Annotated in this window: 98 protein-coding genes, 4 pseudogenes and 2 riboswitches (2 of these 104 running past the window's edge); of the genes and pseudogenes, 69 read left to right on the top strand and 33 right to left on the bottom strand. The window is 45.5% G+C overall.

Translation table 11 applies throughout. The annotated features are described in order from the left end of the window. On the bottom strand, positions 1 to 424 hold the beginning of the coding sequence (locus FJD32_RS18210; protein ID WP_088586052.1) for a hypothetical protein. Its footprint begins 1310 nt before the window's first position; 424 of the gene's 1734 nt are visible here — the first part of the coding sequence; its start codon is at positions 422 to 424; its stop codon lies off the left edge, out of view. 9 nt (positions 425 to 433) lie between these two features. Further along, positions 434 to 2707, bottom strand: a complete 2274-nt coding sequence (locus tag FJD32_RS18205; protein WP_088586051.1) for a hypothetical protein — start codon at positions 2705 to 2707, stop codon at positions 434 to 436. 282 nt (positions 2708 to 2989) lie between these two features. Here FJD32_RS18205 and FJD32_RS18200 point away from each other — a divergent pair, with 282 nt between their 5' ends. The 8 genes from FJD32_RS18200 to FJD32_RS18165 all read left to right on the top strand — a co-directional run bounded on the left by FJD32_RS18200 (position 2990) and on the right by FJD32_RS18165 (position 14914). Continuing rightward, a complete protein-coding gene (locus FJD32_RS18200) occupies positions 2990 to 3952 on the top strand; it encodes a dienelactone hydrolase family protein (protein ID WP_037428724.1) in 963 nt (320 codons plus the stop codon). Between the two features lie 140 nt (positions 3953 to 4092). After that, positions 4093 to 4264: riboswitch (Lysine riboswitch) on the top strand. An 83-nt stretch (positions 4265 to 4347) separates the two neighbouring features. Continuing rightward, positions 4348 to 5928, top strand: a complete 1581-nt coding sequence (locus FJD32_RS18195) for a Na+/H+ antiporter NhaC family protein (RefSeq protein ID WP_037428721.1) — start codon at positions 4348 to 4350, stop codon at positions 5926 to 5928. 339 nt (positions 5929 to 6267) lie between these two features. Then, positions 6268 to 7881 carry an IS1634-like element ISShes12 family transposase gene (locus tag FJD32_RS18190; RefSeq protein WP_011715680.1) on the top strand — a complete coding sequence of 538 codons (1614 nt, stop codon included), beginning with the start codon at positions 6268 to 6270 and terminating at the stop codon, positions 7879 to 7881. A gap of 624 nt (positions 7882 to 8505) precedes the next feature. Beyond that, positions 8506 to 11361, top strand: a complete 2856-nt coding sequence (locus FJD32_RS18185; RefSeq protein ID WP_088586050.1) for a choice-of-anchor Q domain-containing protein — start codon at positions 8506 to 8508, stop codon at positions 11359 to 11361. Positions 11362 to 11594: 233 nt separating this feature from the next. Beyond that, positions 11595 to 12008 carry a hypothetical protein gene (locus FJD32_RS18180; RefSeq protein ID WP_037428445.1) on the top strand — a complete coding sequence of 138 codons (414 nt, stop codon included), beginning with the start codon at positions 11595 to 11597 and terminating at the stop codon, positions 12006 to 12008. Positions 12009 to 12093: 85 nt separating this feature from the next. Beyond that, on the top strand, positions 12094 to 13377 hold the full coding sequence (locus FJD32_RS18175) for an AAA family ATPase (protein ID WP_088586049.1): 1284 nt from the start codon (positions 12094 to 12096) through the stop codon (positions 13375 to 13377). Beyond that, positions 13378 to 14307: a DUF4435 domain-containing protein gene (locus tag FJD32_RS18170; protein WP_037428440.1), complete on the top strand. Its 930-nt coding sequence runs from the start codon at positions 13378 to 13380 to the stop codon at positions 14305 to 14307. A gap of 262 nt (positions 14308 to 14569) precedes the next feature. Next, positions 14570 to 14914 carry a hypothetical protein gene (locus FJD32_RS18165; RefSeq protein ID WP_037428439.1) on the top strand — a complete coding sequence of 115 codons (345 nt, stop codon included), beginning with the start codon at positions 14570 to 14572 and terminating at the stop codon, positions 14912 to 14914. Between the two features lie 571 nt (positions 14915 to 15485). Here FJD32_RS18165 and metH read toward each other — a convergent pair. Further along, the gene (metH, locus tag FJD32_RS18160; protein WP_140906899.1) at positions 15486 to 19220 is read right to left on the bottom strand and encodes a methionine synthase; all 3735 of its coding nucleotides are present in this window, start codon (positions 19218 to 19220) and stop codon (positions 15486 to 15488) included. A gap of 223 nt (positions 19221 to 19443) precedes the next feature. On the opposite strand from metH, the gene FJD32_RS18155 reads away from it, so the two are divergent. The 15 genes and pseudogenes from FJD32_RS18155 to FJD32_RS18085 form a co-directional block, all read left to right on the top strand. Further along, entirely contained in the window at positions 19444 to 20166 is a 723-nt protein-coding gene (locus FJD32_RS18155) for a histidine phosphatase family protein (protein ID WP_037428434.1), read from the top strand. A 175-nt stretch (positions 20167 to 20341) separates the two neighbouring features. After that, positions 20342 to 20573: riboswitch (cobalamin riboswitch) on the top strand. A 123-nt stretch (positions 20574 to 20696) separates the two neighbouring features. Continuing rightward, positions 20697 to 21584 (top strand): ABC transporter ATP-binding protein, encoded by an 888-nt coding sequence (locus tag FJD32_RS18150; RefSeq protein WP_037414795.1) that lies wholly within the window; start codon positions 20697 to 20699, stop codon positions 21582 to 21584. After that, on the top strand, positions 21581 to 22720 hold the full coding sequence (locus FJD32_RS18145; protein WP_088586048.1) for an iron ABC transporter permease: 1140 nt from the start codon (positions 21581 to 21583) through the stop codon (positions 22718 to 22720). Before FJD32_RS18150 ends, FJD32_RS18145 begins: the two co-directional genes overlap by 4 nt. A gap of 144 nt (positions 22721 to 22864) precedes the next feature. After that, positions 22865 to 23917, top strand: coding sequence for a nicotinate-nucleotide--dimethylbenzimidazole phosphoribosyltransferase (cobT, locus tag FJD32_RS18140; RefSeq protein WP_037414788.1), 1053 nt, complete (start codon positions 22865 to 22867; stop codon positions 23915 to 23917). Positions 23918 to 24024: 107 nt separating this feature from the next. After that, positions 24025 to 24813, top strand: a complete 789-nt coding sequence (locus FJD32_RS18135) for an adenosylcobinamide-GDP ribazoletransferase (RefSeq protein WP_037414785.1) — start codon at positions 24025 to 24027, stop codon at positions 24811 to 24813. Further along, entirely contained in the window at positions 24810 to 25415 is a 606-nt protein-coding gene (gene cobU, locus FJD32_RS18130; RefSeq protein WP_037428433.1) for a bifunctional adenosylcobinamide kinase/adenosylcobinamide-phosphate guanylyltransferase, read from the top strand. The genes FJD32_RS18135 and cobU overlap by 4 nt, the downstream gene beginning before the upstream one ends. Before the next feature lie 219 nt (positions 25416 to 25634). After that, entirely contained in the window at positions 25635 to 27167 is a 1533-nt protein-coding gene (locus tag FJD32_RS18125; RefSeq protein ID WP_088586983.1) for a cobyric acid synthase, read from the top strand. Positions 27168 to 27182: 15 nt separating this feature from the next. After that, positions 27183 to 27806 carry a cob(I)yrinic acid a,c-diamide adenosyltransferase gene (gene cobO, locus FJD32_RS18120; RefSeq protein WP_037428432.1) on the top strand — a complete coding sequence of 208 codons (624 nt, stop codon included), beginning with the start codon at positions 27183 to 27185 and terminating at the stop codon, positions 27804 to 27806. Between the two features lie 147 nt (positions 27807 to 27953). Continuing rightward, positions 27954 to 28991 carry a DUF2235 domain-containing protein gene (locus FJD32_RS18115; protein WP_037428431.1) on the top strand — a complete coding sequence of 346 codons (1038 nt, stop codon included), beginning with the start codon at positions 27954 to 27956 and terminating at the stop codon, positions 28989 to 28991. A gap of 15 nt (positions 28992 to 29006) precedes the next feature. Continuing rightward, positions 29007 to 29831, top strand: coding sequence for a cobalamin-binding protein (locus FJD32_RS18110; RefSeq protein WP_037428429.1), 825 nt, complete (start codon positions 29007 to 29009; stop codon positions 29829 to 29831). 91 nt (positions 29832 to 29922) lie between these two features. Further along, positions 29923 to 30306 carry an MAPEG family protein gene (locus FJD32_RS18105; protein ID WP_037428426.1) on the top strand — a complete coding sequence of 128 codons (384 nt, stop codon included), beginning with the start codon at positions 29923 to 29925 and terminating at the stop codon, positions 30304 to 30306. A 382-nt stretch (positions 30307 to 30688) separates the two neighbouring features. After that, entirely contained in the window at positions 30689 to 32191 is a 1503-nt protein-coding gene (locus FJD32_RS18100) for a sensor domain-containing diguanylate cyclase (RefSeq protein ID WP_197278467.1), read from the top strand. Positions 32192 to 32552: 361 nt separating this feature from the next. After that, complete coding sequence (locus FJD32_RS18095) at positions 32553 to 32771, top strand: hypothetical protein (protein WP_037428423.1); 219 nt, start codon at positions 32553 to 32555, stop codon at positions 32769 to 32771. A 390-nt stretch (positions 32772 to 33161) separates the two neighbouring features. Next, complete coding sequence (locus FJD32_RS25270) at positions 33162 to 34490, top strand: PAS domain-containing methyl-accepting chemotaxis protein (protein ID WP_088586047.1); 1329 nt, start codon at positions 33162 to 33164, stop codon at positions 34488 to 34490. Positions 34491 to 34592: 102 nt separating this feature from the next. Next, positions 34593 to 34997 (top strand): annotated as a pseudogene (locus FJD32_RS18085) (IS4 family transposase); the annotation flags it as partial. Positions 34998 to 35018: 21 nt separating this feature from the next. Here FJD32_RS18085 and FJD32_RS18080 read toward each other — a convergent pair. Continuing rightward, positions 35019 to 36629: an IS1634-like element ISSpu7 family transposase gene (locus FJD32_RS18080; protein WP_011787758.1), complete on the bottom strand. Its 1611-nt coding sequence runs from the start codon at positions 36627 to 36629 to the stop codon at positions 35019 to 35021. Positions 36630 to 36761: 132 nt separating this feature from the next. Between FJD32_RS18080 and FJD32_RS18075 the strand changes: the two are divergent. From FJD32_RS18075 to FJD32_RS18055, 5 genes and pseudogenes are all read left to right on the top strand, one after another. Next, positions 36762 to 37568: pseudogene (locus tag FJD32_RS18075) on the top strand (IS4-like element IS10A family transposase); the annotation flags it as partial. Next, positions 37565 to 37819 (top strand): hypothetical protein, encoded by a 255-nt coding sequence (locus FJD32_RS18070; RefSeq protein ID WP_088586046.1) that lies wholly within the window; start codon positions 37565 to 37567, stop codon positions 37817 to 37819. The pseudogene FJD32_RS18075 and the gene FJD32_RS18070, both read left to right, overlap by 4 nt. Before the next feature lie 77 nt (positions 37820 to 37896). Then, positions 37897 to 38979 (top strand): HD domain-containing phosphohydrolase, encoded by a 1083-nt coding sequence (locus tag FJD32_RS18065; protein WP_140906706.1) that lies wholly within the window; start codon positions 37897 to 37899, stop codon positions 38977 to 38979. A gap of 482 nt (positions 38980 to 39461) precedes the next feature. Next, positions 39462 to 40550 (top strand): glucosaminidase domain-containing protein, encoded by a 1089-nt coding sequence (locus tag FJD32_RS18060; protein WP_240199970.1) that lies wholly within the window; start codon positions 39462 to 39464, stop codon positions 40548 to 40550. Positions 40551 to 40743: 193 nt separating this feature from the next. Next, positions 40744 to 41082 carry a hypothetical protein gene (locus FJD32_RS18055; RefSeq protein WP_047540620.1) on the top strand — a complete coding sequence of 113 codons (339 nt, stop codon included), beginning with the start codon at positions 40744 to 40746 and terminating at the stop codon, positions 41080 to 41082. A gap of 217 nt (positions 41083 to 41299) precedes the next feature. Here the strand turns inward: FJD32_RS18055 and FJD32_RS18050 are convergent, their stop codons facing one another. The 5 genes from FJD32_RS18050 to pyrC all read right to left on the bottom strand — a co-directional run bounded on the left by FJD32_RS18050 (position 41300) and on the right by pyrC (position 45436). Next, a complete protein-coding gene (locus tag FJD32_RS18050; protein ID WP_037428416.1) occupies positions 41300 to 41593 on the bottom strand; it encodes a DUF3144 domain-containing protein in 294 nt (97 codons plus the stop codon). 492 nt (positions 41594 to 42085) lie between these two features. Then, positions 42086 to 42532 carry a hypothetical protein gene (locus FJD32_RS18045; protein ID WP_088586041.1) on the bottom strand — a complete coding sequence of 149 codons (447 nt, stop codon included), beginning with the start codon at positions 42530 to 42532 and terminating at the stop codon, positions 42086 to 42088. A gap of 195 nt (positions 42533 to 42727) precedes the next feature. Further along, complete coding sequence (locus tag FJD32_RS18040) at positions 42728 to 43090, bottom strand: nuclear transport factor 2 family protein (RefSeq protein WP_088586040.1); 363 nt, start codon at positions 43088 to 43090, stop codon at positions 42728 to 42730. 131 nt (positions 43091 to 43221) lie between these two features. Beyond that, the gene (locus FJD32_RS18035; protein ID WP_140906705.1) at positions 43222 to 44268 is read right to left on the bottom strand and encodes a hypothetical protein; all 1047 of its coding nucleotides are present in this window, start codon (positions 44266 to 44268) and stop codon (positions 43222 to 43224) included. A 136-nt stretch (positions 44269 to 44404) separates the two neighbouring features. Then, positions 44405 to 45436: a dihydroorotase gene (pyrC, locus tag FJD32_RS18030; protein WP_088586038.1), complete on the bottom strand. Its 1032-nt coding sequence runs from the start codon at positions 45434 to 45436 to the stop codon at positions 44405 to 44407. A gap of 389 nt (positions 45437 to 45825) precedes the next feature. Between pyrC and FJD32_RS18025 the strand changes: the two genes are divergently transcribed. The 10 genes from FJD32_RS18025 to FJD32_RS17980 all read left to right on the top strand — a co-directional run bounded on the left by FJD32_RS18025 (position 45826) and on the right by FJD32_RS17980 (position 55936). Next, positions 45826 to 47088, top strand: coding sequence for an HlyD family efflux transporter periplasmic adaptor subunit (locus FJD32_RS18025; protein WP_037428408.1), 1263 nt, complete (start codon positions 45826 to 45828; stop codon positions 47086 to 47088). A gap of 94 nt (positions 47089 to 47182) precedes the next feature. Beyond that, positions 47183 to 47458, top strand: coding sequence for a hypothetical protein (locus FJD32_RS18020; protein ID WP_037428407.1), 276 nt, complete (start codon positions 47183 to 47185; stop codon positions 47456 to 47458). A gap of 108 nt (positions 47459 to 47566) precedes the next feature. Beyond that, entirely contained in the window at positions 47567 to 48307 is a 741-nt protein-coding gene (locus FJD32_RS18015; protein WP_023269017.1) for an ABC transporter ATP-binding protein, read from the top strand. Between the two features lie 8 nt (positions 48308 to 48315). After that, entirely contained in the window at positions 48316 to 49620 is a 1305-nt protein-coding gene (locus FJD32_RS18010) for an ABC transporter permease (RefSeq protein WP_037428404.1), read from the top strand. Between the two features lie 11 nt (positions 49621 to 49631). Continuing rightward, a complete protein-coding gene (locus FJD32_RS18005) occupies positions 49632 to 50831 on the top strand; it encodes an FtsX-like permease family protein (protein WP_037421576.1) in 1200 nt (399 codons plus the stop codon). Positions 50832 to 50928: 97 nt separating this feature from the next. Next, the gene (locus FJD32_RS18000; protein WP_037428402.1) at positions 50929 to 52365 is read left to right on the top strand and encodes a sigma-54 dependent transcriptional regulator; all 1437 of its coding nucleotides are present in this window, start codon (positions 50929 to 50931) and stop codon (positions 52363 to 52365) included. A 40-nt stretch (positions 52366 to 52405) separates the two neighbouring features. Next, on the top strand, positions 52406 to 54061 hold the full coding sequence (locus FJD32_RS17995; RefSeq protein ID WP_037428400.1) for an ATP-binding protein: 1656 nt from the start codon (positions 52406 to 52408) through the stop codon (positions 54059 to 54061). Between the two features lie 252 nt (positions 54062 to 54313). Beyond that, positions 54314 to 54724 carry a curli production assembly/transport protein CsgE gene (locus FJD32_RS17990; protein WP_037421568.1) on the top strand — a complete coding sequence of 137 codons (411 nt, stop codon included), beginning with the start codon at positions 54314 to 54316 and terminating at the stop codon, positions 54722 to 54724. Between the two features lie 10 nt (positions 54725 to 54734). Beyond that, positions 54735 to 55130, top strand: a complete 396-nt coding sequence (locus tag FJD32_RS17985) for a curli assembly protein CsgF (RefSeq protein WP_037421565.1) — start codon at positions 54735 to 54737, stop codon at positions 55128 to 55130. Next, complete coding sequence (locus tag FJD32_RS17980) at positions 55130 to 55936, top strand: CsgG/HfaB family protein (protein WP_037421563.1); 807 nt, start codon at positions 55130 to 55132, stop codon at positions 55934 to 55936. Before FJD32_RS17985 ends, FJD32_RS17980 begins: the two co-directional genes overlap by 1 nt. 88 nt (positions 55937 to 56024) lie before the next feature. Here FJD32_RS17980 and FJD32_RS17975 read toward each other — a convergent pair whose 3' ends face one another. Beyond that, positions 56025 to 56633 (bottom strand): TetR/AcrR family transcriptional regulator, encoded by a 609-nt coding sequence (locus tag FJD32_RS17975; protein WP_037421559.1) that lies wholly within the window; start codon positions 56631 to 56633, stop codon positions 56025 to 56027. A gap of 22 nt (positions 56634 to 56655) precedes the next feature. Next, positions 56656 to 58080 carry a coniferyl aldehyde dehydrogenase gene (locus FJD32_RS17970; protein WP_037421556.1) on the bottom strand — a complete coding sequence of 475 codons (1425 nt, stop codon included), beginning with the start codon at positions 58078 to 58080 and terminating at the stop codon, positions 56656 to 56658. Positions 58081 to 58276: 196 nt separating this feature from the next. Between FJD32_RS17970 and FJD32_RS17965 the strand changes: the two genes are divergently transcribed. The 3 genes from FJD32_RS17965 to FJD32_RS17955 all read left to right on the top strand — a co-directional run bounded on the left by FJD32_RS17965 (position 58277) and on the right by FJD32_RS17955 (position 59736). Beyond that, positions 58277 to 58675, top strand: coding sequence for an STAS/SEC14 domain-containing protein (locus FJD32_RS17965; RefSeq protein WP_037421553.1), 399 nt, complete (start codon positions 58277 to 58279; stop codon positions 58673 to 58675). A gap of 19 nt (positions 58676 to 58694) precedes the next feature. Beyond that, a complete protein-coding gene (locus FJD32_RS17960) occupies positions 58695 to 59126 on the top strand; it encodes a universal stress protein (protein ID WP_047538365.1) in 432 nt (143 codons plus the stop codon). Between the two features lie 172 nt (positions 59127 to 59298). After that, on the top strand, positions 59299 to 59736 hold the full coding sequence (locus tag FJD32_RS17955; protein ID WP_088586037.1) for a universal stress protein: 438 nt from the start codon (positions 59299 to 59301) through the stop codon (positions 59734 to 59736). A 5-nt stretch (positions 59737 to 59741) separates the two neighbouring features. Here the strand turns inward: FJD32_RS17955 and FJD32_RS17950 are convergent, their stop codons facing one another. After that, complete coding sequence (locus tag FJD32_RS17950; RefSeq protein ID WP_226871918.1) at positions 59742 to 60563, bottom strand: transporter substrate-binding domain-containing protein; 822 nt, start codon at positions 60561 to 60563, stop codon at positions 59742 to 59744. A gap of 166 nt (positions 60564 to 60729) precedes the next feature. After that, complete coding sequence (locus tag FJD32_RS17945; RefSeq protein WP_037431586.1) at positions 60730 to 61281, bottom strand: DUF924 family protein; 552 nt, start codon at positions 61279 to 61281, stop codon at positions 60730 to 60732. A gap of 198 nt (positions 61282 to 61479) precedes the next feature. Here FJD32_RS17945 and FJD32_RS17940 point away from each other — a divergent pair, with 198 nt between their 5' ends. The 3 genes from FJD32_RS17940 (at position 61480) to FJD32_RS17930 (ending at position 63760) form a co-directional block, all read left to right on the top strand. Beyond that, on the top strand, positions 61480 to 61812 hold the full coding sequence (locus FJD32_RS17940) for a winged helix-turn-helix domain-containing protein (RefSeq protein WP_088586035.1): 333 nt from the start codon (positions 61480 to 61482) through the stop codon (positions 61810 to 61812). Next, positions 61809 to 63278, top strand: coding sequence for an FAD-dependent oxidoreductase (locus tag FJD32_RS17935; RefSeq protein WP_122040762.1), 1470 nt, complete (start codon positions 61809 to 61811; stop codon positions 63276 to 63278). Before FJD32_RS17940 ends, FJD32_RS17935 begins: the two co-directional genes overlap by 4 nt. A 113-nt stretch (positions 63279 to 63391) precedes the next feature. Beyond that, entirely contained in the window at positions 63392 to 63760 is a 369-nt protein-coding gene (locus FJD32_RS17930) for a hypothetical protein (protein ID WP_140906704.1), read from the top strand. Here FJD32_RS17930 and FJD32_RS17925 read toward each other — a convergent pair. The 7 genes and pseudogenes from FJD32_RS17925 to FJD32_RS17895 form a co-directional block, all read right to left on the bottom strand. After that, positions 63757 to 64098 (bottom strand): DUF2956 domain-containing protein, encoded by a 342-nt coding sequence (locus FJD32_RS17925; RefSeq protein WP_011073471.1) that lies wholly within the window; start codon positions 64096 to 64098, stop codon positions 63757 to 63759. The two genes, FJD32_RS17930 and FJD32_RS17925, sit on opposite strands and share 4 nt — an antisense overlap. Positions 64099 to 64184: 86 nt before the next feature. Next, complete coding sequence (locus FJD32_RS17920; protein ID WP_088586033.1) at positions 64185 to 65003, bottom strand: heme ABC transporter ATP-binding protein; 819 nt, start codon at positions 65001 to 65003, stop codon at positions 64185 to 64187. 11 nt (positions 65004 to 65014) lie between these two features. After that, a pseudogene (locus FJD32_RS17915) lies at positions 65015 to 66020 on the bottom strand (iron ABC transporter permease). 2 nt (positions 66021 to 66022) lie between these two features. Continuing rightward, positions 66023 to 66976: a hemin ABC transporter substrate-binding protein gene (locus FJD32_RS17910; protein ID WP_088586032.1), complete on the bottom strand. Its 954-nt coding sequence runs from the start codon at positions 66974 to 66976 to the stop codon at positions 66023 to 66025. 93 nt (positions 66977 to 67069) lie between these two features. After that, a complete protein-coding gene (locus FJD32_RS17905) occupies positions 67070 to 67507 on the bottom strand; it encodes a biopolymer transporter ExbD (RefSeq protein WP_088586031.1) in 438 nt (145 codons plus the stop codon). Next, positions 67504 to 68247 carry a MotA/TolQ/ExbB proton channel family protein gene (locus FJD32_RS17900; protein WP_226871904.1) on the bottom strand — a complete coding sequence of 248 codons (744 nt, stop codon included), beginning with the start codon at positions 68245 to 68247 and terminating at the stop codon, positions 67504 to 67506. Before FJD32_RS17900 ends, FJD32_RS17905 begins: the two co-directional genes overlap by 4 nt. 96 nt (positions 68248 to 68343) lie before the next feature. Beyond that, positions 68344 to 69249, bottom strand: a complete 906-nt coding sequence (locus FJD32_RS17895) for an energy transducer TonB (protein WP_088586982.1) — start codon at positions 69247 to 69249, stop codon at positions 68344 to 68346. 245 nt (positions 69250 to 69494) lie between these two features. On the opposite strand from FJD32_RS17895, the gene FJD32_RS17890 reads away from it, so the two are divergent. From FJD32_RS17890 to FJD32_RS17875, 4 genes are all read left to right on the top strand, one after another. Further along, the gene (locus FJD32_RS17890; protein WP_088586029.1) at positions 69495 to 71588 is read left to right on the top strand and encodes a TonB-dependent hemoglobin/transferrin/lactoferrin family receptor; all 2094 of its coding nucleotides are present in this window, start codon (positions 69495 to 69497) and stop codon (positions 71586 to 71588) included. A 24-nt stretch (positions 71589 to 71612) separates the two neighbouring features. Beyond that, positions 71613 to 72173, top strand: coding sequence for a heme utilization cystosolic carrier protein HutX (hutX, locus tag FJD32_RS17885; RefSeq protein WP_088586028.1), 561 nt, complete (start codon positions 71613 to 71615; stop codon positions 72171 to 72173). A gap of 33 nt (positions 72174 to 72206) precedes the next feature. Then, positions 72207 to 72764 carry a heme utilization protein HutZ gene (gene hutZ / locus FJD32_RS17880; RefSeq protein WP_037427099.1) on the top strand — a complete coding sequence of 186 codons (558 nt, stop codon included), beginning with the start codon at positions 72207 to 72209 and terminating at the stop codon, positions 72762 to 72764. A 287-nt stretch (positions 72765 to 73051) separates the two neighbouring features. After that, entirely contained in the window at positions 73052 to 74839 is a 1788-nt protein-coding gene (locus FJD32_RS17875) for an ABC transporter ATP-binding protein/permease (protein WP_088586027.1), read from the top strand. A 93-nt stretch (positions 74840 to 74932) separates the two neighbouring features. Here the strand turns inward: FJD32_RS17875 and FJD32_RS17870 are convergent, their stop codons facing one another. The 4 genes from FJD32_RS17870 to FJD32_RS17855 form a co-directional block, all read right to left on the bottom strand. Next, positions 74933 to 76537 carry a long-chain fatty acid--CoA ligase gene (locus FJD32_RS17870; RefSeq protein ID WP_088586026.1) on the bottom strand — a complete coding sequence of 535 codons (1605 nt, stop codon included), beginning with the start codon at positions 76535 to 76537 and terminating at the stop codon, positions 74933 to 74935. Positions 76538 to 76905: 368 nt separating this feature from the next. Further along, a complete protein-coding gene (gene ccoG / locus FJD32_RS17865; protein ID WP_088586025.1) occupies positions 76906 to 78339 on the bottom strand; it encodes a cytochrome c oxidase accessory protein CcoG in 1434 nt (477 codons plus the stop codon). Positions 78340 to 78498: 159 nt separating this feature from the next. Then, positions 78499 to 79965 carry a sigma 54-interacting transcriptional regulator gene (locus tag FJD32_RS17860; RefSeq protein ID WP_088586024.1) on the bottom strand — a complete coding sequence of 489 codons (1467 nt, stop codon included), beginning with the start codon at positions 79963 to 79965 and terminating at the stop codon, positions 78499 to 78501. A gap of 503 nt (positions 79966 to 80468) precedes the next feature. Beyond that, positions 80469 to 81014, bottom strand: coding sequence for a thioredoxin family protein (locus tag FJD32_RS17855; RefSeq protein WP_037427092.1), 546 nt, complete (start codon positions 81012 to 81014; stop codon positions 80469 to 80471). Positions 81015 to 81217: 203 nt separating this feature from the next. Between FJD32_RS17855 and FJD32_RS17850 the strand changes: the two genes are divergently transcribed. Both FJD32_RS17850 and FJD32_RS17845 read left to right on the top strand, forming a co-directional pair. Beyond that, positions 81218 to 82768, top strand: coding sequence for a peptidase S10 (locus FJD32_RS17850; RefSeq protein ID WP_226770030.1), 1551 nt, complete (start codon positions 81218 to 81220; stop codon positions 82766 to 82768). Positions 82769 to 82854: 86 nt separating this feature from the next. Continuing rightward, positions 82855 to 83475, top strand: coding sequence for a LysE family translocator (locus FJD32_RS17845; RefSeq protein WP_037421487.1), 621 nt, complete (start codon positions 82855 to 82857; stop codon positions 83473 to 83475). A 7-nt stretch (positions 83476 to 83482) separates the two neighbouring features. Here FJD32_RS17845 and FJD32_RS17840 read toward each other — a convergent pair whose 3' ends face one another. The 4 genes from FJD32_RS17840 to FJD32_RS17825 all read right to left on the bottom strand — a co-directional run bounded on the left by FJD32_RS17840 (position 83483) and on the right by FJD32_RS17825 (position 87127). Next, positions 83483 to 83779: a hypothetical protein gene (locus FJD32_RS17840; RefSeq protein WP_037415058.1), complete on the bottom strand. Its 297-nt coding sequence runs from the start codon at positions 83777 to 83779 to the stop codon at positions 83483 to 83485. Between the two features lie 346 nt (positions 83780 to 84125). Continuing rightward, positions 84126 to 84890, bottom strand: coding sequence for a 23S rRNA pseudouridine(2604) synthase RluF (locus tag FJD32_RS17835; RefSeq protein WP_088586022.1), 765 nt, complete (start codon positions 84888 to 84890; stop codon positions 84126 to 84128). A gap of 11 nt (positions 84891 to 84901) precedes the next feature. Continuing rightward, the gene (locus FJD32_RS17830) at positions 84902 to 85597 is read right to left on the bottom strand and encodes a hypothetical protein (protein WP_088586021.1); all 696 of its coding nucleotides are present in this window, start codon (positions 85595 to 85597) and stop codon (positions 84902 to 84904) included. 192 nt (positions 85598 to 85789) lie between these two features. Next, positions 85790 to 87127 carry a Na+/H+ antiporter NhaC family protein gene (locus FJD32_RS17825; RefSeq protein ID WP_088586020.1) on the bottom strand — a complete coding sequence of 446 codons (1338 nt, stop codon included), beginning with the start codon at positions 87125 to 87127 and terminating at the stop codon, positions 85790 to 85792. 562 nt (positions 87128 to 87689) lie between these two features. Here FJD32_RS17825 and FJD32_RS17820 point away from each other — a divergent pair. Next, positions 87690 to 88525 (top strand): annotated as a pseudogene (locus tag FJD32_RS17820) (FAD:protein FMN transferase). A gap of 149 nt (positions 88526 to 88674) precedes the next feature. Here FJD32_RS17820 and FJD32_RS17815 read toward each other — a convergent pair. Together FJD32_RS17815 and FJD32_RS17810 are read right to left on the bottom strand one after the other, a co-directional pair. Then, on the bottom strand, positions 88675 to 90306 hold the full coding sequence (locus FJD32_RS17815) for a methyl-accepting chemotaxis protein (protein WP_088586018.1): 1632 nt from the start codon (positions 90304 to 90306) through the stop codon (positions 88675 to 88677). Between the two features lie 134 nt (positions 90307 to 90440). Beyond that, positions 90441 to 91331, bottom strand: a complete 891-nt coding sequence (locus tag FJD32_RS17810; RefSeq protein ID WP_088586017.1) for a DMT family transporter — start codon at positions 91329 to 91331, stop codon at positions 90441 to 90443. A gap of 186 nt (positions 91332 to 91517) precedes the next feature. On the opposite strand from FJD32_RS17810, the gene FJD32_RS17805 reads away from it, so the two are divergent. After that, positions 91518 to 92297: a helix-turn-helix transcriptional regulator gene (locus FJD32_RS17805; protein ID WP_088586016.1), complete on the top strand. Its 780-nt coding sequence runs from the start codon at positions 91518 to 91520 to the stop codon at positions 92295 to 92297. Between the two features lie 529 nt (positions 92298 to 92826). On the opposite strand, the gene FJD32_RS17800 is transcribed toward FJD32_RS17805, so the two are convergent. Continuing rightward, positions 92827 to 93225: a GreA/GreB family elongation factor gene (locus FJD32_RS17800; RefSeq protein WP_037427074.1), complete on the bottom strand. Its 399-nt coding sequence runs from the start codon at positions 93223 to 93225 to the stop codon at positions 92827 to 92829. Between the two features lie 586 nt (positions 93226 to 93811). Between FJD32_RS17800 and FJD32_RS17795 the strand changes: the two genes are divergently transcribed. Continuing rightward, positions 93812 to 95104 (top strand): aminotransferase class I/II-fold pyridoxal phosphate-dependent enzyme, encoded by a 1293-nt coding sequence (locus FJD32_RS17795; protein WP_037427071.1) that lies wholly within the window; start codon positions 93812 to 93814, stop codon positions 95102 to 95104. A 78-nt stretch (positions 95105 to 95182) separates the two neighbouring features. Here the strand turns inward: FJD32_RS17795 and FJD32_RS17790 are convergent, their stop codons facing one another. Together FJD32_RS17790 and FJD32_RS17785 are read right to left on the bottom strand one after the other, a co-directional pair. Continuing rightward, a complete protein-coding gene (locus tag FJD32_RS17790; protein ID WP_037427069.1) occupies positions 95183 to 98335 on the bottom strand; it encodes a DUF2339 domain-containing protein in 3153 nt (1050 codons plus the stop codon). Between the two features lie 211 nt (positions 98336 to 98546). Then, positions 98547 to 99680, bottom strand: a complete 1134-nt coding sequence (locus tag FJD32_RS17785; RefSeq protein WP_037427119.1) for a methyltransferase — start codon at positions 99678 to 99680, stop codon at positions 98547 to 98549. A gap of 259 nt (positions 99681 to 99939) precedes the next feature. Between FJD32_RS17785 and FJD32_RS17780 the strand changes: the two genes are divergently transcribed. From FJD32_RS17780 to FJD32_RS17705, 16 genes are all read left to right on the top strand, one after another. Continuing rightward, positions 99940 to 100602: an alpha-ketoglutarate-dependent dioxygenase AlkB gene (locus tag FJD32_RS17780; RefSeq protein WP_037427067.1), complete on the top strand. Its 663-nt coding sequence runs from the start codon at positions 99940 to 99942 to the stop codon at positions 100600 to 100602. A gap of 134 nt (positions 100603 to 100736) precedes the next feature. Beyond that, entirely contained in the window at positions 100737 to 101057 is a 321-nt protein-coding gene (locus FJD32_RS17775; RefSeq protein WP_037415031.1) for a BolA family protein, read from the top strand. A gap of 212 nt (positions 101058 to 101269) precedes the next feature. After that, entirely contained in the window at positions 101270 to 102376 is a 1107-nt protein-coding gene (locus tag FJD32_RS17770) for a TRAP transporter substrate-binding protein (protein ID WP_037427064.1), read from the top strand. Between the two features lie 155 nt (positions 102377 to 102531). Then, on the top strand, positions 102532 to 103041 hold the full coding sequence (gene luxS / locus FJD32_RS17765) for an S-ribosylhomocysteine lyase (protein WP_037415025.1): 510 nt from the start codon (positions 102532 to 102534) through the stop codon (positions 103039 to 103041). A gap of 130 nt (positions 103042 to 103171) precedes the next feature. Further along, entirely contained in the window at positions 103172 to 105223 is a 2052-nt protein-coding gene (locus FJD32_RS17760; protein ID WP_140906703.1) for a TonB-dependent receptor, read from the top strand. Positions 105224 to 105626: 403 nt separating this feature from the next. Beyond that, entirely contained in the window at positions 105627 to 106961 is a 1335-nt protein-coding gene (locus FJD32_RS17755; RefSeq protein WP_037415063.1) for a Na(+)-translocating NADH-quinone reductase subunit A, read from the top strand. Next, entirely contained in the window at positions 106961 to 108160 is a 1200-nt protein-coding gene (locus FJD32_RS17750; protein ID WP_037415023.1) for an NADH:ubiquinone reductase (Na(+)-transporting) subunit B, read from the top strand. Before FJD32_RS17755 ends, FJD32_RS17750 begins: the two co-directional genes overlap by 1 nt. Beyond that, positions 108153 to 108941, top strand: a complete 789-nt coding sequence (locus tag FJD32_RS17745; protein WP_037415022.1) for a Na(+)-translocating NADH-quinone reductase subunit C — start codon at positions 108153 to 108155, stop codon at positions 108939 to 108941. Before FJD32_RS17750 ends, FJD32_RS17745 begins: the two co-directional genes overlap by 8 nt. Further along, the gene (locus tag FJD32_RS17740; protein WP_037415013.1) at positions 108941 to 109573 is read left to right on the top strand and encodes an NADH:ubiquinone reductase (Na(+)-transporting) subunit D; all 633 of its coding nucleotides are present in this window, start codon (positions 108941 to 108943) and stop codon (positions 109571 to 109573) included. The genes FJD32_RS17745 and FJD32_RS17740 overlap by 1 nt, the downstream gene beginning before the upstream one ends. Before the next feature lie 5 nt (positions 109574 to 109578). After that, a complete protein-coding gene (gene nqrE, locus FJD32_RS17735) occupies positions 109579 to 110187 on the top strand; it encodes an NADH:ubiquinone reductase (Na(+)-transporting) subunit E (RefSeq protein WP_006080469.1) in 609 nt (202 codons plus the stop codon). A gap of 46 nt (positions 110188 to 110233) precedes the next feature. Then, positions 110234 to 111490 carry an NADH:ubiquinone reductase (Na(+)-transporting) subunit F gene (gene nqrF, locus FJD32_RS17730; RefSeq protein WP_037427058.1) on the top strand — a complete coding sequence of 419 codons (1257 nt, stop codon included), beginning with the start codon at positions 110234 to 110236 and terminating at the stop codon, positions 111488 to 111490. A 98-nt stretch (positions 111491 to 111588) separates the two neighbouring features. Next, a complete protein-coding gene (locus FJD32_RS17725) occupies positions 111589 to 112647 on the top strand; it encodes an FAD:protein FMN transferase (protein ID WP_037415060.1) in 1059 nt (352 codons plus the stop codon). 11 nt (positions 112648 to 112658) lie between these two features. After that, entirely contained in the window at positions 112659 to 112883 is a 225-nt protein-coding gene (gene nqrM, locus FJD32_RS17720) for a (Na+)-NQR maturation NqrM (protein ID WP_011071354.1), read from the top strand. A gap of 238 nt (positions 112884 to 113121) precedes the next feature. Further along, on the top strand, positions 113122 to 113595 hold the full coding sequence (bfr, locus tag FJD32_RS17715) for a bacterioferritin (protein WP_069453372.1): 474 nt from the start codon (positions 113122 to 113124) through the stop codon (positions 113593 to 113595). A 9-nt stretch (positions 113596 to 113604) separates the two neighbouring features. After that, positions 113605 to 114072 (top strand): bacterioferritin, encoded by a 468-nt coding sequence (bfr, locus tag FJD32_RS17710; RefSeq protein ID WP_088586012.1) that lies wholly within the window; start codon positions 113605 to 113607, stop codon positions 114070 to 114072. Positions 114073 to 114369: 297 nt separating this feature from the next. After that, on the top strand, positions 114370 to 115343 hold the 5' portion of the coding sequence (locus tag FJD32_RS17705; RefSeq protein WP_069453370.1) for a methyl-accepting chemotaxis protein. The gene runs 1030 nt beyond the window's last position; 974 of the gene's 2004 nt are visible here — the first part of the coding sequence; its start codon is at positions 114370 to 114372; the stop codon falls past the right edge of the window.

The following is a 115343-nucleotide window of genomic DNA, read 5'->3' as shown; positions in this document are numbered from 1 at the left end:
CCGTTTCTAGACCTTGTTTCACACCATTTTCATAGTGCGATTCAACATACAGTTGGCCAGTGGCAATGTATTTTTTAAGCAAGCCATGAAGTTGGCCTTGCTCGTTACGAAAGCCTTGCTCGTACGGCTTGCCATCCTCAAAGTAACATTGATATGCACCGCGAAATTGTTCGCTGGTGAGTTTGTTACCGATCTTGTTATCGGCGAGGGCACTGGCGCAAAAAAGCATATCTTTGTTTTTGTAATAAACCTCAGCCTTATAATGGCCGTCGATCACTTCGGTCGATTGTTTTAGATAGTACTGAGCCTGTTTTTCATCTTTGACAACCTTCCAATGGGCATCGAGTAACACCTTTTGTGCACTGGCATGGGTACTGATAAGTACGAGTGCTCCTAGGAGCAGTTTTACAGTAAATGGACGCATAACCGCTCCTTAAGGCAAAGGTTTAAAGGTGAATTCATAGGGGATATCGCTGGGTTCTTTGGCGATCGTCATATAACTCACCTTGGCGGCTGGGCCTGCAATACTCAAATAGCGCCCATCGACTAGCACCTCGTTAATCGGCAGCTCAGTATTTTCGGGGAGTCGAATGCTTAACAGATTGCCTTGGGCATCTTCGACCTTAAAGTAATTGTTAAGATTGCTACTCGGCTCATTGCCATATCCCGTTTGCGCCAGCCAAGATTGTAAATCGATTAACCAAGGGCGGTCTGTCGCGGCCAGTTCTAAAGGCTGCCAATGGATATCACCTTGGCAACGGATCTTACCCTTGATCTGTTTATCGTAGAAAAACTGCCGCACATGATCCGGAGTCATCAACATATAGGCACTGCCGCTTAGGGCATTGGGAACAAACTGCCAAGTGACGGGATTTTTACCCTCATTAAAACCTTGTTCTATTTCAGGTTTACAGGCGGTCGCCAAAGCCGCTGACATGGGAATAGATAGATTATGGCCATTGTCAGACACCAGTTTTATCCCTTGGATCGTATTGACCTCATTTTTAGCGCTATCTAGCGTCGGATTGGTGAAGCTACCTAGGCTGGCGTTACCAAACTCGGTGGGAGGATTCGCCAGATTTTTGTCGTACTCGGTAAATTGTACAAAGCGAATCGTCTTGGTTTGAGTCAACTCCGGCTGGGGTTGTTTCTCGATTAACACCACGGTTTTTGGGGTCTCATCGAGCTTGAGTAAGAGTGCGTTGCTGGTGAGGTGATGGCTCTCATCGGCTCCAATTAATTGTTCTAGCAGCTCCTTTTCCGTCGCCGTTAACCAGGAGGGATAATTACCTTCGCGACGGGCATCTGCGATCATGCCTTTAAACTGTTGGAAAGGCAGGTTAATACTCTGATCCTCACTCTGTTTTGATATGACTTTAAACAGTTTCGCCTCGGCATCGAGCACCTGGATTGTTAGGCTGGCATCGCCAAAGGTGTAAGGTGTTGCCAGCAATTCATCCCACGACTTTTCGACGATCTTATTCGTCTGTGGGATAAGCGTTAGCTTGGCATTAATATGGTCTATCTGCTTGAGTTTATTCGCAGTGTTATCCCACCCCGTCGCAATAATATCGGTTGCAGATTCAATCGAGGGATTATAATTCCTCGCCCAACCTCTACCGTGCTGCCAGAAGTGAATGTCAATCGCTTTGCCGTTAGCATCAAAGGCGCTTAAGTCCTCATAACGTACATCGGCTTCCACATATTGCGGGCTCATATTGTGGACAAAGCGCAATTGCAGATCTTCAGGGGTATCAGTACCCCAAGGGCCAACATTATCTAAAATACCTTGTTGATCAGGTAATAAGGATTTTATAAATGCCTCATTATTGGGGCGATACTCCTGCGGTACCTCGCTAATGCGGTATAGCTCCTTTTGCCGATCATCCCTATCGCGCTCAGCATCAAATCTATCATCGGCATGCCAAAGCGTGCTCATGATATACGGCCTATCCTTAGGCGCCATCACGGTACGGTGGGTGAAAGTACTGCCTTGGCGCTCTTCCCGTTGAAAAAACGCCATGCTCTCTAACCAACCGGTTTTACGGTTAACTTCGAACTTGCCATAGGCCTTATACTTGCCTTTTTCACCTTGTAACACGGCGATTAATTTATCTTCACTGACCTGCTCAACCGTCCAAGTTAAGCGCCCATCCATCGGGGCGCTTGTGCTATAACCGACGCGAGGCTCAAGCGCCACAGGCAAGGTTGGGGCTTGTTTAAACAAGTTATTAAGATTTTGCCAGCGCTCAAATAACTCCTTGATATCTTTTTGATCCATCTTGGCAATGGGTGTCAGTTGGCGGACTTCACCATTGTTAAATTCCACATTAAAGCCATCTTTAACCAACTGAGCGAGTTCATTGGATTTGGCTTTTGGGTCGATATTACTCACCGGGATCGGCATGCCATAATCGCTAATTTGCAGCAGGTTAGGTTGGATAAAAAAGCGGGCATTATGGGTTAGTGGCGTGGTTAAGCTGGCCGCCTTACCTTCTGTATCTTGTAACTGGTAATCCAGCAGCAATCGTGCCTGCAACACTTTACGAGTTTCGAAACCATCGTTGAGGTGTGAAGTAGAAATAATCTGATACTCGCGCGAAGCGGGTATACTTGCTGACTTATCAGAAACCTGATTATCGCAAGCCGTTAACCCAAGCGTGAGCGTGACAGTGGTACAAAGTACCCTGCATATCCCTATAGCCATTTGAACTCCATTGGTAACTTATGTTATTGAAATGTAATGATATTAATATGTTGTTTGGCGACATTATACACAAAAATGCCCCTAGGGAATAAAAAGCTCACGCCAATTTGGGCGCATGGTCAACCATAAATTGGCTATTGATGAGTGGAGAATTATTAAATGGGCGGCATAAAGCTAATTGCCCTGATAAGCTCTCATCCTTTACTCTTGGTAAGGCCGCTAGATAACTCACAAGCTAGGGAATATAAACCAGTGGTTAGCTTGTTTAATGGAGAAAGAACGATGAGCCCAGATCATAAGCCAGAACTAACCACACCACCTTTCCCTGTCATTCCTCAGGAAGCCTTTGACTGGTATGACGAATATGCCCACGGCATTATCGACCGCCGTGAGTTTATGGCTCGCCTTGCGGGCCTTGTGGCACTGGGTTTTACCATGACCACGCTGACGGGCGCACTAATGCCTAATTACGCCTTAGCCGAGCAAGTCTCCTTTAACGATCCCAGCATTCAAGCCAGTTATGTAAAGTTTCCATCTCCCGATGGTTATGGTGAAGGCCGCGGTTATTTAGTCTTGCCAAACGCGTTGCTGATCCCAGGCCAAAAGGCGGGCGATCCTAAGACCTTAGATCTCAGTAAAAAAGCCCCTGTGGTATTGGTGGTGCACGAAAATCGTGGCTTAAATCCCTATATCGAAGATGTGGCTCGCCGCTTAGCGGCCAAGGGGTATATCGCCTTTGCCCCAGATGCGCTTTACAGCCTTGGTGGATATCCTGGTAATGATGATGCGGGCCGCGCCATGCAAGCTAGCCTTGATAGAGCCAAAATCGAGCAGGACTTTATCGCCGCCGCGCGCTTTTTAAGGTCGCACCCGCAGAGTAATGGCAAACTCGGTGCCGTCGGTTTCTGCTTTGGTGGCTATATCGTCAATATGCTCGCCGCCACCATTCCCGATGAGCTAGCGGCGGGTGTGCCTTTTTATGGCACACCCGCAGCAACTGAGCTGCGCAGCCGCGTGAAAGGCCCACTGATGTTGCAATTTGCCGCTTTAGATCAACGGATTAACGATACATGGGCCGAGTATGAAGCCCAGCTAAAGGCTAATAAAGCCGATTACGTCGCTTATCTTTACCCGAATGTGAATCATGGTTTTCATAATGACTCCACCGCCCGTTATGATGAGCCAACGGCTGAGCTCGCATGGACAAGAACCTTAGATTTTTTTGGTAAACATTTACTCGTATAAGTCCATTTGGCGCTATTGCAACGCTTGATGGGCTGATGTTTCTTGTGTTACCAACTTGTAGGTGATTCATTGTTTTATACGCGAGTGGGATCAAAATACTTGCTATCGGTTCCCATCTCGCTAGAATGCCCGCTCGAATACCTTTAAGTAGAGGCGCGCTGCCTATGACTACTTGTGCGGAGGGTGATGCCGCAGATGTACAAGGAAAGGAGTCAGCGCCGAAGTAGCCAGGTCATCAAACCGAGCTGCTGGTTTTGCATCAAATAGGTGCAAGACTGCCATAGTCATCCACTATGGAGCGCTACCTGAAGGGGCTGAGGAGTAATACCTCCCTATAGGTTTTGTTTCTTTATCCTCTCGGTAGATCTCCACCCGTTTTTTGGTGAAAAGAGATCATGGACATTAGTCATTTTGCTGACTCAGGTTGGTCAGTGCTTCCCCCTTTATTAGCCGTCGCCTTGGCGATCATCACTCGTCGCGTACTGTTATCCCTTGGCGTAGGGATTGTGGCCGGCAGTTTGTTACTCAATCAGTTTTCTCCCCTTGATTCATTGCACTATATGTTCAATACCGTGCTGAAGATTTTTTGGGTCGATGGCGCACTTAATCGCGACAATATCAATATGTTGCTGTTTATGTTGCTGCTTGGTGGACTCATTAGTCTGATGACGGTTTCTGGCGCCACCCGCGCCTTTGCCGAGTGGGCAGCTAAGCGCGCTAAGACCCGTCGCGGCGCGAAAGGCTTAACTGGGGTGATGGTGTTTGCGTTTTTTATTGACGACTTTTTTCATAGTTTGTCGGTTGGCGCTATTTGCCGTCCGGTGACCGATCGCTTTCAAATCTCCCGCGCCAAACTGGCTTATCTTTTAGATTCTACCGCTGCGCCCGTGTGCGTATTGATGCCCATCTCCTCTTGGGGCGCTTATATTATCGCGCTTATCGGTGGCATTATGGCCGCCCACGGCATTAGTGAGCAAAGCCCAATCTCAGCCTTTGTTGAGATGATCCCGATGAATCTCTATGCCGTGTTTACCCTGTTGATGGTGCTGGTGGTGATTATCTTTCAAATGGATATCGGCCCAATGCGTAAACATGAAGCATGGGCGCTGGAAGGGAAGCTTTGGGATCCGACTAAGCCTCGTCCAATCGGCTTAGATATGGAAAGCCCTGAAGAAAGTAACGGTGGCATGATCGATATGGTATTGCCGATCCTAACCCTCACCGGCGCGACCGTGTATTTTATGATTTCCTCTGGTGCGGCAGTATTGGATGAAAAAGAGCTGCCATTTAGCGTACTTGGCTCCTTTGAAAACACCAATGTGGGCTCCTCGCTAGTGTATGGCGCGCTGTGCAGCTTAGCGGTGTCAATTCTGCTTGCGCTGCGGTTAAAATTGGGTGCTAAAAACTGGCTTAAAGCCGCCCCGCAAGGCGTGATGGCCATGCTACCCGCCATTAATATTTTGCTGTTTGCCTGGGCGATTGGTGCGGTTGTTCGCGATGTTGAGACTGGCAAATATCTGGCCTCCCTCGCCAACGGTAACTTGCCAATTGAAGTGTTGCCTGCGGTGGTGTTTGTGTTGTCCTGCGCCATGGCATTTGCTACCGGAACCAGTTGGGGCACCTTTGGTATTATGTTGCCACTGGCTGGCGACATGGCCGCTGCCAGCGATATCGCGTTAATGCTGCCAATGCTTGCCGCAGTGCTCGCGGGTTCAGTGTTTGGCGATCATAGCTCGCCGATTTCCAGCACCAGTATTTTGTCGGCCACGGGGGCAGGTTGCCACCATATTGACCATGTGATGACCCAGCTACCCTATGCGTTAGCCATCGCCTTTGGCGCCACCTTAGGCTATTTGGCCATGGGGATTATGCATTCAACCTTAGCTGGATTCGCCGTAAGCGCCCTGTGGTTTGTGCTCTTCACTGCTTATCATCTGCGTAAAACGAAAAATCAGCCTTTGTTAGCTACGGCATAAGGCACTTTTACACGCTATCAACTAGGGGCCTATGGGCCCCTTGGTTTTTTGTGGGCTTGAGTAAGCCTGCATCCGTTCAAATAAACTTAAGTCATCACTTAACTATCTAATTTGTAATGTGAAAGTGGTAGACAGATGTTCAGCACAACGTTATCTTAGGTTTTTAACAAGGATGAAACTTAATCGTGACCTCGATTCAGTTCACTTGCATCAGGAAGATGTGTCTTTATTTCGCAAGAACACCTCCTGAACCGTCATTCCGCACCTAATTTTCGATTTAAAAAACTTGACGGCGATCGGTCATTCTGATCTATTACTCTCTTTTGCAGGTAATTCATCATGGCCGCTCCCGCTATCTCTATCCGTAACCTCGACCACCTTGGTTTGGTCGCTGCACTTTGCCAAGAACTCGGCATTGCTCGCATGATTGATGCGGTGCTACCCAAAACGCCGCCCTACAAAGTCTCACATGGTGAAGCGTTGGTGGCGATGATACTGAACGGTCTTGGCTTTCATAGTTCGACCTTGCACATGTTCCCGCAATTCTTTGCCAACAAGCCTGTAGAACGCCTGATTGGCCCGGGGATCTGTGCCGATGACCTCAATGATGATGTGCTCGGCCGCTGCCTTGATGCCCTCTTTGAGGCCGATGTCAGCACGCTTTATCAGGTGATGGCGGAGCAGGTCGTTGAACGATTGGGGCTCAAAAGTACTGCAGTACACCTCGATATCACCAGCTTCCACGTCGATGGCGCCTATGACCAAGCCGATGGCGAGCAGCTCGGTAAGTTGCAATTGGTACGGGGCTATAGCCGCGACCATCGGCCAGAGCTAAACCAGGTTATCCTGGAGCTTATCTGTGAAAATCAGGCCGGCCTGCCCATCTACATGCAAGCCTTGAGTGGTAATATTAATGATACCAAGGCCTTTGCCCAGACGGTACGGCGCCACTTGAGCAGTCTCAAGGCCGCGCAGGAGAGTCGTTATCTGGTCGGCGATGCGGCGCTGTATTGCGCCGACACCTTGCAACTACTGGCACAACAGCAACAGTTGTTCGTGACTCGTGTGCCTGTCACCCTCAATGAAGCCAAGCGAGCCGTGGCAACCATTGGCACCCAGTCGCTGGTTGCGCTGGGCAATGGCTATCATGGCTGTTGGCAAAGCGCCAATTATGCCGACGTCGCGCAGCGTTGGTTGCTGGTGCGCAGCGAACAGGCCAGCCACCGTGAGCAGCAAACATTAGCCAAAAACCTACTGAAAGACAGCACGCGTGAACTGAAAGCCTTCAACAAATTATGTGCCCAGCGTTTTGCCTGCGAGACCGATGCGCAGGCTGAATTAGCCCGTTTTGCTGTCAGCTTAAATCTGCTGCAACTAGAAGCAGAAGTCGTGAGTGAACCTATCTATGCAGGGCGCGGAAGGCCCCAAAAGGGTGAAATGCCGGTGAACTACCAATTTCACATCAAGGGGTTAGCCGCAAGTAGCTTGGCGCGGGTGGCTGAGGCGCGCAACCAGACAGGGGTGTTCATCCTCGCGACCAATGATCACAGTGAAACGCTCACCATGGCTGAGCTGTTGGCTACCTATAAAGCCCAGCAGAATGTCGAGCGTGGTTTTAGGTTTCTGAAAAGTCCCGAATTTTTAACCTCCTCGTTATATCTTAAAAAACCGGAACGTATCGAAGCGTTGCTGATGGTGATGACCTGTAGCCTGATGATTTATGCGGCGCTGGAGCACCGGATCCGGCAGGGCTTAGTAGAGCAGAACCGGAGTGTGGCGGACATGAAAAAGAAACCCACGCAAAAACCGACTGCGCGGTGGATTTTTTTACGCTTTGGCGGGGTGCACGAGTACCAGTTGGGAGAGGCGCCACCTCAAGTCACAGGACTCACAGTGGACCAGCAGATCATTCTCGACGTGTTAGGCGAACGGTATCGGCAAATTTATTCCTAAATCAGGTGCGGAAAGTCGGCCTGAACAATATGCGATAAGACTCTAGGTGCTAGGTGCTAGGTGCTAGGTGCTAGGTGCTAGGTGCTAGGTTCTAGATTCTAGATTCTAGATTCTATAAAAGCATTACAGCAGTGCAATCCCTTGGCTAATGGGTGTTGGCCAAGTGCGGTAGCCATGGAAAGATTTTTGTCGGTTCACAAAGTAGTGAACTGGTTATTTAGCGGCCTTTCGGCCGAGGTGAATCAAGGTCGTGGGTCTTCAACCCACACCCGACCAAGAGGGGATCAACAGCAATTCCCTCTTGGATCTCCCTTGCCGCCCCTAACGGAGTTGAAAGCCCCTTGGGCATTAAGCGTTCTTATGCTATCGCGTCAGACGCTCGTCCCTGATTCGACTGACGCTATCTCGGCATCCATGCCTCGCTCACGCAACGAACGCAAATGCCCTGCGGCAACTCCGAGGGGGTGGTGTATTCCTTCGGCTCAGGTGTTATAGGTCGATTGTTAAGGCATAAAAGTGCCTGTCCAATTTTTTTAACCTCAGTGTCAGTTATAAACAATGAAAGTTATACCTATCCGAATATTTTAAATAATTTAATAAAATCAAATAAATGGATGTTATGATATGAAATATGCACTTGTACCCCTTTTGTGTTTATGTCTTTCAGCATGTGGTGGCGGTGGTGGAGATTCTTCAGCAGAAACACCTACCCCACCTCCTGTCACCAAAGATCCCTTGTCTAAATTTATCAATATTAAAGACCAATATGCAGGTATTGAGTCTGCAGCTCCATTGAATACAGAAACATTAGGCCAAGTGTACAAGTACATCTTTACACTCATTCCTGAATTACTACCGGACTATAACGATCAAAGTGGCGAACTGGGTTCGACTTGCTCTGGTGGTGGAACGATTAAAATTTCGAATGGAAGCTCAGATAAAGAAAAAAATATTGCTTTCACTAATTGCGTTGAAGATGGTATGACAACTAACGGTAAAGCTACTGTGAGAGCAAACCGATTTTCCACCGATGGAATACTTATTGATAGTACCGTGATTTTTGAGGATGTTGATGTAAAAGGTACTTTAGGTCACAGTTTACTTGCTGGTACTGCACAATATGTAGAGCAGGACTTAACTTGTGCAAAAACTGAAGCAACATATAATTTAATGTTTTCAGATGTAAATAATAAAAAACAAATCTTATTTTCAAATTTTAAATTTATTAGAACTGGTAATGAGATGGTGTTATGTGGAAATGATGGTTTTAGGATACAAGGTCGCGTATTCGATTCATCTTTAGGGTTCTGGGATGTCCAAACGAATGAATTATTTAAACTTAACACTATGGTACATGCCTATGAAGAAAGTGGTGAGTTTGTTGTTAGGGGAAGTAACAGTAGTCAAGCTACATTTTCAGTTGAATTCTATAAGGAGTTAAGAGGAAACATAATCTCTAATTACACCTATTATAAAATTATGCTACATAGTGGCATGGTAAATAAAGAATATGCTTTTTTAAAGGAATACTATAAACCCTCCATATTGACCTCATTTGAGGATGCGGATAACGATGGAATAACTAATGGTTGGGAGTTGGCTTTTGGTTTAAATCCAACATCGGCTTTGGATGCGACTCAAGATTTAGATGGTGATGGCTTTACAAATTTGCAAGAGTTCTTATCTTTTGGTCATCCTAACGATAAAAAAATACTTCCTAAAATTGCTGATCTCGGAGTTACTTTATCCCATGAAACCCAAGGCTATTCTAAAAAGATTATCGTAAAAGCTGAAGTCGAAAGTGATGTAAAATCAACTGACAGCGGAACAGTGTTGACGACCTACTCAACATCTCTTCCTGTTTATTTTGATAGCGATAGTTATGCTCATTCCAATTTTTGTACTTTAACAGATAATCGGCTCGAACTGACCTGTAAATGGGATAATATATCACCAGGATATAAAGCTGTTCAAGAGATCTATTTAAATGCTGACACAGCAAATGGAGCAGAGATTAAAAGTGTTATCACTGCAAAAATACAGCATCTTGGACATGATGAGGATTTGTCGAATAACCAAGCAACAATTGATGTTGCAAGACATGCTGCTGATGTATCTTATCGATTGTGGATTGATAACCGTCAAGAGTATATGATGGAATTAGTTGGTACTTCACAAAAGCTAGCGTTTACAATTCATCAGCAAGAATCTAAATTTGGTGGCTTTGATCCTGTGACCGGCAATAAAATTAGACTGGACATACCGGAAAATATCACATTATTAAGTGCCGAATGTGTTAATAGCCATGAAAAGTATAGTTGTTTGGTTGGAAACGAAATTGTTTTTAAAGACTATCAATGGGCTTATAGTTTTACACTTGATATTAGGGGAGATAGTCAAGGGGAAGGGAAGTTAGTATTCAATTCACTCAGCTCTATAACTGGTGATAAAGTGTTATCTTCAATACCATTTCCAATAGTGGTTGGTCAATCTACAGAAGCATTACAAAAACAGATTGATATGGCGGCCGATGGTGAAAAAGTTAATGTTCCGGCAGGAATTTATATTGGTGATTTAGATTTATCTAAAAAACAAACGCTATTAGAGGCGGAATCTAAAGGTGCTAAGCTTTATAGCAGCGAAACTTCATTTTGGCAACCAAGTTTAATTATTGATAAAAATAGTAGTGTAAATGGTTTTACCTTAGCTAATCACTATATAAAGGTAGAGGGTAGTGGAGGTGCTATTACACGTAATTTATTTGATGGTACACCAAACAACCTCATGTCAGTATCCATTTTAAATAGCGGAGAGATGCTTTTTGAACAAAATATATTGATAGGTAAGGCTCTCGATAATGGTTACGTATCTAGTAATTTGGATGATGATTACCATTGCCCTAGGATTGAAAGCGGTAATTATGCTGTTGCACAAAATACTAAGACTAGACTAGTGAATAATATATATTTTGGCAATCTTTTGGATGCGCCTGATTTATATTTCGGATGTCAGTTTCTTAATGCAAGTATGTCCTCTGAATTAGAAATCTACAATAATACTTTTCTTGGGCTAGAATCTGTAGTGAAGCTTATTTATTATGGGCTTGATGAGCCATATTATAAAATGTCAATCGATAACAATATCGTTTCAAAATCTAGATATTTAATTGATAATGCTTCGTATGCTAGTACTTTGTATAAGTTTGCTTCTGGAAGCAGCATTAACTTAAGTAATAATATAGTTAATGATGTTAGGGGGGTGTATATAGATATGCAGGACCAACAAGTTGAAGTGAATACTTTTTTTGCCGATCCTTTACTTGATAATAATGGATATCCTTTTAGTAACTCACCGGTAATTGATGCTGGTGTGCCGTTAAACGTAGATGTCGATTTATATGGTGTAGCAAGACCAATTGACGGTGATAACAATGGAACAAAAGTCATTGATATTGGTGCAATAGAGTTTAGATTAAACTGATTATGCTACATTCTTTAATTGTTAAAGCTCTAATTGCTAAACAGTGGATGCAAGTTTGCTAAATAACCAGAAATGACTCATGGAATGTAAAGCACAGGAATGGCAGGTTAGTATTACTATGACCTGCCCATTTTTCTCAACGTCACTGGTGCAACAATGCCAGTTCTGGTGTATCCCGTAGTATTTATGTTTTCTGATGAAAAGAGCTGTTCAGAATAGAAATGGATTTTGGAATGAAATCAGTTTTACAAATTACCTTAGGGATCTTGTTAGCGGGTTTGGTCACTTTGTTAGTGCGAATTGGCTATTTGAGTTATATCGAATACCGCCTGACGCAAGGGCTTAATGAGTTTGCTATGCAACAAAAGCAAACTGAACTTGCTCGCCAACAAGCCGCAAAAGAACGCAAGATTATTGAATATCAACAGCAACAAATTGCAATTCAGCGGGCTGCGGAACAGCAACGTATCGCTCAGCAAAATGAAGCGGCACGCATACGTAAAGCCGAAGCATGGCGCAAATACTATATCGTCCCCGAAGACTGCAAAAACTATAAGTCAGATGAGCATATGGTTAACTGTCTAAACCATAAAGCCGATGCCAAAGCAGAATTTGATAGAGTTTATGATTCTACAAATATTCAATAGATTTTAGTTTTTACTTAATATTTAATAGTTATCTTGATTGGTTTTTAATCATTTTAAGTTTTAATTTTAAAAAAATGGAGTTTTTATGAGAATTGATGAAATAACATTTCACAACTTTAAATCAAGAGATAGATTTGCTAGTGTTAATTTTTCTGATGATAATGTTACTATTATTTTCGGTGATAATGGTTGTGGGAAAACAACATTTTTAAAAGCTATTAGCGCATTTCTTTCTCAAGATGAAAGTTCATTAAAGGCATTAGGTGTTAATCGTATTGAATGTAAAATATCTGATGGTGGTAATGTAAGAGATGTTATAGTCTCAATGGATGATGGGGTCTTTAACTGGGAAGAATTTGAAAATAGTTTTTTACAAAATTCCAGATCTCTTTCTTTAGGTGTTGAACGAGGTGTAAGCACTCAGGCTGTGAATATTGATCCTGAGCTATTCTATGATTTTTTTATGAATTTCAATAAAAATAATGATTTTTTTAACGAAGCTCGTTCAGTTGGCTTTCAGAGAAAGAAAATTTTTGAATTATCTGAGGAGTTATCATTCTTTATTAGAAGGCGAAATGCTGTTAAATATAGAAATAGAAGGCCTGAAATTGACTTTGGAAAGCATCATTTATATTTACAGAATATTAAGATTGAAAATATTGAAGAGCTTTTGTTGCAACGTTATAGGATAGCTAGGTTCACAGCTACACGAAAAATTCAAAGCGCACTATTTGATACCTTGTCAGTTGCTATCGATATAGAAAATAGTAACCCTTCAACAAAAGTTTCAAATAGTGAAGTGTTAGGGCAAAGGATATTGGAAAATAAAGATAGAATTATAGAGGCTCTTGATGATGGTGAGGATAATAACTTTAAAAATAGAATTGTTAATATTTTAAATAAAATTAACCAGAAGGGTGAGCTAGATAAAATACTAGGACATTCATTACTAAGTCAACTTTTTGAAAATATGATTGATGAATTGGAAGTTGAAAAGCTTGTTTTAAGTTCTATTAACTTATTGGTTGACAAATTTAATGGATATTTAATAGATGGTAAAAAACTATTTGTTAATGGTAGGGAGGTTTATGTTGAAATTGATGGTGAGCACCATACTGTAAACGAGCTTTCAAGTGGGGAAAGACATATATTAACTTTTTTAGCTTTGGTTCTTTTTGAGGGGCAGGATCGTAATTTTTTAATTATTGATGAGCCTGAAATATCATTGAATATAAAGTGGCAGCGAGAGTTGATGTCTATTTTTTCAGCTCTGTTACCTACGACTCAAATTATTGTTGCTTCTCATTCTCCGGCATTAGCTAAGAGAAATCCGAATTTCCTTTCTGAACTGAAGGTTTGGAGATCGTAAATGTCAGGAAATTTTTATGAAATAGATGAAATCTTCAATGAAGCTGTAATGACAGGTGTTCCAGCAATAATTGTTGAAGGGATGGATGATATTCTTATTTATAATCAGTTATCGGCAAGGGTTCCATTCGAAGTAGAAATTTATGCTGTTGAAAATATTGAAGGGTATTCGGAAGGGTGTGAGCAGGTTATTACAGCTATAAGAGAGCTTAACAATATTAAAAATAGCAAGTATAAGCTGGATGAACACATTTTAGGTATTATCGATAAGGATGTTAGGGATTATAGAAATGAATTGCCTGCTTTGGAACCGATATTGGTACTTGAATACTACTCTATTGAAAGTTATTTTGTTTCTAAAGATGTGTTGCATAATATTCTTTGTTTATGTACTAAGGCTGGTAAGAGTTTAATTAATGAAGATCTTTGTGTTAAGATCTTTAAGGATGTGGAAAAAAATCTACTAAGTTTATATTACTTTTCACTCGAAGCATTAAGAGCTTCTTTGGATTCTGAATATAAGTCAATATTCTTTTATTCTTACCCAACAGGTAGACTAAATGATGTTAAAATTCAACATGCTATTTTAAGTAAGATTGATGAACTAGATAGATTTGCTGCTCATCTTGACTTGTCTCCAAACTTAATGACTTTAAAAAGTATTTCAAAGGGTAAGTGGTTGGTTGAATCTTTTTCAGTCGAAATTTTAAAAAGTATTAACTCTCTTAATGGAATGTGCTCTGGCGGTGAAATTATTACTTGTCAGTTCTGTTCGACAGGAGCATTTCATAAATGCCTTTATAAAATAAGAGATGGTATAAATAATAAGTCGATAAAAAATCTCGCTTTTTCTTTTATTGGTGGGGCCGATTTTGATCATATTGTTGATAGGATTTATAAAATTAAAAATCACATTCTTATGTCAGCATGAATAAATCGCTAGGAATTAGTTTTTACTAAGCTGTTTTCTTATTTATTAGTTATTTAGTTTTGGTTTTTAGGTGAAGCCATTAATTTTATTTGGTTATTGATAAAAGTTTGATTAGACACCCATTGCTAAATCCGCAGAATAAAATGGATATCCATTGTTAGTGCGCGATCGTAAATTTCTGGTTATTCTTAGGTTAAGCATTAAATAAGGTGCTTTAATGCTTAGTCCTTAAGGAACTCAGATAAGCCTTGGATGATTAAAAATGATTCGATATCTATTATTCGTATTCTTTGCTCTTGTGCTATGTGTGAGTAATGCGCTGGCAGGCGAATATCAGCTGGATTGGCCTGTCTCTGGTGAGGAGCTGATTTATCATTCCTGCGGTTGTGCTGATTCCTGCTGGGTTGCCGAGGTTCGCCAAGCTAAAGCGGAAAAGCCGCTCATCGCTAAACTGAGATGCGACTGCGAAAAACTCTATTTTACTGATGAAACTGGCGTAGAACGGGTTGTCGCTGAAAATTGTGATGAGTTAAACACCGACAATAAAATGGATTTGATCCCAGAGCGAATCAAGCAACTTCAGTCACATTTTAATCCCCCTCGTTAACTCTATTTATCCTTGTGTGAAATGGAATTCCAGAACGGAAATAACAGGAGATGCATAGCTTTTTGAATGCAAAAAGTTAACTCTACTCTTACAGAAGTTCACCCATCCCCTGCGAAGTTTCTGAAGGGCGATGAAGACTCTTTATTGAAAAATGGCGCGTGACGCAGACAGTACGTCTGCGTAGCTTTTGGGGAAGGGGCGAATGAAAATCGGTGATTTTCGAATAAGCGCGAAATAAGTCTTTTATATGATGATTTTTTCTGAATTAGCCCATGCAATTTTTGCAGAGCGTAATGGGTACACCAGATAGGGCACTGTTGCACCAGTGACCTTCTAAAACATGGATGTTTTAGTAGAGCCTACAAGGATGTATGCACGGCGTGTCACTGGGGTAACAGTGCTAAAGCCTGCGGCAGGCAATGAGTTACATCATCACCTTACAGCGATATGGTTGCTAGTTCGCAATGCAAAACGAACCAGCAACATCGGGTGTGGGGTGAAGCCCCACGACCTTTTCGGTCGCAAGACCGATCTTAGATCTCAAACCGCGTTAGCGTAATCTAAATCCCGATTACTCGGGATCATAGTCAAGCACTGGCGCTAGCCACTTCTCCGTCTCTGCAACAGTCATCCCTTTACGCTTCGCGTAATCCTCCACCTGATCGCGACCAATATTACTCACGCCAAAGTAGCGGGATTTCGGGTGGGCAAAGTACCAGCCCGATACTGCGGCGGTAGGGAACATGGCGTAGCTTTCGGTAATGTTTAAGTCGATGGTTTCATTCGGCTTTAACAGTTCCCACAACAGGCCTTTTTCGGTGTGATCCGGGCAAGCGGGGTAACCCGGTGCAGGGCGAATGCCCTTGTATTTTTCGCGAATTAACGCCTCGTTATCGAGCTGCTCATCGGCGGCATAACCCCAAAACTCTTTACGTACGCGCTCGTGCATCCGCTCGGCAAAGGCTTCGGCTAAACGGTCGGCTAAACACTTGAGCATAATGGCGTTGTAGTCATCATGGTTCGCCTCAAAGCGGGCGATATGCTCATCAATCCCATGGCCTGCGGTAACCGCAAAGCCGCCCATATAGTCGGCAACGCCTGAGTCTTTGGGCGCGACAAAATCGGCCAGACAGAAGTTATCGTTACCGACCCGCTCAAGTTGCATCCGCAGGTGATGGGTGGTCAGCTCAACCTCTGTGCGAGTCTCATCTGTGTACAGCTCAATATCATCGAAGTTGACGGTATTGGCGGGGAATAGCCCAATCACGCCCTTGGCGGTGAGCCATTTTTCTTCGATGATTTTTGTAAGCATCGCCTGACCATCGGCGAACAGCTTTTGCGCCTCAACGCCGACTACTTTGTCGGTTAAGATTTCAGGGTAATGACCGTGCAGCTCCCATGCGCGGAAGAAGGGCGTCCAGTCGATGCGGTCGACTAAATCGGTTAATGGATAGTCTTCAAATACTTGGCGACCGAGCACGTTAGGTTTGAATGGGGTGTAGTTGGCCCAATCGTGCTGGCAGCGGTTTTGACGGGCGGCCTCTAGCGAGACGATTTCCTTACGCTTAGCTTGGGATAAACGCTTGGTGCGCATATCGTCATACTCGGCGTAGGTTTCATCAATGGTCGCTTGGCGAGTTTCATTGCTGACTAGCTTGCTGACCATAGGCACTGCGCGCGAGGCATCGGCAATGTAAATCGCGCCATGGGGATAATGCGGCGCAATCTTCACCGCAGTATGGATTTTCGAGCAGGTAGCGCCGCCGATAATCGCTGGAATGGTGAGCCCTTCACGGTGGAAGGTTTTCACATTGTGCACCATCTCATCGAGGCTTGGGGTGATAAGCCCTGACATGCCGATAATATCGATATTGTGTTCTTTCACCGCCTCAAGAATGCGCTCTACTGACACCATCACGCCTAAATCGAACACTTCAAAGCCATTGCAGGCAAGCACCACGCCGACAATATTCTTGCCGATATCGTGCACATCGCCTTTTACGGTCACCATCAAAATCTTACCGTTCGACTGACCTGCGACTTTTTCTTTTTCAATAAAGGGATTGAGGTAGGCCACGGCCTTTTTCATCACCCGCGCGGATTTGACCACCTGTGGCAGGAACATTTTACCCGAGCCAAACAGGTCGCCGACGATATTCATACCGTCCATTAGCGGGCCTTCAATCACATCCAGCGGACGGGAGGCAGCTTGGCGAGCCGCTTCAGTATCTTCGTCGATAAATTCGGTGATGCCTTTCACCAGCGCATGGGCGAGACGTTGATTAACTGGCCATGAGCGCCATTCTAAATCTTCTTTTTTAGCGGCACTTGAGCCATCGTCACGGAATTTTTCAGCAATATCAAGCAATTGCTCGGTATTGCTCGAGCCTTCAACCGGGCAAGGCAGGTTGAGCACCACGTTCTCGACCCGTACTTTAAGCTCTGGGTCGATATCGTCAAAAATCGCTAACTGGCCCGCGTTGACAATCCCCATATCCATACCGACTTTAATCGCGTGGTACAGGAATACTGCGTGAATCGCCTCACGCACTGGGTTGTTACCGCGGAAGGAGAACGACACGTTCGATACCCCGCCCGAAATCATCGCGTGGGGCAGGGTGGCCTTAATTTCTTTAATGGCATCAATAAAATCGACAGCATAGTTATCGTGCTCATCGATACCCGTGGCAATGGCGAAGATGTTCGGGTCGAAGATAATGTCTTCGGGCGGAAAGCCGACCTTATCGACCAGCACGCGGTAGGCGCGGGTACAGATTTCGACTTTGCGCGCCTTCGTATCGGCTTGGCCTTGCTCGTCGAACGCCATAATAATGGCCGCCGCGCCGTAGCGTTTAACGAGGGTTGCCTGCTCGATAAACTTCTCTTCGCCTTCTTTGAGGGAGATAGAGTTAACAATACCCTTGCCTTGAATACATTTGAGGCCCGCTTCAATCACTTCCCACTTCGAGGAGTCGATCATAATCGGCACGCGGCTGATATCTGGCTCAGAGGCGATAAGATTTAAGAACTTATGCATCACCTCCACGCCATCGAGCATGCCTTCGTCCATGTTGATGTCGATGATCTGCGCGCCGCTTTCTACCTGTTCACGGGCGACATCGAGCGCCTGTTCGAACTTGCCTTCTTTGATCAGCTTTAAAAATTTGGCCGAGCCAGTAACGTTGGTGCGCTCACCCACGTTCACAAACAGGGTTTGGGCGTCGATAGTGAGCGGTTCCAAACCTGCTAAACGGCAGGCGACGGGGATCTCGGGTAATACGCGCGGGGCAAACGGTTCCACCGCTTCGCGAATGACCTTAATATGCTCGGGTGTGCTACCACAGCAGCCGCCAATAATGTTGAGCATGCCTTCACGGGCCCATTCTTGGATAACGCTGGCCATGTCTTTTGGGGTTTCATCGTAACCGCCAAACTCGTTTGGTAGACCCGCGTTAGGGTGCGCCGACACATAACATTCGGCGATGCGTGACAGTTCTTCAACGTAGGGACGCAGCTCTTTTGGCCCAAGGGCGCAGTTAAGGCCGATAGATAACGGCTTGATATGGCGAAGGGAGTTATAAAAGGCTTCGGTGGTTTGTCCGGTAAGGGTTCGGCCCGAGGCATCGGTAATAGTGCCGGAGATCATCACTGGCAAACGTGCTGGCGAGTTAGCGCCAAAGAGTTCATCGAACACGGTTTCGATGGCAAATAATGCGGCCTTAGCGTTTAAGGTATCGAAGATGGTCTCGACCATAATGATATCGGCGCCGCCTTCAATCAGGGCGCGGGTCGATTCGCAGTAAGCGGTCACTAACTCATCAAAGTGGATATTACGATATCCGGGATCGTTAACATCGGGGCTGATAGAGCAGGTACGGTTAGTGGGTCCTAACACACCGGCGACATAACGTGGTTTACCCGTGGCTTTTTCGATTTCATCACAGGCCTCACGGGCGAGGCGCGCACCTTCACGGTTAATTTCGGCGGACAGCGACTGCATATCGTAGTCGGCCATGGCGATAGTTGTGGCGTTAAAGGTGTTGGTTTCAATAATATCCGCACCGGCTAATAGGTAGTCGGTGTGAATTTGTTTGATGATGTGTGGCTGCGTGAGCACTAAAAGATCGTTATTGCCCTTAACGTCGGTATGCCAATCCTTGAAACGCTCGCCACGGTAATCGGCTTCTTCTAGCTTGTAGCCTTGGATCATAGTGCCCATGGCGCCGTCTAAAATCAGAATGCGCTTTGACAACTGGTTGCGAATGTCTGCCAGTGTTTGGCTGGCTCGATGGAGAGATATCGCCATAAATGATTACCTTTACTACAGCTAAGTTGAGTCCAAAAATATGCAATTCTGCGGTAAATTGCATTTTATTATTGAATGTCGTTCGTTATGGTTTGGACATTTATACGTATAGACGTCCATAATACGCGACATCGGATTGTCAGGGCAAGGTGAAAGTCATTAGGAGCGAGAATCTAGAATCTAGAATCTAGAGTTTAGGTCCTAAGATTTTTAAAAGGCATATATGAAACAAGTTCGCTTATTACTGTTACGCCATGGGGAATGCGAGGGCGGGGCTATTTTACGTGGCAGAGTCGATGTTCCACTGAGCGAGAAGGGCTGGCGGCAGATGTTGGCAGCAGTCGCTTTGCAGGCCAGTGAATGCCACGGTATTTACAGCTCCACCTCAAGGCGCTGCGCTGAATTTGCCAAGGAGTTGGCGCTGGAGCCGCATTCCAGCTTGTCTGAGAGTTCACATTTAGCTGCACCAACGCCTTCGCCGCTTGAGGTCAACCTACTGGAGGATCTACAAGAAATGGATTTTGGCGATTGGGATGGTCGCTTACTCGATGAGTTATATCAACAGGATGGCGAGCGCATGGCGGCCTATTGGCAAGATCCTTGGACCGTGTCGCCGCCCAATGGTGAAACGATGGCAAGTTTTGAGGCTCGTATCGATGGCGCAATAGAGCAGATCCTCAATAAAGAGTTTGCCCTGCTGGCGTTGGATGATGAACAGGCCCACGGCGAGTGTAATGCCGATGCACCCACAGCCAATATCTGGGTTTTGACCCACGGCGGGGTGATCCGTCATTTAATGGCAAGAGCATTGGGGGCGGTGAGAACGGTAGGGTTTTACAGTCAACTGACTTTACCGGTTGCCGCGGTGGTGACGATTAATGTACTCGAAGATAAACATGGGACTCGATACTGGCGCTTAGACTGGCCATCGGGCCATGCTGATTGAGTTTGAAATCTCATGCTAAATGGGATGATGAACATTTTCTGATTTAAACTGCATTGCCTAATGAGCAAGATATAGGATAATGCTTTTCCCTGACGTTTGAGCGAGATAGCACATGGTGTTCGCTAAGTTTAAATGTCGCAGAAATAGGTGTTGGGAATTTCGCTTTATCCTGCGCTATTCGCTTAAGGCAATAGTCGTTATAAACGCCGGATCAACCCAAACATAATAGGGAATCGGGGTGCTGCCCATCAGCCAGCCCGAACTGTACCCGCAACTGTGAGTAGTTAAAAGAAGTGCCTAGAATCTAGAGCCTAGAATCTAGAACCTAGAACCTAGAACCTAGAACCTAGAACCTAGAACCTTCTTTGCTACAAGTCAGGAGACCTGCCTATTTCTGTTTTCGCTGCGTGCAGCCTTAGTTCTCGAGCGGGTGACTCGAGGGAGCAGAAAATGATATTGATACGTTTCGCCCTGTGGCCCATGGTGCTACTGGGTTTGGGTACAAAATATGCCTGTGGGAGCTGCTTTAAATGAAGCCTTCCACGTCAACAGATGTGCAATCTTCGGCGGTGCTAGCTAATGTGGCACTCAATGTCAGCCAATTAAGTTGGACCATCGAAGGCAAAACCATTCTTTCAGGGATTAACTTTGCCCTACAACGCGGTGAAATGCTGGGATTAATCGGCCCTAACGGTGCGGGTAAATCCAGTTTACTGCGTTGTATATATCGTTTTATTCGCCCAACTCTGGGGCAAATCAGTTTGTTTTCGCAGGACATTAACGAGCTTTCGCCCAAGGCATTTGCCTGCAAAGTAGCTGTGGTGCAGCAGGATACGCCGCACTATTTTGATATGACCACAGAGCAACTCGTTGCTATGGGGCTCACGCCCCACAAAGGGATGTTCGATACTAATTCCAGCGGTGATAGTGAAAAAATTATCAAGGCGCTTGAAAAGGTAGGTCTTAGCCATAAGCGCTATCAGCAATATGAAAGGCTCTCCGGCGGTGAGAAACAACGGGCACTGATTGCCCGCGCTATCGTGCAACAACCTCAGTTACTGATTTTAGATGAACCCACAAACCACCTCGATGTGCGCTATCAAATACAAATTTTGGAGTTGGTTCGAAGCCTTGGCATTAGTGTCATTGCCTCTATTCATGATCTGAATTTAGCAAGTGCCCTGTGTGATAGTTTGCTGCTACTGGATAAGGGGCAAGTGAGCGCCATGGGCACGCCGAGTGAGGTATTAACAGAGGAGCGCATTGCCCAAGTTTTTGGTGTTTGCGCTCAAGTGATGCCCCATCCACAACATGCCAATCCTTTAATTAATTACTTTTATGGTTATCAAAAATCACCGACGGATGATGTGGTTGTATCCGCTCCCCATAACATCAACGGGGAGATAAACACGCCATGATTCACACGTTTAAGCTGATAATGATGAATCCTTTAACCCATATTTTAACGCCATTAACCCGCCAGCAATGGCTGATTCTTGGCTTGGTGGGTTTTGCCCTGCTGACCCCGATTGCGGCCGCCAGTTTTGGCGCGGCAAATATCAGCTTTTTAGATGTGTTGCATGTGTTTATTAAATTATTCAATCAATTTTTCGCCAACGACGGTGCGTCAACTACCGCCTCGATGACGGAGCGGATTGTGATGGAATTAAGGTTGCCACGGATATTGCTCGCGTTTGTGGCGGGGGCGGGGCTGTCTTTAGCGGGCAGTGTGCTGCAAACCGTAACTCGCAATCCCCTTGCTGACCCTTATTTATTTGGCATCAGTTCAGGTGCCTCCTTTGGCGCTGTGGTGATGCTGACCTTGTTTACTGGCTCTGGTCTATTCGGTAATGCTGGCGTTATTGCCAATTCGGGGATTTTTAGTGGCTCGGGAATGTTTGCTGGGCTCCTGTGGTTTAGTTTGCCTTTCGGCGCTTTTATTGGTGCCAGTTTATCCGTTCTTATTGTTCTCGCGTTGTCAGGGCTTGGGCTCAACAGCCAAGTTGAGCGCATGCTGCTCTCTGGGGTGGCAACATCGTTTATGTTTGGCGCATTAACCAGCTTGCTGTTGTATTTTGCCAGCCCGCAGGCCACGGCATCAGTGCTTTTTTGGAGTTTGGGCAGTTTTGCTAAGGCCAGTTGGCCGCTCTTAATTTTGCCATCCATCGTTGTATTGGTAAGTTTTTTTATCATCCTCGGTTGGAAGCGGCAGATTATGGCCCTGCAGGCGGGGGATGAAACGGCTCACACCTTAGGGGTGAATGTACCTAAATTACGCCTCAATATGTTATTGCTCTGCTCGCTAATTACCGCCGTTTTAGTGGCGACCTGTGGTGGCATAGGTTTTGTTGGATTAATGATCCCCCATACTGTGCGCTTGTTATTTCCCGGGCGTCAGCCCATTTTGCTCACCGCGTTAGTGGGCGGCTTGTTTATGGTGTGGATTGATGTGCTCGCGAGATGTTTACTGGGTAATCAAGAACTGCCCGTTGGTATTATCACCGCCTCGATAGGTAGTTTTTTCTTTTTGCTGATTTTGCGTCGGCGCAACTAATTGAACTCGCGTTTTTCGCAGAGGATTAGCTAATTTAGTACTAAGTGCGTATGGAAAATAGCCGCTGTATGCGTCGTAGTTGTTATCGAACGAGTTATTGAAATCGAACGAGTTATTGAAATCGAATTAGTCACTGGAGTGTGAATGTCTCAATCAAGCCTGTCATTTCAAATCGAGCCTGTGAGTAAAGCGCAGGATCAGGTTATTCAACAAAAAATCGATCTTAAGACCAAGCCGCCAGGTGCATTGGGACAACTCGAATCCTTAGCATTACAAATTGCTCGCATTCAAGGGCCACAACAATTGCAGATAGTCAAACCGACCATGTTGGTATTTGCAGGGGATCACGGCATTGCCGCTGAAGGGGTTTCGATTGCCCCAAGTGAAGTCACCCACCAAATGGTGCAAAACTTTGCCCACGGCGGCGCGGCCATTAATGTGTTTTGTCGCCAATTAGGTTTTACGCTTGAAGTGATCGATTGCGGTATTTTGACACCCGTTGAGGGGCTAGAAGGGATTATCGATCAACGTCTTGGCGCGGGTACTGCTGCAATTCATTTGGAGCCAGCCATGCCTTTAACGAGTGTGGATAAGGGCTTTGATATGGCGCGCGAGCTTATTGAGCGTCACCATCAAGCAGGCTGTAATCTGGTTGCGTTTGGTGAAATGGGGATTGGCAACACGTCCTCTGCCGCGGCAATTATGGCGGCGATTATGCAATTAGATGTAGCTGACTGTGTGGGGCGCGGTACAGGCATTAATAGCGACACTTTAGCGCGTAAGTTAACCTTGGTAGAACTGGCGTTGCTATCGCATCAAAGTGCGCTTAGTGGGCCAAAACAAGTGCTTGCTTGTCTTGGCGGGTTTGAAATTGTGCAAATGACTGGTGCCATGCTGGCTGCAGCTGAGCGCAAGATGTTGGTAGTTGTGGATGGTTTTATTGCGACCGCCGCCGCATTAGTCGCGGTGACGATCAATGCTAATGTGCGGGATTATCTGATTTTCGCCCATTGCTCCGAGGAGCAAGGCCATCAACGTATGTTGGAATATTTGCAAGCTAAACCCTTGTTATCTTTGGGGCTTAGATTAGGTGAAGGCACGGGGGCAGCTTTAGCATTGCCGTTAATTCAAGCCGCAGTAAATTTTTACAATCAAATGGCGAGTTTTAGTGATGCAGGGATTGAGGCTGTTGTATGATGTAGCCCTGCTAAGTTATTTATTTAACTTAATTTAAAATAATAACTTTTAGCTAACCGTTTTAACTTTAAACCTTGCTGCAAGTGTGTATTCACTAAGGATGCTTTATGTCAGAACGCGAAAGCTGGCACAAAGAGATAGATTTATTTTTTGTGGCCATGGGCTATTTTACCCGTATTCCTATGCCCAAATGGGTCGAAGTCGATGCCGATAAACTCAATAAAGCCAGTCGTTACTTTGGCTTAGTGGGTTTACTGGTGGGACTGTTAAGCGCCATCGTTTTTTGGCTGACTCAAAATTGGTTACCCGCTGGGGTGTCTGTATTGCTGTCGATGTTAACGGGCGTGCTGTTAACGGGCGGTTTCCACGAAGATGGGTTAGCCGATACCTTCGATGGGTTTGGTGGCGGTTGGACGGCTGAAGACAAGCTGCGCATTATGAAGGATTCGCGCCTTGGTAGTTATGGTGCCTTGGCCTTGATTATTGTCTTGATGCTTAAATGGCAATTATTGGTGGAATTAGCGCTTTATGACCCTGTGGTTGCTGGTTCGGCGATGATTGTCGCCCATACTGTGAGTCGAGTCGTGGCCGCGAGCCTTATTTTCACCGAAAAATATGTGCGCGATGATGAGTCCAGTAAATCTAAGCCGTTAGCGCAGCACCAAGGCATTAATGAACTATTTATTTTGATCGCCAGTGGTGTGTTAGTGCTGTTGGTGTTAAAGGGGATTGCTGCACTGTCGCTGTTGTTGATTATGATCGGATTGCGCCGTTTGATCGTGGTGATCTTTAGACGTCAAATTGGCGGCTATACAGGCGATACCTTAGGCGCTGCGCAGCAAATTTGTGAAATTGTGTGTTACTTCGTGCTGCTCGTTGTAGGTAGCATTCTGTGATCCATTTAGTGCTGGGCGGCGCTCGTAGCGGTAAGAGCCGTTACGGTGAAACCTTAGTACGCCAGTATACGGCTTTAGGATTCGATGCCTGCTACGTTGCAACCGCGCAGGCACTCGATGCTGAAATGGCCAGTCGGATCCGTTTACATCAAGATGGCCGAGCCAAGGACGATATCGACTGGCAGTTGATTGAAGAACCCTTGACATTAACCGCCAAGCTTAAGCATTTAGCTAAGCCGGGGCGGGTGATTATGGTGGATTGCTTAACGCTTTGGTTAACCAATCAATTACTTGCTGTCCACCCACAGGCTGAGCCAGCTTCGACCGAATCAGATTTTGCCCTAGCTTTTGCGACATCATCTCAACACGATGTGTTAGCCCACTGGCGACAGGCCAAAACGGATTTTGTCAGTGCGTTAAATACACTTGAAGGTGTGGTGATTTTAATCAGTAATGAAGTAGGCTCAGGCATTGTGCCCTTGGGGGAACTGAGTCGCCAATTTGTGGATGAAGCTGGCTGGTTAAACCAAGATGTTGCTGCTGTTGCGGATAATGTGACCTTAGTGGTGGCGGGTTTACCGCTGACGCTTAAATCGAGCTAGCGCTCTTAAATGAGCTGGTGCATTTAAATCAAGTTGTGAATGTTATTTTGAGCCGCTTTTGCATTTAGTTCGTATAAAAAGAAGCGCCTTTTATCTTATTTCCTCTATTGAGTGATGTCCTTGCCCATGCATTCACATAACGTTGCAGATCCCACGGCAACCAATCAAACGTCAACCGCTAGTTTGCCTCAAACATCGTCCCAAGGCGCCAAAGTATTAATGGTGCAGGGCACCACCTCAGATGCGGGTAAAAGTACGTTGGTGGCGGGAATTTGCCGATTGCTAGCCCGTCAGGGTGTAAACGTCGCTCCTTTTAAACCACAGAATATGGCGCTTAATAGTGCTGTGACTGTTGATGGCGGCGAGATTGGTCGCGCACAGGCGCTGCAAGCCGCGGCCTGTTATTTAGCGCCACATACTGATTTTAATCCGATTTTACTCAAACCCAGTTCAGATACGGGCGCCCAAATTATTGTGCAGGGTAAAGCGTTAACGACACTCGAAGCCTCGGCTTTTTTTGGTGAAAAATCGAAAGATTATAAAGCCATGGCCCTTAATGCCGTTTTGGACTCCTTTGAACGCCTAGGTCAGCAATATCACACCATAGTGGTTGAAGGGGCGGGGAGCCCAGCTGAAATCAACCTGCGTGCTGGGGATATTGCCAATATGGGTTTTGCCGAGGCGGTTGACTGCCCGGTGATTATTATTGCCGACATCGATAAAGGCGGCGTGTTTGCCCATTTGGTCGGGACCTTGGCGCTGTTATCCGAGTCAGAACAGGCGCGGGTAAAGGGGTTTGTGATCAATCGCTTTCGCGGTGATATCAGCCTGTTGCAGCCTGGTATTGATTGGCTTGAGACGTATACGCAAAAGCCAGTATTAGGCGTGCTGCCCTATTTGCATGATTTGCACTTAGATGCCGAGGATGCGCTCACTGACTCGCCAACTAAGCAGGCCAAGAGTCGTTTTAAAGTGCGAGTGCTGGTATATCCACGCACCAGCAATCACACGGATTTTGATCCCCTCAGGCTTCATCCCGATATCGATTTTGATTATGTGTCACTCCAGACGCAAGCCTTAGCTCAGACACAAGATATTGTCGCCGATCTGCTGATTTTACCCGGCAGTAAAAATGTGCGAGCCGATTTGGCTTTTTTACGTGAGCAAGGCTGGGATAAGCAAATTGCTAAGCATTTGCGCTACGGCGGTAAAGTGCTGGGAATTTGCGGTGGTTATCAAATGCTGGGTGAGCGCATTGCCGATCCGTTAGGGATAGAAGATGTGCTTGGGACTAGCCAAGGTTTGGGTTATTTACCCATAACCACCCAATTTAAAGCCGAAAAGCAGTTACGTAGCGTCGCAGGTGAGTTGAGATTGTTAGGGCAGACTGTGGCGGTCAAAGGTTATGAGATCCACTGCGGTGAGTCCCAATATCTCACCTCCAGTGATGCCGCCAAGGGCGCACCATTACGCTTGAACAATGAGCTAACTTACGATGAACAGGCGGAAAAGTCTTTTGCTGACGGCTGCTTAAGTGAGGACGGGCAAGTGCTAGGCACTTATTTACACGGGCTATTCGACAGCCCTGAGGCGTGCCAGTTAATTCTGCGCTGGGCGGGATTAGAAGATGCGCAAGCAATTGATATCAATGAAATTCGCGAACAACAGTTGAATCGTTTGGCTGATGTACTAGCCGAGCATCTAGATTTACCACAATTACAGGCAATCTTAACCGCATCAGTTAAGCCGTAGGATGAATACCAAACCATGACAACAGCAAACGATAATAACCAAGAACAATTAAAGGCTGAACGCCACAAAGCGCGCCAACAAAAACTCAAAGCGGGGGTTGATGCAAAAATTGCCGCCGCTCAGGATGAAAAGGGCATTTTGTTAGTCCTAACGGGCAATGGCAAAGGCAAGTCGACCTCAGGTTTTGGTACTGTTGCCCGCGCGGTGGGTCATGGCAAAAAAGCGGCGGTAGTGCAATTTATCAAGGGCACTTGGGAATGCGGTGAGCGTAATCTACTTGAAGGCGCAGGCGTTAGTTTTCATGTGATGGGTACAGGCTTTACTTGGGAAACCCAAGATAAAGAAAAGGATACCGCAGCCGCCCTAGTCGCTTGGGAAGCAGCTGAAGCTTTACTGCAAGACGAGAGCATTGATTGCGTGATGCTCGATGAGCTGACCTATATGGTGAGTTATCACTATCTTGATGTCGAACGGGTACTGACTGCACTTAAAAACCGTCCATCTATGCAGCATGTGATTATCACTGGCCGCGCCTGCCACCGAGCGATTATCGAGCTGGCCGATACGGTAAGTGAAGTGCAACCCATTAAACATGCCTTCGAAGCGGGCATTAAAGCGCAGCCTGGATTTGATTATTAAGCAGAGTGAATAATCTTAGTGAGTTTGGTGAGTGAGCAAACGCCGTAAGCAGTGCTTCAACACTAATTAAGGCTGTTGTTCCGAGATAAAATCCGTTAGCGTTCTATTGAGCGCTTTTGTGGGCATGGATAACTCAAGGATGATGCGATGAATAAACGTATTGTGATTTGTGCTGACGGTACTTGGAATCGACCCGAGAAAGACCTTAAGGTGGATTTTCCCACCAATGTGCTACGTCTGGCGCGGGCCATTAGCCCGATGGCGGCCGATGGAAAACCCCAGCAGGTGTTTTACGATTGGGGTGTGGGCTCCTATTACGATGAAGTGATTGGCGGCGCGACAGGGCGTGGGCTGCATAAAAATATCATGGATGGTTACCGTTATATCGTGCAGAACTACTCCCCTGGCGATGAGATTTATCTCTTTGGCTTTAGCCGAGGCGCATACACAGTGCGTTGCCTGTGTGGCCTTATCAATAACTGCGGTATTCTTAAGCGCCCCGATGCGAGGCTTATCCAACAAGCCTTTGACCACTATAAAAAAAGCAGCGCGCCCTTTGCTCCAAGCGGCGATAAATCCGTTGAGTTTAGACAAAAGCACAGCCATGAATCACGGGAGATTAAGTTTGTTGGGGTGTGGGATACGGTGGGCGCTATGGGGATCCCGATTTCCTTCCTCGGCTTATTTGAAGATAAAGATGAGTTTTACGACACTAAAATTGGTCGCAATGTGCGTGTTGCCCGCCATGCCTTGGCGATAGACGAGCATCGCAGCGACTTTGAGCCCACTATCTGGCAATTACGCGACAATATGGATATGCAGCAAGTGTGGTTTGCTGGCGCCCATAGCAATATTGGCGGCAGTTATCAGCCGGATAAAGATGGCTCTTTATTGTCAGATAATGCCCTTGAGTGGATGATCGCTGAGGCTGAGCGGTTTAATTTAAGTCTCGAGCCACATTTAATGGCCAGTTTACGCCCTAATCCCTTGGCGACGCTGCACGATTCACGCCGTAGTTTTTATCGGATTAAGCAGCCGTATTTGCGGGCGCTTGACCCGAATGTTGCGCCTGTATTGTTGCATCATTCGGTCAAGGTGCGTTGGGATCAAGATCCTCAGTATCGCCCTAAAAACTTGCAGACCTACCTTGAAAAATATGGCTGGCCAGAAAAGTTAATCGATTAAATCATAAGGAATTTCATGTTAATTCGACGCATTATTATCCTAGGTGTCAGTCTTGCCCTGTTACCTATATCAGCTATCGCAGAGCCAGCAAAACGTATTATTGCGTTGTCTCCCCACGCGGTTGAAATGCTTTATGCCATTGGTGCGGGAGAGACGATTGTGGCCGCCACAGATTATGCGGATTATCCCGAAGCGGCGAAAAAAATCCCTAGTATTGGTGGTTATTATGGTATTCAGATTGAGCGCGTATTAGAGCTTAATCCCGATCTGATTGTGGTGTGGGATACGGGCAATAAAGCCGAGGATATCAACCAACTCAAAAACTTAGGTTTTAAACTGTACAGCAGTTCCCCAAACACCCTTGAAGATGTTGCCAAAGAAATTGAAGAGTTAGGCCAATTAACGGGGCATGTGGAGCAGGCTAATCAAGTGGCAACGGATTATCGCCGCGAGCTGCTTCGACTCCGCAATGAAAACGCCGCTAAATCTGAGCCTAAAGTGTTTTATCAGTTGTGGTCGACGCCCTTAATGACGGTTGCGAAAAACAGTTGGATCCAGCAGATTATTGGCGTGTGCCATGGGCAAAATGTCTTTTATGATGCGGCGAGTGATTATCCGCAGGTGAGTCTTGAGAATGTGCTACTGACCTTGCCCGAGGTGATTTTACAAAGCGAAGAAGAAGGCAATGTTAAAGGGATTGATTGGCGTAAATGGACCGAAATCCCCGCCGTTAAAAACCAGCATATTTATCAATTAAATGCCGATTTATTACACCGCGCGACGCCTAGAGCTTTACTTGGTGTAAAGGCCGTTTGCGATGCCTTAGATAAGGCACGTTAATCAATCGCCTTTTGCTAGTAAATTCACTGTTATAAGCACTACAACGCACTGTTTGATATGCATTTATTGTTCTAAGCAATAAGGGAATCCTATGAATACACTACTGACTTGTTTGTTTGTCGCCATGTTATTGCCGTACTTAGCCAAAGGTCCTGTGGCCTGGGCGATGGCTAAAGCGGGTGGTTATGATAACCATCATCCTCGCAGCCAGCAGGCGCAGTTAACTGGATTTGGTGCTCGGGCGTTAGCGGGGCATCAAAATGCGTTTGAATCACTGCTGATATTTGGCTTGGCGGTGCTGACTGTCATCGCAACCGGCAAGGTGACACCTACAGCCGAATGGTTAGCCATTGTGCATATTGTGGCGCGCTTTGCGTATCAGATTTTATATCTATTGAATAAAGGCACCTTACGATCCCTCTCTTGGTTTGTGGCGATTTTCAGTGCCTTTGGGATCTTTTTTCAAGCTTTTTAAGCCGAGTAAACCCTTTGAGGGTGGAGCTTACCTTAGGAATGTTGTTGTGATCTTGAGTCGCATTTGAGTATTTTTTTATCGAATCAGCATCAATTAATCGTTTTATAAAAAACGCTGGTATGGCAGCCAAAGAATTATGAACTGCCTCAACCGTTTGTCGATAATATGTAAATCCATGCTGATTTTTGTGGTTGAAAACATGTTATTTTTGTTTCAGTTTCTTGTGGTTTAAACAATTTCATAAAACTATTTTCTTTTTGTAAGCTTCGGCGTTTAAAAGCTTTAAATGTTAACGTTTTTTATCTTCAAATTTGATAACTATCAATGAAGTGAGAGGATGATCCCCCTAGTATTCGTACAAATTACTTTATCTAGATACACGATGCCATCATCCTTATTACCTCATCTAAAACAACATCACTTACTTACTAAAGCATTTCTATTTGCCAGCATTGCGATTGTGATTATTACATTATTAATAGCAGTGTTAAATTATCAAAACCATGTTCGATTAAGAATGGTGGGGTATGAGGAAATACTGAATGTACTTGAAAGTACCTATATCTATGAGCTAGTTAAAGAAAATGAAAAGCAACATTCAGTCTTAATTTCTATGCTTGATCAGAATGCTATTCTTGCAGGTGAGTCTGTATTTAATCCCGTTTGGGCTGTAGGGCATAAAATTAAAATGGAAGAAGAGCATTATATTTATTTTTATAATGCCTTAAATGGACATATTGATAGCTACCCTCATTGGGAAAAAAGCGCTGATTTTAATCCTGAGACGCGACCTTGGTTTCATATTCTTAAATCTGAATCAAATGCCCCAGTTTGGATCGGTCCCTATGAGGAATTTAATAGCCATCAAAAAGTACTAAGTCTTGGGCAAAAAGTATTGTCTGACAGTGGATTACCTATTGGTGTTATGCTGGTTGATATGTCTCTTGATACCTTGGATAAAGTGTTGGAGCGAATGTCGACCAATTTAAATATTTCAGTTTTTATTCGTGATCGTCAAAGCCAAGAAATGTTGTCAGTAGTGAATGGTGAGCTATTACAGTTCGATACTGTTTCTGCAAATCAATCTTTAGTTTGTGTTAGTGGTTTACTGAATGGCATATTGCTAGTGAAACCTTTAGCCTATGCTGATTGGGAAGTAGGTATTTATGTGCCAGCAGTTAGGTTCCAAAAGGCACTTGTGGAACAGCTTGTTTTACTATTACTTCCTATTGCTGCATTTTTTATTGTTGCCGCTATGGGAACTAGGTCACTAATGAAAGTTTTTAGACAAGAACTTAAATTAATTGAGTTAGAAGTTGAACAGTTAAATGGCGTGTTATCTGAAGATAAGTTAGTGAATTCATCTTGGTTCGTGGATAAAAGCCTGCGAAAAATTAAAAATAAACTAGCAACGCAACATTTAAAACTTAGGCTTGATCCCTTAACGAATATAGGCAATCGTCGTGCATTTGATGAAGATCTTAATCAATTTGGAATGCATCAGCCGCCCTATGTGTTAGTCCTGATTGATGTCGATTTTTTTAAACAGATAAATGATCAGTTTGGTCATCAGTTTGGAGATTCTGTGCTGCGACGTGTCGCAGATATTTTGGCGGTGACTTTCACTCGTGGACAAGTGTATCGCTTTGGTGGCGATGAGTTTGCCTGTTTATTCCCTTTGGAAGATAAAGCTGAATTAGTGAACAATCTTAATCGGTTATTAGATTCTATCCGTCTGCAACAATGGCGTGAGAAACAGTGTCGGGTAACCTTAAGCATAGGTATTGCCATTGGCCCAAAGTTGCCCCAAAAATTATTTGAGAGCGCTGATGCGGCATTATATCGCAGTAAAGCTGCTGGGAGGGATTGCTGGCACTTAGGCTAAACAGAATTTGAAGTTAACCTAATTGGCTATCGCTGGGTTTAGCTTTTTATGCCAAAAATAGGGTTTGATGATTTTATCGTCGATTTCCTGACGTTAGTTAAGGAGATTATGGTTTATTGTCACTTTATAAAAACATGTCAAATAATCGATCTTTTCCATGGTAAATCATTAATTTTGACAGTTTAATGCAGACTTTAATCTTAAAATGCTAAAACTCTGTAATTTAAGGTTTTTGTGTTTTTGTATCTCATTGATTAATGGTATTTATTTGACATTTTTTGGTCATTAAATTGACAGTTTTCTTTATAAAAAACCTCAGCTATATTGCAGATGTCGATACAATTATTGAGGTTTAAATACCATGTTACGTCTACTGACCTATGGCCTCGTTGCCGCTGCCGCTTGGTTTATTTATTTGGATGTTGCCGACTATTTTGGCATGGAGACCTTTGATAAGGCATTAGCTGAAGATGTGCAGCAAAAAGTGGAAGCCCGAAAGGCAAAAGCAGCAGCGGAGCAATATGCACAGCAACTTAAGCAGCAGGTTGATTGCCAAACGACAAAAACATGTACTCAATAATGGCGATGTATCAAGTTTGTTCTTGCTGCGCATAAGTAACTAACTGATTCGCCACAGTGTCACTGCATCAGAGGGGCAAATAGGATTGTTTGCCCCTCTTTGATTTTAGGTGCTTACATAAACGACAGATGAGAAATTTGTTTGCTTTGAATGCATTATATGCTGCTGGCTTTGGGGATTTAGGACGTGTTGGCGTGTCTGCTATGTTATCGCCTGTTTAGATTGAGTCATGACATCGCACGGACTTTGCTTTGTATAAGTGTCAGTCAAATGCTGCAAAATAATCCTGAAACCTCGCACGCCCTAGTAGTGCTGTTTCATAAAAGTGCAATTAAGGAAAACCTTACTATACTTTTACACTAATCCAACCGTAAATCAGGGATTGTGATCATGGTACACAAGGATGTAGTGACTAAAGATAGTGAAGTCAAATTTTCTGAAGATCTACAGCTCGTTTCCACAACCGATCTTAATGGCGTAATTACCTACGCTAACCCCGGCTTTTGCCAAGTGGCTGGATACCAACTCGATGAAATGATTGGTCAGCATCATAATTTAGTTAGACATCCAGATATGCCGAAAGCTGCTTTTGCCGATTTATGGAAACATTTAAAGCAAGGCAAGCCCTGGCGTGGCATGGTTAAAAACCGTTGTAAAGATGGTAGTTATTATTGGGTCGATGCCTATGTTACCCCCATCTATGAGGATGGCCGGATCTCAGGTTATCAATCAGTCCGTTGTTGCCCTACGCCTGAACATAAAGCGCGTGCTAGTGTGATGTATAAGGAGTTAAGAGCGCTTGAAAACAAGAAAAATATATTTTGGGGCAATAAGTTACTATCAAATCATCTAGTCAGTTTTCTTTTATTATCCATAGCCATTGTCTGTAGTGTTTGGTGGCTAACCTTTCCTCAATCACTCTTAGTGATCTTGCCCTTACTCGCTATCATTGCCTTAAATCGACAGCAGTTATTTTTAACGCCTAGATACTTGCAGCGATTAGAGAATGACTACGATAGCATTAGCCGGCTGATTTTTTCTGGTGACGCCCCCCACAGTATTGCAGATTTTCATATCAAACTTGGGCAGGCGCGAATTCGGACTGTTTTAGGAAGAGTTGATGACGCAACCCATTCATTGAAATCTATTGCGGATCAGATTAGTACGTCTATGTCTACCACGAGCAATGATATCACCTCCCAAGATCTACAGATCCAACAAGTTGCTACTGCGGTGACTGAAATGGCATCCGCAGCAGAAGAAATTAATCGTAATATCCAAGCGAGTAATCTACAGATTGAAGAAGCCCGTCGTCATTGTCAGGTGACCAGTCAGCAACTAAAAAATGTTGAAACTGAAGTTGCCTCATTAGCGACCCAAGCTGAACAAGCTTTTGATTCTGCAGTAGCTTTGTCCAGTGAGTCAGAACGAATAGACACTATCATGTCTGAAATACAAGGGATTGCTAATCAAACGAATTTGTTAGCACTCAATGCTGCAATCGAAGCGGCTCGCGCCGGTGAGCAGGGGCGAGGATTTGCAGTTGTTGCCGATGAAGTTCGTAATCTATCTACTCGTACTCATAAAGCGACAGAGCAAATTCAAACGAGTATAGGGCATATTCAGCGTACACTGAATGAATGGAAAGAGTTGATGCATTTGAATGTCGGTAGAACGAATACTTGCCTTTCTAGCACTCGAATTGGAGCGGAATACTGAAGAATCCCCTGATGATTTACAAATAAATCATCAAATTAGAGTGGAAGCGCATCTTGTTGCATGATCAAATGGTTTCGCTAAAAACTACACTTGGACAACAAGATGCGCGAAGCCAATATCCTACAACATTCTTTACACCAATACTGCCCAGAACTTCACCTAAAACGATTAAACAGCTTGATGCTGGCCTCTAAGGCACTGATTGAATGTAAGACACTGACCTTGACTGAGTTAGGTCGAAATTTACCAACCACGGCCCGAACCAAGCACAACATCAAGCGCATTGATCGTTTGCTCGGCAACACGCATCTGCATCAAGAACGGTTAGCTGTCTACCAATGGCATGCCAGCCTCATCTGTTCTGGTAACCCTATGCCGATTGTGCTCGTCGATTGGTCAGACATCCGAGAGCATAAACGCATCATGGCTCTGCGCGCCTCAATAGCCTTCAATGGCCGCTCTATTACCCTGTATGAGAAGTCCTATCCCCTATCAGAACAATGCTCTAACCGACATTCCGCAGCTAATTTAGGAATAAACTACCTCATAGAATCTACCGAGTAATTTGAGTAGTTGTGTTTGGTGATCTTGAAGTCCAGTGATGAACCTTTGGCCGTTAATCTCTAGCGTATCTATGCCTTCGAATTGCAAGAAGACCCAACGTGCCGTCGGTCTGGAGGTCGTCTTGTTCTTTACCATACTTGGGAAGAACGCTTCGGTTTGTGCGAGTTGTTCTCTGATTTTGTGTTCTAAACTAGCGTAAACAAGCAAGCTCAACGTCATTATCATTAGCAACGCTTCAATGCGCTCAGGCTTTTTCAAGAAGATGGAAGAGGTTAAAAACTCAGGGCTTTTTAGAAAACGGAAGCCGCGCTCGACTTTTTGTTGCGATTTGTAATGTGCTAGAAGAGCCGCCATGGTGAGTGCTTCATTGTCGGTGTCATTCGTCGCGAGGATAAACATGCCTACTTTGAGCTTAGCCAGTTTTACTTTTTCTAGGTCGGTGAAGGGGGCGGCTTCGATAAAGTATTGGTATCCTGTCGGTGCTTCATCTGTCTTTGGGCGGCCCGAATGAGAGTAAGTCGGCTGTTTGATGAGAGTGCCTTGTTCAAACCCAAGTAAGTCACATTGTTTCTTGAAATCGTTAAACGCTAATTCTGCGTCAACTTCACAAGCGAATGGTTTTTTACTTAGCTTTTCCAACGCTTTGATTTCTTTTGCTATGTTTTTCTCTAAGTTCTTGAAGAAAGTGATTTCTTCCCGCTTGGTGGCCTGTTCACTGTGAACGAGCAACCAACGTTGATTGACCTTTCCGTAATCCGAGTCTATCCAACATCCTGAGTAGCCATGACCGATAGTGCTTAATTGCTCTGGCTCTAGCGCAAGTAGTGCTTGTTTTGCGAGCTTGATGGTCATGGGGACACGGGTAATGAATTTTTGATTTTGCTCATCTAGCGAGGAGATGCTTTCTTCGGTGTACAAAGCGGCATCAGCGATAAAGTAACGACTATTTTGCGCGGCTTTTAGGCAATGTATGTGTCTTTTAGTGACTTCAGCGAATGCCTTGGCATCATTGGTGTTACCACTCAGTGCTTGCATGTAAACAGGAATACCTGCTTGGTTTTCACAGATGAGTTCAAGCACGACTTGGTTAAGCTCTGGCCTATGATCCCGACTATAACCTCTTACAAGCTTAATCACGTTGGTGTTTTCATCTTGTGCATACTCACCATCAACGTGGAAGCTAGTGATATCAAGATGAACAGAATCGGTCGTCAAGCCCAGTTTATCAACAACACGCTCAGCAATAACCTGATAGAGCGCTGAGACATCGGCTTCGTATAGAGCATCTAATGTGCGGCCTAGTACATCATCAGTCAGGTGGTGTGCTTCAATGTCTTTGGCGAGTAGCTTAGATACAGGCTTGGTCTTAAAAAAGTCCGAGAACATGTGCAGTGTTCTGCTATGAAAGCCAAGTCCATTTAGGAGCATGGCCAATACCGCGTCACCATGAGAAACATTGTGGTCAGAATATTTTGGGATAACGGCATCTATCATCCGTGGCAGGCCAATTTCGTGACAAAAGGCGGCAATGAGACCAAGGTGATCTAAGCGTTTAATAACAGGATGGGTAGACATATTTTGAGACCGTCAAATAGCAGTAATAGAGCAAAACTGTCGATCGCGGTCAAGATGGTGTCGTAGTTTTTATGAAAAGCTGATCGCCAGATCACACTATTTAAATTCTGGAATTAGCTGCGGAATGACGGCTCTAAGGCCTCCCACAACGGTTTTTTAGCGGACTTAGCCAAGATTTTACCTTTGCATGTTACCCCTCTCATCGTGACTGACGCGGGGTTCAAAGTGCCTTGGTACAAAGAGGTTGAGGCGCATGGTTGGTTTTGGCTAAGCCGTATTCGCGGTACAGTTCAATTTGCAGATATTGGCGCTGAAAATTGGCGTGCAGTTCGCAGTACACATGACTTGGCCAACGGTCAAGCGAAGAGCCTGGGTTGTAAGACCTTGACCAAAACTAACCCTATCAATTGCCATCTCACGCTTTATCGTAGCAAACCTAAGGGGCGTACAAATCAGCGTTCAACGAGGACTAATTGCCACCATCCATCGGCAAAAACGTACTCAACATCGGCGAAAGAGCCTTGGGTGTTAGCCAGCAATTTACCACCAGAATCTCGGAGCCCAAAGCAGCTGGTAAACCTGTACGCCAAACGTATGCAAATAGAGGAAACCTTTCGTGACCTCAAAAGCCCGGCATACGGCTTTGGCTTACGCCAAAGTCGTACCAACAGTCCAGAGCGATTCGACATCATCCTACTGATAGCGTTGATGGTTCAATGCCTGTTGTGGCTAGTTGGTTTACACGCACAGCAACAGGGCTGGGATAAGCATTTTCAGGCCAATACCATTGGGCATCGAACGGTACTCTCAACGATTCGCTTGGGATTGGAGGTGCTCAGGCGGCCTGATTATCAAATCACGGAGAAAGAATTGCTGGCGGCCTGGGTATTATTCGCCAATCAGTTGCTCAAATATGGCTATGCTATGGCTGATTTATGAGGGGATCCTTCAGAGCGGAATATTTAAATCATATTACGGTTGAAATAGATAAAGTATCCGCTTTTTCCAGCCAAATATCTTCAGCTGCAACTGAGCAACAAGCCGTGATTGAAGATATTAATAGAAATATTAATCTTATTTCATCAATATCCCATGACAATAGTATGAAAGTTGAAGGCGTCAGTGCGACGAGTAAAAATTTATTGAATAGAGCAAATCAACTTAAAAATTTAAGTCAAACCTTTGGTTAGCGATAAAAAACAGTTGTTTTTATCGCTAACGAATATGTTCGTATTGTAATTATTGAGATTTAATTGCGGAGTGAATCATGGACAGGACAATAAATGAACGAGTGCATTATGTTCATGCACGACTCCGTAAAAATTTTGACAAATTAACTAGAATCGCAATTGCTATATATGATCAACATACAGATAAAATTAAAACCTTTGTGCATAGTACAGATGGTAAGCCACCGTTGAGTTTATATGAGGCAAAATTGAGCGAAACACCGTCTCTCCAACATATAGTGGAAAGCCGCCAAGCTAGGGTATTAGATAATTTATGTACTCAACTTATATATAGTTCTGAACATAGTCGAAAAGTGCTTGAGGCGGGCTACGAATCTAGTTATACCGAACCATTGTATTTTAATGATCGTTTTGTTGGTTTTTTATTTTGTAACTCTAAAGAGAGTAGTTATTTTGATGATGCAATACGTGCTGAACTTTCCGCATATGCACAAATCCTAGCAGGTATCATTGCAGTTGAATTTCTTTCTATTCAGACGTTTAATGGGGCACTTATTACTGCCAGAGCCTTTGGTCGTTATCGTGATGAAGAAACGGCAAATCATTTACACCGAATGTCTTCATATTCGCGCATCATCGCTAAAACAGTCGCAAAAGAGTTAGGATTAAGTGATGAGGAAGTTGAGTTTATTTATCTATTTTCTGAGTTACATGATATAGGTAAAATCGCCGTGCCAGATGCAATACTATTGAAGCCAGGGAAATTAACCAGTGAAGAATTTGAGGTGATGAAAACTCATACTATTAAAGGTCGAGAGATGATTAATTTGATGATTAATGAGTTTAGTCTCAATGGGATACACCATACGGAGATGTTAAAGAATATTATCAACTACCATCATGAACGTTTCGATGGTAAGGGATACCCTGAGGGATTAAAAGGAGAGGATATTCCGTTAGAAGCAAGAATAGTCACTGTTGCTGATGTTCTGGATGCCTTAACAAGCAAACGACCATATAAAGAGGCATGGTCGTTTGAGGATGCATTTGCTTATCTTGAGGATAATGCGGGTCAACAGTTTGATCCTAAGTGTGTTATGGCTGTGCTCAATAATAAGCCTGAATTTATTACAATTCATAATCAATATGTTGATCTATAAAATGGTCATTATTTATTGGTGCCTTTCAATGTAACCATACTATTTTCGATTTATTAAAAATAATAAGTCGTACAAAGTATTTTTATATGTGCAAGCCGAAATACTTAGTTTTATTCAGTCTTGATTCTTAAACATTTCAACCAGTCTTCTGATCGCTAAGATGACTTATGTAGTGAAGCCGATGGTCTATCGCGTTTGCATCTCTACATGTTCCCATTTTTACGATGGAATTTACGGAGCAAACATGGCATGCCCGCGGGTCATTTTATCAAAAGCCGCCTCAACTGCTCGACACATGCGATATTTCCGCAGTCAACTCAGTATTACAAACCTAGTTGCCTAGCTATTAAGCAAATTGTCAGGATTTTATTGTTATCTTTCGCGCCCTGTGTTTTGGCTAGTTGGACTGCGATTGTTTTTCTCCGAGAGATTCCATGTTGATAAACTGTAAACTGCCCTTAGCAATGCTTATGCTATTCCTAATGTCTATGCCTTCACCTCTATTCGCCGCAGCAGAAATGACCGACAACAAATTGGTGTTTAATCAGCTCTTGTCTACGGCGTTTTCAACTGAAAAGACTTGCTATCCGCTTGAAAATTGTCAGTCAACAAAACCACCTATTATGGGATTATCAGCCTTAATTCAGCCTTCCTATACCCAAGTGAATAATCAATATACTCAAGGTGAACATCGTATTGGCGGCATTATATTTCAACCAGAGCGTGAACAACGGTCCGTGCAGCAGGCAGAACTTCAACCTGTCACTGTAAGTATTCACTCCATTGATGATTTGATGCTCTTTTTTGAATCCCTTAATTACACTGCTGAAAATTTCCATGGGGGGAATAAATCGGTTCCGAGATTAACCTTTGATGCCGTAGGTAAAGGATGGCGGTCGGTATCAGAGCAATTGCCTGTGAAGCAAAAGAAGATGGTGTTTTTTAGATTGATGACCCCCTTAGTATTATTAGCGAATGAAAAAGTGTTACAAGAACGGCAACAGGTAATCTCTGCGCCCCTCAACGACACTGGCTTGGTCGCTTTAGCGGTTAAGTACAAAGTTATCAGTAATCCAATACCGTCGTTATCACCGTCCCACAGGCAAACCCTGCTTGAACGGGTAGATATTTTGCCTCCATCTCTAGTATTGGCCCAGGCGGCAAAGGAAAGTGGTTGGGGGACATCGCGCTTTACACTTGAGGGGAATGCCTTGTTTGGTCAGTGGGATTTTAATGGTAATGGTATGGAGCCAAAGCAAAAGCGCCAGGGGATGGGGCAGTATGGGCTGGCGCGATTTGAGACACCCTTAGCCTCCGTTGAAGGATACTTATTGAATTTAAATACCCATAGTGCTTACCACAAAATGCGTCAGCTTCGTGCCGAATCAAGGCAAGCCAATCAAACAATTACGGGTGTTGCACTTGCTGGTACCTTGGATCGATATTCAGAGCGCGGCTACGCCTATGTTGAGATGATCCAGAAGATGATCCGTACTAATAAGCTCTATCTGGCAGATGAGGCCTATTTAGATGATGATATGCCGTTGCATTTGCTCACAAGAACCCACTAATAATTCATGTTTAAAGTGAGATTGGGTTTAGTTGCTCCGCTTACACACTGTTACAAGCGCCATTTTGTAGATTTAACAATCGTAGAGACGACGATATAAATTAGGGATTGTCAAAGAGAGCGTAGATAGTATGTTGTTGGCGCTCTTTGCATACATAGTCCTAGTATGTGCGGATTTAATCTTAAGGACGATGATGAGAACACTCCAACTTTTGGGATTGATACTGACAATAGCAGGGATAGCTTTGGGCTTTATGATGCTCGCCCCCATTGGTAATGAAACATCTAACGCATCTTTAGGAGCGGCAGGTTTGGGTATCATGTTTCTGTTGTTACCTATGCTGGGATGCTCCGCACTGATGTTGATATTTTCTTCAATTGCATTGTTTAATCATGAGGTCAGAAAGCGTACTTATTTCAGAGGATCTTTTTGGTTAACTCTTTGGAAATGTAATCTAGTGATATCGGCTGGATATACTTCGGTGGTTATTTATGTTGCTTATTTATGGATTAAAACCAACATGAGTAGCTAAAAAGAGCCTATGTTAATATTTCTGTCAGTATTCAACTGACAGCAAGATGATTAGTGCTTAAGGCAGACATTCGGTCGCAAATACTGGCTTGTCGTGACGAGAATTAATCAATATTGGATAACGATGTAGCTAAGTGTTGAGGAATGAGAGTTATCACCACTTAAGCTAAAAATTAGACGCCCTGATAACCTTAGGCTATCGGGCGTTGCGTAAACGATTACTTTTGCGTTGCGCGGTAGTGGTCGAAGTTTTCGATATAGTCCTCGAGATTGGCGTCGAGCATTTCTTTATAACGCTCCATGTAGTAGTCCATCATTTCTTGTTTTTTGGCCTGCATTTGCTCTTTGTTTTCAAAGCTGGTGGAGCCAAACCAAGCGTTGTAGCGGGCGAGGGCCCACATAAATGAAGCACTGACTTCACCGGTTTGGATTTCAGTGTTTTGGTTTTGCTGGTTAGCGAGCTTAATCAACTCAGTGGCGCGGGCGTAAAAGGCATTTTGGTTATCAGACATCAGCAATTCCTGTTGTTAGGCAAAATGGTTAAAGAAAAAGGGCGCTTGGTTTTACCCTTTTGGCAATTGCTACTAACCCTAAGGCATTTTGCGGCCAAGGGACAGTCATCCATCTCACAGAATCCGTTGATTTCACGTTAAAATGAGTTGTCGAAAGTAAATCTGGGATAGGTGTAACACTTTTCTGATAAACATTGGTAGGTTAACCATTCTAGTAAAGTTAATCCTAATAGGGTTAACGGGTCTGTGTAAGCATCATAGACCAAAGTTAGAAGCCCGTGATTGATTCATGCTGTAAAGGGCGTTTTGAGGTTCAGTGATATGAAATGTCTTCTGTTGGCTGTAAAGGCAGTCTAGCTTGAATGAGACCATTCGATACTTTCAAAACGACCATGGTATTAAAGGGCTCATCGCGTATGCTAGCGAACTTTATCTGCTGTAAGCGTAAGCCCCTATTTTTGCGGGATGGCAAGTGTAGGCTGTTACTAGGCGTTACTTGGCCGTAATCGGGCCTTTTGATCCTGCATCGTTATCAATCCACATACTCTCTTTATTCGAGCTGGCATCGGGATAAATGGTGAATTCCACCATACCGTCTTTGAATTTGATGGCTCCACCACTTTGACTGGATTTTACGTGTTTACCGTTAACCCAAACCTGATGTTTATCATTGATTTGAATATTTGCAACCGTTGCTCCTGAACTGGCTGTTGCTATCCACTGTTGGGCATTAGGAATGATGGCGTCAGCAGCGGCTTTGGGGGAAGCCATTGCTTTGGCATTTTCTTCTTTGGTTTTGTGGATATCGCACCCTTGCATTTCAGACACTTGGGTACAGCCTGAACGCTCAAGTAACTTGCGATACTCATCGTTAATGGCGTGGCAATTTGCGGATAGTAATAGTGCAATACTGGCTGTGAAGATGATTTTAGCGTTCATGTGTTCCCTCGTTGCTATTGAAGTGTGCCTTGTTTATGGCGAATTTAGATGGTTAAGTGTAGTGGGTCTTTAGCCATTTTCTACTCGGGCATGTTGACGTATTGAGATACGATGCTGTTCAGGCAATGCCTTACTCGGAAGATGCGGAGTGAATATAGCGGTTCAATCTTGCATCAAGTAAAGCCCGATAACCCATCAGTTAGTCGCAAAACTCCACATATTTTGGATTAGTCCATCGATTACCTCAAATACCACCATCACTTCAAAAGGTTCGTCGTGTATGCCGCTGATCCGTTCGTGATCCACGACCTTATTGCCAACAACCATACGATTGAGGATTTCGGCATGTAAATGCGGCAAGTTAAAGCGTTCATTTTGATAGAAATCGCGAAATGCGGCTTTACCCCGAATAACGGGCTGTGTGGCGGGTGGACGATAAATACAAACGTTGTCGCTAAAGAGTGCCACAAAGCTTGCAAGGTCGTGTTGGTTATAGGCAACTAACTGGGCTTGCACTAAGGCTTCGGGTGTCACGCTGTTTACGGTTAAATGACTCAAGGATGATCCCTTACTGAAACAGGTAAGTTTGAAATGCGTTGCTGTGTTGGATGGGAAAGCGCGTTTGGTGTCATCATATTTATCACCATTAAAGCCTACTTTCCCAATACCGTACTTTTGTAATACGAAATTTATTCCAATAGTTTAAGCTGTGTTTTACCCCATTGAGTGGCAAAGGGCATGGCTTCTTGAGGGGTTAAGGTAAATTCCTGCTCGCAGCCGTCACCACGGGGCATTTCCCAAAACTTCATTCCAGTTGCCTCAAGAGTCAGTTGATAATAGCCAGAGCCGTCGGAGGTGGGGCAATCTGCGTTTGGCGGGATATCGGCAAACAGCTTTTGCTTTAGCGCTTGTGGTAACGGATAACTCATACTCTCCGGCATGGCTTGAGACTGTTCATTCTCGAGAAACCATTGCCATGGATGGAAAGGTTTTCCATCTGCAAGCGAGAAGCTAACAAGCTCTTGGCTGATCCCATTGGCACCATAACCCGCTGCCCAGCGATACAAGCGCACACTAAGCCAATGTTGGTTGAGGAAAATGGGTTCTGCAAAGGTTTCGTCAGCCACAAAGCTGCCCATTTGAGCCAACATTCTGCGGCGAGTCTCAAAGGTTTGTGCCAGCTGCGCATCATCGGTGAGCTTTCTCTCAAGCCAGTGATTAATTGCCGAAATGCCTTTTTGTGGGCCGTTAAATTCGATACCAACATCAGTGCCAAAGGTCAGCGGACGGTATTCAATAGTCTGAAAGCGTTGCCATTTTCCGCGGCTCACCGAAGGCTTAGTTTCAAGCGGCAGATTGTAGGCATCGGCGCTGCAGTCATCCTGATTATCCGGGCTGATTTGCCGCTCAAGTTGTATTGGCAGTGACTTGCTGGCGCTGTCTTTAAACCACTGGCCACTCAGTGTTTGTGCTGTTGCGGTATCAAACTGCCAGTTTCCGGTGTTGTTTTCTTCTTTCCAGATGCCGTCTTGCAGCTCGAGTCGAATTGGGGTGAGGTATTTTTGATAGTAATAACTGCCAGTGCCATATTGGTTAAAGCAGACTCTGATCTTGCTTTTACCCAGTTGTCCTTGCCAAACGCCTGTGAGTTCATCGGCGGCAAACGTGCTGAGTGGCAGTGTAGTGGTAATTAATAGGCTTGAGGACAATAGCGTTAGTAACTTCCGTGCATGCATACTTTTTCTCTTAAAAGATAATAGGTTATGGTTTTACGTGTTGGTTATAAAAAAGTCGCCCTAAGGCGACTCTTAACGGTTTCGAGCACGATAAGCGGCAGGCTTAGCTAGCCGTTTATCGCGTCAAATGACCTGTTTATTCAACCTGCCAATCGATTTGTTCGCCAGCGCGAATTGGCACAACGTTGTTGTCGCCAAGTGGGTAACTGACGGGCACATCCCAAGATTTTTTCACCAGGGTGATAGTATCGCTGTTGCGGGGCAGATTGTAAAAATCTGGGCCATTGAAGCTGGCAAAGGCTTCTAATTTATCCAGTGCATTGACTGATTCAAAGGCTTCGGCGTACAGCTCAATGGCGGCATGGGCAGTATAAGAACCCGCGCAGCCACAGGCGGCTTCTTTACGATCTTTTGCGTGTGGCGCCGAGTCGGTACCGAGGAAGAACTTTTTATTGCCACTGGCTGCGGCACCTAACAGTGCTTGCTGATGGGTATTGCGCTTTAAAATTGGTAGGCAATAAAAATGCGGACGAATACCGCCAGCTAACATATGGTTGCGGTTATAAAGTAAATGGTGCGCGGTGATCGTGGCGGCCACATTATCAGAGGCTTGAGTCACAAAATCGACCGCATCCTTAGTGGTGATATGCTCGAGGACGATTTTAAGGTTTGGAAAATCAGTTACGATCTTGCTCAAGATATTCTCAATAAACACACGCTCACGGTCGAAAATATCAATCGATGAATCAGTCACTTCTCCATGCACTAGGAACAACATGCCCACTTCTTGCATCGCTTCGAGGGCTGGGTAGATGTTCTTCAAATCGGTGACGCCAGAATCCGAGTTGGTGGTCGCGCCTGCGGGATAGAGCTTAGCTGCAACGATTTTGCCCGAGGCTTTAGCTTTACGGATTTCCTCTGGGCTGGTTTTGTCGGTGAGATACAACACCATTAAGGGTTCGAATTGCGAGCCTGCGGGCACTTGCGCCTTGATACGATCGTAATAAGCCAAGGCGGTTTCGGTATCGATAGCGGGAGGAACCAGGTTAGGCATGACGATAGCGCGGCCCATATAGCGGCTGATATCGCGAACCGTATCTGTTAATTGGGCGCCATCTCTTAGGTGAATATGCCAGTCGTCAGGACGCGTAATAGTGAGTGTTTTCATAGGGCGATTCATCTTATTGGATATGTCTGCTGCGAGGGTGGCAGGATCTTATGTGGCAAGGTTTTAGCTGTAAAGGGAAACTCCGTCATTTGGCGAATAAAAGTGTTAGCGCATGTTGAGCGACTGCCAGCTTGTTCTTTGCTGAGTACCGTACACCTACAAGCAGCCTTTTCTCATATCGAGCGGACACTTTTGCGAAATTTAGGCGGACACTTTTAGTTTTCAACTGTGGTGTCCGCGGACACTTTTATCTTGAATCTTATCTAACACAATGAAAATAAATGCTTTAATGGAATTGGCATAGGCGTTGCTATTGCTGGATATCGATTTTTAATAGTGTCCGTAGCGATGGGCATATCCAGCCCTCCGACAGGGAAGCGAGAAACGCCATGATTAAAGATACCAGCGGCCAAGATACTCTTCTTGCGCCATCAAACGCTAAACGTCTCAAGGTGCCCTTGATTATTGGCGGCTGCACCTTATTAGTGAGCGCCTTAGTATGGGCCAGTTTCAGTAGCGATAATGTGAGCAAATCCATTAGCCGTAGTGAGTTAACCACTGCGACTTTATATGTAGGTACGCTGACTCGGGATATCGCGACTACAGGTAAAATTGTCGCGGCCAATGCACCGATCCTCTACAGCACTGAAGAAGGGACAGTGACGCTACTGAGCAATCCTGGCGATACGGTTAATAAAGGCGATGTGGTAGCCAAGCTAGATAGTCCAAGACTGACCAATCAATTAGAACAGGCGAAATCCTTATTAGCGGGTTTGGAGGGCGCTCTTGAGCGTGCCAAGCTGGACGCCAGACGCAACCAATTACAAGTCAACCAAACCTTAGATATGGCCAAGGTTGATCTTGAGGCGGCTGAGCGTGAACGTCGTCGTGGTGAGCAGCTTATTCAAAGTCAGCTGATTGGGCAGATTGACTATGAAAAGGGCAAAGATGATCTGCATAAAGCCAAGCTTAAATTTGAGCATGCGTTGCAAGACGCTGCATTAACTAAGGATACCTTGACCTTTGAAGTAAAGAATAAAGCGCTTGAAGTTGAACGCCAGCAGTTAGCGGTAGGTGAATTAGAGCGCCAAGTTGAAGCCTTAAATATTAAAGCGCCGGTTGGCGGCATTATTGGCAACTGGCTGACAGAGCAAAAAACGCGTTTGAGTGCCAATCAACCGATTCTAACTGTGGTCGATTTAAGTGCCTATGAGGCCGAGCTTGCGGTGCCAGAGTCTTACGCCGATGAACTTGGACTTGGCATGGAGGTTGAGCTGAGCTTTGGCGAAGTCAAACTCATGGGCAAGTTATCCTCGATTTCTCCCGAAGTGCGTAACCGTGAAGTGACCGCCAGAGTGCAATTTGCCCAGAGCGAAAGCCTTAAGCTGCGCCAAAACCAACGCATTTCTGCCCGAGTGCTACTCGAACATCGGGAAAATGTGTTGATGGTCAAACGTGGTGCCTTTATGACCAGCGGTGGCGGGGAGGAGGCTTATCAAGTCGAAGGCGATATCGCTACCCGCCGCCAGATTAAACTGGGTAGCACCAGTATGAGCCAGGTGGAAGTGATTGAAGGCGGTAAAGCGGGTGACGAATGGGTGATCTCGAGTGTTGAGCCCTTCAATCATGCCGAACAGGTTAAGATGCATTGATGTTATTTGGTTGAAAAAACTTATTAATCAAATTGATGGATTGGAAATTGCCGTGGTTGAAAATACTGCGGCGATAAGTAAATAGGAGCCAATAATGAGTCATAAAAATGTTGATATCAGTGTGTTGATGTCCTCCAAGCTGTTTGGCGTATTCGCTTTGGCCTTGTTAGTTGTGGCGGTAGAGCTGGGGATTGGAGAAGCTAATAGTTGGTTTTTCCTTGGCTTAAATATTTTGGAATGGACCAATCCCTTAGACGAAATGCGCCAGATTGGTGATGTCTCGATGGAAAGTGTGAGCTTGATATTCTCTTGCCTAAATGGGCTGTTCGGTAAGTTGAGTGAGTTCATTATGGGTGCTTTTCTGGGCTGATAAGCGGTTGCCTCTGCTTCGTCTGTTACATGCTCAAGTTACATTGAAGTCCCGCGCGTTTTATTAGCCGTTTACGCGCAAAGATAAAAATTAATTAAGGAAATTAAAATGTTATCAATGAAGAATATCAGTAAAGTTTTTAAAACGGACTTAGTAGAAACCCACGCACTGCGGGATTTCAACCTTGAGGTAAACGAGGGTGAGTTTGTGGCGGTCACAGGCCCTTCGGGTTCAGGCAAAACCACCTTCTTAAATATCGCTGGCTTGCTCGAAGGCTTCACCCATGGGGATTATTTTTTAGATGGGATTAATGTCTCCAACCTCAGTGATAACAAGAGTGCCGCCGTACGCAATGAGAAGATTGGCTTTATCTTCCAAGGTTTTAACTTGATCCCCGATCTTAACCTCGCGGAAAACATTGAAGTGCCGCTGCGCTACCGTGGTTTTAGTGCCAAGGAGCGTAAACGCCGTGTGGAGCAAGCATTAGAGCAAGTGGGCTTAGGTGCGCGGATGAAGCATTTGCCGACTCAATTATCCGGCGGTCAACAGCAAAGGGTAGCGATTGCCCGTGCTTTAGCGGGGGAACCCCGTTTTCTGCTCGCCGACGAACCTACGGGTAACCTCGACAGCTTAATGGCCCGCCAAGTGATGGAATTATTAGAGAATATTAACCAATCTGGCACCACCATCATCATGGTGACCCACGATCCTGAACTGGCCCGCCGTGCCCAGCGCAATATTCAAATTGTCGATGGTCAAGTCTGCGACTTTACCATGTATCAACCCAATGCGGCCCGCAGTGCAAGCCATAGCAGTGTCGATAAATTGGTTGCTAACGCCCAAGGCTAGGAGCGGTTATGTTCTTCTATTACTTAGATTTAGCTTGGCGTAGCATCAAAAAAACGCCCATGTTGTCGGCATTGATGATCATGGCGATTTCTATCGGCATTGGCATCACCATCACCACTCTTAACATCTACAAAATGATGTCCACTAACCCTGCGGGGGAGAAGTCCAGCCAGTTGTTTGCGGTACAGCTGTGGAGCCAAGGGCCAGATGCCTGGGATCGCTTCGATCAACAGATCACCTATCAAGACGGGATGAACTTACTTAAGAGTGATATTCCGAGCCTGCAAACCCCCATGTTTCGCACTGGCGGCGCGGTGCAAACCGAAGATCCCGCTTTTTTACCCGTGCTGCAATCTCGGGTTAGGGTAACCAATAACGACTTTTTCCCACTGTTTGGCCTCGAGTTTCAATACGGTCAGGCGTGGGATGACAGCGTCGATAAAGATGCTCGCTACGAAGTGGTGCTCACCGATGAGCTGAATAAGACGCTGTTTGCGGGCCAAAATAGTGTCGGCAAGACGATTTATTTTAATGCTAAGCCCTATCAGGTGGTTGGCGTGCTTAAGCCTTGGGCGCCGAGTCCAAACTATTATGACCTTAACAACGGCGCCTTTGGTAATGTGGATACCTTGTTTGTGCCCTACAGCTTAGCGCCGATTGAGGAATATGGCAGTTGGGGAAATACCAATGGCTGGAACTATGAGAGCATCAACAACTACGCGCAGCGTTTAACCTCCGAAAAGCATTGGACACAATTTTGGGTGCAACTCGATACGCCTGAACAAGTTGCTGAGTACCGTCAGTGGGTTCGCCAATATATTGAACAACAAAAGAAATTAGGTCGCTTTAGCTCACCTAAGGCCGATGTGCAATTGTCCGATATTGACCAATGGCTAGCCATTAATAAAGTGGTGCCAGAGGATAACAAGGTGCTGGTGGGCCTCAGTGCACTCTTCCTCATTGTTTGCTTAGTCAATATGTTAGGGTTGTTGCTGTCTAAGTTTTTACGCCGAGCTCCCGAAATTGGCGTGCGCCGCGCCATCGGCGCCAGCCAAGGGCAGATCTTTGCCCAACATATGGTGGAAGTGTCTTTGATGGGACTATTCGGTGGCTTACTCGGCTTGGCTTGGGCTTGGGGCTCACTTGCGTTGCTCACAAAGAAGTTTCAACTTGAGGCTTCGATTACTCATCTCGACGCCAGCATGTGGCTCATTGCGCCTGTTATTGCCATTTTTGCAGCGATTGTGGCGGGTATTTATCCTGCGTGGCGTGTGTGTACCACTAACCCAAGTGTTTATCTTAAGAGCCAATAATCGGGGGCAATATGTTACATATCAAACCTATTCTCAGCAGTTTATTACGCAGTAAAAGCGGCCCCTTACTACTGTTATTACAGATTATTTTGTCTGTGGCTATCGTCGCTAATGCCAGCTTTATTATCGCCGAACGATTAAATTTAATGGCGCGTGAGTCGGGGATTGTTGAAAGTGAAGTCTTTGATTTCAGCATTTATCATTTTGATAAATCGACAGATTTAGTAGCGCAGGATAAACGAGATTTAGAGATCATTCGTGCGATCCCTGGCGTTATCGATGTTGCACCTACCTCTATGGCTCCCCTGAGCGGCGGCGGTTGGTCGAGTAACTTTACCCTAGGGCCTGAGGAGCGCGCTAAATCTACGCCCAATACCGGCATGTATATGAGTGATGAGCATTTTATCGACTCCTTAGGGCTGAAGTTAGTCGAGGGACGTAACTTCTATCCCCAGGAAATCACCACAGAGTTGCTGGAAGATGGGGGCAAGATGATAGTCACTAAAGCCTTTGTCGATAAGGTGTGGCCGAATGAATCAGCGCTTGGCAAGAGCGTATATATGGGCACACAGCACTTTGTGGTGATTGGAGTGCTGGAGCGCTTACAAACGGCATGGGTTGATAATAGTAACCTTGAGTTTAGTTCTGTGTTGTCGGTGAATTATCCCGCTGACTATAAACGTTATTTAGTAAGAGCTAAGCCAGCTGATATTGAGCGCTTAAAAGAGGTCATCCCCGAAGCCCTGCATAAAGAATATCCTAGCCGGGTAGTCGAAGGCTTTACAACCATGAGCGAGCGCCGTATCGAGGCATATCGTGACCATGAATTAATGGCAACCGTACTAACCATGATGGTGGTATTGCTGTTGTTGATTACCTCACTTGGGGTGACAGGGATGGTGATGTTTAATATCCAGCGTCGCACCAAGCAGATTGGCACTCGCCGCGCGTTAGGTGCTAAAAAGCGCGATATTATCAGCTACTTCTTAGTGGAAAACTATCTGCTATGTCTGTTAGGTGGCACTTTGGGTGTGCTGTTAGCGATTCAGTTAGGCCAGCAATTGATGAGCCTGTATAGCTTACCTATGCTGGCGCTTTCCTATCCATTATTCACCGTTGTTGGATTATTTGTGGTGACCACCCTTGCGGTGTACTTACCTGCACGCAAGGCTGCCAAGATATCTCCGGCGACAGCGACGCGTACTGTGTAACATAAGCTGAGCGGCATAAAGTGCGATAACAGTAGGATGTTATTGCACTTTTTGTTACTTTAAGGTTAATAGTTTTACTCGGGATATACTTTGCCACATGGACACAATTCTGATTGTCGACGATAACCACGCCATCTGCCAGGCCTTAGGCTTAATGCTGGAGATCAATGGTTATCAGGTGTTAACTTGCCATACACCAGATGATGCCCTTGGTCTGATCGCGACCCATGATATTGATCTTGTTATCCAAGATATGAACTTCACCCGCGATACCACCTCTGGGGAAGAAGGGCGGCAGTTGTTTTATGCATTGCGTGATAGGCAGCCGGATTTGCCGATCATTTTAATGACGGCTTGGACGCAGCTCGAAACCGCTGTTGAGTTGGTTAAAGCCGGCGCCGCTGATTACATGGGCAAACCGTGGGATGATGCTAAGTTACTAAACAGCATTACGAATTTAATTGCTCTCTATAAGCTTGCACGTACAAATCATCGGCTCGAGCGAGTTAATTCACAACGCCAAGTCGCGATTGCCGATGCGGATCTGTGCGGGATTGTTTTTGGTAGTGGTGCGATGCAGCGTTGTATTGACTTAGCCTTACAACTGGCACGCTCCGATGTATCTGTATTGATCACAGGCCCTAACGGTGCCGGTAAAGATAAGCTTGCCGATATTATCCATGCTAATTCTCCCTTAAAAAACAAACCCTTTATTAAGGTGAATGTGGGGGCTTTGCCAATGGAGTTGCTCGAAGCCGAACTCTTTGGTGCTGAGGCGGGGGCGTTTACGGGGGCTAATAAGGCGCGCATTGGTCGCTTTGAAGCGGCCGATGGCGGCACGCTGTTTTTGGATGAAATTGGTAATTTACCGCTCTCGGGCCAAGTGAAATTATTGCGGGTATTACAAACCGGGGAGTTTGAACGTTTAGGTAGCCATAAAACCTTAAAAGTGAAGGTGAGGGTGATCAGTGCGACCAATGCCGATCTTGCCCAAGATATTGCCGAGGGACGTTTCCGTGAGGACTTATTCTATCGCTTAAATGTGATTGAACTGGCCTTACCGCCACTGAATCAGCGTATTGACGATATTTTGCCCTTAGTGAAACATTTTGTCGGTGAGGGTTTTAGTTTGAGTAAACCCGCCCAACAGGCGCTATTACAGCATCGTTGGCCGGGGAATGTGCGCGAGCTAGAAAATGCCTGTAAACGTGCGGCGCTATTGGCGCAAAGTCGAGTGTTAACGGAAGCTGATTTTGGTTTACCGCCAGTCAATGCTAACAACACTCACACGATAAATACGATGACGTTTGGGCGAACCATAACCGAAGTTGCCCCGATTGAATCACAGATAAAAGTTGCCAATCAAGACGTGTCCGCTCAACTGGATTCGAGCGACGCTATGGATGTTAGCCGTGAGCAGATTGAAATGGCCTTAAGACAGCACAAGGGCGTGATTGCACGAGTAGCTAAATCCCTTGGCCTAAGTAGGCAAGCCCTGTATCGCCGCATGGATAAGTTTGGTCTAGAAAAATAGTCATAGCATGATAAACATTGAGTCTTAGGTGGAGTTTTAGGTGCAACTGCGAACAAAATTAATCATTTATTCAACTGTTTGTTGCGCCTTAGGTGTGCTATTGACCCTAGGTGCTGTGAGCTATCGCCCCTCTATCTCGTCAGTTGAAGTCCCAGCTCCCATCAAGCTCCCCGCAATTAATATACCGCCCATCGACGTAGATAAGCTTCAAGAAAACGTCGAAGCGGCAATTAAAAATAACGAGAAATTACAACAAACGTTGTCATTACAGGAGCGTTTAAGGGCCGAGCAGATTAAGCATGAGCTGCAAAAGTTAGAGCAGCTCAAGCAAGAACAATTGCAAATTAAGCTTTTTAAACTCGAGCAGCTTAAAGACGGGCTTTTTAGTCCTTCTGCCCATCCTGATGTGCCGCCCACGGCCCCGCCAGCAGAACCTATCTCACTGCCTAAGTTGACGTTAGCGCAAGGGACAGATCAAGGGCTACCAATCACCGAATGGTTATTCATATTATTGTTTACCTGTGGTATTTGCGCCTTAGGTTTGGCTTGGTTTACCCGCCATTTAGCTCGTAGCCTCAATGCCTTAGAGGTTGGCTTACTCAACTTTAACGATAATGACTTTAGCGTCAGCATTCCGGCAAATGGTGAGGGCCAGCTTAAGGCATTGGCTGAGTTATTTAATGATTCGGCAGCTAAGCTGCGCCAGGAGCGGCAGTATATTTATCAGCGCGAATTGCTGCTGGATAAAGTGATTCAAAGCTCACCTAACGTGATGCTGCTGTTTAACGATCACCAAAAACTCATGTATGCCAACGATGCGGCGCGGCATCTTTTCCATATCAAAGGCAAAATGGAAGGCTTGAGCCTCGACGAACTGCTGCAAGACTTACCCGATGCCCTTGCCTTGGCCCTTAAGCAAGAAAAGAGCGGCCTGTTTACCATGGGTGAGGATGATACTGAGACTTGGTATCTGAGTCGCGGCCAATTTTTGCTGAATAACCAACAGCATAATTTAATCTTGCTTAAGCAGATGACCCGAGAGCTTAATCGTCAGGAAGTGGCGGTGTGGAAGAAGGTGATCCGTATTATCAGCCATGAGCTAAATAATTCTGTCGCGCCCATTGCTTCAATGGTGAACTCGGGGCGTTTACTCACGAAAGATCTCGATAATCCAAAGCTTAAACTGATATTCGACACTATAGAGAGTCGCACGAATCACTTAAGTCAGTTTATTTTCAATTATGCTCGCTTTGCTAAACTGCCTTTACCGCAGCGACGTCAAGTCGCGTGGCAGCAGCTTATCGAACATTTAACCCAGCATTATCCTTTTACCTTAGCCAATGAATTACCCGCTGAAATGGGCTATTTCGATCAAGGGCAAATGGAGCAAGTTCTGCTAAACCTGCTGAAAAATGCCCATGAATCAGGTTCCGATCCCGATGAGGTCATGCTTACCATTCGCTTTCAAACGCTGGTTGATGGCGCTGGCTTTATTATCAAGATAGAGGACCGTGGTAGTGGCATGTCGGAGGAAGTGTTAGAGCAAGCCCTGTTGCCTTTTTACTCAACCAAGCAATCGGGTACTGGCTTAGGCTTACCACTTTGCCGCGAAATCATTGAGGCCCATGAAGGCAGCATTAGTATGCATAATCGCACCGATGGCGGGCTGTCAGTACAACTCTGGTTACCGCAATAATCTGCGTTTGATAGTGTATCAAGAGTTTTCATTGCTCATTCTAATGTATTACCCAAATGGGCTATTTTGCGGTTTTTACCTTAGCTTTTTGGGCTAATTTAGGTCTCAGTCTAATGACTAGCATTCTTCAATCCTGTTAACCTTCTTTTAATAAAAATAAGCGTGAAATGTTACATGCACAACATGGCAAAGTGTGCATTTTACGCTATCGCTGTATCTGAAGGTTTGAGCATTGTAGGTAAGGAGGGACCTGTGAAATCGTTAATTCAGCGGTTGTTGTTCAGTATTTTGTGTCCATTCTTGTTTATAAGCGCTCCTGGCGCGTTAGCCGATGATGATATTGAAATCAGTGGGCTTGTGATAGATAGAACCTTAACGCGTTTTGGTAAGGATTTTGGGTTTTACTATTCAAGTTATTGGCGCGAATTGCCGTTTACTCAAGGGTTTAACGTGACCTTGTATGAGACGGTGTTTCCGCAGGCCGGAACCGTTTTAACCTTAGAAGTGAATGGAACTCGTATTTATACCACGCACTTTGGTCGTCGGGCGAACCCGATTAAGGAGAGCGCAGAGCAGGCTATTTTGTTGACGATTGATTACTTAGCTCAAGTCAGGGCTAATGCGATTACGGGTGATTTTTCAGGAACATCAGACGATTTGTAGGATAACAATAATGACATTCAGGACGTTACTTTCTCTTGCTGTGTTTTGCATAGCTCACACCAGCCAAGCAACCGAATTAATCTATACCCCCGTCAACCCAAGCTTTGGGGGCAATCCTGCGAATGGCTCCTTTTTACTCAATAAAGCGCAGGCTCAAAACGATAATAAAGCCAGCTCGACCGAGAAGGACTTTGTTACCCGTTTTAAGGAGTCATTGGAACGTAACATCATTAACTCCATCACCCGCGGCGTTGCTGATGGTGAGATCAAAGATGGGGTGTACGATACTGGCGATTTTCGTATCGAAGTCGCCTCTACTGGCACCGGAGTGATGTTAACCATCACTAACATCGAAACTGGCGAAGTGACGGTGATTGAAATGCCAACTTTTGGAGGCGGAAACTAATGGCACGTTCCATCTTTATCGCTTCTATGCTGCTGAGTATGTCCGCCTGTAGCTTGATCCCCAAGCCTGACTTAAATATTACTCCTGCTCAAGTTAATCCAATGAGTGAGGTGATGAAGGAGCTACAGAGTCAGCCTGGGCCAAAATTTCCGATCCCAGTTGCGGTATATTCATTCCGAGACCAAACCGGGCAATATAAACCTCAAGCTAACGTCAGCTCATTTTCAACTGCGGTCACTCAAGGGGCAACATCGATGCTGATGCAAACCTTGATTGACTCTAAATGGTTTACGCCCGTTGAGCGTGAAGGCCTGCAAAATTTATTAACTGAGCGCAAGATCAGTAATAAGCAAAATGGCTCAAAGGGCGATGATATCCCCGTGTTATCGACGGCGAGATTGCTACTAGAAGGTGGCATTATCAGTTACGAGACCAACACCAGTACAGGCGGTACAGGGGTTGAATATTACGGTATCGGCGCCTCGGAAATGTACCGTGAGGATTTAGTCACTATCTATCTGCGTGCTGTCGATGTACACACGGGCAAAGTGATGATGTCTGTATCTACGAGTAAAAGGGTACTTTCGCAGGAAATGCGTGCAGGCCTGTTCCGTTATACCAGTTTGAATCGTTTGGCCGAAGCCGAAGTCGGTTTTACCACCAATGAACCTGTGCAGTTTTGTGTACTACAAGCCATTGAGTTAGCAGTCGCTGAGCTTATCGAAAAGGGTGTAAAACAAGGTTATTGGAGTGCTTCGCAGTTGTCGCAACCTATAGAAAAACAACCTGAATTAAGCCAAAGCTGATTATACTAATCGTATTAAATATCTGTTCATTCAGTTAAACATCGCCACAATCGAGCCAGATATAAGTCTGGCTCGATTGCTTTTAGGTTTAGTCGGCCCGTAACGCCTTCCAAAACAGCGCAAAGCTGGCATCACGATAATGTTTATCTCTGCCCAATTCGGGGTTATCTATAAAAAATCGTGTGGCTGCTAAGTATTGTCCGTGGCAATTTTCAAGCATTAATTCAATGGGATAGTGGGCAATTAATCCCATTAGCTGCCCTTTTTTTATCAACTGGGCGATAAACCCTAAGATGCTATTCATTGCTTGTTCGCGGATAGAAGCCGCAATCATAGGTGACATTGAATATTGCTGAAAAAATAATTGCTTGATTGGATTATCAATCGACCAGTCAATCGCGCTCTGCCAGAGGATTTCTGCATGCTCTTTAAGATCGCTCCCTTCTTTGATATTTAACAATAATGCATTAGCAAACTCTTGTTTAATTGTGAGAAACAGGCTTTCCATCAACACTTCTTTGGTTGGGAAATGATGAAACAGTGTGCCTGTCGCTACGCCAGCCTGCTTGGCAATTGAAGCGGTCGAGGTGGCATGAAAGCCTTGGCTGACAAATAACGATAAGGCGGTATCGAGTATCGCCTGACGTTTATCTGTCATGGGCTTAGTATCTGTATCTGTTGGTAATAAGCTCGACATAACCACTCCTAAGCGGCCCGTATTAGCGTAAAAACAGCTTCATCAACATACGTTGGATAAAAGTGCCATAGGGTGGATGGACAAATTTACCCGTGTTAAAGCGCCCACGGCTTAGCACGGTTTTGGCGTGGCTAAAGGTGAGGAACCCTTCTTTACCATGATAATGCCCCATACCAGATGGGCCTATGCCGCCAAAGGGCGCATCATCGGCTGCTACATGGAATACCGTTTCATTGATACAAACACCGCCAGAGTGAGTTTGCTTGAGGATTTTTTGTTGGCTCGCTTCATCAAAACTCATCACATAGAGCGCTAAGGGTCTGGCGCGACGGTTTACGTAGCTAATGGCTTCATCTAAAGAGTCGTAACCGATAACGGGTAATAGCGGCCCAAAGATTTCCTCTTGCATCAATAGCATATCTTCAGTGGTATTAGTAATCAGCTGAGTGGCGAGTTTACGATTCTGGCTGTCTATTGCTTCATTTGAGGCAGAGATAATCTTGGCACCTTTGGTTTTGGCATCCTCAAGTACAGCCAATAAACGATCAAATTGGCGGGCATTAATAATGCTGCCGTAGTCCTTATTTTGGGCAATTGCGCCGTACATGGCTTGGAATTTTGCTTGATAGGCTTGAATAAAATCGCTCACTTTAGCGTTAGGGCAAAGCACATAATCAGGCGCTACACAGATTTGTCCAGCATTCAAACACTTACCATAAATCATTCGTTCTACCGCTATCTCTAGTGGCATATCGGGGGCGATAATTACTGGCGATTTACCTCCGAGTTCAAGGGTAACGGGGGTGAGATTATTGGCCGCGGCGCGCATCACATGGCGGCCAACCGTGGTTGAGCCAGTAAATAGGAGATGATCGAAGGGCAGTGCTGAAAACTGCGCCGCGACATCAGCTTCACCTTCGACAACGGCAACATGGGATTCATCAAATACTTCGGCGAGCAACTGTTTGATAACGCTATTGGTTGCTGGAGTAAATTCCGAAAGTTTGAGCATGGCATGGTTGCCCGCAGCAATCGCCGTGACTAATGGCCCAATGGAGAGCATGACGGGGAAGTTCCAAGGCACGATTATCCCAATAACGCCTAGTGGCTGATAATGCACTTTGACTTGGGCGGGGGCGAGTAAGATGCCCGCATGGCGGCGGCTTGGCTTGAGCCATTTTTTGAGGTTTTTCAAACTGTAATTGATGTTATTGACCACAGGCATAATGTCGGAAATCAGACTGTCGTCGACCGAACGATGGCCATAGTCCTGTGATAACGCCTCGACGAGCGGCTGCTGGAATTTTAGCAAGGCGGCTTTAAGGCGGATTAAGCGTTCTTTACGGATCGCATAATCAGGATTAGGTGCGGCTAAGTAACTTGCACGCTGATGTTGGAGTAACTCGGTTAACGGCGAAATTTTTGCTGGGTCTGTTGCCATGTTCATCGTGATCCCTTCAGTGCAAGTCTTAATAAAATAAAGCCGTTTGTTGCTCAATACACAAACCGACTGATTAGTCGGTTTATCCTAGCGGTTAGCGTGATTTTGCGCAAGCATACTGATGCATTTATGAGCAAGATCACGGCCTGATAGAGACTTAGCTTTTACACTTAACAGGACATTTGTTAGACAAGGAGTATGTATGACTTTGTTAAAGCATGGAATTTCAGTTGGGATCGAGCGTTATGGTGATGATGACTTTTTTGTTGCCTTTAAAGCTATTGGTACCTTAACTCATCAAGATTATGAGGTGATGGTACCCGTGCTCGAAGCCGCGTTAGCTGGGGTGAAAGATCCCGATATTTATGCCTTAGTCGATGTGACTGAGCTTGAAGGTTGGGAACTTCAAGCCGCTTGGGATGATCTAAAACTAGGGGTTAAGCATGTTCGCCACTTTGAACGGATTGCTATTGTCGGTAAAACGACTCTACAGGAAGTGATGGCAAAGCTGGCAAACTGGTTTACTCCGGCCGAGGTTAAGTTTTTTGTCGACAAACTGGATGCCATTACTTGGCTCAAAGATGAGCTTCACGATGACTAGCCATTAAGGAGAACAGATTATGCGTTCAGGTCAAATACTCTGGCCCACAGATTTTTCGGAAACTGCGGCCCATGCGTTACGTTATGCTATTGAAATGGCAAATCTATACCATGTAGGGCTAAAGATTTTACACGTTGTTGAGCAACCTATTGGTGATGAAAACTTTATGATTTTAGCGATTACCCCTGAGGAGCTCGCTAAAAGCATGGAGGAGGCCGCAGCAACTAAAATGCAGGCGTTACTCGAGGGACTCAAGACCGAATTACCGATTACAACACTTATTCGCCGAGGCGATCCCGTCGATCAAATCCTCGAGGAGGCGAATGGTAAGGATGTGGGTATGGTGGTTATTGCTAGCCATGGACGAACCGGAATTTCGCACTTTTTACATACGAATGTTGCCGAAGCTGTTGCCAATGGCGCGGCATGCCCTGTATTGGTCGTGAAATAGTCTGTATTGGGTAGATTACAGGGCGCTAAGGCGCCCTTTGTTTTTGATTGCTAAAGCATAATTAATTTTACGGCCTAGCTGCTTGTCCCGAGTTACTGCGATAAAATACAGATTATAAGCAATGCCATTTGCCCTAATATTGGGCACAACAACCTAAGTGATGGATAAAATTATGCGTACTCAAGAAGTGTTATGCCCTACGGATTTTTCGGCAACTGCCGCCCATGCGCTTAATTATGCGGTTGAAATGGCTAATCTATATCACGTAGATATCCGTTTGCTGCATGTCGTCAGCCCTGCAAGAAGTGCCCATTGTTATGGTATTGCGGTAGATACTCCCGCGACACTTGAGCAACAGTTGGCCGAGTTTGTGGAGACAAAAATGCAGAGTCTACAGCTGCAAATGCAGCAGGGATTAGCGGCTGGACTAAAGATTAAATGTATTGTTCGTCATGGTGATGCGAGCGAAGAGATTTTAGCTGAGTCAGCCGATGCGGGTATGATTGTGATTGCAAGCCATGGCAGCAGCGGCTTAGTGGATTTTTTAAAGCACCATGTGAGTCAAGATGTTGTTAGATTGGCGAAATGCCCAGTATTAGTAGTTAAGTAGTTAACTTATAAAGGATCTTGCTTGAGTTTTGATTGATCCACAATGGTATTTGAGGCTTCAGCTTCATTCTCTAGGGACATGAGTTGCCGATATTTTTCTTGTAAGGCGATCAGTGTCCCATCTTCGGTAATTTGTTTTAACCCAAGGTTAAAGTCGTCACGGATTTGCTCGCTTAAAAACGCAAATTTATACTCAGTCGGTGGAAAAATGCGATGACATACCGCCACCTGTTTACTCTCTACTTCGGTGAGTTTTCCCTCAATAAATGCCTGTCTAAGATAGTAAGTGAAAATGTTCTTATCCATAACCACGACATCAGCCCTGTGTTTCATCAGCATGTAAACCTGCTGTATTTGCCGAGCTTGTTCTTGGTAACTAGGATTAGCTTTAGTCATTTGAGTAAATTCATCACCTAAGAAGCTTGCTGCACGTTGAAAGGAAACGACTTTTTTATCCGTTAAGTCTTTAATACTATTAATCGAAAAGTTATTTTTCTCTAGGCTGATTGCGCAATTTTGATAACGAATCGCCACATTAGAGTAGAAAACGTTTTCGATCATGCCTTCTTTTACGTTGATTATGCCGTCAAGTTTGCCCTCTCTAAGTTCATGGAAAGTGCGTGCTAAAGGCAAATATTCAATATTGGCGGTATGCCCTTTGACTGCAAGTGCTTGATACAGCAAATCGAGTTCTAGCCCGCTATCAGATTCTTGGATGACATAGGGAGGAATGGAGAGGCTCACGCCAATTTTCAGTTCCGCCGCTTGGATTAATTGGGGATAAAATAATGCAATTACTGCTAGCAATGGGTAGCGAATACAGGTCATTCTAGAGACACAGGAAATATGGTTAGTTTGTTTCATTACGCACTGTTACCTTTCGCACCATTGGCCATCTCATGATGCCCAGAGTTGTCCCCTGACATATCATTGTAAGTGTAGTTTGTTAATCTACAGCCACAGTTATTTTTATCTGAATAAAGCTTGTTTATATTCAAAATGACGAGTCCGGCTGGCGTAAAAAAGCGATTTCTTCTGCTGTCGACTCTCTAGCTAATATTTTGTTTCTATGAGGATAACGACCGAATCTGTCGATAATAGCCTTGTGTTTTAGTTCAAATTCGAGATTAGCGATTGCAGCCTCTCGATTGAACAATTTTACAGCAACTTGATGGATGGCAGGGGATTCGCTATGCATAAAAGGCATAAACAAAAAGGGTACTTGTTTGGGAGAAAGCTCCTTATCAATTTGGAGTGCAACAGCCTCTTGGGCAAGGACCAGCGCAATGGTGTCGGCCTCAAACGCTGCTGGCGTGTCGCGATAGATATTTCGCGAGAATTGATCTAGTACGATGATTTCGGCTAAACGACCTTGAGGTGTCACGCGCCAATGCGCAAGCTCACCGCGCTTGGCTTGTTTTAATAGGTCTTCAAAGCGAGATTGGATTTGTGCATCAAATGTTGGGTCTTTTATCCACCAAGATTGAGGTGAAATTTCCTCAAACCAGAAATGTAGCACTTGCTGTGCGGTCATCATTTGGCCCATCGTTGGCTCTCCCATTGATTAATCTTTTTTACAAATAACAGTGATGGAGAGCTTATACAAGCAAATGCGAAAATGTATCTGCGGGAACAGATGTCAAACGGGTCAATTTGCTCGAATAATTTGAATGGAGGCTATTTCTTATTCACTGAATATCAAGTAGTTTTATATTCACTTGGTCAATATTTGGATTGATTTTTTATGCCCCTCGAATCTGCTACTCAGTCAATATCGAAACAACATAAGGCGTTTTTACGTAAGCTATATTTAGCGCATTTAATGGACGATGATCGGCATAACTTGTTATCACTCAATAAGTTGACTGGAATGCCGAGGCGAACGTTGCAGGATGCTATCGCCGCGTTTGAAGATATCGGTATTCGCGTCGAATTTGTGCAAGATGGCAGTCGAAACAATGCAGGTTATTATCGCATTTTGACCTGGGGACCAATTAGCAGTGCGTGGGTTGATACACATTTCGAGGAAATTGCCTCAATTATCGGTATCAGTCCATTAAGTGAATCCGTGGCGTGAAAGAGCGCGGATTTTGGTTTGATACTGAAGCTAAGTTAACTCAAAGGACTATGTTACCTGCGCTACAACATGATATTGCCGCAGACATCGCCATTATTGGCGCGGGCTATTCAGGACTATGGACGGCCTATTATCTTAAGCATTACCAGCCCAATTTATCCGTGGTGATTCTTGAGGCTGACACCATTGGCCAGGGCGCTTCGGGGCGAAATGGCGGTTGGTTGATGGGCGGTTTTAGTGGCGATGTAGCCTATCTTAATCAGCTTCAAGGTGAGTCGCGCTTAATGGCAAAAGCCTTGATCCAACAAACCATTGCTGAAGTTGCCGCGGTTTGCGCCCAGCATCATATCGACTGTGATTTACACCATGGCGGCAATTTACGGGTAGCCGCGCGTTATCCTGAGCAATTAGCCAATATTCAAGCCGAATTAGCACAGTGGCGCGCAGATGGCTTTGGTGAAGAAGATATTCGTTGGCTGGATAAGCCCGAGCTTGATAAGCAAGTGTGTATGGCCTACGGCCAAGCGGCACTTTATACCCCCCATTGTGCGCGAATACACCCAGCGAAACTCGTCTGTGGTTTGGCTGATCTGGTGCAAAGTTTAGGGGTGAAGATCTACGAGCATACCCCAGTAAATCACATGGTGTATCTCGGTGATGCGCAAACCCAATTACAGACGCCACAAGGAAATGTTCGTGCGGCGATTGTGGTGCCCGCCGTTGAAGGCTATCTTCGCCAATTGGGTGAATTGGGTCGATTCACCTTGCCTGTTCAGAGTTTACTGATCGCCACTGAGCCGTTAACGGATGAAATGTGGCAGGACATTGGTTTAGCTAATCGCGCGACCTTTAGTGATGCTAGCCGCATCGTTACCTATGGTCAGCGAAGTCCTGATAACCGTTTGATATTTGGCGCCCGTGGCGGCTACGGATTTGGCGCTAAAGTGCGGACTGAATTTGGATTTAATCCCGAGTGCTTTAATGCCCAATCTTCCGCTAGCCATCGTCAATCGGCTTTTAAAGGGGAATTTGGCTTTCGCTATCAGCTATTGTTGGCGTTATTTCCGCAATTGGCGGATGTGCAAATTACTCATGGTTGGGGCGGTACCTTAGCCTTAGCACGGCAGTTTGCGCCCCACGCTATTTACGATAAAAATGTAGGATTGGGGCTTATTGGTGGTTACGGCGGCGAAGGTGTTGGGGCTGCCAATCTTTTTGCCCGCACGCTGGTGGACTTGATCTTAGCGCGTGATACGCCGCTTACTACTATGCCTTGGGCTTTTAATGCCCCGGTTCAGCAAGTATTAACGCCTTGGGAACCTGAACCTTTGCCGTGGCTAGCTTATCATGGCATGAACAAGATTTTTGCATGGGAAGATAGGCTTTACAGCCGTCCAAAGAGTGCAGCTTGGCAAAAAGGCTTAGCCAAGCGGCTCGCGAATAGATTAGAAGGCTTAATGAGTTAATCTACTTATAAACCAGAGAGTTAATCAGTAAACCAGAGTGTTAATCAGGCCATTACCGAGTCATTTTTATTCATATACGATTTATTCATACACGATAACTACTTGCTGATCCGATGATGTTAACCGAACAGTTTTTCCTACAGGGCCGCGTTAAGCTTGAGATTATTCCCCACGAAATGCGTATGTCCCATTGGGTGTACGCGCCCAGATTAACCGATATGAAAAGCGGGCAAGTGCTGCTCGATCTTATCGGCCAATGCTGGGATTGTCAGTCTGCTATTGAGCGGGATAACGCGCTTTGCCTAACTCTCGATGGCTACCCCGATAGAGCCAACTGGCTTGAGTTGGCCTTTTTGCCCGATACGGGGCGAGTCCAGCTAAGGGCTGGCAATATCGACACTAAGGCGCTAGTTGCACAAGAGTTTCTACCACAGGAGCTGACTGGCTACTTTGATACGATACGCGCGAATCTCATCTGTTAAAGGAAGATATATGCCCCAAAACCCAGCCAGCTAAGGACTAACAGGGCGATGGCAGCCCAAGCAATGGGAGTAAATTGAGTCTGTGGTAGCGAAAAATCTTCGCCGTCATCCATCTCGCCAGCCGCGCTTACTTGTTGGTTTTTTGCCCTTAACTGTTGCTTTCTCTGTTTATCCCGCTCGCGAGCTTTGGCTTTTTGCAGTTTTTTATATTCGGCAATGCCCTTTTCAATCCCCTGGGCAATCAGTTTAGTTTGTTCTTTGGTTTGTCCTGGTTTTTGAGTAGCCTTCGCCATGGCTAAGGCATCTTGCTGGGTTTCGGTTGAGATAGTGGTTTTCATCTGTTCACACTGTGACTTTAGGTGTCTATTGCAGCGATTATACCCACAACTGCGCCGCTAAAGGCGCTAGTGAAGTCAATTTTGCATCAAAAAATCAATGGATAACCGCCCAGTGGTGCAGGAATAAACTCAGGTTCGTAATCCCATACTTGGCGAATTATATCAATCGATAATGCGTCGTTAGGTGTACCTTCACTGACGATTTCACCCTGTTTGAGGACGATAACTCTGTCGCTGTAACGGGCAGCCTGATTTAGGTCGTGCAATACCACAATCACAGTGTAGGCGTGCTTGTGGGCGAGATTTTTTGCTAGCGCTAATACTTTGTGTTGCTGCGCCAGATCCAGTGCTGAGGTTGGCTCATCTAACAGTAAAATCGGCGGGAAGGGGGATTGGCTTAACTGCGTTAACACCCTCGCCAGTTGCACCCTTTGTTTTTCTCCCCCAGAAAGCGTGGGGTAACTGCGCCGAGCTAAATGCAATACACCCACTTCGGCAAGCCATTTTGTGACTAACTGCTGGCCTTCTTTTTGACTCAAGGTTAAGGGATAAAGCCCCATTGCCACCACTTCATCCACGGTAAAGGGGAAGGTTAAGCTGGCATGTTGAGGCAGAACGGCGAGGGATTTTGCCAGTTCAGCCCTTGGCCAATCCACTAGTGGGCAGTGGCCAAGCTTGATGCTGCCTTGCGCAGTGGGGATCTCTTGGCACAGTGCCTTTAACAGTGTGGATTTGCCTGCCCCATTAGGCCCTAAAAGTGCGGTGACACTGCCCGGTTGAAATTGCACGCGAATGTTGTTCAACACCGCCTTATCGCCGATAGCGTAGCTGAGCCTATCCACGGTTAATTGGGTACGTTCAAAATGTTGTTTAGCGACGGGCGCAGCCGATAAGCTCATAGCCATGGAGTTCTCGCTTAGATTAATTTGCTGCGTTGTTGCAGGAGTAAAAAGATAAAGAATGGCGCACCGATAAGCGCTGTGACTAAGCCGACAGGTAATTCGGCGGGGGGTAAAAATGCCCGCGCACCTATGTCAGCTAAGGCTAAAAGCGCAGCGCCCAAGAGGGCGCTCATGGGTAAAAGTCGTTTATGATCTGGCCCCAAAATCATCCGCACTAAATGGGGAACCACTAGACCAATAAAACCGATAATCCCTGTTGCGGCCACACTCACGCCTACGCCTAATGCACAGAGTAGGATGAGTCTTAACTTAAGACGGTCGACATCAATCCCTAAATGTCTGGCTTCAGCTTCACCCAGTAGCAGGGCATTAAGTGCCATGGCATCACGCTGAAAACGCCAACTCAGCAACACTAATACCAGTAAACACAGGCCGACATATTGCCATTGAGCTCCCGCAATACTGCCCATTTGCCAAAGGGTTAAGTCACGTAATGCCATATCATTAGCGAGATAAGTCAGTACGCCTATGCCCGCTCCTGCTAGCGCTGCAATCGCCACGCCGGAAAGCAGCAATAACACCACAGATGTGCCTAAACCGTTACTCGCCAGACGATAAACGATCAGGGTTGTGGCTAACCCACAGAGAAAGGCGCCAAGGGAAATCATAAAAGATCCCACGTCGGGAAATAACACGATACAGATGGCCGCACCTAATGCGGCTCCCGATAATACCTGGGTCTGCCAGTGGATTACGGAATAATCCCTGCATCACAGCGCCACATTGAGCAAGAATTGCGCCTACCGTAAGGGCTAACAAGGTCCTGGGTAGACGCACGTTACTTACCACCAGTTGCTCATGGGGTGCAAGATTGCCAATGCTTTGCTGGGTTGCCCAATTAAATACCGCACTGAGGGAGTCCATAAGACTAATGCTTACAGGACCTACACTCACCGAGAGTATACTGCTCAGGATGAGGAGCATCATCATTGTGGGCCAAAGCCAGCGATACTGTAACATGGTTATTTTCCCGCCGTTTTACCTTGAGTGAGTAGGGTATCTGCAAGCGTTTCGGCAGCACCAATGGCGCTAATACCTAAACCTCCCAGTAAAGCTTGCGGGGCAAGGGTTTGGATATGACCATTTTGGCCTGCGGGAGTATGCGCTAGCAGCGGCATCTCCTTTAATAGAGCCTGGGTTGTTTGACTGTTGGTTTGCGAGTCAGTTTTTTCGCTGCGGTTAGACAGTAAAATCACATCCGGTTGTAAGGCGAGAATGCCCTCTTGGGACAATGTCTTGTAGCCTTCAAAGTCTGCAATATTCTTTGCGCCCGATAGCGCAATAATGGTATCGGCAGCGGTACCTTTGCCACCGACTCGGGCTCCTCGTCCTTCCTGTAATAACATAAAGAGGATTTTTGGCTGAGCATAATGTTGGCTGAGTTGTTGTTTTTGCTTATTTAACTTATCTAGCCTTTGATGCAACTCCTGCTTTAGCGGGGCCGCTTTGTCTGTTCGATTAAGCGATTGTGCTAGCGTATCGATATTGCTCATTAATTGTTGCTCATCGGCGCTTGAGGGTAATTGCACTACCTTGATATTGGCTTGTTTTAGTACGTTTAGGGTGGTTTCTGGGCCCATTACGTCGGACCCCACAACTAGTGTAGGGCTGAGTGCCATAATGCCTTCAGCGGAAAGCATGCGGTGGTAGCCCAGTTTAGCGACTGAGCTTAATTGCTCAGGCACATAGCTGGTGGCATCGACAGCCACTAACTCATCGGCCGCCCCTAACGCCAGCACTAACTCGGTGACACCCGCCCCCGCGCTCACCAACTTTATGTCCTGAGTTGCACTCCAAGCATTAAATGAAACGAGTGCTATGACTGCGGGGAGTAGACACAACCATTTATTGAATGCATTGCTATCGGTCGGTTGACTGAGTTTATTAAATCTATAACGCACAGCTTGAAACAACATGGGTAAACTCCTGATCCATCTAAAAGCAAGGTCGAGGTGTTATCAACCTTGCAGGGTAAACGGGTTAAAACACGATTGAGTTAAGGTTTAGGGTTAATGTTCCATCAAAATTTGGGTTTGATTAATGGCGTTGCCCTGCAAAAGTGCCAGTAGCTGCATTAGCGGTTCAACTGGCGCGGCTTTATCGGCAGCAATAATGACGGTGGCCTGTGGTTGAGCCGTTAACTGCGCTTCAAAGGCTGTAGTAAACGCGGTTAAATCAGCAAATTTTTCGCCATTAATCGCCCAGTAGGGTGAAGTCGCCATAATATTGATGGCTATCGATTGCTTATGCTCGAATGCAGTAATGGCGTTGCTTGGGCTTTGAGGTACATCAACGGGTAAGCTCAGCAAACGGCTATTTGCGGTGAGCAACAGAAACACTAAAACAATAAAAATAATATCAATCAATGCCGTAAGATCGATGCTGGGCAGTGGCTCTAAGGCACTGATCCCTGCTTGGGGTAACGACGTGTGGTGAGTGCTTATCATGGCTGAGACTCAAGAGATGCGGCGTGTGGAGTGTTAGGTGTTTGATTCGCCTGATTTCCTAGAGCGAATGCCTGATATAAGTCCTGCTCAAGTGGCTGCTTGTCTACACCGGATAACCATAAGTTAATTTGATTCAGCACATGGCTCGCTTTTAAGCATTGGCTATGCGCCCAAATCCCGAATAAATGGGCGGCGGTAATAGTCGGCACCGCAATAATAAGGCCTGCTGCGGTAGTATTCATCGCCAGCCCAAGCCCCGCACTGAGTTGCGCGGGTGTGACTGGCCCTTGGGACTGGCCAAGTTGGGCAAACATGTCAATTAACCCAAGTACTGTGCCGAGTAACCCCAGTAGCGGACTAATAATCCCTATCACTTGCAAAATCTTAAGGCCCGCTTGCAGCTCCCTTTGTTGTTTATTCAGCCATAGACTGAGTAATTCTTCCCTGAGTGGTTTGGGTTGATGTGCTTGCGCTAACAGCAGTGTTGCGCCACTGGCCAGTAAATCCTGCTGATGGCTGGTTTTAGAGAGTAAAGCTTGAATGTTTTCGCTTGTCGGTTTGGCATCAGAGTGGCGTAGCTCTTTAACCCAAGCTTGTTTTTTTGGGGAGATTGACGCTACGGATTGTTGTAAAAACAGTGCGCTACGCTCAAGGCAAATCATCAAGGCAAGGAATGCACATATCAGCAAAGGCCAGGTGAGTGAACCGAGCTGGCCATGTAGGGTAGAAAAGTCAGTCATAAGCGGTGAGTCTCTATAGTTAGATCTGTTATCAAGCATTCAGCCAAATTCGTTGCAATAGGATTAGCGTGGTTAAGCGATTGCATCGCCACAGGATCAATTTAAGGCGAAGCGAATCGGTACCCTCACCTTGTAATGGCTCGCCAGTTTTGGGCTTGGCGCCTCAAACTGCCAAGTCTCTACCGCCTCTAGTGCCGCTTGATCCAGCAGGCTGACACCAGAGCTTTTGACTAACGTGAGGGCGAGCTGTTGTCCAAATTCGTTAAACATCACTTCAATTGTTGCGGTTCCTTCCAAGCCTTTTTTGCGCGCCATACGCGGGTATGTTGGTTGGGGAGGTTGACTGGCAAAAGTGGGTGTTGCCAGCTCGATAACCTCGGGAGTGGCTTTGGTGTTCTTGCTGGCACTTGTGGGCGTCACATCGCTGTTGTTAATAGCTGCATTATCTTGAGTCTTGATTTCTGCCATTTGCGATATCTCTCGCTCAGAAGATTTTGCTATTTCTTCTGTTTCTTGTTGATGCAGTGTATTTGCAGCCATTAGCTTCATAGCCGTTGTCGCATCTGCCTTAGAGGATGTGTTCGGCGTTGGCTTGTTTTGTTCAGCGGATTTAACAGTTTGCGGCTTAGCTGTGGTCGGTTCGTGGGCTTGCCTTGCCATTTCAGTTGTCGCCGTATCAGTTCGTTTTGGCGCCGTTTGGCGCTTACTGGCATTAGCTACCTTGGCATTAGACGAGCTTGCATTAGGCACATTTTGGGAGATCGTATCCACGGGATCTGCATTCGCTGGCGTACTTTTTAGCTCAGATATGACCGCTGATTTTTCCACTGAATGATGTGCTGCAAAGCTTAAGGTAACCGCTTTGTTTACCTCATTGAATGCGTGCATTTGAGCAAATTCGTTAAGATTCTTCGGTAATGAAATCGAAGGCTGCGAAGCTATAACCCCCGTTTGAATCGCAACAGTTAATGCGCCAAAAGCTAAATATCGTTTTGGTGTCACGGCAAACCTTCCCATTCCCAAAGCATTCACTCATCAATCATTGCTAATTAAGATACACAAATATAAATAAGATCGCAAATGATAATGATTTTCATTTGATCAATTTTATATTCTCAGTTAGAGTGCCTGCAATTGCTAAAGTGAATGCTCAAAAAACTAGCAAAATGCCAAGGTAGGCGAATGACTGTTACGAGTCTTTTTAGATACTAATTGATTAATAAAATTAATAATTTGAGGAAGATAATATGAACAAAAAGCCGTTAGTGATCGCCGTTGCGATGGCACTAAGTAGTACGGCGCTAAGTTTTGCGTTAGCGGCTGAAGAAGGCGTCAAACCCTCTGCGGTTCAGAAGAGTGCTGAACAGGGGGTTGTCGAAACTGAATTTGATGAAGTGTTAGTGAGTGCGACGCGTTTGAGTGAGAAAGTGTCTGAAACCAGTCGAAGTGTGGCAGTTGTCGCAGAAGAGCAGCTTAACGTTTCACAGGCTTCATCGGTTGCCGAAGTATTAAAAAACGAAGCGAATATTAACTTAACAAATGGCCCAAGAGCGACCTCTCAGGGCGTCGAAATTCGTGGTTTAAGCGGTGATCGTGTTTTACAAACGATCGATGGTGCAAGGCAAAATACTAGTTCGGGCCATCGCGGTTCCTATTTTATGGACCCTGAACTACTTAAATCTATCGAGGTGATCCGAGGTCCTGCCAGTAGTTTGTGGGGCAGTGGTGCCCTCGGCGGTGTTGTTGCACAAAATACTAAGTCTGCTCAGGATTTTTTAGCGCCAAATGAAACCTTTGGTGGTTATGTCAAACAAGGCTATGACACCAATGGCGACCGCACTAAAACCAGCGCCGCAGTCTATGGCCAGCAAGCAACAGTCGATTGGTTGCTCAATGGCAGTTATGTTGATTCCAACAATATTAATACCGGCAATGATGAAACCTTAGTCAACAGCGCTTCTTCAGGAAGCAGTGGACTGGCTAAATTCGGCTGGCAGGCTGATAAAGCCTCACGCTTAGCGTTATCGGCAAGAGTTAACAAGATTAATGAATTGGTGCCAAGTAATCCTTCTGCGGCAGTGAGTAGCTCAGTGCCTTTAGTGCGCCGCAAAACGGACGATCAAAATATCACCCTCAATTACAGCTTAGCGCCAGCCAATAATCCTTATTTGGATACTCATGTGCAGGTTTATTGGAATAGCACAGATTACGACGAAGACCGTGTCACTAAAGGCCAATTAGATAGTACTGAATACCGCACCGTTGGCATTAATTTGAACAATAGTTCTCAACTCGGTAACACTAAGTTGACCTACGGTGTTGATGGCTATCGCGATACCCTTAAAACCGTTAGAGACGATAAGGGACAGGTTGGGCAGCGTCCTGAGGATATTGATGGCGAAACAACGGTATGGGGAGCTTTTACTCGGGCGGATGTGCAACTGACACAAACGGTAAACCTCGATGCTGCTTTGCGTTATGACAGTTTTAAAAACCAGAGTCATAACCTTAATGCATCTGCTGATGATACTGAGCTATCTCCTTCACTTGGATTAAGTTGGCAAACGCAGCCATGGCTGACCTTAAGTGCGCGCTATGATCAGGCCTTCCGAGCGCCGACGGTGGAGGAAATGTTCTCTAGCGGTACCCATTACTGCATTCCGCCAATACCGGGTTTTTTACCCCAAGGGTTATGTAACACCTTTGCGACAAATCCTAGCCTAAAGTCAGAAGTGGCCCGTAATAAAGAGCTTAAAGCTGACCTTCGCTTCAATGACTTAGCTGGTGATGATGAGTTAGCCATTACCTTAAACATCTTCCGTAATGATGTGGACGATTTTATTGTTCAGCAAGTCTCTAATCCATATCGGGGGATACCAGGACTTGAGCAAACAACCTCGTGGAACAACGTGGAAGACGCTCAATTAACGGGCTTTGAGCTCAGTGGTCGTTATCGTATTGGACAAACGCGTTTAGCGATGAATTATGGTCAAACCCGCGGAGAAGACCGTAACACTGGCGATTATATCGAAGGGATGCCAGCCAATAAGTTTAATGTCGACTTGTCCCAAGGGATTATGGAAGGCGATATGAAGCTAGGCACGCGAGTGACCTATGTTGCCAGCCAAGCGAATACACCCAAAGGTTACAGTGTTGCAAAATATGATGAATACACCCTTTGGGATGTGTATCTAGCATGGGAGCCCGCGATGGGCGTAATGTCGGGCCTGAGAGTTGATTTTGCCATTGAAAACATTGGTGATGAGAAGTATCTGCAGGCATGGCAAACCTTGTATCAGCCCGGCCGTAATATGAAGCTGTCTGCACGCTACATGTTCTAAACCTTGGGATAGAGGATCTAGGAAATGACCCAAACAGTCGACATTGAAAACACGGATAACGTGCTGAGTCGCCGAGATTCAAATGCTGAAACCCAGCAAATGTTGCGGCAACGATTTGAAACTCAACCAGATTTAATGCCTGTACAGTTGGCGAGTGAATTAGGGATTGCCGAGCTTGAGGTGGTTACCGCCTTACCTCAAGCGCAGCGAGTGTTTTTACCTTTGGCCCATATGGACGAGTTACTACAAAGCTTACCCGAGTGGGGTTCGTTAACTACCATAGTGATGCTTTCGGGCAGTGTATTTGAATTTAAAGGCGATTTTCCCCAAGGAAAATTTGCCCATGGCTACTACAACCTCTACAGCAAAGGGGATGGCTTACATGGCCATCTTAAATTGGATGGCATGCGGGCGATAGCCTTGATCAGCAGACCTTTTAGGGGCAGCGAGAGCCATTCCATTAACTTTTTTGGACCTCAGGGTGAAGTGGTATTTAAAGTTTATTTAGGACGTGACAAGCAAAGAGTGCTTTTTCCTGAGCAAGTGCGCCGTTTTAAAGCGCTGGCCGCTACCTTTGCTGATTAACATTGATGAACGTAATTTATTGAGGAAACCAATATGAAGCCTGACATTTCCGAGCAAGAACAGCGTTTAAGGGACAAACTGTTACCTGAAATAGAGGTCTTTAAACAGCAACGTAAAACCTTACAACTCGCCACCGTCGATACCGATGGTCAACCTAATGCCAGTTACGCGCCATTTGCCTTAGCAGACGATGGTTTTTATATCTTGGTGAGTGACTTAGCGCGCCACGGCCATAATCTTAAACAGTCTACTAAAGTGTCTGTGATGCTGGTGGAGGATGAAGTCGAAGCCAAATCTGTATTCGCCCGCAAACGATTAACCTTTGATGCCATGGCTCAAGCGGTTGCACGTGATACGCCCTCGTTTAGCAAAGGAGTCAGCCTGTTATCTAAACGTTTTGGCGACATGTCGGATAATTTGGCAGCGCTGACGGACTTTAACCTGTACAAGTTAGCGCCCCATCAAGGATTGTATGTCAAAGGCTTTGGCCAAGCCTTTACTCTTACAGGCAGTGAATTACTCGATGTGAACTGGAAGCGTGATGGTCACCATGGCACCCCAAAAACGCCTGAAGATATGCAGGTAGCTTAGATATCTGTGTTTTACACTTCTGTACTTTGATCTTGCCCTACTCAAGGCGCAATCATAAACCCGCTATCAATGCGGGTTTATTTTTGGCTTTTATATTCTTAGCCTTGAATTTTTGCTTTGCTAGCATCACTTTGGTTATCGTGTGCGCTTTCTTGTGTGCTCAGTTCATTGTCATTTGTGCTAAGTTGAATGACAAATAAAGCCGAAGGATAACAAGAGTGAACAAACCGCTCATAGAGCCCACCGATTCGAGCATTCCACCTCTTCGACCATTATTGGAGTCCATTGTGTCTCAACAATCTTCACACACCTCGGTTCGCCAACGGGCGGTATTGCCCTGGCTTTGGCAATTTCTTAAGCCCTATCGCCTGCGGGTGGTAGCGGCGATTGTATTTCTGTTGATTGGTTCCTTGGCCTGGCTATCCCTCGGGCAGGGCGTGCGGTTGATGGTGGACGAAGGCTTTATTAAGGATAACGCCCAGCGTCTCAATGAAATTATTCTGTTGGTGCTGCTGATCACCGCCGTGAGTGGCACCGCGGTGTTTTGCCGTTTTTATCAGATGACTTGGCTCGGCGAGCGGGTCAGTGCCGATATAAGGCTTGCGGTTTATAATCAATTACTTAAATTATCTCCGGCATTTTATGCCAAGGTGCGCACTGGTGAGGTGATTTCGCGTTTTACCGCCGATTCAACCTTACTGCAAACCGTTGTCGGCTCGAGTCTTTCTATGGCACTGCGCTCCGGCGTGACGGTTATTGGTGGGCTGGCGATGATGGGGATCACCAGCGTGAAGATGACACTACTGGTGTTACTGGCCGTGCCTTTGGTGTTGGGGCCTGTCGGTTTCTTTGGCAGAAAGGTGCGCACCTTAGCGCGCGAGAGCCAAGATAGGGTGGCGGATCTCGGTGCCTATGTGGATGAAACCTTGCATGAGATCCACACAGTGCAGGCCTATGGCCATGAGGATAAGGACCGCAGTTTATTTAACGGCCGTGTCGAAGATGTGATGACCGCCGCCAGCGGCCGCATTCGTTACCGCGCGCTGCTGATTTCTTCAGTGATGTTCCTCAGTATTGCTGCCATTGCGCTAGTGACTTGGGTCGGCGCCCACGATGTGATGTCGGGTAAGATGACGGGCGGCGAACTCTCAGCCTTTATGTTTTATGCGGTCATGGTGGCAGGCGCGGTTGCGACCATTAGTGAAGTGGTCGGGGAAATCCAACGTGCCTCGGGCGCCGCAGAACGCTTAATCGAATTAGCCGAAACTGAGGTCGATATTCCGGCGCCACTGGTGCCTAAAACTCTGCCAGATAAAGTACGCGGCGAGCTGCAACTGCAACAACTTAACTTCCATTATCCCGAGCAAACTCAGTTAGTGCTCAGCGACTTAGACCTTGTAATAAATGCCGGCGAGCGGGTGGCTTTGGTCGGCCCGAGTGGTGCCGGCAAGAGCACGCTATTTCAGTTATTGCAGCGGTTTTATGTGCCGTCATCTGGCAGTATCTTATTGGATGGGATTGATATTGCTGCGCTTTCACCACAGGATTTGCGGGCGCAGTTTGCACTGGTGCCGCAGGACTCAGTGATTTTTGCTACTAGTGTGCTAGAAAATGTGCGCTATGGCCGCGTTGATGCCAACGAGCAGGAAGTGATCGATGCCTGTATTGCGGCCCGTGCCCATGAGTTTATCAGTGAATTTAATGAAGGTTATCAAACCTATTTGGGTGAGCGCGGTGTGCGCTTATCTGGCGGGCAAAAACAACGTATTGCCATTGCGAGGGCCATTTTAGCCGACAGACCTATCCTATTACTCGATGAGGCCACCAGTGCACTCGATGCCTTGAGTGAGCAAAAAGTGAAGCAGGCGCTTGATGAGTTAATGGCGGGTAAAACTACGCTGATCATCGCCCATCGGCTTGCAACCGTAATTAATGCCGATCGAATTATTGTGTTTGATAAGGGGCGAATTGTTGCCAGTGGTAAGCATCAAACTCTAATGCAAACCAATGCCTTATATCGAGAGTTTGCCAGTTTGCAGCTGCTAACGGATGAGGTTAACCCATTGAGCGAGTAAGACTTGGATTGGGTAAAGAGGCTCAAATAAAACCCCAGAGTGTTGCTCTGGGGTTTTATTTGATTTAAAGCCGTTCAAATTACTTAATGGTTTTTAAGGCTGATTTTTGAGTTCTCTACGCAGAATCTTACCCACAGTACTCTTAGGCAACTGCGGCATAAATTCAATCAACTTAGGCAGTTTGTAGGCAGTGAGTTGCTCGCGGCAGAAGTTGATGATGGTGGTTTTCATCAGGTCAGGGTCTTGGCTGTCATCCTTGAGCACGATACAGGCTTTGACTGCTTCTCCCGAGTGTTCATCCTTTACGCCAACTACGGCGCATTCGATGATATTTGGGTGGCTAGCAAGCACGTTTTCGACTTCATTAGGATAGACGTTAAAGCCGGAGACAATAATCATATCCTTTTTACGATCAACGATTTGATGGAAGCCTTCCTCGTTCAGAATCGCAATATCCCCCGTTTTAAAGAAACCATCAGCCGTCATCACATTGGCCGTTTCTTGGGGATTATTCCAATAACCTAGCATCACCTGTGGGCCACGGGCGGCGAGCTCACCGGCTTCCCCTTGCGCGACTTCATTACCGTTTTCGTCTAACAGTTTGACTTCAGTGCCGAGAACGGGCTTACCGATAGTACCAATCTTTTGATATTCCGGGGCATTGAGCGAGATCACTGGCGAGGTCTCGGATAAGCCATAACCTTCGCTAATGGTATTACCCGTGGTTTGTTGCCACAGATTGGCAGCCGCAGCGGTCAGCGCTGTGCCACCTGAAATAGTGATTTTTAAATGGCTAAAATCTAGCGCCTTAAATTCGGGTTGATGGCACAGGGCGACAAATAAGGTGTTAAGCCCTGCAAAACCGGTGAAGGGGTATTTCGCCAGCGTCTTGATTAAGCCATTAATATCACGGGGGTTAGGGATTAATACCGAGCAACCGCCACATTCAAAATACAGCACCAAGTTCACCATAAAGGCGTAGATATGGTAAATCGGCAGTGGCGCGACAAAGGTATCTTCCCCTTCGGTGATAACACTGCCGATGCGGGATTTTACCTGCGCCGCATTGGCGAGCATATTACCGTGGGTCAGCATTGCGCCCTTAGAAAGACCCGTTGTGCCACCGGTATATTGCAGCGCGGCTAAATCGCCTAAGGCGGGCATAAAGCGCGTAAACGGTAGCTCTGCACCTTGTTTTAATACGTGACAGAATTCGACATTTTTAAGCCCCGTTTTGGGCTGAACTTGTGGATCGATAAGATCTAACGGGTGGGTCGAAATCACCAATTCAATTGGTGTGGTTGCAACCACTTTGGCGAGGGTTGGCAACAGATCTGACAATACCACTAAGGCCTTAGCGCCTGAGTCATTAAACTGATGGATAAGCTCACGTTCAGTATAAAGCGGGTTAGTGTTGACGAGAATCAGGCCTGCTCGTAGTGCACCATAGGCGGCGATGACGAATTGGGTAATATTGGGTAATTGAATCGCGATCCGATCGCCAGGTTTTAGGTTAGTGTTATTCTGCAAATAGGCGGCAAAATAGCGTGAATCACGTTCTATCTCATTGAAGCTACTGCTTTTACCTAAGCAAGCATATGCGGTTTTATCGCCAAAGCGTTGGCTAGTGCGTTCGATTAAGTCTATGAGTGAAGAGTATTTGCCAAGTTCGAGTTGTGACTCTTGATCGTATGCCATGCCTAACTACCTCAAATCGGTTTAGTCGTTATTATTATTTTAAAATCAAACGAGTGTTTAGATTAGAAGGATTCAACCTATAAGGTCAATGTTTATCGCCAAATAATTCTATCCAAAGATTGCTACTATCTTTATGTTAAAAATAGTGTTTTTACTCTATATGGGCGGAGTAGAGTTAAGTCTTTATTAACTCGGGTATATTAGGGCGTGTTGATGTTTTAGGGGCATTTTTATAGCAATTGTTAGCTGAATTGGGGGAAAGAAAAGGGCGCGCAATAGGATGTGGCCATTTTAAAAACCAATAAGACGCTCAATCGATGGCGTCTTATTGGTTGTCTACGGCTAAATGGGAGCATTGAGGCTATGAATTAAGGGCTAAAGAAGCCGGTTTCTTGGCTGACGCTTTGTTTGGGTTCGTTGACATCAGTTACCGAGAATTCGATAAGTTTGCGTCCCGCAGGGATTGCATTCTTATCGGCTAATACTGTCACGGGGTAATCTGCTTGTTCACCTGCCGCGAGGGTGATTACCGGGTCGGCAATTAAGCTGAATGGCATTTCGCTGTTGACCGCGAGTTGGTATTGCTTGGTTTGTTGAGTCTTGTTACGGATCTTCAGCTGGTAGGTATTTTCCACTTTGTTATCGGCGGTTTCGCGGTACAGACTCTGTCTGTCGCGAATGACGTTAAGCTGAATCTCACTGCGACTGGAGAGATCTAAACCTATCACAACCAACATAATAACAACGGCAGCGCCGTAACCTAAAAAGCGTGGCGAGCGCAAATTGGAATGGGCGACACCTTTTAATTCATTCTCGCTAACATAGCTAATAAGGTTTTGTTTGTATTCGAATTTTTGCATGGTTTCATTGCAGGCATCGACACAGGCGCCGCAGTTAATGCACTCGTATTGGAGGCCTTGGCGAATATCAATCCCCGTCGGGCAGACCTCAACACATAAATTACAGTCAACACAATCACCGAGTTCGGTTTGTTGCTTGCGTTTACGGGGGCCGCGGGCTTCGCCGCGTGCGGCATCATAGGTCACGGTTTTGGTGTTGGCATCGAACATCACGGCCTGAAAACGCGCATAGGGACAGCAGTGTAAGCACATTTGTTCGCGCATCCAGCCAGCGTTTAAGTAAGTGCAAATCGCGAAAAACCATACCCAGCAGGTTGTCCAAAAGCCGGCGTTGCCAGTAAAAATATCCAAGTAGAGTTCACGGGCTGGGATGAAGTAACTGATAAATCCACAGCCAGTAATCAAGGCGGCTAATCCCCACAGGCTGTGTTTGAGCGTTCTTTTACTGAGTTTACTCGCAGACCATGGCGCCTTATCGAGCAACTTGCGTTTATTGCTGTTACCCTCAATTTGGCTTTCGAGCCAGACAAACATAAAGGTCCACGCGGTTTGTGGGCAAAGATAGCCGCACCAGACCCGTCCCCAAAACACGGTTATAAAAAAGAGGCCAAAAGCCGCGGCAATAAACACCCAAGCGAGTAAGGTGAAATCCTGTGGCCAGAGCGTGAGGCCAAAAAAGAAGAATTGTTGCTGACTCACATCCAGCAGTATCGCTTGCCGACCATCAAATGAAATAAACGGCAGTGCAAAAAACAGCAGTACTAACAGGCTATTCATTGTGGTTCTGAGACGCTGAAAATAGCCTTTCTGCTCTCGGAAATGAATCTGGCCACTGCTTTTGTGTGCAGGCTTATCTTCCGCCTGGATATTTTTTACCGGGATAAATTGCTCGGCAGAGGGATGTTTGGCGTTCTCTCTGTGTTGGGTGTCACTCTTGGGCATATGCTGTCCTAACGGCTTAAATAAGATTCGGCTCCCTATAGCAAGCGTTAGGCCAAAATAATTTGCATTTAACTATTTGATATTTATTGATTTAAATTAGATTGGTTTTTATGTGTGTCGCGATATATCGTCAATTGGCGATATATCGCGTTTTTGAGACTATTCATCATTAGTGATTTGACGTGTAATCCCGAGCTTCTTCATTCGCGATCTGAGGGTACTTGGCGGGACGCCGAGTACACTGGCTGCGCCGTTTGCGCCCGAAATACGCCAGTTCAGCAGTTTTAATGTTTGCTCAATATGCTGTGCTTCTGCCTCGGCCAAGGTTTGTAATGGTGAAGCCGCGGTTTGAGTCTGTAGGTGATTCGTGGGCATGGCATGGATATGTAAAATATCCGTTTGAGATAATATAGCCTCACGCTCAAGGATATTCTGCAATTCGCGCACATTACCAGGCCAGCTGTAGGCCATTAATTTTTTTAGGCCTTTTTGACTTACCCCTCGGATTTTTTTACCCAGCTTACGGTTAAGGGAGTGCAGTATATGGCTGACAAGCTCGGGCATATCCTCCAGTCTCGCCCTCAGCGGTGGCACTTGAATTGGGAAGACATTCAAGCGGTAATAGAGATCCATTCGAAATAAGCCCTGTTCAACGCGTTTGAGTAAATCATGATGACTGGCGGCGACTAAGCGAATATTCACCTTGACGGTTTCGCTGCCGCCGAGTCGCTCAAAGGATTGCTCTTGGATCACTCGCAGTAACTTAGATTGCGCCTCCAAACTTAATTCGGCCACCTCATCGAGAAACAGGGTGCCTTGATGGGCAAGTTCGAAGCGGCCCTTGCGCTGTTGAGTCGCACCCGTAAAGGCGCCTTTCTCATGGCCAAACAGCTCACTCTCTAACAGTGAGGCTGAAAATGCCGCGCAGTTAACGCTGATCATGGGCTTATCTTTGCGGCGACTCAGTTGATGTAAGTTGCGGGCAACCAGCTCTTTGCCTGTGCCATTCTCGCCACAAATCAATACGGTACTGTCGGTATTGGCCACCATATGCAGTTGCTGGATCATATGGCGGATCACTGCGCTACTGCCCGAAATATCCACATCGCCAGTCTTATCGGCTAACTCGGCTTGGAGATAATGATTCTCGCTGGCCAGTTGCTCCGACAGAGCTTGAACCTGTGCTAAAGCCTGGCGTAGCGACTGCTCGGTTTGTTTTTGAATACTGATGTCACGAAATATCGCGACTACACCGATAAGTTTGTTGTCCCGATAGACGGGCGTAGAGCTGTAATACACGGGAAAGCTGCTGCCATCCTTACGCCAAAACACATCGTGGGTAATTTCCCTTGCAATCCCATCCTTTAAGGTGTTGTAGATGGGGCAATCTTCCTGGGGATAATGACTGCCATCCGCATGGCTATGATGATGGCAATTATGGATATTTTTGCCGAGTAACTCTTCATTCTTCCAGCCCGTCATGCGCTCGGCGGCGGGATTGATAAAGACAGCATTGCCATTTAAATCAAACCCATAAATGCCTTCACCCACGGCATTGAGCAGTAACTGATTCTCTGGCAGAAAATGTTTATCCAAGGGCATTACGGCGGGCTGTGTTGATGTCATTCCGTTGATTCCTTAATACGAATGAGTGCCTAGAGTATAACCCCTTGAGTCGTGTCGCGATATATCGCGAGTTGCTTTGTCATGTTTGAATAGAATGGTTTTGAGGCTAGCTTAGAGGTCTGACCATTAACTTGTTGATAATAAAAAGCTTATATTTTAATCAATAGAAAGTTTTATTTAGTGCTGGCTTAAATTGCTGAATTGTTATAAAAATGTTTCATAAATATTATTGGCAAGGTTGAAATAGACCAGTGCGCTTACCCTTATATGGGAATATGCATTACTTCGCTAAGATATTTATTTAAGTAACTCGCTAGTTATAAAACTATTTTTATAGTGTTTTGGGGTTAGACGGCTGTTGAGAGTACGGAGTGATTTTCTGCCCACCTTTCCGGAAAATTGCTTTCTACTGATTTGAAGTGTGCAAAAAGGCTGCGATGCAGCCTTTTTTATTGCGCTCTAATACTCCATTTTTGAAGATTAAGCCAAATAAGCAAAATAGATTACAAGGCTTTAGCCTGAGCTAAGCCATTAAGCACGGCATCGATGGTGAGTTTTGACGGTAGTACTATGCCGTTAGGCGCCCTTGGACCATAGACCTTATTGTAAGGTGTACCCGGTACTCCTTCATGTTGCATGTAGTTCGCGATGGTGGAATCGGCTTCGCTCCAATTTCCCTGCATCAAAATAATCTTGTCGGCCATCAGTGCATTCACCACTTGCTCCCTATGGGTGACTTCAGCCTTATTGGTTTGGCAAATGCTGCACCAGTCTGAGGTGATATCCACAAACACTGTGTAGCCTTGGGCGACCAGTGGGGCGATTTTTTCGGGGGCCAGCGTGCGCCACTGTAGCTTTTGATAGGCTTGATAATCTTCGCCTTTATGCACAAAACCGATAATTCCGCCTAGGCCAACGGCGAAAAATCCCAACACAAAAATCACCGCCAGTGGAATGCGCTTACCTTTGCTACGTTGCCAGATTAACAGACCAATCGCGCCCACAAGTAATGCGAGAATGACCAGACTGATGAGAGTGATAGTGCCCATAGATGCCTACATAAGTTTCCGATAATCCATTCTATCTTAGCGGCTAACAGCTTAAATCTGCGTGAATTTATGTTTTAAAAGCCGATTAAACCTTTGACGCATTCAGTTGCAATTGTGCTTTTGCGCCGAGTGCACAGTCTTTGTAAGCTGGTGCACTAATAAAAAGACCACAAAATAATGACTACAGAAGGGAAGGATAATTGATGCGAGTGCTAAATAAAAAGTCAACGCCCGCAGGGCTAACATGGGCAAGTATGTTGCTGCCCTTGTTATTTACTGTGTCCATGGTCGGCCATGCCGAGCCTGCTCAAAAAGGCGAAGCCAAAGTGGATAAGTTAGTGCCAGAGGTGGTGACCACTAAGCATAAAATGACGATTCAAAATCAGAAGATCAGTTATCAAGCCATTAGTGGGGAGACCATTTTAGAGGATGATAAGGGTGAGCCTCAGGCCAGTATTTTTTCTATTACTTATTTAAGGGATGATGTGCAGGACAGCAGTAAACGTCCGGTTACGTTTATTTTTAACGGTGGCCCAGGTTCAGCCTCGCTTTGGCTGCACATGGGACTCTTTGGGCCCAAACGCGTGATTGTGCCCGATGATGCCAAAGATGATGGTGCGGCACCTTATCGGATTGAAGCTAACGATTACTCATTACTCGATGAATCTGACTTAGTGTTTATCGATCCTGTGGGTACCGGTTTTAGCCGCGCCCTTGGTGAGAAGAAAGGCACCGATTTTTGGGGCGTAAAAGAAGATGCCCAATCCATTGCCGAGTTTATCCGCCGTTGGTTGATTGAACATAAGCGTTGGAATTCGCCCAAATACCTTGCCGGTGAAAGCTATGGTACGACGCGAGCCGCGGCATTAGTGGATGAACTTCAAGGCGGCTGGACCGATATCTCTGTCAATGGCGTGATGCTGATTTCATCGATTCTCGACTTTAGTCACGCTCGCTATCAACCGGGTAACAACCAACCCTACATTGGTTTTTTACCGACTATGGCGGCGACTGCGTTTTATCACAATAAAGTCAGTGATGCCGATAAGGCCTTGGGGCTCGAAGCATTTGTCGAACAGGCGCGTCAATTTGCTATTAAGGATTACGCCTTAGCCCTATTACAGGGCAGCCGTTTAGCGCAAAGTGATTATCAAGCTGTACGCAAACAGTTGGCGCGTTTTACGGGCCTGAGTGAGTCCTACCTCGACAGAGTAAATTTACGGGTGAGTGCGAGTCGCTATACCAAGGAATTGCTCAGGGATCAGGATTTGACCATCGGGCGGTTAGACAGTCGCTATACTGGCAAAGATTACGATAGTGGTGGTGACTCGACCGATAACGACCCGTCAGGATATGGTATTGATGGTGCTTATACAGCGGCTATCCATCAATATCTGTATGAGGATTTAGGGGTTAAATTATCACGCCCCTTCAACGTGCTTTCCACCGATGTTAACCGTGGCTGGAACTGGAATATTAGCGGTAAACAAATGCATTATGTGAATGTGGCACCCTATTTAGGGCAGGCGCAGCGCGAGAATAAAGACTTGCGTATTTTTGTCGGTAACGGATATTTTGATTTCGCAACGCCCTTCTTTGCGACTGAAAATACCTTTGCCGATAACGGCATTGATAATAGCCGCGTCACTATGCATTACTACAAGGCGGGTCATATGATGTATGTAGAGCCTGCATCGCTTGCGCAACTGGTGCAAGATATTCGCGCTTTTTATCATCCCAACGGGGTGAAATGAGAGTGACCGTATTGCTAGGCCAGTGTTAAACTGCCACTCCTGTGAAGGCCCTTTTGAGGGCCTTTTTATGCTTTAAAGGGTTGAAAATGAGCTTTAGTACTTGGTTGGGACTATTGGCGATTTGTTGCTTGGGCGCTATGTCCCCTGGGCCGAGTTTGGCGATGGTCGTGCGTCATACTTTAGGCGGTGGTCGCGGGAAAGGGATTGTGTGTGCTTGGGCGCACTCGATTGGCATAGGGGTCTATGCGCTAGTCACGCTACTTGGTCTTGCGGTAATGCTGAAAAATGCGCCTTTGGTTTTTAATGGGATAGCGATTTTAGGCGCGCTCTATCTGGCATGGATGGGGATCCAAGCATTACGCTCAAACGGTGGCATGCAGGCAAAACTTACGGCGGGGGAGGCGACGGATACACTTACAGCGGCGCGCGATGGTATCGCGATTTCCCTGTTCAATCCTAAGATTATGCTGTTCTTTTTAGCGCTGTTTAGCCAATTTGTGATGGTTGCAGATAGTTTTACAGGTCAAGCACTTATCGTACTAACACCACTGGTAGTTGATGGGCTCTGGTACACCTTAATTGCGTTAGTGTTGTCCCATTCGAGTGTATTGCCTAAGTTGCGGGAAAAAGCGGGCTTGATTGATAAACTTTCTGGTGTGGTATTGATTCTGCTGGCAATACGGGTGCTGTATAGCCTCTATGTGTAGTTGTTCACTATTTTTGGAGCATATAACTAGGATTGCCCGCCAAATAGCTAGTACCGCTAAAATTAGGTTTCACGCATCTTACGGCGCCATCTAACATTGCTAATTCTTGAAATTCCGAAGTAAGAAATAGCTTTATGTGGCAATGGAGATCTTGGGATTCATGTTTAAATACTGCCAGCAGATTCTCAGGGCTACCAGCTTGTTGATAAACTTTGGTTAGGTGATATTGATGTGCGCTTAATGTTGATTGTGATATAAGCGCATCACCCAAATTCACAATAAACCACTCACATGTTGAAAGCATAATAATTTACCTTACCTGAACTCGGGGTAACGAGTGTCGAAAAAATCTAAATTTAACAAACTAAATCAATGCTATAAATGATTTTTTTGAAAGGAAAAATCTTTTCTTTCTGACTGAGTGCGCAGATTTTTGCGTATATCAAGGCGCTCAGTCGTACGGCATCGCGAGCTATGGTTAGACAGAGCAACGCACAGAGGCCCGAAAAGATGCCTATTCAGCGGCTCTACTTATCCCGAGCTCAGGTTACCTCGTTAGCGCTGCACAGTGTAAAATCTTTTAGCTGAATAAATGGTTTATGGGGCGTAACGTCACATTGGTCTGAGATTCGTTACCACACCTCATCTGACTATATCGCTAGTGCGGCTTTTAGCGTTGTAATTTCAGTGGGTGTTAGCGGTCGCATTTCTCCCTCTGGTAGAGTGTTTAGTGTGTTTGTTGCTGCTTTGCTTTCTGTACAATTATCTTCGCTTACTGTTTCAAGGCTGAGTGTCATTAAGGCCACTCGCTGTAAATCGATAACCTTATAACCTAAGGCGCTGGACATCCGCCGAATTTGCCGATTTAAGCCTTGGATCAGCACTATTTCAAATTTATCTTCACTAAGCCTACGAACGTTACAGGGGAGAGTATCTACCTCTTTGTACTTTACGCCGCTGGCCATTAGCTTAATAAACTCATCGGTGAAGGCCCTCTCTAGCTGCACATGATAGGTTTTACTGTGGGCAAAACTGGGGTGCATCAGTTTGTGGGTGAGTTCGCCATCGTTAGTGAGCAGCAATAATCCGCGGGAATCCTTATCTAATCTGCCGACGGGGTAGAGTCTTGGTGTTGGTGGCAGTAAGTGGAGCAAGCTGGATTTATCGTCTTTGAGTAAACGGCAATCTGTACCTACGGCCTTATTGAATAGCCAATAGGTAGGAGTTTCGCTGCCTAATACAGGCTTTGCATCCAAGCAAATACTATCAAGGCATTGACCATCTGCATCGAGCTGGACTGGGTCGTGATGTGTGGCAATCTTACCATTTCGCGTAATGCGTCCTGCCTCAATTAAGCGGCAGGCTTCTCGGCGTGAACTGAGGCCACATTGGGCAAGGTATTTAGCTAGACGCATAAATAATTAAGTTAAAACGGGTGATGGACTTGGGCGCGATAATACAGGATTTTGGATAAACGACGCATCGCAAATGCAAGGCTTAAGCACCAAATAATATTGAGGTTCGTTTGCAGCCACATATTGGTACTAACCAAACAGAAATGATTGTCTATATCACAGGGCGGAAAATCCAGTTGGCTCCAATCCAGTTGTAAACTCAGGCTAATAGCGCTGATAAAACTTAATAAACTCAAGTAAAACAAGGGCCTTGGGCAGATAAATTTAGGAACGACTCCGGCAATAATCACTAAGGCATGCAAGGTTAGCGTGCTTAAGAGATAGCTAGTGGAAACCAGTCTATGCATGGTTAAAAAGTTAATCGGAAAAATGCCCATCAAAATCACCGAAGTGCCAACCCAAACTCCTGTGAGTGCAATATATTGGCTAAAGCTATCGAGCTTGAGTAAGTACAGCCCAGCCATTGAGATCAGCATGCAAATCCCTGCGGCCAATAATCCTAAATTAAACACATAGGCAAGGGGCGAATGGGTATAGTCCCCTAAAAAATCGGCGCGGATAAATAGGGCGCTAACGCCCATGGTTTGGTATTGTCCATACAGCGCGACCATCACTCCTATCGCACTGAGCAGTGCGGCTCCCACAATCAACCAAGTGATTAGGCGATGTAAATCGTAAAAACTGGGTTCACGCTGTCTTGGATTCATTTGGTTTTTAATGAATAGTGGTGTGGGTTAAGGGGCAAGGTTGAATAATCGGGTGTAACTTGCCTGAATCCCTTCATGATGGCAAGTATTCTAAATAATGGTAAATTTTTAACCTTTAAAACAAAGGGAGCCAGTCAAGTGGCTCCCTTTGTTTTGTGTTGCTTTCAATAAACCTTGTGATACTTAACTACATCAGTGGCGTTTACGGAAAATGACAATTGCAATGGCTACTGCTGCGAGGATCATGCAATACCATGCATGGGACACGGCTGCTAGCGGTGTGATGCTAAATGTCGAGGCGATTAACAGCGCTTGTGCACCATAGGGTATTAACCCTTGGATAATACAGGCAAAAATATCGAGTACACTGGCAGCTCGTTTAGGTGTTACGCCGTGTTTTTCTGCAAGATCTTTCGCAATGTCACCAGTGACAACAATCGACACCGTATTGTTAGCAACGCAGCTATTGGTCACGGCTACAATTCCCGCCATCCCTAATTCTGCCGCGCGGCATGAGGCTTCGCCTTGAGCTTTTGAGAAACGGGTGATGAGCTTTTCAATCTGTTTGCTCACAAAGGCTAAACCACCTTGTTGCTGCATCAGCGCGGCTAAACCACCGACTAACATCGACAGGATAAAAATTTCCTGCATATTGCTAAAGCCCGCGTAGATATCCTTACCAAATTGGATTACGCCATAGTCCATCGTCAGCAAGCCAGTGGCACCCGCAAGCAGTATGCCTAAGGTTAAGACGACAAATACGTTTAGTCCTGCAACTGCTAATACTAGAATCGTCAGGTAAGGAATCACCTTAATAAAGTCGATATCTTGAGCGGCTAGAGCGGCTTGGCCTTGTCCTGCGATGACAAAGGCAACAAAGGTCAGCAGTGAAGCTGGGATGGCAAAAATCAGGTTCTCGCGGAATTTATCTTTCATATCACAGCCTTGAGTTCGAGTGGCCGCAATCGTGGTATCCGAAATAATTGAGAGGTTATCACCAAACAGTGCGCCAGACATCACGGCGCCGGCCATCAGGGCATAATCAATTTGTGCCTGATCGGCAACGCCTAAGGCGATAGGTGCCACGGCGGCGATCGTGCCCATAGAGGTACCCATGGCCGTTGCAATAAAGGCGGCAATCACAAAAAAGCCTGGCAGTAATAGGTTTGAGGGAATAAGAGATAAACCTAAGGCTACGGTTGCATCGACACCGCCAGTGGCTTTCGCTACCGCCGCAAAGCCGCCAGCCAGCAAGTAAATTAAACACATGGCAATAATATTGCTATGGCCAATTCCACCAATAAAGGTATCAATGGCTTGATTTAATTTTTGCTTTGATAGCACCAAAGCCAAAATAATGGCCGGCAGAATAGCGATAACACTCGGTAATTGATAGAAAGCAAAGTCCACACCTTGGCTTTGGAAATAGACGCCTGCGCCAATAAACAGACTTAAAAAAACGAATAAGGGTAATAGGGCAACAAATGATGCCGGGTTACTCGGTGCAGTGGTTTGGGTTGATTGACTCAATGTAATTTCTCTTTTACTCGGCGGGTTGTCTGCGTGCTCCTTGGCAGTCAAACTCGCTCTAAATCTATGTCGCCTTGGCATCATATCCTAGCAACTTGGTGCCAAGCATATTGGATTGCCAATTTACTGTCAATCTAGACGTCTAGATGTTTTTACTTCCGTTGTAATCTGTTCGTTAAAAAGAGGTTTAAATCGTGGTTTGTCTTAATTTTTAATCTTAATAAACAGTATATTAAAATTATTCTATTAATGATTTACTGGTTGTTGTTAGCCAATGCTAAATGTGGATTACTCAGTAATATAGCAATAGGGGGCTATTTCTTCCTCCACCGCTGATACAGTTTAGTGGATCTTAAGTTGGTGTACGATTCGGTGTTGTTAGGTTTTCTGTTGTTTTTGACACAGTACTACGTGCTGAGAGTGTGAGGAGTTATGTTAGTTTTTAACATTTTAATTTTGCGGGTATCTTTTCGCATAACATACTAAGGCCACTCTTGCTGTTAGTAACCAGATGCGGTAAAACGGTGATCCTTCATCCACACCTCACATAGCCAGCAGCATCGTGATACGAAGAGCTAAGCCATTACTGGGCACGTTAATTGAAATTGCAGTCGAATCGGTAGTTGAAGAACCCAGCCAACCAACACTCGATGAGCAAGCCATTCAAGCTGCGATTACTGCGGCTTTTTCTCGCATTACACAAATTGGACGTTTATTAAGTTTTCATCAGCAAGATAGTGAGTTAAATCTTCTAAACCGTCAGCCTGGCCATTGGGTCACCCTAAGCCAAGATAGTCTAAGGGTATTTAAATTAGCCAAGTGGTTTGGTAAAGCCAGCGACAACTTATTTAATTGCACCATTGGTGGTGAAATGATGTCTCGCGGGGCGTTACCTTGCTACCTTGGTATGCCGCTACTTTTGCAGGGCGATTGGAAAGATATTGAAATTAAAGGGAACCAAGCGCGGTTAGCTCGGCCATTTATTGTTACTTTTGACGGTATCGCAAAGGGGTATGCGGTTGATATGGCAGTAAGTGAGTTACGTCGTGCAGGGGTTTCTGGTGGTTGGGTCAATGCGGGAGGGGACTTGCGAGTATTTGGTTCTGCCTCCTTGGATGTGCTTTGTCGAGGCTCAAATGGATTAAGCCAGAAGATAACAGTCCGCAGGCTCTGGCAAGCTCACGAGTTTCGCAGCAATTGAGCCTAGGTTGTCCAGCATTATTACTGCCGACAGGTAATGTCGATATGATGAGCTTTGATGCGTCTAATGAGCGTGTTGTTAGCGTTCAAGCGCCTTTCGCATGGCGTGCAGATGCACTAACCAAGGTGGCAGGTTATCTTTCAGCTAAAGCTGCAAAAGATAAAATTAATCAGCTCGGCGGCCAGTTAGTCTGTTAACCGTTATATTTAAACATGCTCGGTACTAAGGCGGTGTGGTTGACGTGCCGCAGTTTGATGTACCTATCGGATTATTCTCTTCAAGCCATTGTTTTAAATGAAAACAGGCCAATCCTTTTGGGCTTGGCCAGTATCTCAAATGCCTCTCTTTAAGCGACTTTAAAGCGTGAGACTTCTTTTTGTAGATTGCTACAAATGGCTCGGGTATTGACCACTATTTGCTGTGTTTCTTGGATCACTATATTGCAATATCTTGTTTTATCAGACAGTTCGGTCAAGTTACGATTGATTTCCTCAGTGACGTGGGTTTGTTCTTCTGTTGCGGTCGCGGTTTGAGTCGACATCTCACTGACTTTAGAAGTGGAATTTAGGATCTGATCTAAGGCATCTTGTGTCTGACTGGCAAGGGTAACCGTCGAATGGGTGAGGCTGGCGCCTGATTCAATACTCTTCACCGCATCATTAACGCCCCGCTGCAATTCTTCGATCATGCTCTGAATATCTTGAGTCGACGTTTCGGTACGACTCGCCAGAGTACGTACTTCATCGGCGACCACCGCAAAACCACGCCCTTGTTCACCAGCACGAGCAGCCTCAATGGCAGCATTAAGAGCGAGCAGATTAGTTTGCTCCGCAATTGAGCGGATCACATCTAGTACCGAGGCAATATTAGCGGAGTTGACGGAGAGCTTTTCGATAACAGCGACTGCATTTTTAACCGATTCAGACAATTGCTGAATATGATGCACCGATTGCGTGAGGATTTTTTTCCCCTCAATAGTCTGATCATTGACCTTAGTGATTTCGGTAGCAGTATGCAGGGCGTTGCTGGCCACTTCCCTTACCGCTGCACTCATTTCATTTACGGCTGTAACTATGGTGTCGACAAATTGTTCCTGCTCGTGGCTGATCCCTATGGTAGTAGCTGATTTAGTCGCTAGGTTTTCAACAGTATGGCTCACATCTTTGGTTTGGCTGATAATGGCGATTACCATCTGTTGCAGCTGGGCAACGAACAAGTTAAAAGCATTGGCCAGTTCGCCAATTTCATCTTGGCGAGTGATAGGAATTCGTTGGGTTAAGTTGCCATCACCATCGACTATGTCATTAATTCTATTAGTAATGTCTTGAATCGCGTTGACGATAATCTTAGGGCCAAAGTAGGCAATCACGAGGGCGACAATAGCGACAAGCGTAGCGATCGTAACTGACATTTGAGTTTGGGCTGTAGCCTGCTCGGTGGCTTGTAAATCCAGTTCTTTAACGCGATTGTCGGCGGCTTCACCTGCGGTATTGTAGATGTTTCTTAGGGCTTTAAACTCTTTTTTGGATTTGCTTTCGTGTAGTTGTCTTGCTAGGTCAAACTGACTATTTTTTACTGCATTTATCACGTCAGATGAGGCTTGATACCAGAGCGAAAACTGTGCTTCAAAGCCATTGGTGGATTGCAATACTGGGGCATGATCCTGCAAGAGTTTTTTAAACTCCCCCATTCGATCGCGGGCCTGATCGACATTCTCTTGCCAGTTATCTATTTCGCTTTTACGGCTGTCACTACCCAGATCGGATCTGAGTAACACTTCTTCACTTAGCTGTGCTTGGTAGAGATCGCGGTCAGCGTTGAGAATGGCTGAAATCGCAGGATTAAATAACTGACTAAACTCCTGCATTTGCTTAAGAGTTGAGCGGCTTTGCATAGCATCAGTAATTGCCATAACGATCAAGGCGGTCGCCATAATGGCAAACATCAGCGAAAACTTTACTCGAATACTATTAAACATAGGGTACTCCATAACGTACTGACAAAATTGCTTATTAAATAGCTTAGTCGCTATTTTGTGGTTTGCAGTAACAACAGACAATTAAGGAGAATCATCGTAGGAAAGCCCCACTGATATGGGGCTATTGAGTCGATTTAATCAGCACAGGCGCTTAGGGCTGATATTTTAGGTTTGGGCTTTATCTGCACTAACATTACCCCCAAGATAACCATTGAACCGCCAAGGTAGTGATAAATGGCTAAGGTCTCATTTAAGATTATCGCCGCAAATATAGCCGCCAGAATTGGCATTAGATTGAAGAAAATACTGGTGCGTTCGGCGCCCAATTTGCTAATGCCATTAATCCACGCCCAAGGGGCGATGAGTGATGCACCAAGGGCGGCATACACAATAAGTGGTGCAGCTTGGCTGCTAATCGTGACGCTTGGCGCAGTAAACAGCAGCGGAGTTAACATCAACACAGCGATAATGCCCTGAATATACACTGATTCCCACGTCGATATCGGTAGCTGCCAGCGTTTTAGCAGTACCCCATAAAGGGCGTACACAAACGCACTGATAAGTAATAATAAATCCCCCTCAGTAACCCCTATCGCCAGATTAGCCATATCCCCGTGGCTTAGCATAAACACTAAGCCCAGCAGTGAGATTAGGCTGCCAGCAAAAACTAATGGCGAGAGCCTTTGCTTGAGTAAAGGTACCGCCAAAAACAGGCTTACCATAGGCACTATCGAGTTGATTAATGCCATATTGGTGGCGGTTGTCGTCGCGGCGGCAAAATAGGCAAGGCTTTGGTTTAATACCATTCCTAAGGCGGCTAAGGTCGCTAATTTCGGTAGTAGAGGAATGATTGTTCTACGTTTTTTCAAGACGGGTTTGAGCATAAAAGGGGTAAGCACAAGCATGGCAAAAAACCAGCGATAAAAGGCAATGTCTTCAGGGGCGATAATTCCAAAGGAAAGTTTGTTAACAATGGCGTTACCCGCCCAAATCATTACGGCGAGTAGTGGAAATAAATACAACATAGGTCAGTCTTCATTGGGGGAAACGAGCCGATGCCAAGTGGCAAACGTGCTGTCATAGATAGTCGCTATTATTGCTGGTCTTTTATGATATAAATATTGCTTAAAAGACAATGTCAGTTCCTCAATAGACAACCACCGCATCAATCGATGTTTTGATTGGATGTAAAGTCGAGTTTTAGGAGTACGATGCACCCTGTTTACCATCCACTTAATTCTGAGCAAGCGCCAGTGGCAGATATTTTCTTCAACTATGAAGCCTTTCTGCCCAATACCATTACACCAAAACATAGCCACATTTGGGGGCAATTACAGCTGATCAGTGGTGGCATTATGGAGTTGCATGCGGCTGGACAACGATTTTTGTCGCCATCCCAATATGCGATTTGGGTGCCAGCAGGCGTAGAGCATGAGAGTTACACCCGCCGCAGTATCCATTATTGCTCATTGAATATTGTTGCCTGTCGGGCGCAGGTTTTTCCTGATGAAACTTGTTTACTTGCGGTGACGCCGATAGCGCAGGCAATAGTGAACGATCTCCGCCAGCGACAGGTGCGTGTTGCACAAACGGATGCGGATAAACGTTTGGTTGAGGTGTTAATTGACCAGTTAATCTTAGGTCAGGCGCAGCCACAATTTTTGCCTTCGAGTACCGATAAACTGTTGCAACCTATTTTGCAGCAACTTGAACTCGAGCCAGCCAGTCAAATAAGTCTTAAAAGCTGGGCGAGTGAATTACATACCACAGAACGCACACTCGCTCGGCGTTGCCAAGACCGCCTTGGAATGAGTTTTACTGAATTGCGTCAGCGACATAAGTTTATTTATTCGTTGCAATTGCTACGTGAAGGCTTATCAATCAAAGAAGTTGCCCTGACATTGGGCTATAACCAAACTTCACCCTATATTGTGATGTTTAAAAAATATGCTCAATACTCACCCGAGCAATATCGCCGCCAGCTGGCATAAAAATAGGGCGCGGCTATTGCCGCACCCTATGTCATAAAAGAGAGGATTTAAGGGATTTTTATAACAGGCATTAATCGGAGGCTTTTTGGCGATTCCGCTTATCCTGTCGCTTCTCTTTTAAGGTTTTCATCGGCGGTTTTTTCGCTTTTTCTTTACTCATGGAAAATACTCCTAACTAAAATGAGATTAAGTAAAGTCAAACTATCGAGTGTAGCGCCGCATTCTCACCGACAGTTAGTTCAAATTAATCTATCGATAAATTTGAATAATTTAAAGCATTCTGAGCGAGATAAAACACTTTGACCTCTTTATGGTTTCTACATAAGCGCTGCCATACTTAGTAAGTTTTTAAGAGGAGTAAGTGTTAGCTCTCTGCTATTAATTTATTTCGCGGCCAGTCAATAACTTCAAAATCGTATCCTCCAATATATTTTTATGCCTGTGCTAGATGCCGCCGCAAATAGCGACCTAAAAGCATGTTGCCACTGAAATTTGAACATGCTTTATTCTAATGCTGTTAGTTTTGCCGTTAATTTTTAGGTTGTCTCTTGCTAAGTGAAATATCCTTCACCATAAACAGCACGGGCTTACCTAAAATATTTACCTCAGCATATTCACCTTTGGTTCGGCCCAGTAAGCTCACACCTAAATCGGAAATGACAGAGTAGCGACCCGCTCTTGGTTTGTGTCTAGGTGGGTATACCAGTTCTATACGATACTCCTGCTGATCCTGTTGATTAACGAGGAGCACTTCACGCCCAACGGTCACTTTATCTAGGGTTTCTTCACTTTTAAGTTGATCGAGCTTTGCTATCACCGCCGCCAGTGCGGTGGGGCGTAATGAGGCATTAAAACTGTTTTGCAAGTAATAGGTTTCTGTTTTCAACATAAAAGACTGAAATAGATTACTAAAAAAAGAATAAAACATAGCTACCCCAAATATGAGCTAGATAACAGCTAAGCCCCAGCATAAAAATAGGAGCAATAAATTGAAATGTGGGTAATCAGATGCCGAGTGCGAGTAGCACTCGGCTTAAACTGGGAATTTAAGGGACAGGCGTGCCGCGCGGGATAAATAATCAAGTGTATTCAGCATTAACCAAGCTGACTTAAGTCTGAGTAATGAAAATGCATTTTTTAACACGGGCTACATCTCCATATAATTTTAAGATTAAATTAATCATCTAACAGAGTTAATGATTAATAAACTGTCCATACCATAGGCCAACTAAAAAAATAAAGCAAGTCTGAAAATGATTGTCATATTAATAACAATATAATAACGGATAACTGGATAAAACTTATTTTACTCAAAATACTTGTTCTTTAATTGCAGCTGTTAAATTTTAAAGCACTATGTATAAAAATGTTTAGACTTCTAGATGGCCGTCTGGTAGCTTGGGTGCAGTGCACAAATCTTGTGCGGTTTTAGTGTCTATTTTCGCAAAGTGCCCCCAATGTTTGTGTTGGCTTAGGCGCAATGGTTGGGAATTTTTCAGGGGAAGGAAGCAAAAATGAAACTTGAATCACTGGCGTTACACCACGGATATGAGTCTGAGGCAACGACTAAAGCTGCTGCGGTACCTATTTATCAAACGACGTCCTATACCTTCGATGATACCCAGCATGGTGCTGATTTATTTGACTTAAAAGTCGCTGGCAATATTTATACGCGGATTATGAATCCAACGACCAGCGTACTTGAGCAGCGTCTTGCCGCCATTGAAGGCGGGATCGGTGCGCTTGCTGTGGCGTCTGGCATGGCGGCTATTACCTATGCGATTCAAGCTCTTACTCAGGTTGGCGATAATATCGTCAGCACCAGCCAGCTCTATGGCGGTACTTACAATCTGTTTGCCCATACGCTGCCGCGCCAAGGAGTCGAAGTGCGGATGGCGGCCTTTGATGATTTTGAAGGACTTGAAGCTTTAATCGATGCCAAAACCAAGGCGTTATTTTGTGAGTCTATCGGTAACCCCGCCGGTAATATTGTCGACCTTAAACGTTTAGCCGAGATTGCCCATAAACATGGTGTGCCTTTAATTGTCGATAACACTGTCGCCACGCCAGTACTATGTCGCCCGTTTGAGCATGGTGCCGATATCGTTATTCATTCCCTCACTAAATACATTGGCGGCCATGGTACAACCATTGGCGGTGTGATTATCGATTCGGGTAAATTCGATTGGATGGCGAATAAAGAACGTTTTCCCTTGCTAAATCAGGCCGATCCTTCCTACCACGGCGTGGTCTACACCGAAGCCTTTGGCCCTGCGGCCTTTATCGGACGTTGCCGTGTGGTGCCGCTGCGTAATACGGGGGCGGCACTTTCACCCCACAGTGCTTTTTTACTGTTACAGGGGCTTGAAACCTTAAGCCTTAGAATGGAGCGCCATTGCTCAAATGCGTTGGCATTGGCCGAATACTTGATACTGCATCCTTCCGTTAGCTGGGTAAATTATGGTGCTTTGCCGAGCAGTCCTTACCGTGAGAATTGTGAAAAGATCACTGGCGGTAAAGCCTCTGGGATCATCAGTTTTGGTATTAAAGCGGCAACGCCAGAGGAAGGTAAAATCGCGGGAGGTAAATTTATTGATGCCCTGAAGATGATTTTGCGCTTAGTGAACATTGGTGATGCGAAATCGTTAGCTTGTCATCCTGCTAGCACCACCCACAGACAGCTGGATGCGAATGAACTTGCTAGAGCTGGGGTGTCTGAAGATCTCATTCGTATTTCCGTCGGCATTGAACATATCGACGATATTATCGCCGATGTTTCGCAGGCGCTGGAAAAAGCTTTGATGTAAAGTTTGTCATATCATCGTATGTGTTTGAAAAAGGCCGCTAGTAGAAGCGGCCTTTTGCGTTTGAAGGATAAATGTCTCTTACTCATTTGCTTCTTGAAGGCGGTTACGCGCTTTTTGATAGAAGTAAGATACGCTCAGTAAAATGACTCCAATTAACATAAAGGCGATCACTTTTTGCACCAGTTCAAAGGACGCCATATCCAGTAATAACACCTTGAGCGTGGCTAAGGTAAAGAGCCCTGCGGCGAGGCGGATCATATCCGCATGTTGGGGTTTTAAGCTGATAAACATCAATACACTGCCATGCACCACTAATAAAATCGCACTGAGCGGCGCGGCAATCATGTTATCAAATACATAACTCCAGGTGAGATAGCTGAGCGCAAGTAATCCATGCCAACCCCATTTCAACCATTGCAGCGGTAAGAAGCGTCTATGTAAACGGATAGCAACGCCGCGGCATAATATCAGCGTGGCAAGCAATGCTAAGGCGGTAAATTCGCAGAGGATCAGTAACGCATTATTTAAATCTACTCTCAACGATATCTCAAAATGCAGCAGGATAGGCAGCAGCGCTAGGCCAAGGCAAAGACCGTAGGCAAGACTGTAGCTTGAGCGCACTGCGGCTTGGATTTCACAGGCAATGTGACCGAATAAGCTGGTCTTTTCGCCCGTATGGTTAGCTCCTCTTTGGAGTAATAGTGCAAAGTAGCCACTGAGCGCTAAAGCCGTCATCGACCAAGCCACCACATCAGTGCGATTTAATCCATAGACAAGTACAGCCAACGGCAGTGCAAAGTAATAGGGGCTCAGTTGCCATTGAAGGGTCAATAGCTGACGCCATCTGTCGGGGAGAGTGCGATAACGAATGAGTACAAATCCCATAACAAGCATGCCAATCAGCAGCGCAATAAGCCCTTGCCAGATTTCAATCAGACATAAGCTCGCTGTGGTGAGTATGGCAAGCCAGGTCAGAATTTTAGTTTCAATCTCAAGGGCTTTGTGTCTAACCAAATAGGCAAGTCCAAGGCTGAATAGGCCGCTAAACCAGAATGCGGCTGCGGTAAACTCCCAATAACTGCGGATGACTTTAGGTAATAAAAACAGTGGTAAAAGAAGATAACAGCCGATTTGTATCTGTTTAGCGGCCTGAGCGAATAAGGATTCTGGATAGTATCTACGATACCAATAATGACCCAACAATAGGGCGGCGAACAATTCAATCCGCGCGAGTTTGGCCATCAGTGGTTGTGCACTAAAACTCATGCTGCCGGAGAGGGTAACGCCTTCGATTACAGCAAACAACAATGGTAGCAGCAATAGCCAGGCGGCAAACTCACTGACCACCAGTTTATCTTTGCTACTTAAATATAAGAGTAACAGGCTAAGGAGTGGCACAATGGCGAGGTAGTAATCACTGCTAACAAGATAAGCTGTAATCAATAGCGTCGCGACATAAAACCCGCTGAGGGTTTCTTTTAGCAGATAACAGAGTTGCCCTTCTAAGGTGGAGAGTGTTGATTCATTAGTTTTTAATTGATTGATTGTAAATAACAATCCGCCAGCACTTAAAGCTAATGCGATAAGGGGGAAGCCAAGGGCACCCACTGGCGATAAGCCGCCGAGTTCGAGTAAGGTCAAGCCCGAGAGTAGGCTGTAGGCATTGAGCGCCAGTCCCATCACTAGCAAGACATAGGCTTCGGCGCGCACTGAAATCAGTTTTTCGTTGAGACCAATCCACAACAGTAATATTGCCTCGAGTAGCAATACTAATCCTAAGAAATCATGGCTTACCAGATAAAGTGCCGCAAAGGCGGCAAAGCTTCCGCCAAACACTAGCAAGAGGCTAGATTGGGATTTAGCGAGCCGATTGTTAAGTTTGAGGTATAGCCCTACGCAGACTAGTGCGTTAGCGACAAATATTTCCCCTGCAAACTCAGTAAATTGTGTCAGTTCAAAGATCACAAAAGCCAATAACGCAATCGGCAGTGCCAATACCCTATGGCTTAGTGATGTTGTCGATGAGTTAACGATAAGCCCAGCTAGCCCATAGAGATAAAAGAGCGCGTTAAGACTCACAACGGCCAGCACAGCTTCGCTGTGCCATTGCTGGAGTGGTAAATCGACAAAATAGCTGAAGGCTTCAATACAAGCGATATGTAATAAGGCGGTCATTTCAAGCAGTAATGGCCACTGCAATTTGCGGCTTTGTGCTAATGCCCCAGTACCAATCAGCAGTAAGTAGGGAATATATAGCAGCGGCGCATAGCTTTGGGATAACAGCATTATCGGTGCCGTTGAGCCACCAATTAAGGCGATGACCGCAATGACTTTAGCATCGAGGCGCATTGAAAGGCCATAGCCCGCTAAGGTAATCAATAGCAATAGAATAAAGCTGGCGCCGTTGGGAATAATCTCAAAATAGGGGCCAATAAAATAAGCGCACAGGTAGTTTAAGATCAGCCCTAATCCAACGATTCCCGAGCCAAAATCGGCCATACCTTGGCGTTTTTGACGGATAAAAATGCCGCCAGCGATAATCGCATTTGCACAGCCAAAACCGAGTAATGCTTTACCAAGTTCAGAAAACCAGTGATTGATGGAATATTGCAGCAGATAACCAAAACCTAGGGTGAGGGTAATAATGCCGGCCACAGTCATTAAAAACACTGGCCCCAAGCCCTTCGCTTGATAATGTTGATAGAAGCCTTTTAGCTGTTCTTTTATGGCCACAAAGGGAGCCATTATTGCGGCAATACCTTGCGATAAAAAGGCTTCTACTTGGGCTTCAACTTGGCTTGTTGCTTGAACACCTAGTTCTACCCTAGTTTGCTTTATCAGCTCGAAATCAGTGGCTTGTGGCGAATCATGTTGCTCGCGAGAGCGCGGGTTAGTTTGGCGCAGCCATGGATCATCCTGCCAAGGTGACGTGGCAGGGGCTTGTGACTCAATAGGATGTGAAACCGTTTCGGACTGCAGAGCGGCATGGCTCGCCATTGCGTGGGCATCTGTTGTGAACGCAATCGGGGATGACTCGGCAGCAGATTGCTCAGTTATGCTGCTCGTGTGAATGAAACCATTATTTTGCTGTTCAAGCTTTAAGCTTAAGGAATCGAGTTTGGCTGAGAACTCAGCTAGTTGGCGGTCAAGTGAAGATTGCTGCGCGAGGTGCTGCAACGTTAATTGCGTCAATTCTGCCTTGAGTTGCTCTACGTCATCCTTTAACTGCATATCAGTATCCTAAATACGCTATCCATATAAATCAGGTACATAAAAGTCTAAGTTGTTTAGTTTTATGTATTTGCTTTCGCGGATTGTACTGACAACTTCGGGCGGCGGCTAGTTAAAAGCCGCTGTTCAGAACATTCTGATGATGAGCATCTGAGCTAATTTTGCGAAAACAGCGCTAATCGCTAGCGCCAGTTTCGCGGTGTAGAAAGGACTATTTTTGGGCTTGCAGGATGACAAATTTGCCATTTGAGGCGACGGTGGTGCAGTTTTTAAATAAGCGTTGTAATTTCACATGATAAGCCAAGTGGCGATTGCCAACGATATGTAAAATCCCACCATTTTTTAACCGACGACGGGCATCTAAAAACATTTGCCAAGCAATATGATCGGTAATGGCCTCACCTTGATGGAAGGGCGGATTACACAGCACTAAATCAGGCTCTACATTATCGGGAAAGTGGCTCATGCAATCATCCCAATGAAAATGTCCCTTACCTTCGGGGAGTTGATTGGTTGTCCAATTGGCGTTTGCCGAGGCAACAGCCATTTCGGAGTCATCGATAAAATGGATATCGGCATTGGGATATAATTGGGCGGCACGAAGCCCGAGCACGCCATTACCACAGCCAAGGTCGACAACCGTTTTAAACTCTCCTTGGGGTAGATTGTCGAGCATAATTCGTGCGCCAATATCGAGCTTGTTGGCGGCAAATACGTTGCTTAAGTTGCTGATTTTCAGGTTAACCCCTGGAATATCCCAAATGATTTCATTTGGCAGTGTTCTTGGCTTACCATCACTAATACAAGTGATCACGCGGGTTTTCTTCCAAGCAAGGCTGGCGCTCGCTGGCCCCAAGTGTTTAGCAAATAATGCCAGTAAACTCGCGTTGATTGATTTGGCTTTTGCGCCAACGAAGACGCGACAGCCAGCCGGTAATACCTGCGACAGGCGCATGAGCTGGTGGGCAAAGTAGGTGAGATTCTTCGGTAATTTCATCAACACTAAGGCGACATCTTGAGGCAAGGTGTCGCGACTGGTAAACCATTGCAGGTTATCCATCGGCAACTGATTGTGATGATGATTTTGCTCGGCACCTAAAAAACTGGTTCTGGCATCGGTTTCAACGCGAAGCGGCCAGTTGGGATTGATACGCGAGAGGGCGCAACTTAAGGCGCCAAAACTATCGTTAATAATGGCCGTTGGCACAGCTGGTTGTTCACCTTCAATCAAACTATTGATTAAATGCTCGTCTGCGGCATCCCACGCTTGAAGATTCGATTCCTGCGATGCGGGATAGCGAAATAGTGCGAGTTCTATTCCTGCTACTGAAAATTGTGTCGTCATGTTGTGTTGTGCCAATAAAAATAAGGCGCTGATTATCGCAGATTTCATGGCCGCTTGCGATGTTTGCCTTAGTTTGTATACCTTGAAGTATGTCTTTGATGCCGTACCATGGCAGCCAAGTTTACTGGTCAAATTTGAATCCTCAGACTGAGGCTGGATACACTGTTGACTCGCAACGCTGCGCAAACCTACGTAAAACACTACTATCATTGGCGTTAGGCTGATTGTCGAAAGAGCGAACTGTGAATAAGGTGGGGGTATGAAACAAGCTGAATTAGGATTCGAATTTGAGGATTATCCTTTGGATACACCTGATGATGTGCTTGCCATCGAAAGCCTCGATATTGGACAACTCGAACCACCTATCACCTTAGTGCGGGATTATCTAGGTAAGGCGCAGCAAAATGCGTTGATTAATGAGGCGCAATCATATCCGCTTACTAGCCCGCAAATTCAAGTGTTTGGACGATACCATTCGATCCCTCGCCAGCAGGTTTGGTATGGCGATTTGGGATGTGACTATATGTATTCGGGGCTATTTATTCGCGCCTTGCCTTGGCCTCAGTATCTGCAAAAATTACGCGATAAATTGCAGCGAGATTTTAGCCTTGGCAGTAATGGGGTGTTAGTTAACCGTTACGCCGATGGCCAGGATTGTATGGGGGCCCATAGTGATGATGAACCTGAAATTGCCCACGGCAGCGATATTGCCTCCATCAGCTTAGGTGCGACTCGTGATTTTGTGATGAAACATAAACATAGCAAGCTTAAATACACGATTAGTTTACATAGTGGTGATTTATTAATTATGCACTGGCCTATGCAACGTGACTGGTTGCACAGTGTACCTAAGCGCCTAAAGGTCACAGAGCCTCGTTGGAACTACACATTTAGGCAACTTATCGTTAATTATCATGGATAATTGAAAGGTTATTGAATTCAAAATGTTGTCGGATTTGTTAGGTTTTAAGTTGCAAAACGGGCGCTGAAATTTGATCTTTTATACTTGAAGCAGTACTCTGCGGCCACTGGATTTACCCATATTGAGAGTTGAATATGTCCAATACCCAAGTGCAGAGCACAGTGGCTGAGACCATCAATCAGAAGTTAACTGAGAGCTTCTCACCAACCTATTTAGAAGTGCTAAACGAAAGTCATCGTCATCATGTACCTCCTAATTCAGAGACTCACTTTAAAGTTGTGGTGGTCAGCGATGAATTTGAAGGGCTCCGTTTGCTTGCCCGTCATCGCTTGGTGAACAACTGTTTAGCCGATGAGTTAGCTAATGGTGTCCACGCGCTATCTATTCATACCTTTACTCAAAGTGAATGGGCGACGAACGTCGAGGTGCCTAAAACTCCCAATTGTCGCGGCTAATTATCGCTATTTAGGACGGGTCATGCTTAAAACAAAAAGCCACTTTATTAAAGTGGCTTTTTGTTTTAAGTCAAATTGGTCTCATTCTTAGGTTCCCCTGTCGAATATTCTGTGTTAACAATATGTTCTATTTATTGAGTTAAGCGCCTATTTTCTACAAAAAGAGTGCTATTTTTCATGTGGTTAACAGTTTTTGTTGCGGGGAGTGCGTGATGCGTTATTTGGGGGGGCTGTTATTAGCGGTATTGTTTTTTGGCGTGACTGGCTGTAATCCCTCATCTCAACATGCGGAGTCTATTTCCGTTGCTGAAGGGCCTCCTGTTAAAGAGGTGATTGAATGGCGTTTAGCCACATCTTGGCCAAAAAATTTTCCTGGGTTAGGCATGGCCCCCGAGCGTTTTGCCACGCTTGTCTATGAGATGTCCCACGGCCGATTGCACATTAGCGTCTACGGCGCGGGAGAATTAATGCCTGCCTTTGCGGTATTCGATGGCGTTAGCCAAGGTAAAATCCAGATGGCGCATGCAGCCTCCTATTATTGGAAGGGCAAAGCCCCCGCCTCCCAGTTTTTTTCTTCAATTCCCTTTGGGATGACAGCACAAGAGATGAACGGCTGGTTACATTATGGTGGTGGTATGGCGCTGTGGGAGGAAGTCTATCGTCCCTTTGGCATTATCCCTCTGGCTGGTGGCAATACGGGAATGCAAATGGGTGGTTGGTTTAATAAACCCATTAATACGATAGCTGACTTTAAAGGATTGAAGATCCGCATGCCAGGCTTAGGCGGTGAGGTGCTCAAACGTGTCGGTGCTGTGCCCGTCAATATGCCAGGAAGAGAACTCTATGGTGCTCTGCAAACTGGTTCAATCGATGCGGCTGAGTGGGTTGGGCCTGTGAATGATCTCGCCTTTGGCTTACATAAAGTGGCTAAATATTATTACTATCCCGGTTGGCATGAACCAGGTTCCAATATGGAGTTTTTAATTAACAAGGACGCTTTTGAGAATCTGCCTAAAGATTTGCAAGCCATCGTTAAGACGGCTGCGCGTGCCATTAATCAAGATATGTTGGATGAATACACCACGCGTAATGTCAGTGCACTTGAAACTCTTGTAAAAGAGGAAGGGGTAGAGCTTAAGGCGTTTCCGTCTGCTGTGTTAACTGAACTTGAACGGATCTCACAACAGGTGATTGCAGAGCAGGCGCAACAAGATCCCATGATGGACAAAGTCTATAGGGCTTATCATGCTTATGAGCAAGGCGTGCGTGAATACCATAAGATTTCTGAAGATGCCTACAGCCAACAACGACAGCATTAATGATGGCTATTTACCCAAAATGTTCATATTAGCACCTTACTGATATGAGATGATTTCATCTTGCGTTAACTTGTTACTGTTTGGTGTTATGCTTGCACTCATATAAATAGATAGCGACAGTGTCGTTGTATCGCCCTGATAATTTGGAGATCCCTATGCCATTACTTGATAGCTTTACTGTTGACCATACTCGAATGAATGCACCTGCTGTGCGTGTCGCCAAACATATGACTACCCCCAAAGGTGATGCGATCACAGTATTCGATCTACGTTTTTGCGCGCCGAATAAAGATATCCTTAGCGAGCGTGGTATTCACACTTTGGAACATTTATTTGCAGGCTTTATGCGTGATCATCTAAATGGCAATGATGTGGAAATTATTGATATTTCGCCAATGGGCTGCCGCACTGGGTTTTATATGAGCCTGATTGGTGTGCCCACTGAACATCAAGTGGCGGATGCTTGGCTTGCTTCTATGGAAGATGTGCTGAAAGTCGTTGAACAATCTGAAATTCCTGAGCTGAACGAATATCAATGCGGTACCTACGAGATGCACTCTTTGGAGCAAGCACAGGAAATTGCACGCAATATTATTGCTGCTGGTGTGAGTGTTAACCGCAACGATGATTTAAAACTCAGTGATGAGATTTTAGGTAAACTCTAAGCCGCCAATATGGGCTTAACGCGAAAGCGTCAAGAAAGCGACATTAGTCGCTTTTTTTTTCGAACTAATTCCGCTATTTTACAAAATAACAACAAACGCCGTACGCTAACAAAAATTTTGGGAGCTTGGTATGCCAAGTCGCTATTTTGTCATGTCGCTGACCGCGCTGGCGGTTTCCTGTATTTACGCTAACTCACTCAATGCAAATCCCCTTTATTCTCAAACGCTCGATTTAGCCAAGCTCAATGATCAGTACCATTCCAGCGATGATGCGATGCAATTAAGCAATCTTAATAGCTTAACCTTGCTTCGAGCTGACCATAGTGGCAATTCCGCCAATATCAGTATGCGTTCTGCCAGCCAAGGTGTCGCTGTAATGCAAGATCGGGTGTATTTCTCACCTGCGCCTTACTCAGCCCCTCAACTGCAACTCTTACCCCATCTTTTATTACAGCAAAGTGTGACGACTACACCACTGGCCAATATGGCTGTTGGTGGTCAGGGAGCGTTTGGGGTTGTGGATTATCAAAGCCTTAACATTATTGAGCGCCCGCAATCCGGCAGTGTTCAAATTGAGGGGACAACAGATTCCGATGTAAATGCTGGCCTGCGTTGGGGCGTTAAGCAAAAAGAATACGGAGCCTTATTTGCCGCCAATTATTTAAAACAACAAGGCGATGCGAATTTTTTAAACGGCAGTGATGCTGACAGAAAAAAAACGGATATCTTATTTAAGGTCAACGCCACGAGCTTGCTTGGTGCTCGCAGTCCACAGCAAACTGAATTTACCTATCAATTTATCGATGACGATAGTTATCGCTCATTGCTTGGGATAACGGCTGCCGACTGGCAGCAAGATCCATTACAGCTATATTCCGCTACAGCACAAGATAACCACCAAGGGAGACAGCATAAATACCAGTTATCACATCAAGTGGATTTGGGTGACAGTCGAGTGATTAGCGACTTTTACTATCAATCATATTCACAACAACTGGATCAGCTTGGCGCGTTTAATGGGCAAAATATTGGCTTGGGAACGCTTTACGACATTGCCGCCTTTGACCGAAATCCCAGTGTTAATGGTGCCGATATCAATATGTTGGTACAAGATAATGATTACAGTGCGTTTGGTGCTCAGACTCAGGCGATAAACCAATATGGAGAGCATCAAATTACCTACAGTGCTCGTTATCATACCGATAAAGCCGAAATGCGTTTCGGTGATCAAACGGCTTTGTGGCAAGCGGACAGAAGTATAGTGCGTGATGAGTCTAATGCGGTGTTAGCTTACACCGATGATGCCACTGCGCTGACGTCGGCAATCGACTCTTTATGGCGTTGGCAAGGTATGCAAATCAAGTTAGGGCTTACTTACGAGCATGTCAGTGTCAATCGTGAGCTTAGCTTAGTCTTTGCAGGGCTTGATGAGGCTGACTTTTCTGATAGCGATTGGATGCCACAATTTGGTGTACTGTATGACGCTGGCGATTGGCGCTTTAGTACTGATATCCGCCGAGCGTGGGCAGCCGCGAGTGCAGGCAATCTTACTCAGGAAGCACAGGAGTCACTCCATTATCAAGTCAGCGCCCAATATGCGAGCGAAGGGATTAAGGCCGATTTGCGCGCCTATGTGCAAGAATTTGATAATCTACATGTTGATTGTGATAGCTATTCCATGTGTGTTGATAGTCGTCTACTCACCCAAGAGAATATTCCTGATGTGCTCAGCTATGGGATTGAACTCGGCCTAGGTTATCAGTGGATGCTGGGTGAATTTGAATTGCCCTTAGGCTTAAGCTATCAGTATCTTAGCGCTGAATATCAGACGAGCACCTGCACCGATATCCAAGGCTGCGTCCTGGAGGGCGACAAACTGGCTTGGTTACCCGAGCATCAATTGCAATTGAGTGCGGGGATTGAATACGCCCAATATCAATTAAACCTTGTTGCTGCTTATCAATCTGAGCGTGATTTCAGTCAGTATGGTAGTGAGTTGCAGCGTGTTGACGGTCAATGGCGTGCCGATATAGCGGCTAATTACGATATTGATAAGCACCATCGATTGTATGTTCGGGTCGAAAATCTACTTGATGAGTCCTTGGTAACCTCAGCATCAAATAGCGGAATTCGAGTAGAAAATGGACGGATCAGCTATTTGGGCTATCAATGGCGTTTCTAAACTGAGTTAAATCTTGTTTGACGATTGTTCAGCAAGAAAGCGAAAAGGTATTTATATTTCTGGTTATCTTGATATATCGACCTTTTGCTAAATTAATTCTTTTAAAATTAATGTTATAGTATTTAGTGACCGTAATACTCTCTCTTTCTGAGCCCTCACTCGGTCGGAAGGTGAACGCTGTAGTGCATGATTCTTTTAAATCCTTATTTTAGGTTTGAAAACACCTATAATTTTCGTGGCGATGGCACGGCAATTGGGGTAAAATGCGCGCGACCAGCGTGATTGCGATCGCATTTCTGTGATAAATCTGCGCTAGCTCAATGCAGTAGGTTTTGTTTAAAACCTACGTATTTAGCAGGAACGCGGCGCATTGTCTTTCCTTCAAAACGTAGTGCTTGTGGATATGATTACAATTAAGAAAGGATTGGAACTGCCTATAGCAGGCGGACCAGAGCAAGTTATCCATAATGGCCCAGCCATTAAACATGTAGCTACTTTGGGTGAAGAGTATATTGGCTTACGTCCAACGATGAAGATCAAAGTGGGCGATAAAGTACAAAAAGGTCAGGTGATTTTCGAAGATAAGAAAAATCCTGGCGTAAAATATACGGCTTTAGCCAGTGGTACTATATTAGACATTAACCGGGGCGCCCAGCGTGTGCTGCAGTCTGTTGTTATTCAAGTGGAAGGTAACGAAAGCGTTTCCTTTGCTAAGTATGACGCCACTGCTCTTGATACGCTTGACTCGCAACTGGTCCGTGACAACCTGATTGAGTCAGGTTTATGGACTGCATTGCGTACTCGTCCTTTCAGCAAAGTGCCAGCCGTAGATTCTTCTGCTGCGGGTATATTTGTAACCGCCATTGATACGCAACCCCATGCTGCCGATCCCGTAGTGGTGATCCGCGAGCATAAAGAAGATTTTGCTAATGGTCTTAAAGTCTTAGCAAGACTTACCGAAGGTAAAGTTTACCTTTGCAAAGCGCCTGGCGCCGATATTCCTGCTGCTAATGCCCAAGTTGAAGAATTTGCCGGTGTTCACCCTGCAGGTCTTGTTGGTACTCATATCCATTTCCTACTTCCAGCTTCTGCAAAACGTACTGTTTGGCATGTCGGTTACCAAGATGTAATAGCCATTGGTCAGCTATTTACAACGGGTCAACTGAATACCGAACGTGTGGTTGCAATTGCCGGTCCTAAAGCGGCTAAGCCACGTTTGGTTCGCACTGTTTTAGGTGCAAGCATGACTGAGTTGACTGCTGGCGAAACCTTAGATGGTAACGTGCGTTTCATTTCAGGCTCTGTGCTGAATGGCCGTACTGCAGTTGGTCCTCAAGGATATTTAGGCCGTTACCATATGCAGGTCAGTCTGCTTGAAGAAGGTACTGAAAAAGAATTTTTGGGTTGGGTATTGCCTGGCGCCAACAAGTTCTCTATCACTCGCGCATTCCTTGGTCACTTAAGCTCTTCTCGTTTGTTCAATATGACAACGAGCACTGGTGGCTCGGACCGTGCAATGGTGCCAATCGGTAACTTTGAGCGTGTAATGCCTCTGGATATTCTTCCTACAATGTTACTGCGTGACCTGATTTCGGGTGACTTTGACGGTGCGGCTACCCTAGGCGCGTTAGAGTTAGATGAAGAAGATCTCGCACTGTGTACGTTCGTATGTCCAGGCAAATATGACTACGGTTCATATCTGCGTGACTGTTTAGATACGATCGAGAGGGAAGGCTAATGAGCTTGAAAGATTTTTTCGAACGTATTGAACCCGACTTCGAGAAAGGCGGTAAATACGAAAAGTTTTATGCCCTCTTCGAAGCGGCATACACCATTTTTTATACGCCAGGTAAAGTGAACAAGGGAAAAACCCATGTTCGCGATAACCTTGACCTAAAACGTATGATGATTACGGTTTGGGCCTGTGCATTTCCCGCGATGTTCGTCGGTATGTACAACGTAGGTTTACAAGCACAACTCGCATTAATTGCGGGTTTTGCGACCCCAGATGTATGGCAAGTGAGCTTGTTTGGCATGTTCGGTACTGAACTGACAGCAAACTCTGGTTGGCCTGCATTAATGTGGTATGGCGCCTGTTTCTTCCTACCTATCTACGCGGTGACGTTTGCTGTCGGTGGTATTTGGGAAGTGTTGTTTGCCTCTATCCGCGGTCATGAAGTTAACGAGGGTTTCTTCGTTACCTCTATCCTGTTCGCCTTAACTTTGCCAGCAACGATTCCATTATGGATGGTGGCACTAGGTATCACCTTCGGTGTGGTTGTGGCTAAGGAAGTGTTCGGTGGTACAGGGCGTAACTTCTTAAACCCAGCGCTTGCCGGTCGTGCATTCCTGTTCTTCGCTTACCCATTGAACATGTCTGGTGACACTACATGGGTTGTGGCTGACGGTTACTCTGGTGCGACTGCACTGAGTCAAGCTGCTGCGGGCAATTTGGATTATGCCTTCAACCAAAACTGGTGGGATGCGTTCTTCGGTTTCATTCCAGGTTCTGTCGGTGAAGTGTCTACGCTAGCGATTCTTTTAGGTGGTTTGGTCATCATCTATACCCGTATCGCATCATGGCGCATCGTGGGTGGTGTAATGCTGGGTATGATTGCCATTTCTACGCTGCTGAACGTTGTGGGTAGCGACACTAACCCAATGTTTGCAATGCCTTGGTACTGGCACTTAGTGTTAGGTGGTTTTGCATTTGGCATGATGTTTATGGCGACTGACCCAGTGTCTGCGTCATTCACTAACCAAGCTAAATGGGCATACGGTATCTTGATTGGTGCAATGGCTGTGTTTATCCGCGTGATTAACCCTGCGTTCCCAGAAGGCATGATGTTAGCGATTCTGTTTGCTAACTTGTTCGCGCCATTGTTCGACCACTTCGTGGTTCAGGCAAATATCAAGCGGAGGATTGCTCGTGGCTAGTAATAGAGATTCGTTCGGAAGAACGCTATTTATCGTCGTTGGCTTATGTCTAATTTGTGCGATATTTGTGTCGACTGCGGCAGTATTACTGCGCCCAACTCAAGCAGAAAATAAACTGCTTGATAAGCAAAAGTACATTCTGGAAGCTGCGGGTCTGATTGACACTAAAGCCGGTAAAGTGACTAAAGCGCAAATTTTGGAAACTTACGGTAAGCATATCGAAGCTAAGTTAGTTAACTTAAAAACTGGTGATTGGGTTGAAGGTGTTGACGCCAATACATTTGATCAACGCAAAGCGTCTCGCGATGTGAAAACCTCATTTGTACCTGAAAACGATATCGCTTCAGTTAAGCGTGTTTCAGAAGATGCAGTGGTTTATCTGGTTCGCGACGATCAAGGTAAGTTAACCAGTGTGATCCTGCCTATCCATGGTTATGGCTTGTGGTCGACTATGTATGCTTTCCTCGCGTTAGATGCTGATCTGAACACGATTCAAAGCTTAGTTTACTACGAGCAAGGCGAAACCCCTGGTCTGGGTGGTGAAGTCCAAAACGCTCAGTGGAAAGCGAAATGGCATGGTAAAAAGTTATTTGATGCGCAAGGTAATATTGCGATCAGCGTAACCAAAAACCCCGCTGTTGCTAGCACTGAATACGGTGTAGATGCATTATCCGGCGCGACTCTGACCAGTAACGGTGTTCAACACTCTCTGACGTTCTGGTTAGGTAAAGAAGGTTTTGCGAGTTTCATTGAAAAAGCACGCAATGGAGGTCTCAGCTAATGTCTGACGCTAAAGAACTGAAACAGGTTCTGACTGGACCTATCGTCAACAACAACCCGATTGCATTACAAGTCCTTGGTGTATGTAGTGCGTTAGCGGTAACGAGCAAGCTCGAAACTGCACTGGTAATGGCGTTGGCATTAACTGCGGTAACAGCGTTTTCGAACCTGTTTATCTCAATGATCCGTAATCATATTCCTAGTAGCGTACGTATTATCGTGCAGATGACCATTATTGCCTCTCTGGTAATTGTGGTTGACCAATTGCTGCAGGCTTATGCTTATCAGATTTCTAAGCAGTTATCGGTATTCGTGGGTCTTATCATTACGAACTGTATCGTAATGGGACGCGCTGAAGCCTATGCGATGAAAACACCACCAATGATGAGCTTTATGGATGGTATCGGTAACGGTTTAGGTTACGGTGCGATTCTGTTAGCCGTTGGCTTCGTGCGTGAACTGTTTGGTAACGGTTCTCTGTTCGGTGTTGAAATCCTGCACAAGATCTCTGATGGTGGTTGGTATCAACCAAATGGTTTGCTATTACTGCCACCAAGTGCGTTCTTCCTAATCGGTATGCTGATTTGGATTATTCGTACCTATAAGCCAGAGCAAGTTGAAGCAAAAGGGTAATTGAGATGGAACATTATATTAGCCTGTTAATTCGCTCTGTTTTCATCGAAAACATGGCACTGGCCTTCTTCTTAGGTATGTGTACTTTCTTAGCGGTATCAAAGAAAGTGACTACCGCGATGGGCCTAGGGATTGCGGTAGTTGTAGTGTTAACTATCTCTGTTCCTGCTAACCAAGTTATTTACCAAGGGCTGTTAGCGCCTGGCGCACTGGCTTGGGCTGGTGCACCTGAAGCTGACTTAAGCTTCTTGAAATTCATTACCTTTATCGGTGTGATTGCGGCTTTAGTTCAAATTCTGGAAATGGCACTGGATAAGTACTTTCCTCCTTTGTACAACGCGTTAGGTATCTTCTTACCTCTGATCACTGTGAACTGTGCGATTTTCGGTGCGGTATCATTCATGGTTGAGCGTGACTACAAACTGGGCGAAAGTGTGGTGTTTGGTTTCGGCTCTGGAGTAGGTTGGGCATTAGCTATCGTATTGATGGCCGGTATCCGTGAGAAGCTGAAGTATGCCGATGTGCCCAATGGCCTGCGTGGTTTAGGTATTACCTTTATCACCGCTGGTTTAATGGCCTTAGGTTTCATGTCGTTTTCTGGTGTGTCTCTGTAAGAGACACCAAACGGCTTCTTGAATTGGACCTTCTAAGGATAAGTTAATGGATATTCTTGGTATTTTTAAATCTACTCCGCTTGAGGTTTACCTCGGTGTGAGTATGTTTACTGCTATCGTCCTAGTCTTAGTGTTAGTGATTTTATTCGCTAAATCTAAGCTAGTGTCTAGCGGTGACATCACGATCGGCATCAACGACGATCCTGAAAAAGCGATTACAACCGGTGCCGGTGGCAAGCTGTTAGGCGTGCTGGCGAACAACGGTATCTTCGTATCGAGTGCCTGTGGTGGCGGTGGTTCTTGTGGCCAATGTCGCGTAGTGGTTAAGTCTGGCGGCGGTGATATTCTGCCAACAGAATTGGACCACATCAGCAAGGGTGACGCCCGTAAAGGTTGTCGTCTGTCTTGCCAGGTGAACGTTAAGAACGACATGGAAATCGAGCTTGACGAAGAAATCTTCGGTATCAAGAAGTGGGAATGTACTGTTATCTCTAACGATAACAAGGCTACCTTCATTAAAGAACTGAAGCTGCAAATTCCTGATGGTGAATCTGTTCCGTTCCGTGCGGGTGGTTACATCCAGATCGAAGCGCCAGCACACCATGTTAAATATGCTGATTTCGACGTACCAGCAAAATACCGTGGTGACTGGGAGCACTTTGGTTTCTTCAATCTTGAATCTAAAGTTGACGAAGAAACGATCCGTGCTTACTCAATGGCTAACTACCCAGAAGAGTTCGGCATCATCATGTTAAACGTGCGTATCGCAACGCCACCTCCACGTAACTTGAGCTTACCATGCGGTAAGATGTCATCTTACATTTGGAGCCTAAAGGCTGGCGATAAAGTTACTATTTCTGGTCCATTCGGTGAATTCTTCGCGAAAGATACCAATGCAGAAATGGTGTTTATCGGTGGTGGTGCGGGTATGGCACCAATGCGTTCACACATTTTCGACCAACTGAAGCGTCTGAAGTCTAAGCGTAAGATGAGCTTCTGGTACGGTGCACGTTCTAAGCGTGAAATGTTCTACGTAGAAGACTTTGACGGCTTAGCGGCTGAAAACGACAACTTCGTATGGCATGTGGCCCTGTCCGATCCTCAACCTGAGGATAACTGGGATGGTTACACAGGTTTCATCCATAACGTATTGTATGAAAACTACCTGAAAGACCATGAAGCGCCAGAAGATTGTGAGTTCTACATGTGTGGACCTCCAATGATGAACGCGGCCGTGATCGGTATGTTGAAAAATCTTGGTGTCGAAGACGAAAACATCCTATTGGATGACTTCGGCGGCTAATGTGAATTAGCCCAAGGTGAGAAGAGTTGCAGATGTGGAGTAAAGCTCTCATCTGCAACTTTTGCATTAAAGGGCATCCAAAAGAGTTGTTAGTCACTATGTTTAAAACCCTAGCGTTAAAAACCCCTGTGTTAAAAACCTCAGTGTTGAAGCATTCAGTGAACTGGCTGGTCCTTGTAGGTCTAGCCTTTTTTATTTCAGCCTGTAGCAAACAGGATGAGGTTATCTCCCTCGCGGGTAGCACAATGGGCACGACTTACCATATTAAAGTGGTTCCTAATGAGCAAATGCCTACGGCCCAGCTATTGCAGGCCGAAATTGACCTAGCCCTAGAGCAAGTCAATAACCAGATGTCGACCTATCGACCTAATTCAGAATTGTCCCGTTTCAACCAGTTACCGCTTGAGCAAAGTGTCGAAGTGTCGCCGGATACTGTCAAAGTGGTTAAAGAAGGCATGCGTTTGTATCACGTGACAGACAAAGCCTTAGACATTACCTTAGGGCCGCTGGTGAACTTATGGGGATTTGGCCCCGATAAGCGCCCAACCAAAGTGCCGACTCAAGCCGAGATTGATGCAGCTAAGGCTAAAACGGGTATCAGTGAGCTTTCTATCGAAGGCAATCGCTTAAGCAAGCATAACGCCCATTTGTACGTGGATTTGTCATCTATCGCCAAGGGCTTTGGCGTTGATAAAGTGGCTACTATTTTAGATAAATATCACGCAACGGGTTACTTAGTTGAAATTGGTGGCGAGCTGAGCATTAAAGGCACCAAAGGCGATGGCAGTTCGTGGCGTGTCGCCATAGAGAAGCCGACCGATGAGGGCATGGCGGTACAGCAGGTGATAGAACCGGGCACTATGGCCATGGCGACGTCGGGGGATTACCGCAATTATTATGAGGAAGAAGGTCAACGTTTTACCCATATAATCGATCCGCGTACCGGTTTGCCTATCAATCATAAGTTAGCATCTGTGACCGTTTTGCATAAAGAATGTATGACGGCCGATGGTTTTGCGACGGCGATGATGGTTTTAGGCACAGAAGCGTCATTGGAGCTTGCCAAGAAAGAACACTTGGCGATAATGCTAATAGAAAAGCAAGGCGAAGGATTTAAAGTCTACTACAGTGACGCCTTCAAGCCTTTCCTTAAGTAGTTGGAGTTAACATGAGCACTTTTATCGCGGCATTTGTGATTTTATTACTGTTCTTTTTGCTTATGTCGATAGGTTATCTCATCAAGCGCAAAGCCGTGGAAGGAAGCTGTGGCGGTTTAGGTGTATTAGGGATTGAAAAAGCCTGCGATTGTGATGATCCCTGCGACAAGCGTAAGCGTCGTATGGCCGCTGAAGAAGCGCGCCGAGCGAAGTTAACCAAAGACCGGATCATTTAATTATCCGCTTCAACTAAAATAGCCTCCTCTGGAGGCTATTTTTTTGCCTCAAATTTAGCATCGTTAAAATTAATCCCTGATATATGAGGAGGATAGCGGGCTAATCTAAGCGATAATGAGAATGCTTTTTATCTTTAAGTTTATGAAAAATAAAGAAAATTTGAGTTGGGTTGAAAACTGTACTAGGCTAGAGGCTTGATTTAGATCAATCTTTCACTCATATCAAGGATAGTTACTTATGAAAGGTCATCCTAAAGTGGTGGGACAACTCAATCGGGTACTTACCTGTGAGTTAACGGCCATTAATCAATATTTTCTCCACGCCAGAATGTTCAAACATTGGGGCCTCGAGAAGCTAAATCACGTCGAATACAAAAAATCCATCCAAGATATGAAGCACGCCGATAAGCTTATCGAGCGGGTATTATTTTTAGAGGGATTACCGAATCTGCAACAGCTCGAAAAACTGCGTATTGGCGAGCACACTCAAGAGATGCTCGATTGCGATTTAGCCATGGTGCAGGAACAACTCACACTGTTGCGGGATGCCATTAGCCTCTGCGAAGCCGAGCAGGATTTTGTCAGTCGTGATCTGCTCGAAGATATCCTTGAAGATGAAGAAGAGCATTTAGATTGGCTCGAATCGCAGCAGGAGCTGATTAGCTTAACCGGCATTCAAAACTATCTTCAATCGCAAATTAGTGAGTCATAGGAGCTGAATATGAAAGGTGATAAAGAAGTCATCGACGCGTTGAATCGACTCCTAACGGGAGAATTATCGGCGATGGATCAGTATTTTGTGCATGCTCATATGTACGAAGACTGGGGGCTGAACGAACTCTATCAGCGTATTGCCCACGAGTCGGATGATGAAAAAGGTCATGCGGCCAAACTGGTACAGCGTATTTTATTTCTCGAAGGCGTGCCGAATGTGGCCGCACGGGAAGCGCTCAATATCGGTTCAAACGTCGAAGAGATGCTGCGTAACGATTTGGCCTATGAATACAAGGTGGGCGATGATTTACGTAAGGTGATTGCCCTGTGTGAGTCGAAGAAAGATTACCAAACCCGTGAGATCTTAGAAGTCTTACTCGACGATACCGAATCCGACCATATGTATTGGTTAGAAAAACAACTCGGTTTGATTGACCGTATTGGTTTAGCGAATTACCTGCAAACTAAGATGTAATAGCGTCAGTAGCGCGGCTCAAACACTCAGGCCAGTCATTCCGTGACTGGCTTTTTTATTGGGATTTTGAGTATTTGGTCTAACATTCTGTAAAAGTTAGTGATAGTAATGGGATCTTCTGATGGAAGTCCTTTGTTTAGTGATTCCTATTATTTGCTAATGTCTTTTCTTTACAAATACTTGTTTACGTTTTTTCTCATCATTTCGGCTGTTGTTGGCGGGTAAAAATTGTTACCGTGTGAAACTGTTTTTGCATGATTTTTTGTTAAGTGGTTGATCAGCCAGACGGGAAGATGAATGAGATATATAAAACGTTCTCTAAGTTTGCAGTTAGTGGTCACTATCGTCGGTGCCCTTGCTGTACTTCTTACTTTAGTTGCTGCTTTGCTCGTGAATAAAGAAAGTAATAACACACGTAAGCAAGTGGATGCGGACATTTCGGCGCTCGTAGCCTTAAAGGCCAATGAGATTGGTGGTTATTTTGTGGCTAAGGGGCAAGTGATCCACTCAGTATTTGCCGAGCCAGGGCTTATCAACTGGTTTAGCCAATACCATGCCCGTGGCAGTAACTTAGCCAATGATCAGCAGTATCAAGATATTATTCGTTATTTCCGCTCGTTTTCCGACCGTGATAGCGATGTGAAGTCAGTGTTCTTCGGCTCGGCAAATACCTTTGAATATTTCGACCTCAATGGCCGTTTCGATGGCGATCCAAACTATTACACCAATAAACGTCCTTGGTGGCAGGAGGCTATCGATCAGCGCGGCCTATTTGTGGGCGATCCTGCGGTCGATGCCAACGATGGCTCGATTTCGGCCACAGTTAAAACCCCAGTCTATGGCGCCAATGGTGAGCTGATTGGGATTGGTGGTATGGATATTCTAATCGATACCATTGGCAAAACCCTGTTAGCGCCAATCAAATACCGCAATTACGGCCAAGCCTTCCTGATGACGGACGAAGGTAAGCTGGTTTATTTCCCTGGATTCTCGGATAAATTCCCGCCGGGCTCACTTGCGAATCAAATCGATAACCAGTTTAAGGACACCTCAGGCTTTACCGCCTTAAGGCAGCAAATGCAGCGCGAAGCGAAGGGCTTTGCCGAAGTCACCTTTAACGGAGTGCCGCAGCGGGTAACCTTTGTGTCCGTGGGCGGCGATTATCCAAAGCAGAAATGGCACTTAGCCTTTATGTTGCCCCATGAGGTGATTGAAGCGCCTGTGACCGAAGCCTTTTGGAATGCCTGTTTTGTTGCCTTAGGAATTATGCT

The sequence above is a fragment of the Shewanella sp. LC6 genome (assembly GCF_006385735.2).
Lineage (GTDB): Bacteria > Pseudomonadota > Gammaproteobacteria > Enterobacterales > Shewanellaceae > Shewanella > Shewanella xiamenensis.
This window is presented reverse-complemented; position numbering and strand designations above follow the sequence as displayed.

Coding starts and splice junctions, on each gene's coding strand:
- FJD32_RS18000 (WP_037428402.1), top strand. CDS start 50,929: ATGGACACAATTCTGATTGTCGACGATAACCACGCCATCTGCCAGGCC.
- FJD32_RS17740 (WP_037415013.1), top strand. CDS start 108,941: ATGTCTGACGCTAAAGAACTGAAACAGGTTCTGACTGGACCTATCGTC.
- FJD32_RS18115 (WP_037428431.1), top strand. CDS start 27,954: ATGAATAAACGTATTGTGATTTGTGCTGACGGTACTTGGAATCGACCC.
- FJD32_RS17845 (WP_037421487.1), top strand. CDS start 82,855: ATGAGCTTTAGTACTTGGTTGGGACTATTGGCGATTTGTTGCTTGGGC.
- FJD32_RS17975 (WP_037421559.1), bottom strand. CDS start 56,633: ATGTCGAGCTTATTACCAACAGATACAGATACTAAGCCCATGACAGAT.
- hutX (WP_088586028.1), top strand. CDS start 71,613: ATGACCCAAACAGTCGACATTGAAAACACGGATAACGTGCTGAGTCGC.
- FJD32_RS17725 (WP_037415060.1), top strand. CDS start 111,589: ATGTTTAAAACCCTAGCGTTAAAAACCCCTGTGTTAAAAACCTCAGTG.
- FJD32_RS18200 (WP_037428724.1), top strand. CDS start 2,990: ATGAGCCCAGATCATAAGCCAGAACTAACCACACCACCTTTCCCTGTC.
- FJD32_RS17795 (WP_037427071.1), top strand. CDS start 93,812: ATGAAACTTGAATCACTGGCGTTACACCACGGATATGAGTCTGAGGCA.
- FJD32_RS17750 (WP_037415023.1), top strand. CDS start 106,961: ATGAGCTTGAAAGATTTTTTCGAACGTATTGAACCCGACTTCGAGAAA.
- FJD32_RS17945 (WP_037431586.1), bottom strand. CDS start 61,281: ATGGGCCAAATGATGACCGCACAGCAAGTGCTACATTTCTGGTTTGAG.
- FJD32_RS17835 (WP_088586022.1), bottom strand. CDS start 84,890: ATGCGTCTAGCTAAATACCTTGCCCAATGTGGCCTCAGTTCACGCCGA.
- pyrC (WP_088586038.1), bottom strand. CDS start 45,436: ATGAAAACACTCACTATTACGCGTCCTGACGACTGGCATATTCACCTA.
- FJD32_RS18135 (WP_037414785.1), top strand. CDS start 24,025: ATGTCAGAACGCGAAAGCTGGCACAAAGAGATAGATTTATTTTTTGTG.
- FJD32_RS17855 (WP_037427092.1), bottom strand. CDS start 81,014: ATGGGCACTATCACTCTCATCAGTCTGGTCATTCTCGCATTACTTGTG.
- metH (WP_140906899.1), bottom strand. CDS start 19,220: ATGGCGATATCTCTCCATCGAGCCAGCCAAACACTGGCAGACATTCGC.
- FJD32_RS18065 (WP_140906706.1), top strand. CDS start 37,897: ATGGACAGGACAATAAATGAACGAGTGCATTATGTTCATGCACGACTC.
- FJD32_RS17890 (WP_088586029.1), top strand. CDS start 69,495: ATGAACAAAAAGCCGTTAGTGATCGCCGTTGCGATGGCACTAAGTAGT.
- cobO (WP_037428432.1), top strand. CDS start 27,183: ATGACAACAGCAAACGATAATAACCAAGAACAATTAAAGGCTGAACGC.
- FJD32_RS18110 (WP_037428429.1), top strand. CDS start 29,007: ATGTTAATTCGACGCATTATTATCCTAGGTGTCAGTCTTGCCCTGTTA.
- FJD32_RS17770 (WP_037427064.1), top strand. CDS start 101,270: ATGCGTTATTTGGGGGGGCTGTTATTAGCGGTATTGTTTTTTGGCGTG.
- FJD32_RS18185 (WP_088586050.1), top strand. CDS start 8,506: ATGAAATATGCACTTGTACCCCTTTTGTGTTTATGTCTTTCAGCATGT.
- FJD32_RS17830 (WP_088586021.1), bottom strand. CDS start 85,597: ATGAATCCAAGACAGCGTGAACCCAGTTTTTACGATTTACATCGCCTA.
- FJD32_RS18180 (WP_037428445.1), top strand. CDS start 11,595: ATGAAATCAGTTTTACAAATTACCTTAGGGATCTTGTTAGCGGGTTTG.
- FJD32_RS18195 (WP_037428721.1), top strand. CDS start 4,348: ATGGACATTAGTCATTTTGCTGACTCAGGTTGGTCAGTGCTTCCCCCT.
- FJD32_RS17785 (WP_037427119.1), bottom strand. CDS start 99,680: ATGACGACACAATTTTCAGTAGCAGGAATAGAACTCGCACTATTTCGC.
- nqrM (WP_011071354.1), top strand. CDS start 112,659: ATGAGCACTTTTATCGCGGCATTTGTGATTTTATTACTGTTCTTTTTG.
- FJD32_RS17815 (WP_088586018.1), bottom strand. CDS start 90,306: ATGTTTAATAGTATTCGAGTAAAGTTTTCGCTGATGTTTGCCATTATG.
- FJD32_RS17800 (WP_037427074.1), bottom strand. CDS start 93,225: ATGTTTTATTCTTTTTTTAGTAATCTATTTCAGTCTTTTATGTTGAAA.
- FJD32_RS17850 (WP_226770030.1), top strand. CDS start 81,218: ATGCGAGTGCTAAATAAAAAGTCAACGCCCGCAGGGCTAACATGGGCA.
- FJD32_RS17985 (WP_037421565.1), top strand. CDS start 54,735: ATGACATTCAGGACGTTACTTTCTCTTGCTGTGTTTTGCATAGCTCAC.
- FJD32_RS18175 (WP_088586049.1), top strand. CDS start 12,094: ATGAGAATTGATGAAATAACATTTCACAACTTTAAATCAAGAGATAGA.
- FJD32_RS17905 (WP_088586031.1), bottom strand. CDS start 67,507: ATGATAAGCACTCACCACACGTCGTTACCCCAAGCAGGGATCAGTGCC.
- FJD32_RS18105 (WP_037428426.1), top strand. CDS start 29,923: ATGAATACACTACTGACTTGTTTGTTTGTCGCCATGTTATTGCCGTAC.
- FJD32_RS17940 (WP_088586035.1), top strand. CDS start 61,480: ATGCCCCTCGAATCTGCTACTCAGTCAATATCGAAACAACATAAGGCG.
- FJD32_RS18080 (WP_011787758.1), bottom strand. CDS start 36,629: ATGTCTACCCATCCTGTTATTAAACGCTTAGATCACCTTGGTCTCATT.
- FJD32_RS17970 (WP_037421556.1), bottom strand. CDS start 58,080: ATGAACATGGCAACAGACCCAGCAAAAATTTCGCCGTTAACCGAGTTA.
- FJD32_RS17810 (WP_088586017.1), bottom strand. CDS start 91,331: ATGTTGTATTTATTTCCACTACTCGCCGTAATGATTTGGGCGGGTAAC.
- FJD32_RS18150 (WP_037414795.1), top strand. CDS start 20,697: ATGAAGCCTTCCACGTCAACAGATGTGCAATCTTCGGCGGTGCTAGCT.
- FJD32_RS18055 (WP_047540620.1), top strand. CDS start 40,744: ATGAGAACACTCCAACTTTTGGGATTGATACTGACAATAGCAGGGATA.
- FJD32_RS17910 (WP_088586032.1), bottom strand. CDS start 66,976: ATGTTGTTTCAAGCTGTGCGTTATAGATTTAATAAACTCAGTCAACCG.
- FJD32_RS18205 (WP_088586051.1), bottom strand. CDS start 2,707: ATGGCTATAGGGATATGCAGGGTACTTTGTACCACTGTCACGCTCACG.
- FJD32_RS17790 (WP_037427069.1), bottom strand. CDS start 98,335: ATGCAGTTAAAGGATGACGTAGAGCAACTCAAGGCAGAATTGACGCAA.
- FJD32_RS17980 (WP_037421563.1), top strand. CDS start 55,130: ATGGCACGTTCCATCTTTATCGCTTCTATGCTGCTGAGTATGTCCGCC.
- ccoG (WP_088586025.1), bottom strand. CDS start 78,339: ATGCCCAAGAGTGACACCCAACACAGAGAGAACGCCAAACATCCCTCT.
- FJD32_RS17900 (WP_226871904.1), bottom strand. CDS start 68,247: ATGACTGACTTTTCTACCCTACATGGCCAGCTCGGTTCACTCACCTGG.
- FJD32_RS18190 (WP_011715680.1), top strand. CDS start 6,268: ATGGCCGCTCCCGCTATCTCTATCCGTAACCTCGACCACCTTGGTTTG.
- FJD32_RS17920 (WP_088586033.1), bottom strand. CDS start 65,003: ATGGCTATGAGCTTATCGGCTGCGCCCGTCGCTAAACAACATTTTGAA.
- FJD32_RS17805 (WP_088586016.1), top strand. CDS start 91,518: ATGCACCCTGTTTACCATCCACTTAATTCTGAGCAAGCGCCAGTGGCA.
- FJD32_RS18165 (WP_037428439.1), top strand. CDS start 14,570: ATGATTCGATATCTATTATTCGTATTCTTTGCTCTTGTGCTATGTGTG.
- FJD32_RS18035 (WP_140906705.1), bottom strand. CDS start 44,268: ATGCATGCACGGAAGTTACTAACGCTATTGTCCTCAAGCCTATTAATT.
- FJD32_RS18020 (WP_037428407.1), top strand. CDS start 47,183: ATGAGTCATAAAAATGTTGATATCAGTGTGTTGATGTCCTCCAAGCTG.
- FJD32_RS18045 (WP_088586041.1), bottom strand. CDS start 42,532: ATGAACGCTAAAATCATCTTCACAGCCAGTATTGCACTATTACTATCC.
- FJD32_RS18070 (WP_088586046.1), top strand. CDS start 37,565: ATGAGGGGATCCTTCAGAGCGGAATATTTAAATCATATTACGGTTGAA.
- FJD32_RS18155 (WP_037428434.1), top strand. CDS start 19,444: ATGAAACAAGTTCGCTTATTACTGTTACGCCATGGGGAATGCGAGGGC.
- FJD32_RS17960 (WP_047538365.1), top strand. CDS start 58,695: ATGCGTTCAGGTCAAATACTCTGGCCCACAGATTTTTCGGAAACTGCG.
- FJD32_RS18025 (WP_037428408.1), top strand. CDS start 45,826: ATGATTAAAGATACCAGCGGCCAAGATACTCTTCTTGCGCCATCAAAC.
- FJD32_RS17965 (WP_037421553.1), top strand. CDS start 58,277: ATGACTTTGTTAAAGCATGGAATTTCAGTTGGGATCGAGCGTTATGGT.
- hutZ (WP_037427099.1), top strand. CDS start 72,207: ATGAAGCCTGACATTTCCGAGCAAGAACAGCGTTTAAGGGACAAACTG.
- FJD32_RS25270 (WP_088586047.1), top strand. CDS start 33,162: ATGGTACACAAGGATGTAGTGACTAAAGATAGTGAAGTCAAATTTTCT.
- FJD32_RS18060 (WP_240199970.1), top strand. CDS start 39,462: ATGTCTATGCCTTCACCTCTATTCGCCGCAGCAGAAATGACCGACAAC.
- FJD32_RS17840 (WP_037415058.1), bottom strand. CDS start 83,779: ATGCTTTCAACATGTGAGTGGTTTATTGTGAATTTGGGTGATGCGCTT.
- FJD32_RS18170 (WP_037428440.1), top strand. CDS start 13,378: ATGTCAGGAAATTTTTATGAAATAGATGAAATCTTCAATGAAGCTGTA.
- cobT (WP_037414788.1), top strand. CDS start 22,865: ATGTCTCAATCAAGCCTGTCATTTCAAATCGAGCCTGTGAGTAAAGCG.
- nqrE (WP_006080469.1), top strand. CDS start 109,579: ATGGAACATTATATTAGCCTGTTAATTCGCTCTGTTTTCATCGAAAAC.
- FJD32_RS17930 (WP_140906704.1), top strand. CDS start 63,392: ATGATGTTAACCGAACAGTTTTTCCTACAGGGCCGCGTTAAGCTTGAG.
- FJD32_RS18100 (WP_197278467.1), top strand. CDS start 30,689: ATGCCATCATCCTTATTACCTCATCTAAAACAACATCACTTACTTACT.
- bfr (WP_069453372.1), top strand. CDS start 113,122: ATGAAAGGTCATCCTAAAGTGGTGGGACAACTCAATCGGGTACTTACC.
- FJD32_RS17780 (WP_037427067.1), top strand. CDS start 99,940: ATGAAACAAGCTGAATTAGGATTCGAATTTGAGGATTATCCTTTGGAT.
- FJD32_RS18015 (WP_023269017.1), top strand. CDS start 47,567: ATGTTATCAATGAAGAATATCAGTAAAGTTTTTAAAACGGACTTAGTA.
- FJD32_RS18095 (WP_037428423.1), top strand. CDS start 32,553: ATGTTACGTCTACTGACCTATGGCCTCGTTGCCGCTGCCGCTTGGTTT.
- FJD32_RS18010 (WP_037428404.1), top strand. CDS start 48,316: ATGTTCTTCTATTACTTAGATTTAGCTTGGCGTAGCATCAAAAAAACG.
- FJD32_RS17925 (WP_011073471.1), bottom strand. CDS start 64,098: ATGAAAACCACTATCTCAACCGAAACCCAGCAAGATGCCTTAGCCATG.
- FJD32_RS17955 (WP_088586037.1), top strand. CDS start 59,299: ATGCGTACTCAAGAAGTGTTATGCCCTACGGATTTTTCGGCAACTGCC.
- FJD32_RS17760 (WP_140906703.1), top strand. CDS start 103,172: ATGCCAAGTCGCTATTTTGTCATGTCGCTGACCGCGCTGGCGGTTTCC.
- FJD32_RS17860 (WP_088586024.1), bottom strand. CDS start 79,965: ATGACATCAACACAGCCCGCCGTAATGCCCTTGGATAAACATTTTCTG.
- FJD32_RS17775 (WP_037415031.1), top strand. CDS start 100,737: ATGTCCAATACCCAAGTGCAGAGCACAGTGGCTGAGACCATCAATCAG.
- bfr (WP_088586012.1), top strand. CDS start 113,605: ATGAAAGGTGATAAAGAAGTCATCGACGCGTTGAATCGACTCCTAACG.
- FJD32_RS17950 (WP_226871918.1), bottom strand. CDS start 60,563: ATGACCTGTATTCGCTACCCATTGCTAGCAGTAATTGCATTATTTTAT.
- luxS (WP_037415025.1), top strand. CDS start 102,532: ATGCCATTACTTGATAGCTTTACTGTTGACCATACTCGAATGAATGCA.
- FJD32_RS17755 (WP_037415063.1), top strand. CDS start 105,627: ATGATTACAATTAAGAAAGGATTGGAACTGCCTATAGCAGGCGGACCA.
- FJD32_RS18050 (WP_037428416.1), bottom strand. CDS start 41,593: ATGTCTGATAACCAAAATGCCTTTTACGCCCGCGCCACTGAGTTGATT.
- FJD32_RS18145 (WP_088586048.1), top strand. CDS start 21,581: ATGATTCACACGTTTAAGCTGATAATGATGAATCCTTTAACCCATATT.
- FJD32_RS18125 (WP_088586983.1), top strand. CDS start 25,635: ATGGTGCAGGGCACCACCTCAGATGCGGGTAAAAGTACGTTGGTGGCG.
- nqrF (WP_037427058.1), top strand. CDS start 110,234: ATGGATATTCTTGGTATTTTTAAATCTACTCCGCTTGAGGTTTACCTC.
- FJD32_RS18005 (WP_037421576.1), top strand. CDS start 49,632: ATGTTACATATCAAACCTATTCTCAGCAGTTTATTACGCAGTAAAAGC.
- FJD32_RS17870 (WP_088586026.1), bottom strand. CDS start 76,537: ATGGCATACGATCAAGAGTCACAACTCGAACTTGGCAAATACTCTTCA.